Origin of the sequence: Streptomyces sp. NPDC058664, assembly GCF_042716635.1 — a bacterium.
Classification (GTDB): domain Bacteria; phylum Actinomycetota; class Actinomycetes; order Streptomycetales; family Streptomycetaceae; genus Streptomyces.
Genome location: NZ_JBHXRW010000006.1, coordinates 112,744 through 202,433, shown reverse-complemented (window position 1 = coordinate 202,433; position 89,690 = coordinate 112,744). Strand labels below are relative to the sequence as shown.

The window sequence follows — 89,690 nt, the reverse complement described above, 5'->3', positions numbered from 1 at the left end:
TTTTTTGTTTTACATCCCCCGGCGGGGGACGGCGGACGGCCCGTCTCCGTAAATATCACCCGCCCCGCCCCCCCCCCCCCCGGGGGGGGGGGGGGGGGGGCCACTTCTCGTACGCCGGGGCGCCGCGTCAGCCCCGGATCAGTTCGAACCCCTTGTAGCCCGAGCCCGCGACGTCCGCGATGATCTCGCCGTACACCCCGAAGCCGCCGATGAACGGCATGAACACCCGTGGCTTCCCCGGGATGTTGGCCCCCAGGTACCAGGAGTTCGCCTCCGGGAACAGCGTGGCCGCCGCCCGGTCGCGGCACTGGACCACCCACTGCTCGACGGCCTCCGGGCTCGCCTCGATCGCGCGGTAGCCGTGCTCGTCGAGGTGGCGGAGGCAGTCGCCCAGCCAGTCGCCGTGCTGTTCGGCGCAGAGCACGACGTTGGCCATGACGGACGGGCTGCCGGGCCCCGTGAGGGGGAAGAGGTTGGGGAAGCCGTCGACCCCGAGCCCCAGGTACGTACGGGGGCCCGCGCTCCAGACGTCCTTCAGCCTCCGGCCGCCCCGCCCCCGGACGTCCATCCGGTCGATCGCGCCGGTCATCGCGTCGAAGCCGGTCGCGAACACGATCGCGTCTAGCTCCACCCGGGACCCGTCGGCCAGCACGATCCCGGTGCGGTCGATGCGTTCGATCGGGTTCTCGCGCAGGCTCACGAGCCGTACGTCGTCCCGGTTGAAGGTCTCGTAGTAGTGCGAGTCGGTGACGATCCGCTTGGTGCCGATCGGGTGGTCGGTGGGGACGAGCAGATCGGCGGCGGCGGGGTCGTCGACGAGGGCGCGGACCTTCTCCTCCCAGAAGGCGCGTGCCGCGTCGTTGGCCGCGCGGTCGGTGAGCTGGTCGGGGAACGTCTTGGAGTACAGGACGCCGCCGAGCTTCCAGCGCTCCTCGAACGCCGCCCGGCGCTCCTCCTCGGACACTTCGAAGGTGCGGGACGGGTGCGCCGCGTGGGGCGAGCCGCCGCTGCCGGCCCGGGACAGCCGGCGCCGCTCCGCGTACCCGGCCTTCTGCCGGCGGCGCGTCTCCTCGTCCAGGGGCTCGTTCCCGGCCGGGACGCTGTAGTTGGCGCTGCGCTGGAAGACGGTCAGGTGCGCGGCCCGCTCGGCGATCAGCGGGACGGCCTGGATGCCGGAGGAGCCCGTGCCGATCACCCCGACGCGCAGCCCGGTGAAGTCCACGTCCTCGTGGGGCCAGGCCCCCGTGTGGTACGTCGGACCGGCGAACTCCCCGGCCCCCGGGATGTCCGGCACGTGCGTACTGGAGAGGCACCCCACGGCGAACACGCAGAACCGGGCCGAGATCACCTCGCCGCGGTCCGTGCGCACCGTCCAGCGCAGGGTCTCCTCGTCCAGCTCGGCCGAGGTCACCGAGGTGGCGAAGGTGTAGCTCCGGCGCAGGTCGAAGCGGTCGGCGACATGGGACAGGTAGCGCATGATCTCCGGCTGCGCGGCGTACTTCTCGCTCCAGTCCCACTCCTGCTGGAGGTCCTCGTCGAAGGAGTACGAGTAGTCCACGGACTCCACGTCGCAGCGGGCGCCCGGGTAGCGGTTCCAGTACCAGACGCCGCCCACGTCGGCCCCGCGTTCGACGCCCCGCACGCGGTAGCCGAGACCGCGCAGCCTGTGCACGGCGTACAGGCCGGTGACGCCCGCGCCGACGACGAGGACGTCGACGTCGCTGCCGTCGCCGACGGCGGGTTCGGTGATGCTGTCGTTCACGTGTCTGCTCTCCTCATCCGGTGATCGTGTTCTCCGCCAGCCGCCGCAGAGCGCCCTTGTCGACCTTGCCCGCCGCGTTGTGGGGGAGTGCGGGGAGGGAACGGAAGGCGCGCGGGGCCTTGAAGTTGGCCAGCCGTTCGCGGGTGTACGCGGTCAGTTCCGCCGCGTCGATCCGGGACCCGGCCGCCGGTACGCAGTAGGCGACGCCGACCTCCCCGAGCCGCGCGTCGGGCGCGCCCACCACCGCCGCGTCCAGGACGGCGGGATGACCGCGCAGGACCTGCTCCACCTCGGCCGGGTACACGTTGAACCCGCCGACCACGAACATGTCCTTCAGCCGGTCGGTGATCCGCAGGAAGCCGCGCTCGTCGAGGACGCCGACGTCCCCGGTGTGCAGCCAGCCGTCCGCGTCGACGGCCTGCGCGGTGGCCTCGGGGTCGTCGAGGTAGCCGTGCATCACGTGGTAGCCGCGGGTGAGGATCTCGCCCGGTTCCCCGGGCGGCGCGTCGACGCGCAGCTCCGTGCCCTCCAGGGCCGTTCCCGAGGTGCGGGCCAGCGTCTCGGGGGACTCGTGCGGCGGGCAGATCGTGACGACGCCCGTCGACTCGGTCAGTCCGTACGCCGTGTTGACGCTCCGCGCGCCGATGCATGACCTGATCTGTTCGATGAGCGCGGTGGGGATGTTCGCCGCGCCCGTGACGGCCATCCGCATCGACGTCAGGTCGTACGCCTCGCGCCCGGGATGGTGGACGAGCGAGGTGAAGACCGTGGGCGCACCGGTCAGGACGGAGATCCGCTCGTCCTGGATGCGGCCGAGGACGGCCTCCGCGTCGAAGACCCGCTCCGGGACGATCGTCGCCCCGCGCAACAGGCAGGCGAGGACGCCGGCCTTGTAGCCGAAGGTGTGGAAGAACGGGTTGGCCAGGAGGTAGCGGTCACCGCGCCGCAGGGTGACCGTACGCGCCCAGGCGTCGTAGACACCCAGGTTCTGCGCGTGGGTGGCGGGCACGCCCTTGGGACGGCCGGTGGTGCCGGAGGTGAAGAGGATGTCGGCGGTGTCGGAGGGACGGACGGCGCCGGTACGGGAGCGCCGCTCCTCCCCGGTCACCGTCTCCCCGTCCGACAGGAACCGCGACCAGTCACCGGAGTGCAGCGTCACCGTCGACGCGAGCAACGGGAGTTCCTCTCCCGACGCGGCGAGCAGCGCCCGGTAGTCCGTGCCCAGGAAGTCGTGCTCGGTGAACAGGAGGCGGGTGCGGGAGCGGCGCAGGATGTCGGCGGCCTCGGACGCCTTGTAGCGGGTGTTCACCGGGACCAGCACCCCGCCCGCCGCCACCGCGCCGAGGGCGGCCGCCACCCAGCGGGCGCTGTTCGGCGCCCACACGGCGACCGAGTCCCCCGGGCGCACTCCCCGCGCCATCACCGCGCGCGCCACCCGGTCGACCCGCTCCCGCAGCTCCGCGAACGTCCACCGGTCCTCGCCGAAGACGAGGGCCTCCTCGTCCCCGTACCTCTCCGCGGCCCAGTCCGCGAGCCGGGCGATCGTCTGCGCGCCCCTCATGATCCGTCACGTCCTCCCTGCTGCCCCGCCCCCGTCCGGGGCACGGGCGCGAACCCAGCGGATCGGAGCCTGACAGGGAGGGGCGGCCCGGCGCAGGTGGCGGTTCCCGCTCACCGGGAAGGTGACCCGCGACGGTGGTCCCCGGCGGTCTCGCGCCGTCGTCACGTCCATGCGCGGTCGTCACGTCCGTGTGCGACCGATCCCGCCGCGGCTGCCGGGCCTCGCGCCGGCGGGCGCGTCAGACCGGACGCGCCCGCCCGGCGGACTCCAGTACCGCGGTCAGGAAGCGGCGCACCGTCTCCAGCTCGCCCGCCTCGAACACCTCCGCGGCCGCCAGCACTTCGCCGATCACCGGCCCGAAGAAGGACTGCCCGAGGTCCATGGCCTTCTCCTCCACCTTCAGCAGCACGCGTCGCCGGTCCGCCGTGTCCCTGCCGCGCGAGACCAGTCCGAGCCGCTCCAGCCGGTCCACCAGGGAGGTGGTCCCGGCGGAGTTCAGCCGCAGTTGCCCGCCGAGCCATCCGGGCGTGGCCCGTGTACCGGCGCGTTCCGCGTCCAGCAGGTGGATCAGCGCGCGCACGTCGGTGGGATGCAGTCCGTGGCGCGCGGCGAACTCGGCGCCGAGCATGTCGAACTCCACGGTGACCGCGCGCAGCAGGTGGACCAGCCCCATTGCCCGGCTCTGTTCTTCGCTCTGTTCTTCCATGCGCACTCCTCGGTTCCACAGCTAACATCTCGCTGAGCGAGATTATTGCCCAGCGAGGGGAATCGCCGTGTCCCTGCCCGATTTCGACCGTGTCTACGACGAGCTCCGTGCCCGCTGGCCCGAGACCACCGAGGAGCGTGACGTCGCCACCCCGTACGGACCCACCCGGGTCCACGTGTACGGCCCGGCGGACGGCAGCCCGCTCGTGCTGCTGCCCGGCGGCTCGGCCACCGGCCTCGTCTGGTTCGCCAACGCACCGGCGCTCGGCGAGCGGTACCGGGTCCACGCGGTGGACCTGCTGGGCGACGCCGGCCGCACCGAACGCCGGGGCACACCGCTGAAGAGCGCGGACGACCTGACAGCCTGGCTGGACGCGTTGCTGAACGGCCTCGGACTCGCCCGCACGCACCTGTGCGGCCACTCGTACGGCGCCTGGCTGGCCGTCAGGTACGCACTGCGCGCACCGTCGCGGGTGGACCGCCTCGTCCTCGTGGACCCCACCCAGGTCTTCGCCGGCTTCCGTCCCGGCTACCTGCTGCGCGCCCTGCCCACCCTGATCCGCCCGAGCGAGGCCCGTGCCCGCGCCTTCCTTGCCTGGGAGACGGCGGATGCCCACCCGGCCGAGACCTGGCAGCGCCTCTACGCGCTGGCCACCACGGTCCCCGGCCGCAAGCTCGTCGTCGGCGGCCGCCCCCGGGTCGCCGACCTCCGCATGCCGGTGCTGGCCGTGTTCGCGGAGCGCAGCCGCGCCCACCACGCCGGCAAGGCCGCCGACAGGGCCCGCCGGACGCTCCCGCACGCCGAGGTGGCCCTGCTCCCCGGAGCCACCCACCACTCCCTGCCCCTCACCGCGCCGCGGCAGCTGAACGACCGGCTGACGGCCTTCCTGGGCTGAACGCCGAACGTACGGCCGTCGACGACCTCGGCCGGTGAGGTGAAGGAGGGCGAGGTGGACGAAGGGCGGGGAGAGCGGTCTACGCGCGCGGGCCCGGGTCGTCCGGGAAGAGCCGCCGGATGCGGGGACGGTCCGCCTTGCCCACCGGCGTGTGCGGGATCGCGTCCACCACGTGGACCGTGGCCCCGGCGCCCAGCGCCGCGAGCTCCGCCAGGACGCCAGCCCCCGCCTCGGCGGCGTCCGCACCCGGCGCGGGAACGGCGAGCACGAGGAGGCCGGAGCGCCCGCCCGCCAGGACCACCACCTCGTCCAGCGGCAGCCGGGCGGCGAGTTCCTCCTCCAGGACGGGCGCGAACAGGGCCCGGTCCCCCGCCGGGATGGCGTCACCGGTCCGCCCGAGGACCCGGTACTCGCCGTCCGGCCGCCGCTCCGCCACGTCGCCGGTCCGGTACCAGCCGTCCCGGAACGCCCTCGCGGTCGCCTCGTCGTCGCCGTGGTACCCCACGCTGGTGGCGGCGGAGCGGGCGATGAGCTCGCCCTGGTCCGGACGGCTGGCGCCGAGCGGTTCCAGCCGGACCTCGACCCCCGGCAGCGGCCGCATGCCCCGGCCCGCCTGGGGGACGTCGTCCGGATTGCCGAGGACGATGCCGAACTCGGTGGAACCGTAGATCCGCCGGACGCGGATTCCCAGCGTCTCCTCCGCCCGTTCCACGGTCGCGCCGTTCAGATAGGCGCCTCCGCACAGCGGCAGCCGCAGGGACGGCAGCCGCACCCCGCCCCGCGCCTCGGACGCCGTCACGAGCTGCTCGTAGTGGCGCGGGAGGGCACTGAAGACGGTGGCCCCGTGGTCCGCGAGGAAGCCGAGGACGGTGTCCGGCGTCGCCCCCGACTCGACGAGGAGCAGCTCGCCGCCCGAGAGCAGCGCGGGGAACAGATGGACGTCGGAGCCGTGGGCCACGTCCAGGGGATGCATGCAGCACACGCGGTCGTCCGGTGTGAGCCCGGTCCACTCGATCCAGGCCAGCCGGTCCGCCAGCAGGTCCTCCTGCCGCCAGGCGACCAGCCTGGGCACGCCGGTGGAGCCCGACGTCTCCTGCAGCCGGAACACCCCGGAGTGGGGGGAGCGGCCGGCCGGACCGCCGGCCGCGGCCGGGACCTCCAGGTCGTCCAGGCGCACCGTACGGGGGATCCGCCGCACGTCCGGTAACCCGTCGCCCACGACGAGGAGGGACGCCCCGGACCGGTCGAGCAGCGTCCGGATCCTGTCGGCGTCGGCCTGGCGGCCGACCGGCAGGTGGACGGCGCCGATCCGGCACAGGGCGAGGACGGCGGCGACGTAGCCGGGCGTGTTGTCCAGCCAGGTCGCCACCGTGTCCCCGGCGCGCACCGAGGCCCGGTCGAGCCCCGCGGCGACGCGTTCGGCCCGGTCCGCCAGTTCCCGGTAGGTGAGGACCTCACCCCCGGACGTTCTGAGGGCCGTCCGGTCCGGGTGCTCGGCGACGTGGCACAGGAAGCGTTCGTAGATCATGACGAGAGTCCTTCGGGCAGCTTGCGGTGGCGCGGTCGTGCGCCGGTTCCTCGGTCGGGCGGGGTCACGGGCGGCCGGACGCGGCCCGGTGGACGGCCCGCTCGTACACCTCGCGGGCGGGCCAGGAGTCCAGGGCGCCCCGGCCCGCCGCGTCCATCAGGCCGGTGAAGCACGCGTGGTAGACGCGCCGGCGGTCGTCGTGTCCCGTGTCGGCGGCCAGCCGCCGGGCGATCCCGGCCTGGAGGCCGCCCCCGTGGTGGACCGAGACCTTCTTCCGCCAGGCGATGTCGTAGGGCACCCGGGTGTGCATGGCCTTGCGCAGGTGGTACTTCTCCCTGCCGTCCCGGACCTTGCAGCCGGGCGCGGTCTCCAGCGCGACCCGCATGACGGGCCAGGTCCAGAACGGATGGTGGGTCTCACGGCCGTAGGCGAGCGACATCCGGCTGGAGAGCTCATCGGTGAAACGGGTCCGGTGGACCGCCCGCACCGTCCGTTCGAGGAGCCTGCGGTCCGTCTCGTCCGGCGTCACGAGCCCGTCGTTGATCAGGTCGCTGCCGTATCCGGTGAGCAGCGTCCGGCCGGCCGGGAGCGCCCCGGTGCGGTGGACGGCCGCGGAGGTCAGCGCGATCTCGACCACCTCGGGGGTGGCGTGGCCGAGCCAGCGCACCGCCTCGGGGACCGCGTCGACGAAGTCGTCCTCGGTGAGCCCCACCCGGGTCAGCTCGACGCCGGCGACGTCGCACAGCTCCTGCGCGGCGTCGAACTCGTCGCCCCAGGGAGTGCCGACGCTGTACGACTCGACCGGCAGGCCCAGCTTGTGGGCGAGGAACGTGACGGCCCCGGAGTCGATCCCGCCGGAGAGCAGCGCGCAGTACCGCGTCCCGGCGGCGGACTCCGCGTCGATGGCGCCGAGCACGCCCTCCAGGGCCTCGATCTGGTCAAGCCCGGCCCGCATCGGGTCGTGCCGGACGGGCCGGCGGTACCGGTTGAGCAGATCGGTCCCCTGGACGGCCCTGGTGGTCCAGCCGCGGCGGGAGCACCAGGACTCCTGGACGGTGCTGTAGTCGATCCTGCGCACCTCGCGGACGAGGGTCTCCTCGCCTGCGGGCTCCTCGGAGGGGGCCCGCAGGACGACCGGGAGGCCGAGCGCGGGGAGCACCGCGGGGGAGAGGAACAGGTCGGAGAAGTAGGCGAACCGGCCCGTCGTGCGCTCGGCCGCGAAGAACACCGGATCGGTGTTGAAGGCCCCCGAGGAGACCGCCACCGTGTCCTCGGCGACACGGACCGTCGTGGGTCCGACCGAAGGATCGAACTCGGCCGCGCCGGTGCCCCGTTCGACCCGCATGGTGCGGACGTCGACGTCGAAGCAGCCGAGCGCGGAGGGCGGGAAGACGAGCCCCTGGTGGTAGAGGTGGAGCTTTCCCAGGTCCAGCCGCTGACATGTGCCTTCGAGATCGGCCATGCGGCGGTTGGTCACCACGAACCACTTGCTCGTCGGCACGTTCGGTCCCTCTGTTTCTCGTGGAAGGGGAAGGAAGGAGAAGAGACGGAAGAGGAAGGCGGAGGGGGGAGGGGGAGGGGTGGAACGGGTCTTCCGCCCCCGGTCTCCCCGCGGCGGGACTGTCGAGCCTTACGCGGCAGGGCCGTTCGAGCCGACGTACTGGCGGGCGAAGGCCACTCCTTCCGGCCCCTGGACCATCCGCTCGACGGCCGCGAGCCTCAGCCCCAGGACGAAGCGCCGTGCGGCCGGCCCGGACTCCGCGGGAGGGAGCATGACGAGCCGGAGCAGCTGGTCGGAGAACTCCTGGACCTGCCAGATCTGCCGCAGCCGCCGCCGGGTGTACCCGTCGAGCAGTTCGTCCTCCCCGCGGCGGTAGTGGGCGATCAGCCCCCGCGTCAGGTCGGCGACGTCGGCGATGGCCAGGTTGGCTCCCTTCCCGCCGAACGGGGCCAGCAGATGGGCCGCGTCCCCGGCGAGGAACAGGCGGCCGTGGCGCAGCGTGTCGGTGATGTGGCTCCGCATCAGCAGCCTCCCCAGCTCGGTGACGGCACCGATCCGCGGGGCGACGGTGCCCTCGCGGCGCAGCCGCAGCGCCAGCTGCTCCCGGATGCGCTCCACCGGCCAGTCCTCCGCGCTCTCCCCGGCGCCGATCTGCAGATGGAAGCGGCTGACCTCGGGGGTGCGCGGCATCATCCCCGCGAACCCCTGCTCGGTCACCGCGTAGACGACGTTCTCCGCAGGCCGGTCCACCTCGGCGAGCATGGTCAGGGTCTCGTACGGATACCGCAGGGAAGCCTCGGGCGGTTCGTCGAGGCCCGCCGGGATCAGGGTGCGGGAGATGCCCCGGAAACCGTCGCAGCCGATGACGAAGTCGCAGTCGATCTCCACCTCGTCGCACACGATGCGCGGTGCCGGACCGGGCAGGCCCACCACCTGCCGGACCTGCCGCGAGAACAGCGGCGGCGTCCCGGCCCGCTCCAGCCCCTCGCACAGATCGCGGACGAGCAGGTGCTGCGGGTACACCCAGTGCCGGTCGCCGCCGGTCAGGGCGGCGTAGTCCAGGGAGACGCGCCGGCCGAGGATCTGGAAGTCCGAGCGGCCCGCCCGCCGCCCCTCCTCGACCAGCCGGTCGCCCAGGCCCTGGCTCCTGAGGTACCGCACCGTCCACTGCTCCAGGAGCCCCGCCCTGGTGCGCTGCTCGATGTGCTCGCGCGAGGACCGCTCCACCACCACGTGGTCGATGCCCGCCCTGCCCAGCACCGAGGCCGCGACCAGTCCGGCGGGGCCCGCGCCGATGATGCCCACCCGGGTGCGTATGCGCCGGGTCATCTCGGGGCCGCCTTCCACGGGGACGGGACGGGGGCGACGGGCGCCGGGAGAGGGGACCGGCCCCCGGGCGGGACCGGCGGGTGGAACAGGGGCATCGGGGGTTCCTTTCGGGCTGCCGGGGGTACGTGGTCAGCTGGACCGGACGCGGCGCAGGGCCCGCTCGAAGAGCTCCCAGGGGTCCACGGGGTCCAGCTCGCCCCGCGCCGCCCGGTCCAGGAGCTCGGCGAAGCAGGCCGTGTACACGGCCTGCCGGTCCGGAGTGCCCGTCTCCTTCTCCAGACGGCGCGCCACCCCGTCCTGAAGGCCGCCGCCGTGGTGGACGGCGATCTTCCTGCGCCAGGCGACCGGCTCGGAGACCCGGCTGCCCATCGCCGTACGGAGGTGGTACTTCTCCCGGCCGCCCCGGACCTTGCACTCGGGCGTGGTCTCCAGGGCGACCTTCATCACCGGCCAGGACCAGAAGGGGTGGTGGACGGTGGTGCCGTACGCGAGCGGCATCCGGTTGGACAGCTCGTTGCTGCGCCGCGTGCGGTCGACGGCCGTCAGGACCTGCTCGATCAGGTCGTCGCGGTGGTCGAACGGGCGGTAGATGCCGGCGTTGATCAGGTCGCTGCCGTAACCGGTCAGCAGGACCCGGTCCGCGGGGACGGCGCCGAGCCGCTGCACCGCCGTCGCCGTCAGCGCGACCTCGACGACCTCGGCGTCGGCCGCCCCCAGCCACCGGACTGCCTCCGGGATCGAGCCGATGATCTGGTCCTCGGTCAGGTGGACGGGTTCGAGGCCGATGCCGAGCTCCGCGCAGAGCTCGGCCGCGTCGTCGAGCTCGTCGCCCCAGGGGGTCGCGACGCTGTACGGGGTGACGGACAGTCCGGCACGGGACGCCAGGCAGGTCACAGTCCCGGAGTCGATGCCCCCGGACAGCAGGGTGGCGTAACCGGTGCCCTCCGGGGTGGCCGCGTCGATCCGCCCGATCTCCGCCGCCAGCGCCTCCAGCTGGGCCTCGCCGGCGGCCAGCGGGTCGTCCCGGTGCGGCGCGCGGAAGTCGTCGAGCACGTCGTGCTCGTCGCCCGCGTCCGTGAGCCAGTGCCCGTCGACGCGCCGGGTACGGGACACGGTGCCGTACCGCAGCCGGTCCACGCCGTCCAGCAGGGTGCCGCGCTCGTGGCCCGGCGAACCGCCGGTGAACCGGACGGGCACGGCGAGCGCGGGCAGGACCAGCGGCGCGAGGAGCAGGTCCGTGAAGTAGGCGAACAGGCCCTTCATGCGGTTGACCGCGTAGTAGACCGGGTCCTCGTTCAGTGCCGAGACGCGGACGGTGAGGACGTCCGGCTCGATCCGTATCGTCGAGGCCGCGTCACCGCGGGAGTGCGGGGCCAGGGTGGCGACGTCGATGACGAACGGCGGGTTCCCGGGGAGACGCACCCCCTCGGGACCGCGGTAGTACACCCGCAGACCGCCGAGGTCGGCGGTCTGCGCCAGGTGCTCGAGGTCGGAGAGGGGGGCGTTGGTGACGACGCACCACTTGCTGACGGGAGCCATGATCGGGCCTTTCCGGTGGGACGGCGCACACGCGGCCGGAGTGCTCCGGCGGAGAAGGCGGTGCGGGTGGGTTGCTGGGTCTTGTCCGCGGTCGCGACCCCGGTCGTCGACCCGTGTTCTTCGTGACGGCTCCGGCGGGCCGGGAGCCCGTCGCCGCTCGCGCGGCTCAGTACTCCGGCAGGCTGGGGTCGATCTGCCGCGCCCAGGCGATGACGCCCCCTTCGAGGTGCACGGCGTCGGCGAACCCCGCCTCCCGCACCGCGGCCAGGACCGCCAGCGTGCGGACACCGGTCCTGCAGTAGAAGACGGGCCTGCGGTCCGCGCTCAGCGTCCCCATCGCGGTTCCGTCCAGCCAGGCGGGCCCGGGCACCAGCCGCGCCCCGGGGATGCGGACGATCTCCCACTCGTGGGGTTCCCGGACATCGACGAGGTCGATGGGCGCGCCCCGGTCGAGCAGTTCCTTGAGGTCCCGGGGCGTGATCGACGGGGCCGCGGGTGCCCGTTCGCCGCCGCTCACACCTCGCCCCGTGCCGGATAGTCGTTCTCGTTGATCCAGCGGACCGTCTCGACGACCTCGTCGAGGTGCGGACGCAGGAACGGCATCGTGGTCTGCACCGCCGCGTACAGGGTGCCGTCCGGACGCACGAGGAACAGGCCCGGCTCGCTGAACTCGTCGGGGTTGCCCTCGTTGATGGCCTTGGAGACGTACAGGCCCCACTCCCGCATCGACTCCAGGCCCAGCCCGTAACCGACCGGCACCCGGGTGAGGTCCCATTCCCTGACGGCCCGTTCGGCGCGGTCGATCCCGTCACCGCTCACCGCCACGACCGACGTCACCCCGACCTCGGCCAGCCGGGGGACGAGCGCGTCCAGTTCCGTCACGTGGGCACGGCACATGGGGCAGTGCACGCCCCGGTAGAAGACCACCAGGGTGAAGCTCTCGGGCCGCTGGTCGGCGAGGACCCAACGGCCTCCGCCGACCAGCGGGACGTCGAGGACGGGTACGGGCTGTCTGGGCTTGAGCATCGTGAACTCCTTCTAGGGGAAAAGCTGTTGGGGGACAGGGGCTCCCGTGCGGGGCCGGTGGAGGTCCGGGGAGGTCCTCGGCACCGAGACGGCCGTGAGCAGCAGGCCCCGCCGCACGGCCCACCTCCCCCGGAAACCGGTCACGCGGAGGCCCTCCACGAGGAGGGCCGGCCGTGCCAGGTCCGCCGCGAAGGTGCGGGCGCGGGCGTCGAAGGTCACCGTCACGTCCTCGAAGCCCAGCCAGCTCCCGGTGAGCGGGTACCACGCCTTGTAGACGCTCTCCTTCGCGCTGAACAGCAGCCGGTCCCAGCACACTTCCGGATGCGGCACGGCCAGAGCGGCGAGGTGCGCGCGTTCCTGACGGCCCGAGATCATGCCGAGGACGCCCTCGTCCCGGAGCGGCCGGTTCGGCTCCGCGTCCAGGCCGACGGTCAGCACCGCGTCGGACCGGGCCACGACCGCGGCCCGGTAGCCGGCACAGTGGGTCATGCTGCCGACCGTCGACCCCGGCCACACCGGTGCGCCCCGGGACCCGCGCGGAATCGGCCCCGGCGTCTCGCCGAGCCGCGCCAGGGCGGTCCGGGCGCAGGCGCGGGTCGTGGCGAACTCACGGCGCCTGCCGGGAACCGCCCCGGCCACGCACCGTTCCTCCTCCGCGAAGAGCGGCCACGGATCCGGCGGATCGCCGAAGGCCTCGGCGACCGCGTGCGGGGCGGGCAGCAGCTCCTCGATCATCGCCGCGCCCGGGTCGGGGAGCGGCATCGCCGACTCCGCTTCGCCGACTCCGTCCACCTTCACGGTCTGTCGCACAGGACTGGGGACCTCGTCTTCGCTCCGGGTCCGCCCGGGACGGGCGGAGAAGGGGGGCCGGGGAACGCGGCCGGTGCCTAGGCCGCGTCGGACAGCGTCAGCTGCCCGCGGAAGAGCACACGGGTGCCTCCCTCGCTGATGGCGGTACGGCCGTGCAGCGTCCGCTGGTTGTCGATGACCAGCAGGTCGCCCACACGCCAGCGGTGGGTGTAGGCGTAGCGCTCCGAGCGCAGGAAGGCGTCGAGCTCCTGGAAGAACTCCTCGGAGGCCGCCGGCTCCATGCCCTTCACCCGGATCTCCCAGGAGCGCTGGTCCACGTCGCGGGGGAAGGCGGTGGTGAGGTTGAGGGACTTCACCCGGCCGTAGTCACGGGTCGTCGGGATCGTGTACCAGTCGACCGGCACCGTGGGGAAGTACCCCCGCTCCTTCACCAGGTACTCCAGCTCGTGCTCGTCGATGACCCGGCGGAGGCGCGCGGGCATCTCCTTCCAGGCCGTCAGCTGGTCGCTGACGTAGGTCTCGCCGGAACCGGGGGCGTCGGAGAACTCCGCCGCGTACAGGATGATCAGGTCGACCTGCTCACCGACCAGGAGACCGTCCGTGTGCAGGGGGAGGGGGCCGCGTCCCGTCACCACCTTCCCTTCCTCGCGGGAGGCGTTGAGCTTGAGGAGATCGGCCTGCCCCTCGCCGAACTTGTGGTCGACCGTGTCGCCGAGGGAGCGCACGAGGAGCTTGAAGTCGTCCTCGTCCAGCTCGACGTCCCGGACCAGGACGCAACCGCTCGCCAGCGCGGCCTCCTTGGCGCGCGCGGCCAGCTCCTCGACGGAGCCGCCGGGGGTCCGGGGGAGGAGCGCGCCCATTCCCGAGGGGGTCAGCCGCTGGTATCCGTGCGTTGAAGACATCGTGGGTTCCTTCCGTGTGGGGTGGGGGTCCCGCTCAGCCGGTGTGCCCGGAGGCTCCGGCGGCGCGTACGAGCTCCGCTTCCAGGCGGGACACCGTGACCGGGGCGTCGAACAGGGCCTCCAGGTCCAGATCGACGTCGAAGCGGTCCTCCAGCGCCGACAGGATCTGGATCAGGGCGGCCGAGTTGACCCCGTGACCGATCAGGTCCGCGTCGGGGTCCGCCGCGGGGAGCGGATGGCCGTGGGCCTCCAGCTCGGCGAGGACCGCCGCGCGTACGTCAGAACCGGGCATCGCTCTTGACTCCTTCGATCGCGTCTCTGACCTGTCTCGTGTTGTCACCCTCGAAGACCGCGAAGTGTCCGCCGGCCAGGGAGGAGGTCTCCTCGCGTCGGGCGACCCCGGCCCAGGCGGCGGGATCGGCCTCGGCGGGGCCGTCCGCGGCCCGGAGCTCCACCAGGGGGACGTCCGAGGGGACGGGGGCCCAGTCGCGCAGCAGCGTCATGTTCTGCCGGTACACCGCGAACCGGGCACCGAGCACCGGGTCCGCGGCCGCCCGCCCGCTGTCAAGGCGTACGCCGCCGGTCTCCCGGATGTCCCGGAGGAACCCGTCGAACAGCGCCTCCCCGGAGGCGCCGCCGTCGTGCCCGCCACGGGACGCCGCGGACACGGGGGTGTCGATCACGATCACCCGGGCCACGGCCGCCCCCGAGACGCGGGCGGCCTCATAGGCCAGGGCGCCGCCGAACGACCACCCCGCGAACACCTGCGGCACGCCGTCGGCCGGGACCTGTCCGGACAGCTCCGCCAGACAGTGCCGGGCGAGCCCGGTGAGCGTGGCGGGACCACCGGCGGCCTCCTCCAGCGGCGCGTCGAGACCCACCACGTGGACGTCGATGTCCCTCGCGAGCTCCCGGACCAGGCCCGCGTAGCAGGACACACCGCCGCCCACCGGGGGGAAGAGGACAAGCCGCAGCCGGGGCGAGGCACTGGGCCGGGGCCGGTACGTCCAGATCCCCGAGGAGCCCGAGGCGCGCGGCCGGCGGCAGAGCCCGGCCAGACCCGCGGCCGTCGGGGCGGTCATGAAGTCCCCGAACCCCACCTCGTAGCCGTACCTGCTCCGCAGGACCGAGAGCAGCCGGATCGCGTCGTAGGAACTTCCGCCGGCCGCGAAGAAGCCCTCGCCGCCCGGGGTCTCGCCCAGCACCTCCTCCCAGCAGCTCGCGACCTCGTGGCCGACCAGGTCCTGCTCCGCGACCGGCTCCTCGCCCACCGGGGGCTCCCCCCACGGCAGTCGCTCCAGTCGACGCCGGTCGAGCTTGCCGTTTCCGTTCAGCGGGATCTCGTCCAGCTCCACCAGCGCGTCGGGGACCATGTAGGGCGGCACGGAGTTCCTGAGCGACGCGAGCACGTCCTGCCGCCAGCTGTCCGTCGCCTCCTCGGTGAGCGTGACGCAGGCGACGACCTGCTTGCTCCGGCCGCGGTCCCGGACGGCCACGGCGCACCGGCCGATCCCGGGGGCCCTCTCGACGAGGTGCTCGATCTCCCCCAGCTCCACCCGGTGCCCGTTCAGCTTCACCTGGCTGTCGGTCCGCCCCAGGAACTCGACGGTCCCGCCGGGGTGGCGGCGGCCGCGGTCCCCGGTGCGGTAGAGCCGCCCGAACACCGGGTCGTCGAAGAACGCGGCCGCGGTCTTCACCGGATCGGCGGCGTAGCCGTCGGCGACCCCCTTCCCCGCGATGTGGATCTCGCCGATCTGCCAGTCGGGACACACGTCGCGCTCGGCGTCGAGGACGAGGATCTCCTGGCCGGGCAGCGCCTTGCCGTAGGGGATCGACCGGCCGGCGCGGTCCGCCTCCTCGACGCGGTGGAAGATGGACCAGATCGATCCCTCGGTCGCACCGCCGAGGGAGACGACCTCGGCCTCCGGAGCCATCCGCCGCAGCGCGGACGGCAGCTTCAGCGGAATCCAGTCGCCGCTCAGCAGGAAGGCCCGCACCGACGGGGCGGCGGCTCCCTCCTCCGCGAGCAGGGACGCCAGTGCCGGCGCGGAGTTCCAGAGGGTCACCCGGTGCCGGTCGAGGAGACCGATCCAGCGTGCGGGGTTCTTGGCGCTCTCCTCCGAGAGCATCACCACGGAGCCGCCGCGCGCCAACGGTCCGAAGACGTCGTACACGGAGAGGTCGAAGCCGATCGAGGAGACGGAGAGGACCCGGTCCGCCGCCGTGACGCCGAACATCTCGTTCACCGCGTCGATCGTGTTGAGGACCGCGGCGTGCGAGATCACCACGCCCTTGGGCTCGCCGGTCGAGCCCGACGTGAAGATGACGTAGGCGGTGGGGCTCGGCGGGACGTCCGCTCCCCGGCTCCCGGCCACGGCCCCGTCCGCGGGGAGCGGCAGCGGGCGCGCGCCGCGCTCCGCCCAGCGGGCGTCGGCCGCCGGCCGCCCGTCGGTGATCGCGAAGCGCACGGCACCGCGTCGCGCGATGCTGTCGAGGCGACCGTCCGGGGTGCCGTGGTCCAGCGGGACGTACACGCAGCCGGCGAGGAGGCCGCCGAGCATCGCGACGACCTGACCCCGTCCCCGGGGCAGGTGGACGGCGACCCGGTCGCCGGTGCGCGCACCGGCCGCCAGCAGCAGATCCGCGACCGCCCGGGCCTGTCCGACCAGTTCGGCGTAGCTCAGGGTCCCCCGCTCGTCGTGGACGGCGGGTGCCTCGGGACGGTCGGCCGCGCACCGCAGCACCCGGTGGTGGAGGGTGTCGGCGGGGACCCCGCCGGAGGTGTCGCGGTGGGGGCGCGGCGGTGCGGACACGACGGCGCGTGCCGGGCGGCGGGTCCAGTTCCCGCCGTCCTCGGCGAGCTCCCGGACGAACGCCTCGCACCGTGCCACGAAGTCCTCGGCGAAACCGGCGTCGAAGGCGTCCGTCCGCCAGTCGAAGCCCAGCCGGACGGTCCCGTCGGACTCCCTGACGACCTGGTGGTCGATCAGCACCTGGGGCACCCGCAGCTGGACGTCGTCCCAGCGGCGGCGGAGCCCCAGGGCGGATTCGCGCACGCCGTCGACCTCGAGCGCCGTGAACGCGAAGGGATGGGCGAGCCGTCGCAGGTCCGCGGCGGGATCGGCGAGCCGCATGATCTCGGTACCGCTCAGCGAGGCGTGCATGGCCTGGCTCAGGTACCGGCCCTGCACGGTCCTGGCGACCTCGGCGAAGCTCCGCCCGGTCGTCTCCGGGACCTCCAGCGGCATGGTGCCGCCCTGGTTGCCGAGGGAGACGGGGGACACCGGTCCGGTGCGCCGCGAGTGCAGGACGGTGACCGTGTGGGCCGAGCCGCCGCCGAGCCGGCCGAGGACGACACCGTAGGCCGCGAGGTAGGCCATCGCCGGGGTCAGCGCGTGGGCGCTCGCGTACGCGTCGATCCGGGCCGCGGTGACCGCGTCGAGGGTGACCATGCGGTGGGACACCGCCGGGCCGGCGTTCCGCCAGGCGGGCCGCAGCGGCAGCTCCGCCGGATCGGGAAGCTCCGCCGCCCGCGTGCGCCAGAACCGCGCGTCGCGTGCGGAACGGTCCCGGCGGGGCCGGCCGGGCACCGGCGCCCCGCCGGACGGACCGTCCGTGCCGGCGGCCCGCGGCTCGGCGTCGCCCCGGTCCGCCACCAGTTCGCCGAGGAAGACGGCGAGCGACGCCGCGTCCATCAGCCACAGGGCGTACACCAGGTGCAGCCTGGCCCGGTGCGCGGAGCGCACCACGGACACCTCGAACTGCGGCCAGTCGCCGAACTCGAAGGCATCGGAGGTGAAGGCGCGGCGGACCGCGTCGTCGGCCGCGTCGAAGTCGGCGTCGTCGACCCAGCGGACGTCGGCGTCCACGTCCCGCGCGATGTCCGCGGGCAGTGTCGAAAGGGACAGGTCGGCGGCCTTGCCGAGACGGAGGACGTCGTTGTCCCGTACCAGCCGGCGCAGCTGGGTGCCGATCCCGGCCACCCGCTCCGTGCTCAGGTCGCAGCTCAGGTAGTAGCGGGCCGGCCCGCTCAGTTCGAGGCCGTCCTGGCCGCCGATCAGATAGGCACGCTGGATCGGGCTCAGCCGCTCCTGTGGCCGGCCGGTCACGGGGCCCTGAGGCGTGGTGTCACTCATGTCAGAAAACGATCTCTCTCACCTTGTCGCGGCTCAGGAATCCGCTGGGGCTGAAGCTCGGCCCGTACGCGCCCACGTCCGGGAACACCAGGAGGTCGCCCGGTTCCACCTCGGGCAGTTCGATGTCCTCGGCGAGCACGTCGAGCTGCGAGCAGAGCGGACCCGTCACATAGGTGTGCGGGACCGTCGGGCGTTCCGCCGCGCCCACCGCCCGGACCCGGATCTCGCCCCGGTCGCCGCCGGACAACAGGCGGCTCGCGAGGAGGAGGTCGTTCATCCCGGCGTCGACGAGGACGTACCTGCGGTCGCCGATGGTCTTGGTGTCGAGGACCGTGGTCAGCAGGCTGCCCGCCGGGCCGACGATCGACCGGCCGTACTCGCAGACGAGCGGCAGCCGGTCCTCCTCCGGGAGGCCGGACCAGGGGTCCGCCGTCTCCAGCGCGGTCCAGTCGACCCGGGGGTCGAGGTCGCGCCAGGACATCGCGATGCCCCCGCCGATGGAGACGAAGTCGAGCGCGAGGCCGAATCGTTCGGCACACGCCCTCGCGCGTTCCGTCACGGCCTTCCGCGTGGCCAGGACGATCTCGGGGTCGCTGTACTGGGAGCCCCAGAACAGCTGGAGACCGGTGACCGACAGCGGCGAGGCGCCCAGGACGTCCACCACCTCGGCGAGGTCGTCCTCGGCCACCCCGAACTGGTTCGGCGAGGGCGCGGCATCCCGGGTCCGGCCCGGATAAGGAAGGTTGAGCCGGATCACGCCTCGCCCGGCCACCCCGAGCTCGTCCGCCACCTCGGCGAACAGGCGGGCCTGCAGGGGTGATTCGACCGTCACCGCGACCCCGGCGGCGAGGGCCGCCGCCGCTTCCGCGCGGGACTTCGCGGGGCCGGTGAACAGCACCCCGTCCGGTGGCGTCCCGGCGTTCAGCGCGGTCTCCAGCTCCGCGAGCGAGCAGACGTCGAAGCCGTCCACCAGGGGAGCGAGCGCGTTGACGACCCCGGGGTACGGATTGGCCTTCAGCGAGTAGTAGAGGCCGGCCCCCGGAGGCGAGAGCCTGCGGACCCGCGCGACGGCGTCGCGCAGCGCCGGCCTGCTGTACGCGTACACCGGCGTCCGGCCCGCCCGGTGGACGAGGAGCCGTGCCTCGTGCTCGGTGAGCGGGGCTGTCTCATGCCGCATCCGGGTCTCCTCCCGCTTCGCACAGCGCCGCGAGGACGTCCGCGTGCAGCCGGTCGATCACATCGGGCCGGTCCATGGCGATCCCCCGTCGGTAGTAGTAGGTCAGCGCCATCTCGCCCGCCGACATCTGCAGTTCGCCCTGCAGCTGGTAGCGCAGGGCCCGGCCCAGCGACCGGGGCCGCCACACCCCGAGGTCGCGGGGACGCAGGCCCCGCCGCCCGGGGTGCTGGTTGAAGAGCACCGTCGACAGCGGGAAGCACTCCGCGTCGGCGAGGCCCAGGGCCTCGACCCGCTGGTCGAACTCCCATGAGCTGTTGGCCACGCCGGCCTCCAGCTGCCGGGCGAACTCGCCCGCGCGGTCCGGCAGTCCGCCCGGTCCGCGACCGCGGACGACGAGCTGGCTGGTGAACATGCCCGCGGTGCCGGCCCGTGCCCCCTGCCGCACCTGGACGGGGACGACGAGGGGCAGCGGACCGAGCCCGAAGGTCCTGGAGACGGCCCGCTCGAAGGCGGCCAGCACGACCGCGAAGACCGAGACGCCCCGCGCCTCCGCGATCCGGTGGGCGGCCCGGGTGCCGGTGACGCCGAACGGCCGTGAGACCAGTTCCCCGACGCGGGCGCCTTCGCCGCCGGCCTCCGGCAGCTCGACCTGGCCCGCCCCCTTCAGGAGGTCCTCCCAGTACCCGGCCTCGGGAACGGCCGTGTGCGCGGCGCGCTCGGTCGCCCGGCAGTAGGCGCGGTACCCGTGCGGCGCCGGGGCGTCGCCGAGCGTCCTCCCCGTCAGCAGGGAGCGCAGTTCGTCGACGACCAGGTCCAGGCTCAGCCCGTCGACGAACAGGTGGTGCGCCACGACGAGGACGGAGGTCGTGTCGGGTCCCGGGACGACGACCACCCTGAGCGGAGGGGCCGAGGTGGGGTCGATCAGCTCCGACACCGCCCGGACGCGTGCCTCCTGGACCCGTGCGCGGTGGTCGTGGTCGCCGTCCTCGCCGGTGACGGTCCCCTCGTGGAGTGTGACCGGGCAGCGTACGTCGGCGGCCTCGTGGTGTACCTGGTGCGTCCGGTCCGCCGTGAGCGAGAGCCTGAGGACGTCGTGGCGGGCGACGACGGCGTCGACGGCCGTCGCCACCTCGGCCCGGGACACGGCCGGGCCGACCTGTACCTCCCGGGAGATGTTGCACCAGTTGGCGTTGCCGTCCGTCATGCAGATCGCCATGTAGGCCCGCTGACGGGTGGACAGGGGATGGACGTCGGTGTCGCCGGGGACCCCGGGGAGGGGTTCCGGGTCGGGGAGGAGCTCCGGCCCGGGGACGCGGGGGGAGGCCGGGCCGCCCGCCCGCTCGATCGCCCGGCTCAGGGACGCGATGTCGCGGTGGGCGAAGCAGTCCTGGACCGAGAGGTCCGTCCCGAACCGCCGGTTCACCTCCAGGACGAACTCCATCATGTCCAGCGACGTCAGCCCCGCGTCGACGAAGGACGTCGTGGCGGCGGAGGTGGAGGAGGAGGCGGCGTCGAGGCCGAGGAGTCCGCACAGCGTTCCGGCGACACCGGTGTCCCGGTGCGTCCCGGCGTCCGCCACGGCCGGGGCGTCGGCGACCGAAGCGGCCAGGGCCACCCGGTCGACCTTCCCGCTGCGCAACAGCGGGAACGCTCCGCGCAGATGGACGGCGGGCCGGGGAAGCCGCATCCGCAGGGCCGCCCCGTGCACCGCGTCGCGCAGCGCCCCGGCTCGGGCCCCGGTGGGGTCGGCGACGGCGAGGAAGGCCTGCGGACCCTGCCGGTCGACCACCACGCACTGCTGTACGCCGGGCAGTTCCTCGACCTCGTCGACGAGGCGGTGGAAGGAGACCCGCCTGCCGGACACCTTCAGGTCGTTCCCGAGCCGTCCCGTCACCGTCAGCTGGCCCCGGTCGTCGAGGTATCCGCTGTCGCCGGTGCGCAGCACCGGTGGCATCGGTTCGACGCGGAACGTCTCCGACTCCCCGTCGGCGTCCTCGGCGAGGGTTCCCAGCGCCGGCGCGGCCGAGGTGATGAGCACCTCGCCGCGTCCGTCGGCGTCGGGCCGGTCGATGGTCACGGAGACGCCCGGACGGGCGGATCCGACCGGTACGCCCTCCGCCGTCCCGTCGCCCGCGCGGACGTCCCGCCGGAAGAGCTGCGCGAGCGTCCCCTCGGTCATGCCGTACAGGTTCACGAACTCGGCCCCGGGGGCGATCCCGCTCCACTGCGCGACCACGCGCGACGGCAGCACCTCGCCGGCGAAGAACCCCAGCCGCAGGTGGTCGAGGCGGAGGGCGTCCGTCTCCAGGACGTCCGCGATCCGCCGCGCGAGCGAGGGGACGAGGAAGGCGAGCGTCGCCTCGCTGCGCACCAGGTGGTCCGCGAGCGCCCGCAGGTCCAGCTGGGCGTCGACCTCGGGCAGGGCGAGCCTGCCGCCGACGGCCAGTACGGCCAGCAGCTCGCGCAGCGAGGGGTCGAAGTTCACCCGGGTGACGGCGGCGCAGGCGTCCGTGCCGCGGAGCCCGAACTCCGTGGTGAACCACGAGAGGAAGTCGCCGAGGCCGGTGCGGCTGCCCACGACCGCCTTCGGGGCGCCCGTCGATCCCGACGTGGGGATGAGGTAGCCGGCGTCGGGCGCCGCGTGACGCCGGACGCGCCGGACGCGGTGCCGGGCCGGGAGGTCCAGGAGGACACGGCCCGTGGCGGCCTCCAGCACCCATTCGTCCGCGGCGCCGATTCCCCGGTAGTGCGCGGCCGCGGAGACGTCGCTGCTCAGGACGGCCGACGGCTGCGCGACGCCCTCGGCCCACGCGTACTGGCCGGCCTCCATGCCGGCGTCGACCGGCACCGGGACGGCACCGCTGCGCAGGGCCGCCAGGAGCCCGACGACGTAGGCAGGACACAGCGGACCGAGCACCAGTACGTGCGTGCGTGCCGCGCCGCGCTCCACGAGGACGCGCGCCAGGTCGTCCACGGCGGCGGCGAGTTCGGCGTGGGTCAGCCGCTCGCCGTACCACTCGACGGCGGTCCGGTCGCTCGGCGGGAGGTCGAGCAGTCGGCCGAGCCGGTCCTGTCCGCTCATGAGGCCGGACACCCCGATCCCTCCGTCGGCGGGGCGAGGACCAGCTCCGCCAGCTCCCGGAGGGCGCCGGCGTCGTCGGCCCGCAGCGCGGTGGCCAGGTCCTCCGTCCCGCCCTTGCCCTGGTTCAGCCGGAAGCACGAGGTGAGGCGGAGGTCGCGCAGCCGGAAACCGACGATGTGCTTCAGGTACTCCCCGGAGAGGTGCGCGGGGATCTCGTCCAGGGTCCAGGTGGAGCCGTCGACCGCGCGCTTCTGGAGCCGGTCGATCAGCACCTCGACGTCGGCGCGCTTTCGGACGTCGTCGCTGAGCTCCAGCCGGCCGCTGATCTCCACCGCGCAGTAGAGCCAGGTGGGGATGCGGTCGCGGGTGCCGAACCACTCGGCGGGGACGTAGGTGTCAGGGCCGAGCACGGTGATCGTGGCGGGGGCCCCGGTCCCGAACACGGCCGACATCCCGTTGGCCCGTGCGACGTGCCCCGCGACGAAGAGCTCGCCCTCCGCGGTCTCGCGCAGGTCGATCGGGAGCGGCGAGGTGAAGACCTCACCGGCGTGGTACGTGGCCAGGACCCCGAACGACTTGGCCCGGACGAAGTCGCACATGGCGGACAGGGGCAGACTGAACTGCTCTTTGGTGTACATGATCAGTCGCGGTCCTTCACGTCCGGGTTCAGAAGCTCCAGGCCGATGCCGTCACGGGCACCGCGCTGCGGCGGGTGGAAGGCGATCGCGTTCAGACCGCCGGCGAGCAGGGCGGGGAAGGAGGTACGGGCGAAGGACGCGCCGCCCGCGGCCCGCAGCAGCCGGCCGCCGATGCCGCCGATCTCGTCCTCGACCCGGTCCCTCGCGGCCATCGCGCGGTTGAGCTGCTCCCCGGCGGGGGCACCGGCGTCGATCGCGCGGGCCGCGTCGAGCAGACCGGCCTCCAGGTCGCGGAGCTCCGCCGCCGCGCCGCTCCAGCCGCGCGCTCCGGGCCGCCGGTCCCGGGGGGTGGCCGCCGCGAGGCAGCAGGCGATCCCGAGGTACGAGGCGCTGATCAGCAGCTGGAACCAGCTGTAGCAGTCGGTGGCGAAGCGCCGGCCGGTCTCGCCCCGCAGGGGGAAGACCTGCTCCCGCGGCACCCGGACGTCCGACAGGCGTACGGCGTGGCTCTCCGCCGCGAGGAAGAGGGGGCTGCTCCAGAACGGCTCGCGCTCCATGCCCTCGGCCCCGGCGTCCACGAAGGCCTGCGCGTATCCGTCGGGCGAGCCGTCCGGCGCGCGCAGCTCGACCATCAGCGACAGCATGTCCATGCTGCGGGACAGGGAGCAGGGCCGCTTCAGGCCGCTGACGCGGTAGCCGGCGGCGTCGCGCACGGCCTGGCTCCCCAGGCTCCGCAGGTCCCGGCCGGGAGTCGACTCGGCGCCGCCGGAGGCGATGAGCCGGGCCTCGCGGGCGATGCCCCGGAGAATGGTCCGGGCGCCCTCGTCGCCGGAGGTCGCCACCTGGCCGAGCGCGGCGATCTTGTAGTGGTGCATGGTCGTCGCGATGGCCGCGGACGGGGCCATCGATCCGAGCGCGACCTGGAAGCGCACCGCCTCCTCGGCCGACGTCCCCTTGCCGCCGCAGGCCTTGGGGATGAGCATCGTCGTGGCGCGGGTCCGCTTCAGGAGCGTGAACACGGCGCTCGCGTCCTGTTCGTGGTCCGTCGGCGTGCCGGCCGCCAGCGCGGCGTGCAGTCCGTCCGCCACGCCGTCGAGCCGGTCCGGCGCGTCCGCGAGGAACCTCTCCTCGTTCGGTCCACTGGTCACTCGGCATCCCTCTTCCCGGTGCTCATGAGCTGCCTCACGGCGGCGTAGTCGGTCTTGCCGAGCGGTGTGCGCGGCAGTGCCCCGGCGAACTCGTACCGCTGGGGCAGCTGGTGGGAGAGCAGGCGCTCGTCGAGCAGCCGGCGCACCGCGCCCAGGTCGAACCCGGGGCCGGTGACGAGCAGGGCGGCGACCCGTTCGGTGGTTCCGGCGTCGGGGACGCCGACCACCGCGCTCTCCAGCACCCCGGGGCACTCGCGCAGCGCGGCCTCGACCTCCAGCGGGCCGACCTTGTTCCCCGCGACGTTGATGAAGCCCGACCGGCGGCCGAGGACGTACCAGCCGTCCTCGTCGGCCCGGACGAGGTCGTGGGTCCGCAGCCAGCCGTCCTCGAACATCTCCGCGGTCGCGGCGGGGTCCCGGTAGTAGCCGCGGGCCAGCGCGGGACCGCGCACGTAGAGCTCGTGGACGTCCGGGGTCCCCGCGCCCCCGGCCGCCACCGGTTCCAGCCGGTGTTCCACGCCGGCGACGGGCCTGCCGACGGAGCCCTTGCCGACGTACTCCTTGTCGAAGCAGATGGCGGCGATCTCGGACAGGCCGTACACCTGCCGCAGCGGCAGGCCGTACCGCTCCAGGAACGCCTCCTGGGTGCTCGTCCCCAGCGGCGCGCTGCCGGCGACGGCCAGCCGGAGCGTCCGGAGCGCCGTCGCCGGCACCCCGCGCACGGAGGTGAGCATCCGGTACATGAGCGGCAGCCCGCTCATCACCGTGACGCCCCGCTCCTCGATGCGGCGGGCGAGCCCCCGTCCCGTCAGCCGGGAGCCCTGGGCGAACACCACCGTCGCGCCGTTCAGGAGTCCGGGCAGCGTCAGGATGTCGATGCCGTGGCAGTGCGACAGCGGGAGCGCGCACAGCACCACGTCCGACGGGACGAGCTCCAGCTCGCCGCTCCACAGCCGGACCCTGGTCGCGATGGCCGCCTGGCTCATCACGATGCCCTTGGGCTCGCCCGTCGAACCGGACGTGCAGTGCACGACGAAGTCCCCGGCCTCGTATCCGCTCCTGGCCCTGGCGCGGTGCAGGTCGGCGTCGGGCACCGGTGCGAGGCGGAAGGAGCCCGAGCCGTCCGGGCCGGGGCCGTCCACGGCCAGCCGGGTCAGGTCGAACCGGGCGCAACCGCGCTCCCTCTCCCGCTCGGAGAGCCGGTCGTCGAGGAGGACCGTGATCACGCCGAGCTTCGCCGCGGCCAGGTAGAGGGCGACGAAGGCGACCGGGGACCCGACGGCGAGGCCCAGGACGTCGTCCCCGTCGAGTTCCGCCGTCAGGCGCCCGGCCGCGGTCTCCACCGCGTCGAGCAGCGTCGCGTACGACGAGACGGTGCCGTCGTGGTCGACGACCGCGGGTGCGTGCGGTGTCGCGAGGGCCACGGTCCGGAAGGCCGTGTACAACTCGCCGTGGTCTTCCGGGGCGTTCTCGGCGCCGGCCGCCGGCCCCGGCTCCTCGGCCGGAGTCACCGCGCCGGGACCTGTAACGGCCACACGCCTGTCCATTGTTTCCTTCTTTCTTTTTCCACTTCCCGGAATCGGGTGGCGATCGACGTCCGAAGACGTCGCCGTCCATGGCCCGTGAACGCCCTGCGCAAGAATGTGGGAACAACTCGCCGGGCTTTCTGGACGAGTTCGGGAGGCGTGACGCGCGGTCATCCGGGCACCCGTTTTTCACAGGGGTCGGCCTGCGCCCCGAATCCCCGTCGTACGGGGAGATCCGACGGCGATGGAAACGTGAATCAACTCAAGGGCACCGCCCGGACAAACGCCGGTGACTTTCGACGTTCACTCGACGAGCAACGTGACGAAATCACAGAGCCGCCGGTCGGACAAGGCCGTTTCACATAGCGAGACATACAGGTGGGCGGCATAACGGCCCTACTGGTAGGGGGATTTGAGCCGACGGCGCGAGCCCGGTCCGTTTCCGAATCCGAGCGCGACATGCTGGCCATGTCCGGTCACGTCCTTACGCGGCCAGCCGGTGGCCATGGACAGTTCCTCGGACGTCCCCGGATGATCGAATCCGATGTCGGCAGCCGGAAAACACGGCTGGAACCGCGCCAGATCAAAGGAAGTATTTACATGACCGACAAGTTGTGGGGCGGCCGTTTCGACGAGGACATCACGCCCGATGTGCTCGACTACACGCTCACGACGGATGTCGATGTCCGCCTCGTCTTCGCCGACCTCTGGCAGGACATGGCGCACGTGCTGATGATCGGGCGCCAGGGCGTCATTCCAGAGGAAACCGCGAGCGCGATCCTCGGCTCGCTGCTGAAGCTCTGGGAACAGCACGAGCGCGGCGAGCTGAAGCTGCGCCCGGAACTCGAGGACGTCCACTTCAACATCGAGCAGATGGTCATCGAGGACCTCGGTCGCGAGGTCGGCGGCCACATGCACACCGCACGGTCCCGCAACGACCAGGTCTCCACCGACGCCCGCATGTACCTGCGGCGCGCCCAGCTCGACGCGGTCGCCGCGAACCTGGCCCTGATCGAGGAGCTCCTCTCCTTCCCGGAGGAGGACCTGCTCTCGATCCTCCCGGGCTACACGCACAGCCAGGCCGCGCAGCCCGTCTCCGTGGGCTTCTGGAAGACGGCGCACGCCAGCATGCTGCTGCGCGACGTCCGACGGCTGCGCGGTGCCTTCGAGCGGACGGACGAGTCGCCGCTCGGCGCCTGCGCGCTGGCCGGCACCTCCTTCCCGCTCGACCGCGAGACCACCGCCCGCCTGCTGGGATTCGGCGGCGTCCTGAGCCACGCCCTCGACGCCACCAGCGCGCGCGACTACCTCATCGAGACCGCCTCGGCCTTCGCGCTCGGAGGGAACAACCTCTCCCGCATGGCCGAGGAGATCGTGATGTGGAGCGGGCACGAATACAGCCTGGTCCAGGTGTCCGACGCCTACGCCACCGGCAGCTCGATCATGCCGCAGAAGAAGAACCCGGTCGTCGCCGAGCTGACCCGCGGCCGGTCGGGCCGCACCGTCGGCACACTCGTCCAGCTGCTCACCATGGCCAAGGGCGTGACCCTCGGATACAGCTGCGACCTCCAGGACGACAAGCCGTACCTGTGGAACGCCACCGACACCTACCTGTCGACCCTGCGCATCGTCGCCGGCCAGACCCGCGGGCTCCGGTTCGACGGCGAGCGCGGCGAGAACCTCTGCTGGGACAACTTCTCCACCGCCACCGAGCTGGCCAACTACCTGGTCTCCGACCACGGCATCCCCTTCCGGGAGGCCCACCACATCACCGGCACGCTCGTCTCCGCCCTGATCAAGGACGGCGCGACGCTGCGGGACACCGCCGCCGGCGCGCGGATCCTCGCCGAACTCGGCCATCCGGTCGAGGAGTCGGTGCTGGCGCACATCTTCGCCCCCCGCACCGCGGTGACCAGTTACACCAGCCCCGGCGGCACCTCCCCGCAGAGCGTCGAGGCCGTCCGCACCGAGCTGCGGAGCGCCGTCGAGGGGCACGCGGAGTGGCTGGAGGCGACGCGGCAGAAGCTGCGGACCGCGCACGAGGCCACGCTGCGGGCCGCCCGCGAGGTCGCCGGCGGCGCGGAGACCGCCAAGGTGCTCGACGCCGTACTGGCCGAACTGGCCGGATGACCCCGACGGCACCGTCCCCCGCCCGCCACCGCACCCTGGAGAACACATGAAGATCGTGCTCGCCTACTCCGGAGGCCTCGACACCTCCGTGGCCCTGCACTGGCTCAAGCAGAAGTACGACGCCGAGATCATCGCCTTCTGCGCGGACATCGGCCAGCTGGAGTCGCTGGAGGCCGTCCGGGACCGGGCCCTGCGCACCGGCGCCTCGAAGGTCTACATGGAGCCGCTCTCCGACCGCTTCCTGCGGGACTTCGCCCTCCCCGCCCTGCAGGCGCACGCGCGTTACGAGAACAAGTACCTGGTGGCGGCCCCCCTCTCGCGGCCGCTGATCGCCCAGCGGATGGTCGAGATCGCGCACGCCGAGGGCGCGGACGCGGTCGCCCACGGCGCCACCGGCAAGGGCAACGACCAGGTGCGCTTCCACACCAGCGTCACCGCGCTCGACCCGAGGCTGAAGGTGCTCGCCCCGGTCATCGACTGGGAGCTGACCACCCGGGAGTCGGAGCTCGCCTACGCCAGGGAGCACGGCATCGAGGTGTCGGTCACCAAGGAGAACCCCTACAGCATCGACACCAACATCTGGGGAACCAGCATCGAGTGCGGCGAGCTCGACGACGTCGAGCAGCCCCCGCCGGCCCGGGCCTGGCAGCTCACGACCGACCCCAAGTCGGCACCGGACCAGGCCGAACAGGTCACCATCGGCTTCGCCGGCGGCGTGCCCGTCACCCTCGACGGCGAGAAGCTGGAGCTGACCGAGCTGGTGGGCCGGCTGAACACCGTGGCCGCGCGCCACGGCGTGGGCCGCGTCGACATCGTCGAGAGCCGCATCGTCGGCTTCAAGACCCGCGGCATCTACGAGGCGCCCGCCGCGACCGTGCTGATGGCCGCGCACGAGGAGCTCGAGGCGATCGTCCTGGACCGCGAGACGCTGCACCACAAGCAGTCACTCGCTCTGCGCTACTCCGAACTCGCCTACTACGGCTACTGGTTCTCCGACCTGCGCCGTGCGCTCGACGGCTTCGTCGCCACCCTGCAGCCGCAGGTCAACGGCGAGATCACCATGGAGCTCTTCAAGGGTTCCTGCACGGTGGTCAGCCGGAAGTCCCCGAACTCGCGATACAGCGGTTCGCTCGCCACCTACGAGGCCGGCGACACCTTCGACCACAAGGCGGGCGCCGGCTTCGCCTACGTATGGTCCCTGCCGCTCACGCGGCCGTGACCGGAAAGGCAGCACGCATGCGCGTCGTCTTCATGGGCTACCAGACCTGGGGCCACCGAGTCCTGGAAGCTCTCCTCGAGTCCGAGCACGAAGTCCCGCTCGTCATCACCCACCCGGCGAGCAACCACGCCTACGAGACCATTTGGAACGACTCCGTCGTCGCCCTCGCCGAGCGGCACGGCATACCCGTCCTGGTCCGCAAGTACGCCAACGACGAGGAGGTGGCCGAGCGCCTGCGGGAGCTGGAGCCCGACCTGCTGGTCTCCTCGGACTGGCGCACCTGGGTCGCCCCGGAGATCTACTCCCTCGCCACCCACGGCGCCATCAACGTCCATGACGCCCTGCTGCCCCGCTACGGCGGCTTCGCGCCGCTCAACTGGGCGCTCGTCAACGGCGAGCCCGAGGTCGGCGTCACCGTGCACTTCATGAACGAGGACTTCGACCTCGGCGACATCGTGGTGCAGAAGCGCGTGGCGGTGGAGGACAAGGACACCGTCACGGACCTCTTCCACAAGACCATCGACCTGTTCGCCCCGGCGGTCCTGGAGTCGCTGGAGCTGATCGGTTCGGGACGCACCGACTGGACCCCGCAGGACCCGGCGCAGGCCACCTTCTTCCACAAGCGGTCCGTCGAGGACAGCCGGATCGACTGGAACTGGCCGGCGAAGGACATCGCCAACCTGACCAGGGCCCAGGTCGACCCGTACCCCAACGCCTTCGCGTACTACAAGGGGGAGCGCGTCCGCATCCTGGCCGCTTCGGTGTCGTCCCTGCGGCTCGGCGGCACCGTCGGCCGGGTCTTCCGCCCCGAGGGCGAGGGCGTGGCGATCGTCTGCGGCCCCCACGCGCGCGGGGGGGCGGAGTACGGACTGGTCGTGGAACGCGTCCGCACGGACGACGGCGTCGAGCACCGCGGCGTCGACTTCTTCCGGACCATGGGCGGCTACCTCACCAGCCACCCGTAACCCTCTTCCGATCCGTTCCCTGGGGTGGCCCGTCCACGGGCCACCCCAGGTCTCTTCTCCAAGGAGTTCCTGGTGAACCTGTTCCTGGCCCTCGCCTCGGCGATGGTGCTCGGCGCGGGCGACTTCGTCGGCGGACTCGCGGCCAAGAAGGCCCGAGCCGTCGTCGTGGTCGTCTGGTCGAACGCCGCCGGGCTGGCCACCGCACTCGCCCTCGTCGGACTGCTCTCCCGGTCGGGCAGCAGCTGGCACGAGGTCTTCTGGGGCTCGCTCGCCGGACTGTGCGGAAGCGCGGGGGCCGTGCTGCTCTACCGGGCGCTGGCCGGCGGCGTGATGAGCCTGGTCGCCCCGACCACCGCGGCCGCCGCCGCCGCGCTGCCCGTCGTCGCCGGCGTCCTGACGGGCGACCGGCTCTCCGGGGTGGCCGTGCTCGGCGTCGTGTGCGCCCTGGCCGCCGTCCTGCTCGTCTCGCTGAGCGGCGACGGGGCCGGCGAGCCGGACGACCGGCGGAAGATGCTGCGCAGTCTGGGCCTGGCCCTGCTCGCCGGTGCCGGGTTCGGCGCCTTCTTCGTCTTCCTGGCCCGCACGCCGAGCGACACGAGCCTGTGGCCCCTGGTGTGGGCCCGCTGCGCCTCGCTCACCGCGATCCTGCTCCTGGTGGTCCTGGTCCGGCGCACCTCGCCGAGGCTGTCCGGCCGGCCCGCCCGGCTCGCCCTGCTCTCCGGTGTGCTCGACATGGGATCGAGCGCGCTCTTCCTCGTCGCGGTCAGGGACGGGAGCCTCGCCGTCATCGGACTGCTGGCGTCGCTGTACCCGATCAGCACCGTGCTGCTGGCCCGGGTGCTGCTCAAGGAGCGCATCCGGGCGATCCAGCACCTCGGAGTGGTCCTGGCCGTGGGCAGCGTCGTCCTCTTCGCCTGGAACTGACCCCCGGCATGCCGCCCGTCCCCCTCACCACCGGAGGTTCCCGTGCCCGCCACCGATCCCATCCTGCCCCCGACGAACGGAATGATCCGAAGGAGCGGATCCGCCGCCCGTGAAGCCGCCCCGGAGCCCGAGACGGTCTCCCTCGACGCGCTCGCCGCGCGGCGCGCCCGCTCCCTCCCCCGCGCCGTCCGCTACGAGCTCAAGGGCATGGTCCTCACCCTGCCCCCCTGGCGGTCGCTCCCCGTCGACCTGCCCGGGAGGGCCGGCGGGGACACGCTGGAGATCCTGCGGGTGGTGCTGGGGGAGGAGCGGATCCGGGAGATGGCGGCCGCGGGCTTCACCCTGGGCCACCTGGAGGTCATCGGCGAGCACTGGCGCCGCCGTGACGACCCGGGTGCCGGGCCCGGCCCGTTCCCCCCGGCCGGCTCCCGTCCCGGAGAGCCCCGGTGAGGGGGTTCCGCGGCTGGAGGAAGCTCCTTCTCGGGAGAAGCCCCCGCGGCCGGGCCGGTACGGACCCCGGGGCGCCCGGCGGCGAGGACACCGGAACGCACTCGTGGTCCCTGCACCTGCCGGGACCGGACGGTGTGGCGCTGACCCGGGACCGGGCCCGGGAGGAGCGCCCGCCCCGGTCCGGGACGTGACGAGGGAGACGAGGAAGACCGCCGCTTCGGTCGAAGCGGCGGTCTCGTCGTACGCGGTCGCGGCGGCCCTGCGCACCGGGCGGTCAGGAGGGCGGCGAGCCAGGAGGGCGGCGGTCAGGCCTTCCCGATGACGCGCCGCATGCGCCGCTGCGCCTCGCCCGCGGAGAAGGCCGTGCGGTGGGACCTCTTGCCCTCCTCGCGCACCCGCTGCAGGCCTCGTACGAAGGGGCCGTTCACGCGCGAACGGGTCGACTGCACGGCGGCCGTCGTGTAGCCGGCGATGCGGCGCGCCCTGTCGAGGGCCCGGCCCAGCAGCTCCTCGGGAGCGGTCACCTCGTGCAGGAGCCGGTCGGCGAGCGCGCGTTCGGCCGGCCACTCGTCGCAGGTGTAGAGCATGTCCTGCATGACGCTGCGGCCGACCACCGTCTCCAGCATGTAGCCGCCGAAGTTGCAGGCGATCCCGACGCGGAACTCCGGCATCACGAGCTTGGCCGAGCTGCTGCCGATGCGCAGGTCGCAGCAGAGGGCGATCTGCAGCCCGACGCCGATCGCGTATCCGTCGATGGCGGCCACGACGGGCTTGGAGATGCCGGCGACGGTGCTGTACAGCGTGGTGATGTCGTCGATCCACGCGTCGACCTCGTCGCCGCCGTGGAACTCCGACACCTCGTTGAAGTCGCCACCGGCGCCGAAGGACCGGTCCGGTCCGCCGTACAGGACCACGCAGGCGACGTCGTCGTTGCCGTCCAGGTCGAGCAGGAGCTCGGTCAGTTCACGCATGCGCGAACTGCTGAACGGGTTCTGCTCATGTGCCTGCGAGAACTCGACGAGGGCGACCCCTTCGGGCAGCAGCTCGCATTCCATGCTCACCGCCGCAGTACTGATCGATGACACCCAGCAGCCCTTCTGTGAAGATCGGAATTTCTCGACCCCGGCAGCGGGGCGGGGTGACGTGACCGTCACGCGATCGGCGGACGGGCACGTCTCAGCCCCAGGCGAAGTCGTCCCGCGCCGCCAGGGGTTCCGTCTGCTGAAGGGACGTCAGGGGGCGGGCCCCGGAGGACGCGAGCTCGGCCGGTACGGCCGCCGCCAGTCCCGCCGTGGCCACGACCGCGGCCGCGAGCGAGGACAGATTGCGACAGAGCGGGGTCCGGTTCGAACAGGTACCCATGGACATGCGACGTGCGCTCATGTGATGTAACTCCCCCAGGAAAGACGATCCCCAGCCGGGGGAGGTCTTCGTTCCGCCCGGCCGACACCTCAGCATGACCGGGCGGCGGGTGGCGGTACAGACCTGGCGGGTGTCCGTGAGCGGACATGACGGAAAGTGGACATGGACGTTTTCGTCTCGAATCGTGAGACGGAGGAAGAATGGCGAGGGTGGGCCCGAAGCCGTGAAGGATCTGAGGAGAAAGCCGCGTTCGTCGAATGATCCACAGGACGCATAACGCCTGACGGGGTCGATAACTCCCCATTCGGCGCGAAGCGTTCCGCCCGCCGCGCGCCGAGCCATCGGGAACTATGAGGTTTCATGCATGCGTATGCGGCGATCGAGGTCGCTGCTGTCGGGAGCGTTACTCAACATGGGGGTTGTCGGCGGATGAACGAGGGGGCCAATGTCATCCAGGAACTGTTCCGTTTCCTGGTCACCACACCCGGATCGACCTTACGGGACGCGCGGGAGCAGCTCCAGGCGGAAGCCGGGGCGCTCGGTTCCGCGATGGACTTCCTGATCGACAACGGGCTGGTCCGGTCGAGCCCCGCGCACCCGGCGCCGATACCGGCGTCGCCCGAGGTCGCCCTCGCCCGCGTGCTCGAACGGGAGGAGGAGTCGCTCCGGCGGCGCCTCGAGGAGCTGCACCGGGGGAAGGGCGTCCTCGCGGCGCTGAGCGAGAACCTGATGGCCATGCAGGCGGCCGGCCGAGGGGGCTTCGGGGTGACCCTCCTGGAGAGCGAGGACGAGGTGGTCTCCGCCCTGGAGAGCGCCGCCGTCCGGGCCCGCAAGGAGGTCCTCAGCATGCATCCGGGCACTCCGCTGTCGGCCAACATGCTCGCGGAGAGCATGGAGCGGAACCAGCAGGCCCTCAAGCGCGGCGTGTCCATGCGCTCGATCCACCTCGACTGCATGATCCGCATCCCCTACGGGCGGACCCATCTGCGAAACCTGCAGGAAGCGGGTGCCGAGGTGCGCGTCGCCTCCGTGCTGCCGCTCCGGCTGATCGTGGTGGACGGCACGCTCGGCTACGCCTCCACGCCTCCCCGCGAAGGCCGCTTCGCCGCACTGGAGTTCAAGGGCCCGGAGGTCGTCCACGTCCTCCTCCAGATCTTCGAGCACTGCTGGGTGCACGGAGCCGTCGTGCCACCCATCGACGAATCGGCGAACCGGGGGCCCCAGGGCCAGTCCGAGGCGGCCGACGCCGAGCTCGACGAACGGGAACGGGCACTGGTCCGGATGCTCGCCGAGGGGCTCAAGGACGTGGCGATCGCGCGATCCCTCGGCGTGTCCTCCCGCACGCTGCGCCGGCTGATGACCGACATGATGGACCGGCTGGAGGCCGACAGTCGCTTCCAGGCGGGCGCCAGGGCGATGGCCCGGGGCTGGCTCGACTGACCCCGGGGCCGGGGCGGGGCTTCTTCGGGCGGGCCACGCATATGTATGGCGTTTATGCATACGAGCCGAAGAGTTCCATCGCCCATGTCGTCCGGCGCACTTCGTGGAATCGTGCAACGCTTCTACGCTAAGTAAGTATGCTGCCCTTGACATTTTGATGCAGTGAGAGTCTGAGTGAAAGGTGATGGGCCATGAGCCTGGAAGTACCCCTGGGGTTTCGCTCGTACAGCGCCAACATGGGACTGAAGGACACCGCGCACGACTTCACGGTGGTGGTGTCGGAGGTTCCGGCCGTCTCCGCGGCGGTGTTCACCAAGTCGCGCTTCGCCGGCCCGAGCGTCGTCCTCAGCCGTGACGACGCCGCCCTGCGGCGGAGCCGCGGCATGGTGGTCGTCTCCCGCAACGCCAACGTGGCGACCGGAAAGGTCGGCGCGGCGCACGCGGAGGAGGTGCGCAGGCTCGCCGCGGAGAAGGCCGGGGTCCTGCCCGAGGAGCTGGTGATCGGGTCGACGGGCGTGATCGGACGGCCCTACCCCATCGAGAGCATCCGCGAGGGCATCGCCAAGATGCCGACGCCCCTGCCGCCCGCCGACTTCGAGGCGGCCGCCGCCGCCATCATGACCACCGACACCCGCACCAAGTCCGTGTACCTGCGGTGCGGCGACGCCGTCGTCGTGGGCATCGCGAAGGGCGTCGGCATGATCGAGCCCAACATGGCGACGCTGCTGACCTTCTTCTTCACCGACGCCGAGATCGAGGCGGAGCGGCTCGACGCCGTCTTCCGCCGGGTGGTCGACAAGACGTTCAACGCGCTCAGCATCGACACCGACACCTCGACGAGCGACACCGCGGCCGTGTTCGCCAACGGTCTGGCGGGGCCGGTGGACGAGGCGGAGTTCGAGCAGGTGCTGTACCGGGCCGCGCTGTCCCTGGTCCGGAACATCGCCTCGGACGGCGAGGGCGCCGCCAAACTCCTTGAGGTGCGGGTCACCGGCGCCCGCGACACGGCCCAGGCGAAGAGGGTGGGCAAGGCGGTGGTGAACTCGCCGCTGGTCAAGACCTCGGTGCACGGCGCGGACCCCAACTGGGGGCGCGTGGCGATGGCCATCGGCAAGCTCGACGAGGAGCTCGACATCGAGCCGGTCCGGGTGCGGATCCACTACGGCGACCTTGAGATGTTCCCCGAGGAGCCGGACGACGCCATGCTCGAGCGCGCCCGCGACTACCTCTCCGGGGACGAGGTCGTCGTCCACGTCGAACTCGGCATCGCGGACGGCGAGTTCACCGTCTACGGATGCGACCTGACCGAGGGCTACGTCGAGCTCAACTCCGGTTACACCACCTGACCCCGACCTGATCACGTCGACGCCCGCCCCCGGGCCCGAGCGGTCGGCCCAGGACCCTCGTGCTCCGGGGGAGCGGGCATGCCCTCCTGGCAGTGACCGCGACCGTGGTCCCGGGCGCCGTCCGGGCGTGATCAGCAGGCGTACGCGGTGACCGCGGGATCGCCTCGCGGCCGTTACAGGTGGTCGTGGCGGGGTAGGCGCCCCGTGTGTCCACGGGAGGAGGGACCCGTGCCTCACGCGAACGTTCCGACCGTGCGGGACACCCCCGGGACGCCCGTCCAGGAAGAGCTGGAGGAGTGAGGAGACTACGGCGGACCATGGGCAGAGGACCGGGCTCCGCGCCGCCGGAGCCCCCGCCGCACGAGCGGACCGCGAGCGGTGGGCCTCCCGGCGGGCCGCCCGACGCGGGAGTTCTCGACGTCGCCGTGCTGGTCGGGCTGCAGGCGTCCGGAAAGTCCACCTTCTACGGACAGCTTCTGGCCGGTCGCTACGCGCTGGTCAGCAAGGACCTCTTCCCCCGCGCGGCCCGGCGCAAGCAGGAGAGGCAGATGCGCCTGGTGGAGGCCGAGCTCGCCGAGGGCCGTTCCGTGGCCGTCGACAACACGAACCCGTCGTCCGACGAGTGGCGACCGCTCGTGTCAGCCGCCCACGTCCACGGCGCGACCGTCACGGCGTACTGGTTCCCGCCGGACATCGCCGGTTCCCAACGTCGTAACGCCACACGGCAGGGCCGGGAGCGCGTACCCGACGTGGGCATCCTCGCCACGTTCACCAGACTCCGCCGGCCTACGCCCGGCGACGGGTTCGACGCCGTGTACGAGGTGCGCTTCGACGGCCGGGGCGGATTCCTGGTCCGGCCCGACACCGACGTACGAGAGGCGAAGGAGAACCGGCACAGGACAGCGGCGGCGGCGACCGGTCCGGAACCGGCCGTCCCTTCGCGAAGTCCGCGACGCGGCCAGGACACCGCTGCCGCTGTCCGCTGCCCAGGGACGTGGGCGAATCGGCCCGCGCGTGCGGACCCGTCTTCCGGGTAGTCGCTGCTGTGGGACCTGTTCCCGGCAGGACAATCAGGAAGAGCTGATCTCGACATGATCTCCAGAAAGGCGACGGTTCCCGCGGACGGTGCGCTCCTCACCGGTGAACTGGTGACTCCCGGCCCGGTTCGGTCGGTGGTCCTGTTCGCCTACGACAGCAGCGGCTCACGGCACCGTCCGCGCAATCGCACGGTCGCCGCCGCACTGCGCCGTGCCGGGTCGGGCACCTTGCTGCTCGACCTGCTGACCGAGCGTGAGGAGCGCGAGGACGCCTTGACGGTCGAGCACCGCTTCGACATTCCGCTGCTGGCGAGGCGCCTGGTGGCCGCGATCGACTGGCTGGACGAAGGCCCTGACGCGAGCGGACTTCCGGTGGGGCTGTTCGGTGCGGGCACGGTCGCGGCAGCGGCGCTGGTGGCGGCCGCCGAGCGGCCGGAACGGGTGTACGCGGTGGCTGCCTGGGAAGGCCGGCCGGACCTGGCGGGCGACGCGCTCGAACGGGTGCGCGCGCCGGTCCTGCTCATCGCCGGCGGCGACGACGGCACCGTCGTACGGCTCAACCGGGCGGCTGCCGAGCGGCTGCCCGCCCCGCACAGGGTCCTCGTGGTGAACGGCGCCCGGTACCTGTTCGAGAAGCCGGAGGCGCTGGCGCAGGTGACCGACGCCGTCAGCGACTGGTTCGTGTCCTCGGCGGCGAGCCGTCAGGCGACTGTCTGACGGCAGCGGACCAGGCAGTGGACCTGGACCGGCCGGGCGCCGCCGCGCCGCCGCGGTGCCGGGGCGCCCTACGGCGCCGGAGCGCACCACGCACCGACCTGCGGTTCGACCGTGGTCCGTGGCCGGTCCGTGGTTCCGGCCGTGCGTCCCAGGCCGCTTCCGCCTGCGGCGCCGCCCCGGTTCCGGGAGCCGTCCGGCCCACCGTGAGACGGTCGCCGTCGAGGTCGACGGTGACCGTCGAGCCGTCCGTGACGTCGCCGGCGAGCCGTCGGCGTACGTCTTCGGTCAGCAGGTCCACGACCCGCTCGATCTCGGGCAGCGTCAGCGGCTTGAAGAGGACCACGTCGTCGACCCGGTTGAGGAACTCCGGCCGGAAGTGGGCGCGCAGTTCGGCCATGACCGCGGCCCGGGCCTCCTCCTTGATCTCGCCGTCCGGCGTCACCCCTTCGAGCAGGTACTGCGAGCCGATGGTGCTGGTCATCACCACCACCGTGTTGCGGAAGTCGACGGTGTGGCCCTGGGCGTCGGTGAGGCGTCCGTCGTCGAGCAGCCGCAGCAGGGTGGTGAAGACGTCCGCGTGGGCCTTCTCCACCTCGTCGAGCAGCACGACGGAGTACGGCTTGCGGCGTACGGACTCGGTGAGCTGGCCACCTTCCTCGTAGCCGACGTATCCGGGCGGGGCGCCCATCAGACGGCTGACGGTGTGCCGTTCCTGGTACTCGCTCATGTCGAGGCGGATCATGTTGTCCTCGGTGTCGAACAGCGCGGCCGCAAGGGTGCGGGCGAGTTCGGTCTTGCCGACGCCGGTCGGGCCGAGGAACAGGAACGAACCGATGGGCCCGCGTGGGTCCTTGACCCCGGAGCGGGCGCGGATGACGGCGTCCGCCACGAGCTGGACGGCCTCGTTCTGGCCGATGACCCGCTCGTGGAGGATCTCGTCGAGCCGCAGCAGCTTCTGCCGTTCGCTCTCAAGGAGGCGGCTGACGGGGATGCCGGTCCAGCGGGCGACGATGGAGGCGATCTCGTCCTCCGTCTGGTCCAGAGCCCTGACGGCCGGCTCCGGGACGTCCACCGTCGAGACGTCGGCCTCCTTCGGCCCGGGTGGGAACGGTTTGAACTGGCCCTGCCTGGCTTCCGGGAAGGCCCGTCGGCGTCGGTGTCCGTGGCGGCGCCTACCTTTTACGCATGGCTGATCAGCGAGGGGCGGGCATCCGTCAACGGGTCGAGGCTTTGGGGACGTACCCTGCGGGCAACGAGGTGTTCGGGGCCCTGGGGCACAAGCGGGTTCTGGAGCCGCCGCTCAGTCATGCCGAGCTCGCTGAGCTCGAGGCGCAGATGAAGGTGCGGCTGCCGGAGGATTTCCGAACGTTCCTCCTTCGTGTGGGCGCGGGTGGCGCTGGTCCCGCCTATGGCGTGTTCCCGGTGCGGCGAGTGCAAGGCCGCTGGCGGTGGGAGGGCGACGGCGCCGACCTGGCAGACCTGTCCCGGCTTGCCGAGCCCTTTCCCGAGCAGGGCCCGGACCCGAAGCTGCTGGAGGAACTGGCGGCCCAGCACCCTGAGGAAGAGGACTTCGACGAAGCCGAAGAGTTCGACGACGCCATCGAGGCGTGGGACGAACGCTGGAACGCCGTCATGTTCAACCCTGATCGCACCGTCGGTGCCGTCGTCGTCTCCCACCGCGGCTGCGCCACGCGTGATTGGCTGGTGATCAGCGGCGCGCATCGAGGCACGATGTGGACCGACGGCCGTGCGGACGAGGTCGACCTCGCCCCACTGCGCAACGACGACGGGGCTCCGGTGACTTTCGCTCGCTGGTACACCGACTGGCTGCGCCACGCCGAGCGCACAGCGCTGGATCAACCTGGATGATCGATGGTGCTGTGTCCCGTACGCGCAGTCGATGCCGTGGGATGGGGCACCTAATATCCCGTGTCATGGCGATGTTCGTGCACTTGACCTCAGCGGCGAACGCGCCGCGCATCCGGCGGTCCGGGATCCGGGCGGTCAGCCACGGACAGGGCAGCGCGCGGGGGGTCTACTGCTTCCCGGTCCTGCCGTCGTACACCCTCACCCACCAATGGCTGCGCGAGCTGGCCCGTTTCGGCAGCCGGGGCGGGCTTGTGGCAGTCCACGTGCGACTCGACGACGCCCAGGACGTGCTGGTAGGACGCTATACCGACCGGGCGCGGGATGCCCAGGCCACCGTTTCCGCGTCAGAGGCGGTGCGGCGGATCGCGGCCCTGGAGGACCCGCGCGGGTGGGAGGTGTTCGTCCCCCGGGCGATCCGGCCGCGTGAAGTGCACCGGGTCCGCGCCGCGCCGCAGGTGGCGGGCTGGCGCTACCTGCCGGACGCGCACGGTGCGCGCCCCTGCACCTGTTTCGGGTGCCGCGTGCGCGGCGGGTACGGGGCGCGGCGCCTGCGCGAGCGGCTGCCGCATCCGCTGGACGGTCCGCCGCCACCCTCCAGAGTGCTGCTCGCCCGGGTCGAAGCAGGTGACCCCGGGGACCCGGCCGCGCTGCGGGAGGCGCTGCACTGGTTCGGAATGCGTCGGCGCGGCCCGCTCGCCCGGTTGAGCCGCCTCGCCACCCACCCCGACCCCGGTGTGCGGGAGGACCTGGTGTGGGCGGTCGCCCGTTGGTCCACCCCGGGCGTCACCGAACTGCTGGACGGCCTCGCCGGCGACCCGCACTCAGACGTCCGGGAGGCGGTGGAAGCAGTCCGCGATCCGCAATGACCACCGACCCCCTTCGCCTCGCGCACGTTTCCTCCCGCAGCGCCAAGGCCGGTCTCCGCCGCACCGGCGCGGTGAACCCTTCGGTTGCGGAGCAGGCACCGATCACCCCCTGTACGGCCGGGTGGACCTGCTCCGTCCCGACTGGCTCGCCACCCGGCGAGAAGCGCCTCTCGCCACGACAGCCGTACGACCACGTCGTCGTTCTGGACCAGCAGGCGCGCCATGGGCTGCCGCCTCCCTCCGTACCCACGTCATGATCGCGGGAGGGCGACGCGGTCGTCCGCGCGGTCGTCCGCCGGACGACAGGGAGCCGGTGCCCTCGGCCGGTTCGTTCGCGGGGGTGTCTTCACCACGGCGAAACCGTGTCCCGGGGTACTGCCCTTTCGCGTCGGACGGGAAGGGGTGCCGTATCCCTTCGAACGGCCGACGGTCGAACACGTCTCCACGTGCTTTCCGGAGTGCCCCTTCCGGTGCCGTCCCATCCTTCGCGGTCCGGCCCACTTCGGGTCGTCGTCGTCCGGGCGGCGGGACAGGGGGCACGACGTGCGCCGACGTGCGCCGACGTGCGCCGACGTGCGCCGACGTGCGCCGACGTGAGCTGAGGACGTCGCCCGCCGTCGCCCTGGGTGGTGGGGGCGAGCCCTTCGTCGCAGGATGAGGTTCATGGCTCCTGCCACCGGTGATACGCGCATGCTGGAAGGACTGCTCAGGGCCAGCCACACGGCCGCGTTCGAGCAGCTTCCGGCGTTGGTGAGGCGGCATGCCGCGGCGGCGGGTTTCCACCGGGCGCGCATCTACGTGGTGGACCTGCGCGAGGACACGCTGCGCGAGGTCACAGGAGAGGGCCTCGACGCCGGCCGGGGCGGTGAGGAACTGAAGGTCGACGGCACCCTGGCGGGACGGGTCTTCCAGACCCTGCGCGTCCGTTCCGCCCCCGGTCAAGGGAACATCCAGTACTGGATCCCCCTCCTGGACGGCACGGAGCGCCTCGGCGTCCTGGGCCTCACCCTCCGGAAGGAGCCGGACGACGAGGCCGTCCAGGCCATGGAGGACCTCGCTTCCGTGGTCGGGCTGATGCTCGTCTCCCAACGGCCGCACAGCGACTCCTACGCCCGGCTCACCCGCCTGGAACCCATGTCGGTGTCGGCGGAGATGCAGTGGACGCTGATGCCCCCGCGCACCTACACCGGCCCCAGGGTCACCATCGCCGCGGCCATGGAGCCCGCCTACGCCACCGCGGGGGACGCCTTCGACTACGCGACGGCGGGCGATGTCGCCCACCTCGCGATCTTCGACGCCATGGGCCACGACACGGCCGCCGGCCTCACCGCCAACCTCGCGATGGCCACCTGCCGCAACCAGCGCCGCCAGGGCGCGAGCCTCAACCGGGCACGGGACGGCATCGAGAGCATGCTGATCGAGCAGTTCACCCACGACCGCTACGCCACCGCCGTCCTCGCCGACCTCGACCTGGACACCGGCCTCCTCTCCTGGATCAACTGCGGGCACCTGCCGCCCGTCCTCATCCGCGAAGGCCGCTGGATCACCGTGCTCGACCGTCCGCCCAGCCACCCGCTGGGCACCGAACTCGGCCTGCCCGCCCACGTCCACCGGGAACAGCTCCAGGCCGGCGACCGGCTCATCCTTCACACCGACGGCATCACCGAGGCCCGCGACCGCCACGGCCGCGAGTTCGGACTCGACCACTTCCTCGATTTCATCGTCCGGCAACAGGCCGCCGCACTACCGGTCCCGGAAACCCTGCGCCGCCTCGTACACGCCGTACTCGAACACCACGACGGACAACTCAACGACGACGCCACCGTCCTCCTCGCCGAATGGCACGGCCCACGAACAGAACAGACCCGACGACGGCGGACAGACTGATCACGCCGGCTTCCTCGCGCGCCTCCGAGGCCCGGGCCGTGCCGACCGCGACCGTGTTTTGCCGACGGCACGAGGGCAGGCGCGCCGAAAAGTCCTGTACCGGCTGCCCGTGACGGTCGAGGACCGGCCGATGGGCGTCGTCCCGCGCGGCGACCTCGCCGTCGAACGCGATCAGGAGGCGGCCCTCGCCGCCAAGGTGCGGCCCCTGATCGACGACGAACTCGCCGAAACCCTCTTCGCGGGCAGCACGGGCCACATCTGACCAACGGCTCACGGCAGAGGCGCCGAGCAGCCACCGGGGGACACCGTGGACACGTCCCTGACGGAACAGGCCGGGCAGGTGAGGACCGACGCCCTGCCGCTGGAGGACGCCGGCTGATCGAGGAGAGGGGCTTCTCCTTCGTCGCGGTGGAGGGCGACCGGCCCGACTGCTACGCCGTCAGCCAGGCCGTCACAGCGGCCCCCGACGCTCCCGCCGATCCGCTGACGGCCCTGGAGGAGTTCCGGCGCCGGCCCACGTGGATGTGGGCCAACACCGAAGTGCTGGGCTTCACCCGCCGGCTGCGCCGCCACGACGAGTGGCTGCCGCCGGACCGGCGGACGGGGCTCTACGGCCTTGACGTGTACAGCCTGTGGGAGTCGCCGCACGCCGTGCTCGACCACCTCGCCGAGCACACCCCGCAGGAGGTGGAGCACGCCCGTGAGGCGTACGCGTGTTCCGAGCCGTGCGCGAGGGACCCGCGGGCGTACGCCAGGGCCTCCCGGCTGGTCTCGACGAGCTGCGAGAACGAGGTCCTGGAGCCGCTGGCGCGGCTGCGGCGGCGCGCCGAGGAGACGGCCGGGACGGACGGGTGGGCGGCCGACTTCGTCGCGCGGCAGAACGCGGAGGTACTGGTCGGCGCGGAGCGCTACCACCGGGCGATGGTCGCCGGCGGGTCCGAGTCGTGGAACATCCGCGACGTGCACATGGCCGACACCCTCGACCGGCTGATGGACCACCACGGCGACGCGGCGAAGGCGGCCGTCCGGGAGCACAACACCCACATCGGCGACGCCCGCGCCACCGACATGGCCGACGCGGGCACGGTCGACGTCGGCCGGCTCGTCCGCGAGCGGCACGCCGCCGAGGGCGTGGTCCTCGTCGGCCTCGGCGGCAGCGGTGCGCGGTGTCCGGCTACCGCGCCGGGACGGTGCTCCGCGGGCGCTCGGGCAGCTCGGCGGCGAGACGGCCCAGCCAGTGCCGCCCGCATCGGGGGCATGGAGGTGCGCCGCTGGGGGCGTAGGGCGATGGCACCTCCGCCCCGTTGCGGAAGTACCGCTCGGCGGCACGCCGTTCTCCGTTGCCGTTGCCGTTGCCGTTGCCGTTGCCGTTGCCGTGAGGGGAGCGTTGCACCTCGTAGTCGCGTGTCCACTCGTGCCAGCAATGGCCGCAGGTGAAGGCGACCCTCTCCACCCGGGGCGCGGCAGGACCGGGAGATCCGTCCCCGGTGCTCGTTGCCCGGTGATCGCGTACGGCGTGGGCGAGGCTGTCGTACAGGGGCATGGTGCCGTCCAGCCGGGTGGTCTCCAGCAGGTGCCGGAAGGACTGCCTGCGGCTGACCAGACGAAGCTCGCCGGACCGCTGCCTGGCTTCGCGGCGCGCGGTGACGAGGACACCGAGGCCGGCCGCGTCACAGAACTCCACGCCGCTCAGATCGACGATGACGGGCGCGGGGCTGTGCGCGGTGATCACCTCGTGCAGCCGTCGGCGCAGCTGGTCGCGGGTCGCGATGTCGAGCTCGCCGGACACCTCGACGACCGGCCGACCGTCGTAGCGGTAGGAAGAAACCGACAGATAGTCCATGGGATACCCGCCTCCCTTCCCGCCGGGCCGCCTCGGGCTCTTGTCGCCGGAGGTGTGCCAGGGCATTTCCGGATGCACATGATGCACATAAGGTACACGTCGCTGCATATGTGAGTAATGCGCCGTGGTTTCCGCTGTCAAGGGGTGCACCGGGCATCGACGCGGAGTACCGCCACCCCGTTGATCCGGCCGACGGCGAGGTCGTCGGGGCCCGGTCCGCCCGGCCGAAGCCGTACGTCGTCGACGTGGCCCGCGGCGGGTGCCCGGCGACGGTCGGGAGAGGGCCTCGTCCGTCCTGCCGGGTAGCGGCGGGATCACTCCTGCTCGCGCGCGAGGGCCAGTGCGAGCGACTGCAGGATGACGTCGGTGGGTGTCTCGGGCTCCGTCTGGTCGTAGACGTCCGCCAGCTGTTCGAAGGCCAGCACGAATCCGTTGATCAAGGCGCTCAGCGGTGCGGAGAGCTGGTCGAGCACAGCGGCCCCGACCGCGGCCGGATCGCCGGTGTCAGGGACGAGGAACGACGTCGGAATGACCTCGCCGAGCAGCTCGGAGACGTAGTCCGCTCCGACGCCACCGCGTAGAGCGGTGAGCGCCGCGATGGCCTTGAGCTCGATCTCGTTCTCGTTCTCGGTCATGTGCCTGCCCAGGGGGAAGAGGGGCGCACGGAGGCGATGCGCGCGGTGCCGCTGTGGAGCACTGCGCGGAAAACCGGCGGAGCCGTCACGATCTCCCCTCCGCTCCGGGGAATTCATCCCCTCGGGGGATAACCCGGAACAGGTCCTCCAAACGGAGCCGACGGAAAGCCGCGCGCTCCCTTCCCGGCCCGGCGGTGTGGGCCAATGGCTCCACCCGGTCACCCGCTCCGCTGTGACGGTGGGCCAATGGCCCGGTGTTTCGTCCGTCGGTTGAACCGCTGCGCCCCCTTCGGTCTATCCTTGTAGCCATCACACATCTTCGGCGCCGCGCAGCGCCGTCCGGCGACGAGGCCGGACCGGCCCGCGGTGCTTTCGTCGTGTCCGAGCCCCCACCACCCCGGGGGAGTCTCGCGCGCGGTGAGGGACAGATCAAGGGGGGCGGGATTGGCCGCCGTGCGGAAGCTGCAGAAGTACTTCATGGCCCCGGACCCGGGGCGCGTCCGGCTCAGGGTCTCGCTGCGTGCCGTTCTCGGCGTCGCGCTCGCGGTCGCCCTGGCCGAACTGCTCGGCCTGTCCCTCGTCGCGTCCATCACCGCCGGTCTCGCCGCGCTGCTCGCGCTCTTCACGGTGGCCGACCCCACGGTGCGCCGCCAGGCCGTCACCACCGCCCTGCTGCCGACGGTCGGCTTCCCCGTGCTCGCGCTCGCGACCCTCCTGCACGACGCGCCGTCCGTCCGCGACGCGGTCTGGCTGCTCGTGATCTTCGCCGGCGTGTACGCGCGCCGCTGGGGACCGCGCGGCCACGCCCTCGGCATCTTCGCGTTCATGCAGTTCTTCGTGACGCAGTTCCTGCACGCGCTCCCCGCCCAGCTTCCCGAGCTGTACGCGGCCACCGTCATCGCCCTGGGCGCGGTCGCGACCGTGCGTTTCGCGTTGTGGCCCATCGAGCGTCGGGTGCCTCCGCCGGCGGTGCCCGCCGCTCTGCCCGGGACGGGGCTCGCCCGGGCCACCACCCGTCAGGCCGTCCAGGTCTCCGTCGCCTCGGGGGCGGCCCTCGTCGTGGGACAGTTCCTTTCGGAGGAGCGCTGGTACTGGGCCGTCGGCACCGTCTGGTGGATCTTCGTCAACACCGCCTCACGGGGCGAGACGCTCGTACGGGGCTTCCGCCGCCTCCTCGGCACCGTCACCGGCATCGCCGCCGGGTTCCTCGTCGCCGTCCCGCTGGGCGGCGCGCCCGTCGCCACCGCCTTGCTGGTCGCCGTGTGCGTGTTCGGGATCTTCTACACCGCCGCCGTCTCGTACAGCTGGATGATCCTGGCGGTCACCGTGATGGCCAGCCTGCTCTACGGCCTCCTCGGGGTGCTGGACGGTGCGCTGCTCCTCCTGCGCGTGGCCGAGACCGGCGTCGGGGCCGTGTGTGCCGGTCTCGCCGTGACGCTGGTCCTTCCCGTCCGGACGCACACGACCAACGACGCCTGGATCCAGCGAGCGCTCCTCTGTGTCCGGTCCGCCACCTCGGCGTCCGTTCGGCGTCTCGCCGGCGAGGAAGCCGCCGACCCGACGCCGCACGCCGCCGAGCTCGAGGCGCTTCTCGGGCGTGTGCGGCTCTCGCTGGCTCCGCTGGTGCACCCCTTGAACCCCTTCAGGGGCAGGAAGGCGCGAGCGCGCCGGGTCCTGGTGCTCCTCGACGAAGCGGCCGGAGAGGTGCGGGGACTGGTGGCCGTGGCCGCCGACCCGGACGCCGGCCACGACGCTCGTCTGGCTGCCGCCTGCTGGCGGGTCGAGGCCGCCGTGGAAGCCCTCACTTCCCGCGAGGGGGCCGCGGTGGAGCCGGACGGTCACCTCCGGACCGAGGGCGATGTCCACCCGGGTGCGCCGGCTCTCGCCCATGCGAGGGGGCTCGCTCGCGTGCTCACGGAGCTGGACGCTCCGCTGCGGACTCCGCCCGGTGCGTGGATGGTCCGTTCCTGAGAGGGGGACCGTGCGGGGCGGTCTGCTCCGAGGCCGGAGCCGGCCGCTGACGGACTTCGCGCTGGCGGCGCGGGCCTTCGCCGTCGCGCCTGCCGCGTCCGGTCGTCGGATCGAGCGGGCCGTGACCTCCGTGCGCCTCCGCACCACTGTCACCCCCGCCCGGCGCCCCGCGGGCGACCCGGGGGCCGGCCCGGCGCCGCACGCCGCCGATCCTGCTCGGCTGTGTCCGGCTCTCCCTCACACCCCTCGTGCCCCGGGCCCTGCGGGCCCGCAGGACCCGGACGCGCCGGATACTCGCGCTCCTGGACGACCGCGCCCGGGAGACCCGGGGCCCTCGCCGTCGTCGCCGACCCGTACGCCTCGCACGACGCCCGGCTCATGGCCGCCGCCCCGCGCGTCGGGCCGCGGTCCACGCCCTCGTACCCCCGGGAAGGCCGGTACGGGCCTCCGCGGACGAAGCGGCGGGCGTACCGCACCACCACATCCCGCCGCCGAGGCGGCCCTCGGCCGTCCGCACGGTCCGGAGCCGGCCCTCGTCGACCTCGCCGCTCCGCACCTCCCCGCGTATCCCGCCGACCCGGCCGCCCGAGCCCCGGTCGGCAGCTTTGGTCTAGACCGCAGCCTGCTACCGTCGGCCGGACGGCAGGCCGGTCGACCGCGACCGGCCCCGCGGACAGGGGAGGCGTCGTGGGCGGCACAGGGACGGTTCAGGGGCGGAGCGCGGTACGGGCCTACATCGGCTCGTTCACCTCGGCCGGCGGGCGGGGCGTCCTGGCCGCCGAGGTCGACGAGGAGACGGGCGCGCTGACCGTCACCGGTGGCAGCGACGCCCTCGCCGACCCCTCGTTCCTCGCCCTCGCGGGCCCCGTCCTCCACGCCGTGTCCGAGACCGAGCCGGGAGCCGTGGCCGCCTTCGACGTCACCGGACCCGTACCCCGGCCGCTCGGCGCGTCCGTCCCCGTCGACGGCGCGGGCCCCACCCACCTCGCCGTCACCGCCGGCCACCTCCTCACCGCCAACTACACCTCCGGCAGCGTCACCGCCCTGCCCCTGGCCGAGGACGGCACCGCACGCCCCGCCACGACCGTCCTGCGGCACGAGGGCAGTGGACCGGTCGCCGCCCGCCAGGCCGCCCCGCACGCCCACCAGGTGCTCCCCGACCCCAGCGGCCGGTGGGTCGTCAGCGTGGACCTCGGCACCGACTCCGTGCGCGTCTGCGTCCTCGACCCGACGACCGGGACGCTCGGTCTCCACGGCGAGACCGCGCTGCGTCCCGGCACAGGACCCCGCCACCTCGCCTTCCACCCGGCCGGCACCCACGCGTACGTCCTGAACGAGCTGGCACCCACCGTCACCGTCTGCCGCTGGGACGCCGCGACGGGCGTGCTCGTACCGCTCGGCGAGACCCCCGTCGTCCCCGAGGGCACCCCCGGCCCCAGCTACCCCTCCGAGATCGTCGTCTCCCCCGACGGACGGTTCCTCTGGGCCGCCGTACGCGGTGACGACACCCTCGCCGTGCTCGCCCTCGCCCCCGACGGTGCCGGGGCCGCCCTCGTCGCCACCGTGCCCTGCGGCGGCACCTGGCCCCGTGACCTGACCCTCGGCCCGTCCGGACGGCACCTGTACGCGGCCAACGAGCGCTCCGGCGACGTCACCTGGTTCACCCTCGACCCGGAGACCGGGATCCCCGCGCGCACGGGCGCGATCGGGGCCCCCGCGGCCTCCTGCGTCGTCTTCGGCTGAGACGGGACACGGGACACACGGGACACACAAGGCGCACGGGACACACGAGACACGCGGGGATACGCGAGGTATGCGGAGGTACGCCGAAGGGCCCGCACCGGACGTCCGGTGCGGGCCCTTCGGCGTACGGGCGGGGTCGCGCGGCCCTCAGAGCGAGGGCGCGCCCTGCGGCTGCTGCGGCGGGATGCCGAGCGCCGCCGTGTACTGCGAGAGCACCAGCTTGCCGATCGCGGGGTAGGCCCCCAGCGGCTCGGCCGCGGCGCACCCGGCCTCCTTCGAGGCCTCGTCGAGGAGACCCTCGGCGAGCTCGGGGCCGATCAGGTACGGGGCGAGGGCCAGCTGCTCCGAGCCGGCGGCGCGCAGCTGCTCGGCGATGGAGGCGATCGAGCCCTCCTGGTCGAGCGCGGCGGCCATCACCGGGACGGCGAGGCGCGCGGCGAGCAGCATGCCGGTGATCCCCGCGGCCCGCACGGCCTCCTCGCCGCCGACCGTGGCCAGGATGATGCCGTCGGCGGCCGTCGCGACCGTGAACAGCCGGGCGCGGTCGGCACGGGCCAGGCCCGCCTCCGAGAGACGCACGTGCAGGGCCTCGGCGAGCAGCGGGTGCGGGCCGAGGACGTCGGTCAGCTCGGCGGTGCCGCCGGCGTCCATCACGGCCTGGCGCACCTGGCGCGTCTGGGCGCTGTCCGGACCGGCGAGCAGCGGCACGACGACCGCGGCGGGGCCCGTCGGGGCGCTGACCTCACGGCCGGCGGCCACGGCGAACTCGTACCGCTCGGCGCGCAGCGAGGCGGCGGCCGCGATCACGTTCGCGAGCGAGGGGTACTCGGTGTCGTCGCCCTCGACGAAACCGATCAGGGCCTCGAGGCCGGGCAGCTCGGAACGGGCGATGCTCACGACCTCTTCGGCCAGCGAGCGTATGGCGGCGGACGGCACGCCGGGCACAGCGAGAACCAGTGCGGGAGCGCCCTCGGGCGCCGCCGCGGGTTCGGGGCGACGGTGCCGCCCGGACTGACGGGGTCGAGGCATTCGTACAGGCAGGCCGGAAGCAGGCCCAGTGGGGGAGCTCATGGCGCCGCATGCTACTGGTTTCACCCGGCTCGCCGTCGGCTGAGGTACGGTCCTGCGCCTTCTGCCCCCCTATGTCCCCCCTCGGCGCCGGTCCTGACCCCGTCCCGCCCCCACACACCGCCTCCCACCTGGGCGGATGCCTCCGCCTACGGCGCCACCTCGCCGAACAGACGGAGCAGCGCGGGATCCTCCGGGAGCCGCAGCGTGCCGGTGGCGAGCGCCGCCGCGAGCGCGACCGCCCCGGCCGACGGATCCCCCGCGGGCTCCACGGCCCGGGCGTGCGGGACCCGCTCCTCCAGAGCGGCGCGCAGCGGTACGAGCAGGGCGTCGCCCATCTTGAACAGGCCCCCGGTCAGCGCCACCGGCGCCCCGGGCCCGGCGGGGCACACCGCCTCCGCGGTCTCGGCGATGTGCCCCGCCGCCCGTACCAGGATGTCCGCGGCCACCGGGTCCGCCGCGGCGCACCGCCCCACCTCCGGGGCGAAGGACGCGAGGACCGCGGGCCGGTCCGTACGGGGGTAGAGCGCGCCAGGGAGTCCGGCCGCCGGCCCGAAGAGCTCCTCGGCACGGGCCAGGAGCGCCGTGGAGCCGCCGCGTCGCCCGTCGTACGCGCGCATCGCCGCCTCCAGGCCGGCCCGGCCGATCCAGGCGCCGCTGCCGCAGTCGCCGAGGAGGTGCCCCCAGCCGTCGGCCCGCCGCCAGGACGTCAGGTCCGTGCCGAGCGCGATCATGCCCGTGCCGCCCGCGACGACCGCGCCCGGCCGCTGCCCGAGCGCCCCGGTGTACGCGGTGACCGCGTCGGCCGCGAGCGCGAGCCGCCGCGCCCCCCACGCCTCGGCGAAGGCGCCCGGCAGTCCGGCCCGCAGCTCGTCCCCGAGGGTCGCCATCCCGGCGGCGCCCACGGCCACGGCGACGACCGGCCGCGCACCGTGGGGTTCCGTCAGGGCGCGGACGGCGGGCAGGACCTGGTCGAGGAAGTGCCGGGCGGAGATCCCGCCGGGACCGGTCCGCACCGGTTCGCGGGAGACGCGGGTGCCGAGGACGGCGCCGCTCGCCGCGTCGGCCAGGGCGACCCGGAGCCCCGAACCACCGGAGTCGACACCGACGACCAGCCCGCCGGAGGGGCCGGAGGGCTCGTTCACGGAAGTCGGGGAAGCCGGGGGAGTCACGGGAACCACGGTGCACCGTCCTCGCGGGAGTGTGTGAGTGGTGGGGGAGCGGACGGAGTCTAGGGGGCGTGACGGTGAACGCCAGGGGCCGGGTGTCGGTGTAGGCCGGTAGAGTGACGGATTGTGACAGCGCGACCGTTGAAGGAACTGGTGGAGCCCGGCTGGGCCGAGGCTCTGGGCCCCGTGGCGGGCCGTGTGGCGGAGATGGGCGACTTCCTGCGCGCCGAGATCGCCGCGGGCAGGACGTACCTGCCGGCCGGGCAGCATGTGCTGCGGGCCTTCCAGCAGCCCTTCGACGAGGTGCGGGTCCTGATCGTGGGTCAGGACCCCTATCCCACGCCGGGGATGGCGATCGGGCTCAGCTTCGCGGTGGCGCCGGAGGTCCGTTCGCTGCCCGGCAGCCTGGAGAACATCTTCCGGGAGCTGCACACCGACCTCGGGATGCCGAGGCCCTCGAACGGCGATCTGACCCCCTGGACCCGCCAGGGCGTCCTCCTGCTCAACAGGGCGCTGACCACCGCCCCGCGCAAGCCGGCCGCCCACCGCGGCAAGGGCTGGGAAGAGGTCACCGAGCAGGCCATCCGCGCGCTGGCGGCCCGGGGCAAGCCGCTGGTGTCGATCCTGTGGGGCCGCGACGCCCGCAACGCCCGGCCGCTCCTCGGCGACCTGCCGGCGATCGAGTCCGCGCACCCGTCCCCGATGTCGGCGGACCGCGGCTTCTTCGGCTCCCGCCCCTTCAGCCGCGCCAACGAACTGCTCCTGAAGCAGGGAGCCCAGCCCGTGGACTGGCGCCTGCCCTGACCCGCCGGGCGCGCCCCGGTGGGGGTGTCCGACGGGTAGGGCCCGGCATCCGTTCCGTCGGCGGTCGGGTGTCAGGTGTCGGGCCCGGCGTCCGCTCCGTCCGCGTCCGGCGTCAGACCACGGCCGCCCGGACGCACAGCACGTCCGGCAGGTGTTCGGCGAGGAGTTCCCAGCTGTCGCCGTCGTCCGCGCTCGCGTACACCTCACCGTTGCGGTTGCCGAAGTAGACGCCCGCCGGGTCCGCGTCGTCCGTGCACAGCGCGTCCCGGAGCACCGTGCCGTAGTGGGCGCCCTCGGGCAGCCCCCGGGTCAGCGGCTCCCAGGTGGTCCCGGCGTCGGTCGTGCGGTAGACCCGGCACCGGCGGCCGGCCGGGACCCGGTCGGAGTCCGCGGTGATGGGGAAGACGTAGGCGGTGTCCGGGCGGTGCGGGTGAGCGGCGACCGCGAAGCCGAAGTCGGAGGGCAGCCCGGACCCGATGTCGGACCAGTTGGCCCCCGCGTCGTCGCTGCGGAACACGCCCCAGTGGTTCTGGAGGTAGAGCCGGTCCAGGTCGCCCGCGTCCTGGGCGATCTTGTGGACGCACTGCCCGAACTCGGGGTGCGGGTCCGGCAGGAACACCGCCGAGACACCCCGGTTGGAGGGCTCCCACGCGGCCCCGCCGTCCCGCGAGCGGAACACCCCGGCGGTGGACACCGCGACCGTCAGCGCGTCCGGGTCGCGCCGGTCGGTCACCACGGTGTGCACGGCCTCGCCGCCTCCGCCGGGCACCCACCGGGAGCGGGTCGGGTGCTCCCACAGCGGGCGGACGAGCTCGAAGGACTCGCCGCCGTCCGCCGACCTGAAGAGCGCCGCCGGCTCCGTCCCCGCGTACACGACGCCGAGGGAGTGGTCCGGCGCCGGGTGCAGCTGCCAGACGCGCTCGAGGGAGGCGCCGGTGTCCTCGGGGAACCTCACGGCCGGCCGCGCCGGTTCGGTCCAGCTCCCGCCGAGGTCGTCGGAGTGGAAGACCGACGGTCCCCAGTGGGCGCTGTCCCCGCCCACGAGGAGGCGCGGGGCCGGCCCCCGGGTGTCGATGGCGACCGAGTAGACCGCCTGCGCGGGGAAGGCCGGATCGTCGAACTCCCACCGGCCGTCGTGCCTGCGGCCGATGAAGAGCCCCTTGCGGGTGCCCACGGTGAGGAGTACGTCGGGCATGGCTGCCACCTCCAGGACGCCGTTGTCGCGGATACGGGCCAGTCTGCACCCGGCCACTGACAACGCCCCCTCGGACACTCCCCGCCCGGCCGCCGGCAACGGCCCCCGGACACTCCCGCACCCGGTCTCCGGGACGTGCCGGTCAGATCGCCCAGGCGTACGGGGCCGGGGCCGCGTGGGTCCGCGCGCCGAGTTCGCGTGCGGCGCGACGGGCCCAGGAGGCGTCGCGCAGCAGCTCGCGGCCGAGGAGGACCGCGTCGGCCTCGCCGTTGGCGACGATCTTCTCGGCCTGCGCGCTCTCGGTGATCAGGCCGACGGCGGCCACCGGCAGCCCGGTCTCCGCCTTGACGCGGGCCGCGAAGGGCACCTGGTAGCCGGGACCCACCGGGATCTCGGCCGGTCCGCCGTTGCCGCCGCTGGAGACGTCGAGGAGGTCGACGCCGTGCTCCCGCAGCAGAGTGGCGAACCGTACGGTCTCGTCGACCGTCCAGCCCTGCTCGCCCAGCCAGTCGGTGGCCGAGATCCGGAAGAAGACGGGGAGTTCCTCGGGCCACACGGACCGGACGGCGTCGACGACCTCGAGGGCGAGCCGGGTCCGGTTCTCGAAGGAGCCGCCGTACGCGTCGGTGCGGTGGTTGCTGTGCGGGGAGAGGAACTCACCGATGAGGTAGCCGTGGGCGCCGTGCACCTCGACGACCTGGAAGCCGGCGTCGAGCGCGCGGCGGGCCGCGTCGGCGAACTGCCCGGTGATCTCCCGGATCCCTTCCACGGTCAGCTCGGTCGGCACCGGGTAGCCCTCGGCGAACTCGGCGGGGCTCGGCGCGACGGGCTGCCAGCCGGGGCCGCCCTCGGGGACGGGTCCGCGGCCCTCCCACGGGCGCTTGGTGGAGGCCTTGCGGCCGGCGTGCCCGATCTGGATGCCGGGCACCGTGCCGTGCTCCGTGAGGAAGGCGGCGATCCGGCGCAGGCTCTCGGTCTGGGTGTCGTTCCAGAGGCCGAGGTCCGCCGGACTGATCCGTCCCTCGGGGGCGACGGCGGTCGCCTCGACCAGGATGAGCCCGGTGCCGCCGGTGGCCCGGGAGGCGTAGTGGGCGAAGTGCCAGTCGGTGGCGACACCCGCGTTCGGTCCGGTCGTCTCGGCCGAGTACTGGCACATGGGCGCCATCCAGACCCGGTTGGGCACGGTGAGGGACCGCAGGGTGTAGGGCTCGAACAGGGCAGCGCTCATGACGGACTCCGTTTCGGGATGCCTCGAAGGATGCTAGTACGATAGCTCTCGTAGTACGGCGCCTGTCAAACTACGAGGGTTCTCGTACAATGAGCGGGACCCCGGATGAAGTGGAGCCGCCGTCGTGACGACCGCCACGGGCCCCCGCGCCCTCGAACACCCCGCGCGCGACCAGATCCGTCTGGAGGCGGTGCTGCACGCGCTCTCGGACCCGGTGCGCCTGCGCATCGTGCGGGACATGGCGCGCGAGGGCACCGAACTCAGCTGCTCGTACTTCGACCTCCCGGTCACCAAGTCCACGACGACACATCACTTCCGGGTGCTGCGCGAGAGCGGCGTCATCCAGCAGGTGTACCGGGGCACGGCGAAGCTCAACGCCCTTCGCGGCGACGACCTCGACGCCCTTTTCCCCGGCCTCCTCGACACCGTCCTGGCGTCGGCGGCCGCCCAGGCCGCCCGCGAGGACGGGGCGGTCTGAGCCGGTACGACGGAGCGGCCTGGGCCGGTACGACGGGGCGGTGCGCGTTCCCGGTGCGGTCGCGCCCGCCTACATCGACCGCATCCGGTTGATCTCCGAGGTCTGCTGGGCGATCACGTCGTTCGCCATCTCCTCCACGAGGACGTTGTTGCCCTCGCTCAGCACCTCGGCGGCCATCGTCACCGCCCCCTCGTGGTGCGTGATCATCAGCTGCAGGAACAGCTTGTCGAAGGCCTCGCCCCTCGCCTTCCCCAGCTCCTTCAGCTGCGCCTCGGTCGCCATGCCCGGCATCGAGTGATGGTCGTGGCCGGACTGCTCGCGTGGGCCGCCGTTGTTCTTCAGCCAGCCTTCCATCGCGCCGATCTCCGGCTGCTGCGCCGCCGCGATCCGCTCGGCCACCTTCTTGACCTGCGAGGAGCCCGCCCGCTGCGGAGCCAGCGCCGTCATGGTCAGGGCCTGCCGGTGGTGCACGATCATCATCTGCGCGTAGTGGAAGTCGGCGCTGTTCGGACTCTCGTCCGGAAGGAGCCGGGCGGCCTCCTCCGGGGATATCCGCTTGGCCGGTTCGCCGGGCCTCCCCGGCGCCACCACCGAGCCCCCGGTCGAGGCCCCGGCCTCCGGAGCGGCCTTCTCCGTCCCCGACTCGCAGGCGGCCAGGGCGAGTACGGCGACGGCGGACAGGGCCACGGCGACGACGGCTCGCTGACAGCGGATCAACAACGCGACCTCCAGGTGTTCTTGCGGGGAGTGTGTCCGTTCCTAGCACTTTTCTCGGGGTGTCCGAGCAAAAACCTTCATTACATCTGCGTTGCCATCTGTTGAGATGTGCACGGCAAGGAAGATACTGCCGGGGTCCAACACCCGTTCAATGCTGAACGGATACCAGGGAGGACGGAGTGACTTCGTTGCGTACCCCGCGTACCACGTCCATCACGCGTGACCCGCGTGCACGGCGCAGACGCCTGGGCGTGGCATCCGCCGCGGCCGGGCTGTTCGCCACACTGCTCGTGGCCGGCCCCGCGGCCGCCACACCCGATCCCGGAGACGTCCCCGCACAGGGCAAGGTCTCCGCGGAGCAGGCGGCCGACGCGCGCGCCGCCATCCAGAGCGGTGAGATACCCGGCGTGGACGAGATCGTCCACAGCTCGAACATCGAGCACCTCGCCAACATCCCGAAGGACGCCCTCAAGGGCACCAACTCGGACCTCGCGTTCCAGGGCAAGTACGCCTTCGCCGGCAACTACGACGGCTTCCGGATCTTCGACATCAGCGACCCGAAGGCCCCGAAGACCGTCGCCCAGGTCCTCTGCCCGGGCTCCCAGAACGACATCTCCGTCTCCGGGAACCTCGTGTTCCTCTCCACGGACTCCTCCCGGAGCGACGACTCCTGCGCCAGCACCTCGCAGCCCGCCTCGGTCAAGGAATCCTGGGAGGGCATGAAGATCTTCGACATCAGCGACATCGCCAACCCGAAGTACGTCGCCGCCGTCGAGACCGCCTGTGGTTCGCACACCCACACGCTCGTGCCCAAGGGCAAGAACGTCTACGTCTACGTCTCCTCGTACTCGCCCAACGACGCGTTCCCGGACTGCCAGCGCCCGCACGACGGCATCTCGGTCATCAAGGTGCCCCGCAAGGCGCCCGAGCAGGCCGCGGTCGTCAACTTCCCCGTCCTCTTCCCGGGCGATGGCCCGGACGGCGGCGGCAACCCGGGCGGTCCCACCAACCCGGGCGTCTCCAAGACCACCGGCTGCCACGACATCACGGTGCTGCCGGAGAAGGACCTCGCGGCCGGCGCCTGCATGGGTGACGGCATCCTCTTCGACATCGAGGACCCCGAGCACCCCCGGGTGATCGACCGGGTCCAGGACAACGTCAACTTCGCGTTCTGGCACTCCGCGACCTTCAACCAGAAGGCGAACAAGGTCGTCTTCACCGACGAGCTCGGCGGCGGCGGCGCGGCCACCTGCAACGCGGCGATCGGCCCGAACCGCGGCGCCAACGGCATCTACGACCTCGTCGGCAAGGGCAAGAAGCGCGACCTCGTCTTCCGCAGCTACTTCAAGATCCCGCGCCACCAGGCCGACACCGAGAACTGCGTCGCCCACAACGGCTCGCTGATCCCGGTCAAGGGCAAGGACCTCATGGTCCAGGCCTGGTACCAGGGCGGTGTCTCCGTCTGGGACTTCACCGACTCGGCCAAGCCGAAGGAGATCGGCTACTTCGAGCGCGGCCCGGTGTCCGCCACCACCATCTCGACCGGTGGCTCGTGGTCCGCGTACTACTACAACGGCTACATCTACTCGAACGACATCGCCAAGGGCTTCGACGTCCTGAAGCTCTCCGACCCTCGTACCGACCCCGCGAAGCGGATCCGGATGGACGAGCTCAACGTCCAGACCCAGCCGGACTACTTCGACTTCGACGACTGACCGGGACCGTGACGGCCGGCTGACGGCCTGAGCGCCGGCGTGCCGTCGGGCGGACCCCCGTCCGGCGGCACGCCGGCCTCCCAGTCCAGGCCGTACCGGTGGAACAGCTCCGCCCGCAGCCGCGCGAGCGGCATCCCGGCACCTGGAAGCAGCACCGCCACCACCGCGCCCATCAGCAGGGCGCGCAACAGCGGATAGTCCGTGTCCACGTCCTCGGAGCCGTACCGGGTGACCGTGTCCCGCAGCAGGAACGCCAGGCGCTGCTGCTCCTCGCACCGCACGAACCCCTCGGCCTGCAGGATGCCCGCCATGTGGGTCCGCATCAGCGTGGGCCGCTCCGCCGCGAGCCCCAGGATCGCGTCGATCGCCCGGGCCAGCCGCTCGCGGCCGTCCTCCGTGCGCGGCTCGCGCTCCAGCGCCTCCGCCAGGGTGAGGTGCATCAGCCGGTGCACCGCCGACTGGAGGAGCTGCCGCTTGCCCGGGAAGTAGTACGAGATGAGTCCGCGCGCCGTACCGGCCCGTTCCGCGATGTCGCCGAGCGTGGTGGCCTCGTATCCGCGTGCGTCGACCAGCTCCACCGTGGCCCGCAGAATGCGCTCCCGCGACCGGCGCCGCAGTTCTTCATTGACCGATGGGCTACGCGGCGACATGCTGGACTCCTGCGTTGACTGGCTGCCGGCCAATATACTCGGCGCATCCCGTCGGCACGCCCGCGTGGCGGACCGCCGGGGATGCCGTCTGTTCTGGGCGACACGGGGGATCGTCCAGAACAGACGGCTTCGTCATGTGTCTCCCATTCTGCTCCCGCCGTTCTCCCCGGCGCCGGGCTCGGCCGGGACCCCGCGGCGCCCGCCCCGGCGGTACGTCAGGACCGCGACGGCCACGCAGCACCAGCCGAGCAGCCAGCCCCCGACGACGTCCGAGGGCCAGTGCACGCCCAGGTAGACCCGCGTCCAGCCGACGCCGAGCACCGACACGAGCGCGGCGCCCGTGAGCGTGCCCCAGCCGCGCCACTCGGGCCGCCAGCGCAGCGCGAGCACCCAGAGGAGCAGGCCGCAGGTGACCGTGGCCGCCATCGCGTGCCCGGACGGGAAGGCGGCGTACCGCGCCGAGTCGACCGGATCGACCCACAGCGGCCGCTCCCGCCCCACCAGCGCCTTCACGCCCTGCTGCAGCGCCGCGGCCAGCAGGGTGGTCGCGGCCACCCACAGGGCCGTGCGCCGCTCGCCCCACCACCACAGCAGGACGACGACGCCGGCGGCCAGGGCGCGCATCGTCACCGGGTCCCAGAACCAGTCGCTGAGGACGCGGTGGACCCGGGTGAGCCCGGGGTGGGCGAGGGCCTCGCGGTGGAGCGACTCGGCGACGGACCGGTCGAAGGAGAGCAGCGGTGTCCACCCCACGGCGACGAGGACGAGCAGGAGAAGGGCCAGGACACCGGAGATCATGGCGGAGGAGCGCATGTGCCGATCCTGCCCGACGAACGGCTCCGCATGATCCTCCGGGCGCGACGCGTTCCGCCGGTGTTCCCGGCGAGGGGCTCCTATCCCAGCGCGCTGAGCGCCGGGACGAAGGCCACGAGCACCGGGACCACCGGCACCAGGGCCGCGGCGGCGGTGAGCCGCAGACGGCGGCCGGCCGTGAGCCGGGGCGCCGCGGTCAGCAGGCGGTTCACCCGCCGCGGAAGGTCCGCGTACGGTGCCGGGCCGGGTCCGAACACGCCCCGGTCCTCGTTCAGTTCGACGAGGGCGAGCGCGATCGTCAGGCGCCCGAACCGGCGCGAGGCCACGTCGTCGGCGGCCAGCTCCACCAGGCGGTGCATCTCCCCGCGGAAGGCCGCGAAGACGGGGATCCCGGGGAATCCGGCGGCCAGCGCCCCCGAGCAGTGCAGGAGCCAGTCGTGCCGGGCGCGCGCGTGGCCCTGCTCGTGCGCGAGGACCGCGTCCAGCTGGCGCCCCTTCAGCCGCCGCAGCGCCGCCGTGGTGATCACCAGCTGGGGCGTGGTCCCGGTCAGCCACCAGGCGTCGGCCCGCTCGCCCTCCAGGACGACGAGCCGCTCGCCGCCGGGCTCCTCCCCGGGCAGCAGGGGGGAGCGGACGAGCAGGTCGCGGCGGCGCTGCCCGCGCCGGGCGCGGGCCCGGCCGATCTCCCGGCCCAGCATCGCCCCGGACCAGACTCCGCCGGCCGCGAGGACCACCGCGAGGACCGCGGACCAGGGACCGGTCGTCCCGAGCTCGTACGCGTCGACCACCGCGCGCGGGGCGGGCGCGAAGACCTGCCCCCGTACGGCCTGCCAGGCGGTCGACGCGCTGAAGGTCATGGAGAGCGCGAAGCTCACGAGGACGGCGGCGACCACGCACTGCCAGACCCAGAGGGCCACCACGGGTTCTCGCTCCACCCAGTCCGCCCGTGACAGCAGCCGGGGGGCCGCGAGGGCGGTCAGGACGCCGAGCAGAAGCAGCGCGAGGGAGACCCACATGGACGTCAGCCTATGAGCGGGATACGGGTCGGGGGTACGGCCACGGACGGCAAGTGACGTACGCCACGGTTTCGTTGCCCGTCCGGCCACCGGCCCGACCACCCGTCACGCCGCAGGCTGGGCCGCCCGTCCGGCCACCGGCTCGACCGCCCCCGGCTGCCCGTCAAGCCGCCGGCCAGGCGACCGCCCGGCCCGGCCGCCCCCCGGCCACCACCTTCACAAGGCCACCAGCATGGCGAGCATGGCGAGCGCCATCGACAGCCGGCAGACGAGCGCCAGCTCCGGTCGGGTCGCCCAGGCGGCCCCGGGCACCAGGCCGCCCGTCGTGGCCGCCGCCACCGGCACGAGTCTCGCGCCCGCGTGCAGCACGTACGCCATGTAGTAGAGGAGCAGTCCGCCCGTGACGAGAGGTACGCCGCCCGCGGTGCCCACCGCGTGCCCCGCGTGCGCCCCCGCGGCGGGCGCCGCCATCGCCACCGCCATGTAGACCATGGCGAGCGAGCCGACGAAGTGGTGCGCGTGGTGACCGCCGCGCCGGATCGTGAGCAGTCCACGCAGCGCCGCGCCGCCGAACACCGCCGCGTACACCGCCCAGCTCCACCCCGGTGGCGTGAGCACAGCCGCCGGCAGCGCCATGGATGCCATCCCGAACCCCATCAGCGCCTCGCCGCCCGCCGCCCGTCGCTCCTCCCCGGCGCACGCGCGCATCCGCAGCAGGCAGTACGCGCCCGTCGCCGCGCACAGCGCGACCATCAACCACCCGGACAGGGCCGGTCCGTGCACGGCACACCTCCCCCTCGACGCCGTCCCCTCCCGGAGGATTTCCCGCCGCGGCCCGCGCCTACCCAGGCGCACGGGCGCGCACAGGCGTACGAAGGGGAGTGAACGGCGCGCGCGTTAGGCTCGGGACGATCGCGTACGGCGATCGTCAGCGCCCGAGGGGAGCCCCGTTCACATGGACACCGCCACGTCGCAGGAGACCGGCCGGATCAGCTACCGGGAGGCGGTCCTGGACGACGTCCCGGCACTCGTCCCGCTCGTCCAGTCGGCCTACCGGGGCGACGCGAGCCGGCGAGGCTGGACCACCGAGGCCCACCTCCTCCAGGGGCAGCGCACCGACCCCGAAGGCGTGGCCGCCGTGATCACCACGCCCGGCAGCCGTCTCCTGGTCGTCGAGAGCGACGGCGAGATCGTCGCCTGCTGCCAACTGGAGGACCGCGGCGAGGTGGCGTACTTCGGCATGTTCGCGGTCCGCCCCGAACTGCAGGGCGCGGGCCTCGGCAAGCAGATCATCGCGGAGGCCGAGCGCCGGGCGCGCGAGCTCTGGGACGCGCGCGAGATGCACATGACGGTGATCTCCGTACGGGAGGAGCTCATCGCCTGGTACGAGCGGCGCGGCTACCGGCGCACCGGCCGGACGTCACCGTTCCCGTACGGCGACGAGCGCTTCGGTGTGCCCCAGCGCGACGACCTGGAGTTCGAGCTCCTGGTGAAGCCGCTGACCTGACCCGGGTGGCGGAAGGGTGGCCTCAAACCCGTCTGACAGGAAAAACTTCCGTCGACAGGGGGGTCGCGCAGGATAATTTCTCTTGCTCCCCTTGTGGTGGAGAACCGTCGATGGTTACGGTGTCTTGACGCGAGGTTCTCCTGTGAAGGAAGAGGAATGACGGAAATTCTTGTGCAGGACGTGACCGGTGGGGGGATATCCCTCGACGCCCGGGTGACGGACCACCCCGCCTGGCCCGAGCTCAAGGATGCCGTGGAGGAGATCCGCGCCTGGCAGAGCACGGACGGCTCCATCGACTTCGAGGCCGAGGGCGCTCCCGCCCGCTCCCTTGCCGAGCTGGCCCTCGACCGCGTCATCGCCGCGGTCGAGCAGCTCTCCCCGCTCGTCCCGCACGACGGCGCCTACCACCGCGCCCTCGTCTCCGACCTGCGCAAGTGGGCCGAGAGCGGCTTCGCGGTCCCGGACTTCCTGGACTCGCTGCTCGCCTTCCAGCCGGCCGCCGACCGCGTGGACGGGCTCCAGCACCTCGTGCTGTTCCCGATGTACACGCAGAACGGCAACCCCGACCGCAACCTCGAAGCCGTCGTGCTCCGCATGGTGTGGCCCGAGTGGCTCGCCGAGCTGGAGCGCACCCGCTACGACAACCCGCTCTTCTGCGGCATCACCTTCGAGGACTTCACCGCCGGGTACGACACCCACTCGGCCGTCCTCTTCCCGGAGACGATCGCGGTCCGCGAGGCCCCCGAGCGCTTCACCTGGGGCGGCATCTTCTGCGACCGCGAGGCCGCCCGCTTCCGCAAGGTCACCGAGGCCGCCGTCGACACCCTGGGCCTGAAGCTGCCCGCCGACATCGCCGCGATGATCGACGACCAGGAGCGCTGCGAGAAGGCCTTCGTGCTCTGGGACATGGTCCACGACCGCACCCACAGCCACGGCGACCTGCCCTTCGACCCCTTCATGATCAAGCAGCGCCAGCCCTTCTGGATGTACGGCCTCGAAGAGCTCCGCTGCGACCTCACCGCCTTCAAGGAGGCCGTGAAGCTGGAGGCCGAGGGCAACACGCACGGCCGTGACGTGCAGTACGCGGTCCTCTTCGACCGGATGTTCCGCTTCCCGCTCTCCGGCGACCGCAACCGCAACTACGACGGTCTCGGCGGCCAGCTCCTCTTCGCGTACCTCCACAAGCACGACGTGGTGCGCTGGACGGACAACACGCTCAAGATCGACTGGGAGCGGGCCCCGCAGGTCACCAACCAGCTCTGCGCCGAGATCGAGACCCTCTACCGCGACGGCATCGACCGCCCCAAGCTCGTCCACTGGTTCAAGGCGTACGAGCTCGTCTCCACCTACCTCGCCCCCCACCCGGGATCGAAGTGGGCCAAGGGCCCCGACGCCCTCGACCTGTCGCTCCCGCCCCGCAAGCTCGTCGACGACGTGCTTCCGGACGAGTTTCCGCTCAGCATGTTCTTTGAGGCCCTCGCCAAGAAGCTGAAGGGCGTGATCGCCGACACCAAGGGGATCACCGCCGCCGACGTTTCGCGGCCCGAGCGGGCCGCCGCGTGAGCGCTCGTACCGAGGACACGGAGGAGGCGTCGCCCATGAACGCCAACGGAAACGGCGGGCCGCTCGAAGGCGCCGTCATCGCGGTCGCGGGCGCGGCCGGCCCCGCGGGGCGCGCGACCCTGCTGCGCCTCGCCGAGGCGGGCGCGACCGTGGTCGGGTCGGACGCCGACCCGACCCGTCTCGCGGAGGCCGTCGACGCCGCCCGCTACGCCCACGGCGGCGCCACCGTCGTCGGCGACACCGTCGACCTGCTCGACCTGGCCGCCACCCGCGACTGGGCCGCCAAGACCGAGAAGGAGTTCGGCCGGATCGACGGCCTGGTGCACCTCGTCGGCGGCTGGCGCGGCAGCAGCTCCTTCATGGAGACCGACCTCAAGGACTGGGACTTCCTGGAGAAGCTCCTGATCCGTACGGTCCAGCACACCTCGCTCGCCTTCCACGACGGACTGCTGCGCGCCGGCGGTCGCGGCCGGTACGCCCTGATCAGCCAGGTCGGCGCGCACAAGCCGCTGGCCAACAACGCCGCGTACAACGCGGGCAAGGCCGCCGCCGAGGCCTGGACCCTCGCCATGGCGGACTCGTTCCGCAAGCTGGGGGGCGACGACGGCCCGCGGGCGGCGGCTGCGATCCTGGTGATCAAGGCATTGGTGCACGACGCCATGCGCGCCGAACGCCCCAACGCGAAGTTCGCGGGCTTCACCGACGTCAAGGACCTGGCCGACGAGGTCGCCGGTCTGTGGGACAGGCCCGCCCAGGAAGTGAATGGACAGCGTCTGTGGCTGACCCCCAAGCCGTGACCGCGGCTCTCGGCCCCAGGACCGACGCCCGTCGGCACCACGACCCGTCGGTCCGGGGCTTCGCCAGCGACAACTACGCCGGCGCCCACCCCGAGGTCCTCGCGGCCCTCGCCCTCGCCAATGACGGCCATCAGGTCGCCTACGGCGAGGACCAGTACACCGAGCACCTCCAGCGGATCATGCACAGCCACTTCGGCCCCTCCGCCGAGGCCTTCCCGGTCTTCAACGGGACCGGGGCGAACGTGACCGCGCTCCAGGCGCTCACCGACCGCTGGGGCGCCGTCATCTGCGCCGAGTCCGCGCACATCAACGTGGACGAGGGCGGTGCGCCGGAGCGCATGGGCGGCCTCAAGCTGCTCACCGTGCCGACCCCGGACGGCAAGCTCACCCCCGAGCTGATCGACCGGCAGGCCTGGGGCTGGGAGGACGAGCACCGGGCGATGCCCCAGGTCGTCTCGATCACCCAGAACACCGAGCTCGGCACCGTCTACACGGTGGACGAGATCCGCGCGATCGTCGAGCACGCCCACTCCAAGGGCATGAAGGTGCACCTCGACGGCGCCCGGATAGCCAACGCGGCCGCCTCCCTCGACGTGCCGATGCGCGCGTTCACCAACGCGGTGGGCGTCGACGTCCTCTCGTACGGCGGCACGAAGAACGGCATGCTCTTCGGCGAGGCCGTGGTCGTCCTCAACCCGGACGCGGTCAGCCACATGAAGCACCTGCGCAAGCTGTCCATGCAGCTCGCGTCGAAGATGCGCTTCGTGTCGGTGCAGCTGGAGGCCCTCCTCGCGAAGGACCTGTGGCTGCGCAACGCCCGCCACTCCAACGCGATGGCGCGGCGGCTCGCGGCCGGGGTGCGCGAGCTCGACGGGGTCGAGATCCTCCACCCCGTGCAGGCCAACGCGGTCTTCGCCCGTCTGCCGCACGAGGTGACCAGGCGCCTCCAGGAGCGCTTCCGCTTCTACTTCTGGGACGAGGCCGCCGGTGACGTGCGCTGGATGTGCGCCTTCGACACCACGGAGGACGACGTGGACGCCTTCCTCCAGGCCCTGAAGGAAGAGCTGGCCCGCTAGGACGTAGGGCGCGAACGAAGGAACGGCCGGACGGAAGTCATCGACTCCCGTCCGGCCGTTCTCGTCCCTCATCCTCGTGGGACTCGAAAGTTCAATGAAGTGAATTATCCAGTGCCCTACACTGGACCGCATGACTCTCACGCTCACCGTCTCCGACGAGGTACGCACCCTCGTGCCCGGCTTCACCGCACTCGCCGTCGAGGCGCACGGGCTGGTCAACGGACCCAGCGACGAGGCGAGTTCGGCGCTGCTCGACGATGCCGCACGGCGGCTCGTCGAGCGCCTCGACGGCCGGACCCCGGACCAGGACCCGCACATCGCCGCCTGGCGCGCCGCGTACACCGCGTTCGGCGCCAAGCCCTCCCGTACCCGCAACTCCGCGGAGGCGCTCGCCCGGCGGGCGCTCGCGGACGGTGGGCTGCCCCGGATCAACCGGCTCGTCGACGCCTACAACGCGATCAGCGTCGCCCACCTCATCCCGGTCGGCGGCGAGGACCTGGGGCGGATCCAGGGCGCCATGCGCCTCGTCCGGGCGACCGGCGACGAGCCCTTCGTCACCGTGGCGGGCGGCGTGGAGACGGTCGAGCACCCCGAGCCGGGGGAGGTCGTCTGGTGCGACGAGGAGGGTGTGACCTGCCGGCGCTGGAACTGGCGCCAGGGTCCCCGTACCCGCATCGACGACGACACCGTCGACGCGGTCTTCCTGCTGGAGTCGCTCGTCCCCATGACCGGGGACGAGCTCCGGGCGGCGGGCGCCGAACTCGCCGAGACCCTGGAGAAGCTCAGCCCCGGAGCCCGGATCACCGTCCGGGACCCGGAGTGACGGTTCCCCGCCGGAACCCCGCGGGCGGCCCGGGTCCGTCGCGGACCGGGCCCCGCCCGCCCCCTGCCGTCAGCCGGCTTCCTTGACCTGGGCCGGCGTCGGAGCCGTGCCCCCGAGGTGCGCGGGCACCCACCACGTGTCGCTCGCGTCCTTGGGGCGCACCGGGTAGGCGCGCTGAGCGGCCTCCAGGAGCTCCTGCACGCGCTCGCGCAGCCGCCGGGTGATGGCGCCCGCGTACTGGTCGGTGGGGGCCTCGACGGGCTCGCCGACGCGGATCGTCACCGGGATGTGGCTCCGCTTGAAGTTCCGCGGCCGGCCCTTCGTCCACAGGCGCTGGGTGCCCCACAGTGCCACCGGGATCAGCGGGACGCCCGCCTCCTGCGCCAGGCGCGCCGCGCCCGTCTTGAAGCCCTTGAGCGTGAACGACTGGGAGATGGTCGCCTCGGGGAAGACGCCGATGATCTCCCCGGCCCGCAGCGACTCGAGCGCGTGCTTGTAGGCGTGCTCGCCCTGCGAACGGTCCACCGGGATGTGCCTCATGCCGCGCATCAGCGGCCCCGAGATCTTGTGCCGGAAGACCGCGTCCTTCGCCATGAAGCGCACCAGGCGCTTCTGGGGCAGCGCCGCGAGGCCTGCGAAGATGAAGTCGAGGTAGCTGATGTGGTTGCTCACCAGCACCGCCCCGCCCGTCCGCGGGATGTTCTCGGAACCCTGGGTGTCGATCTTCAGGTCGAGTGCCTTGAAAAGGGTGAGCGCGGCACCGACGACCGGTCGATAGACGAGTTCTGCCATCGGAGAGGAACCTCTTCTTCGTGTGCCTGGGGAGGGTTTCCCCGCGAAGTTACGCGGCCGTAGGTTTTCGGCTTTGGGCCGATCGTGCCCCATGCGGGCCGTCGTGACCAGTCCACGCGGCTTTGCTCGGGGAGATTCTCGTCACTCGCGGTGGCCGTGGCGGGAATCGGACGCTCCCGTGCGACGCTGCAGACGTCGCACGGGTCTGCAGACGTCGCACGGGTGACACGAGGACCGGGTGACACGAGGACCGGATGACATGACGACCGGGTGGACATGACGACGGGGCCGGGTGACATGACGACAGGAACAGGAAGGGGAAGAGGCGTGACCGAGGTGCTCGGGCCCGAGGCGCTGGGAGCCGAACTGGGGGAGCGGGCCACCCTCGTCCAGTTCTCCACCGCCTTCTGTCAGCCCTGCCGGGCCACCCGCCGCGTCCTCGCCGAGGTCGCCGCGATGGTGCCGGGCGTGGGGCACGTGGAGATCGACGCCGAGGAGCGGCTCGATCTCGTACGCGAACTCGGCATCGCGCGGACCCCCACCGTCCTCGTCCTCGACCGGACGGGCCGCGTCGTGCGACGGGCCGAGGGACAGCCGCGCAGGGTCGATGTCATAGCCGCCCTGGGGCACGCGGTCTGACGCCGTGACACTCCTCCCACATCCCGGTACGCACTTGACTGCGCGCGGCAACGATCGTCACCCTGACGGAGTGACCTCAGAACTCCTTCTCTACGGCCGGGCCCACGTGGACCTGGCCCGCAACGCGAGCGCGCGCTGTCCGGGTGCTTGATCACCCCAGGACCCCATCCATGCCGCCCTCGCAGAAGAAGGACGACTCCATGACGGTTTCGCCCGAGCTCCGTACCGTTCCCACGATCGGCGCCCCCCGCCAGGCCTCTCCCGATCTGCTCCGTTCCGTCTTCCGCCGGCACGCGGCCGGTGTCGCGGTCGTCACCGCGCACGGCGAGCGCCCGGTCGGCTTCACCGCGACCTCGCTCAACTCCGTCGCCGCCGACCCCCCGCTGATCTCCTTCGGGGTGGGTACCTCCTCCTCCAGCTGGCCCGTGGTCGCCGAGGCCGAGCACATCGGCGTGCACATACTCGGCGAGCACCAGCAGGCGCTCGCCGCCACCTTCGCGCGCAGCGGGGCCGACCGCTTCGGGGAGGGAACCCACTGGAGCGTGGGCCCCGAGGGCGTACCCGTCCTCGACGGCGTGCTGGCCTGGCTGGTCTGCCGTGTGGTGGCCCGGGTGCCCGCGGGGGACCACCGGATCGTGATCGCGCAGGCGGTCGCGGGCGATCCGGACGGGGCGGGGCGGCCGCTCCTCTACCACCACGGCCGCTTCAACGCCCTGCGCGACTGAGGGTTCCCGTCCGCGCCGCTCTCCGAGCGTTGGCCAGATCACATGTCTGAGCGCTTGCTTACTGGTAACGGACTGGGTGTACTGACGAGTAATATTCTGGTCGGGGCGTCCGGCGCCCCGACCGGAAACCCGCCCTTCAGGCGCCTATGCTGCGAGCAACAAGGCAGCCCAGTTATGACGATGCAGTAGGAGAGCCGGCGTGAGCTTGAGGATCGTTGTCTGTGTGAAGTACGTGCCCGACGCGACCGGAGACCGCAAGTTCGCGGACGACCTGACGGTCGACCGCGACGACGTCGACGGCCTGCTGTCGGAGCTCGACGAGTACGCGGTCGAGCAGGCCCTGCAGATCGCCGAAGAGGCCGACGACGCCGAGGTCACCGTGCTCACGGTCGGCCCGGAGGACGCCAAGGACGCGCTGCGCAAGGCGCTGTCCATGGGGGCCGACAAGGCCGTCCACGTCGAGGACGACGACCTGCACGGCTCCGACGTCATGGGCACCTCGCTGGTGCTCGCCAAGGCGATCGAGAAGACCGGCTACGACGTCGTCATCGCCGGCATGGCCTCCACCGACGGCACCATGGGCGTCCTGCCGGCGATCCTCGCCGAGCGCCTGGGCGTCCCGCAGGTCACGCTGCTCTCCGAGGTCACGATCGAGGACGGCGTCGTGAAGGGCCGCCGTGACGGCGACAGCGCCTCCGAGCAGCTGGAGGCCTCCCTCCCGGCCGTCGTGTCCGTGACCGACCAGTCGGGCGAGGCGCGCTACCCGTCCTTCAAGGGCATCATGGCCGCCAAGAAGAAGCCGGTGGAGTCCCTGGAGCTGGACGACCTGGACATCGACGCGGACGAGGTCGGCCTCGCCGGTGCCTGGACCGCCGTCGACTCGGCCGCCGAGCGTCCGGCGCGCACCGCGGGCACGATCGTCAAGGACGAGGGCGAGGGCGGCAAGCGGCTCGCCGAGTTCCTCGCGAGCCAGAAGTTCATCTAAAGGGCTCGCGCGAGCCGCTGACGTCCGCCCCCTTTTTCGTTCGCAGGAGATTGAAGTCCCATGGCTGAGATTCTCGTCTACGTCGACCACGTCGACGGAGCCGTCCGCAAGCCCACCCTGGAGCTGCTGACCCTCGCCCGCCGCCTGGGCGACCCGGTCGCCGTCGCGCTCGGCAACGGCGCCGCCGACACCGCCGCCGCGCTGGCCGAGCACGGCGCGGTGAAGGTCCTGACCGCCGACGCGCCGGAGTTCGCCGAGTACCTCGTCGTCCCGAAGGTCGACGCCCTCCAGGCCGCGTACGACGCCGTGTCCCCGGCCGCCGTGCTCGTCCCGTCCTCCGCCGAGGGCAAGGAGATCGCGGCCCGCCTCGCGGTCCGCATCGGTTCCGGCATCATCACCGACGCCATCGACCTGGAGGCCGGTGGCGAGGGCCCGGTCGCGACGCAGTCCGCGTTCGCCGCCTCCTTCACCACCAAGTCCCGCGTCTCCAAGGGCACCCCGGTCATCACGGTCAAGCCGAACTCGGCCCCCGTGGAGGCCGCCCCGGCCGCCGGCACCGTCGAGGCCCTCACGGTCTCCTTCGGCGCGCTGGCCACCGGCACCAAGGTGACCGCGCGCACCCCGCGCGAGTCGACCGGCCGCCCGGAGCTGACCGAGGCCGCGATCGTGGTCTCCGGCGGCCGTGGCGTCAACGGCGCCGAGAACTTCGGAATCATCGAGGCGCTCGCCGACTCCCTCGGCGCGGCCGTCGGCGCCTCGCGCGCCGCCGTGGACGCCGGCTGGTACCCGCACTCCAACCAGGTCGGCCAGACCGGCAAGTCGGTCTCGCCGCAGCTGTACATCGCCTCCGGCATCTCCGGCGCGATCCAGCACCGCGCGGGCATGCAGACCTCGAAGACGATCGTCGCGATCAACAAGGACGCCGAGGCGCCGATCTTCGACCTCGTCGACTACGGCGTGGTGGGCGACCTCTTCGACGTCGTCCCGCAGCTGACCGAAGAGGTCAAGACCCGCAAGGGCTGACCTGCGGTTCTGTCGCGGCCGGGGCCGCACGGTGATCTCTCACCGTGCGGCCCCGAGCCGTTTCGGACAACCATTGACTCAGGTCCCGACGGACTACTAACTTCGCTATACGGATTGTTGATTCCGTGAAGCGGAAAACAGGAGGATGTGGGATGGGTCAGCAGGAGAAGGTGTCGACGAGCCTCGCCGGCGCGGTCAGCGAGGGCATCAGCGCCTCCCTCGCAGCGGTGGACGCCGAGCTGGACCGCCGCTACCCGGGAGATCCCGGCACCCGCCAGCCCGTCCACACCGTCTACGTCCCCGGCAACGCCTTCGACGCCGGAACCATCCGCTCCTGGGGCGACCAGGCCCTCGCGGCCCTCGACGAGCACGCCCCCGACGCGCGCTCCTTCGCCGCCGTCCTCGGCCTCTCCGACGACCTCGCCGAGGACGTCCACGGCCGCGTGCGCGCCAAGCTGGAGCGCGAGCCGATCGAGGACCTGCGGGTCGACTTCGAGGACGGTTACGCGGGCGAGGACGAGGACCAGGACGCCGCCCGCGCCGCCCGGCTGATCTCCGAGGCGTACGAGAACGGCACCGCCGCCCCGTACATGGGCATCCGGATGAAGTGCATGGAGGCCGCCGTACGCGACCGCGGCATCCGCACCACCGACGTCTTCCTCACCGGCCTCCTGGAGAACGGCGGGCTCCCGGACGGACTCGTCCTCACCCTCCCCAAGGTCACCTACCCCGAGCAGGTCACCGCCTTCGTCCGCCTCCTGGAGGCCTTCGAGAAGGCCCACGGCCTCGACGCCGGACGCCTCGGCTTCGAGATCCAGATCGAGACCAGCCAGTCCATCCTCGCCACCGACGGCACCGCCGCCGTCGCCCGCATGATCGGCGCCGCCGAGGGCCGCGCCACCGGACTGCACTACGGCACCTTCGACTACAGCGCCTGTCTGGGCGTCTCCGCCGCCTACCAGGCCAGCGACCACCCGGCCGCCGACCACGCCAAGGCGATCATGCAGGTCGCCGCCGCGGGCACGGGCGTACGGGTCTCCGACGGCTCCACCAACGTCCTCCCCGTCGGCTCCACCGAGCACGTCCACGAGGCCTGGCGCCTGCACTACGGCCTCACCCGCCGGGCCCTGGCCCGCGCCTACTACCAGGGCTGGGACATGCACCCCGGCCACATCCCCACCCGCTACGCCGCCGTCTTCGCGTTCTACCGCGAGGGCTTCGAGGCCGCCGCCAAGCGCCTCTCCGCCTACGCCAACCACGCGGGCGGCGACGTCATGGACGAGCCCGCCACCGCCAAGGCCCTCAGCTCCTACCTGCTGCGCGGCATCGACTGCGGCGCCCTGGACACCGCGGAGGTCGACGCGCTCACCGGCATGGACCGCGCGGCCCTGGACCGCTTCGCGTCCCCGCGCCGCGGCGACCTCACCGCGTCGGCCGAGTAACCGGAGAGGCTCCGGAGCGACGGCACGGTCCCCGTACGCTCCGGAGCCGACGGCACGAGCCCGTACCGTCCGTCGGCTCCCGCCCGTCCGGGCGCTGCCCGCCCTAGTCGGTCGACGGCGCGATCTCGCCCGACCCGCGGGCGAGGAGCCTCGTGCCGAGCACCACCCGCCGCGGCGCCTCGTCGGCCCCGTCGAGGCGCCGGAACAGGCGCTCCGCCGCCGTCCTGCCGAGGGCGGCGGCATCCTGGGCGATGACCGAGACGCCGAGCAGATCGGCCAGTTCGATGTCGTCGAAGCCGACCAGGGCGACCGGCCGCGTCAGACCGGCGAGGGCCCGGACCGCCGTGACCGTGACCCGGTTGTTCCCCGCGAACAGCGCCGTCACCGGCTCCGGCGCGGCCAGCATCTCCCGTACCGCCGAACCCACCCGCTCGGGGTCCGTGGAACCCAGCGACACCCAGGCGTCCCGGACCGGCAGACCGGCGTCCTCCATGGCCGCGCGGTAGCCCCGCAGGCGCTCGGCGGACGTGTGGATACGGGGCCGGTCACCGATGAACCCGATGCGGCGGTGCCCGTGGGCGATCAGGTGGGCCACCCCGTCGCGGGCCCCGCCGAAGCTGTCGGAGAGGACGGCGTCGGCGTCGATGAGCCCCGCGGGGCGGTCGACGAAGACGGTGGCGACGCCCGCCCTCATCTCGGGCTCCAGGTACCGGTGGTCGTCCCCGGCGGGGATGACGATCAGACCGTCGACGCGGCGCGCGCACAGGGCGAGCGCCAACTCCTGCTCCCGGTCGGGGTCCTCGGCGCTGGAACCGTTGATGAGCAGGGCGCCGTGCGCCCGCGCGACCTCCTCGACCGCCCGGCTCAGCGGCCCGTAGAACGGGTCGGCGAGGTCCTCGAGAACGAGGCCCACGGTCGCGGTCCTGCCCTTGCGCAGCACGCGCGCGCTGTCGTTGCGGCGGAAGCCCAGGACCTCGATGGCCTCCTGGACCCGGCGCTCGGTGTCCGGAGTGACCCCCGGCTCGCCGTTCACGACCCGGGACACCGTCTTCAGACCGACGCCCGCGCGCGCGGCGACGTCCTTCATCGTGGGCCGGTTGCCGTAGCGGTGCTCGGGGCGGCGGGCGATGTCGGCCACGGTGCGCGGTTCCTCCGTCAGGATCGGGGTCGTGCGGGATCGGGGTCGTGCCCCTGGGGGAAGCATAGGGCCTGGACAACGTTGTCATCCGGCGTGAGACTGTGTTGTCACGGGGCGGGAGACTGTACGGAACACCGCTCCGCCCCACACGCCGCCGACGGGAGACCCGCGCCCATGCAGACCGATCCCGCCACGGGCCCCGCCGATGGCCTCGTCGTCGCCCTCGACATCGGGGGCACCAAGATCGCCGGCGCCCTGGTCGACGGCGAGGGCCGCATCCGTGCCCGCTCCCAGCGGCCCACGCCCGCGCGTGAGGACGGCGAGACGGTGATGAGGGCCGTGGAGGACGTCCTGGCCGCTCTCGCGTCCTCGCCCCTGTGGGCGGCCGCCGGGGCGGTCGGCATCGGCAGCGCCGGCCCCGTCGACGCGTACCGGGGGACCGTCAGCCCGGTCAACGTGCCCGGCTGGCGCGACTACCCGCTCGTCGAACGGGTCCACCGGGCGACGGCCGGACGGCCGGTCACCCTGGTCGGCGACGGCGTCGCCATGACGGCCGCCGAACACTGGCTCGGAGCCGCCCGTGGCCACGACAACGCCCTCTGTCTCGTGGTCTCCACGGGCGTCGGCGGCGGCCTCGTCCTCGGCGGCCGGGTCCACCCGGGCCCCACCGGCAACGCCGGTCACATCGGTCACATCGTGGTGGACATGGACGGCGAGCCGTGCGCCTGCGGCGGGCGCGGCTGCGTCGAACGCGTCGCCAGCGGCCCGCACCTCGCCCGCCGCGCCCTGCAGAACGGCTGGCGGCCGGGCCCCGACGGAGACGTCTCCGCCGCCGCCGTGGCCGCCTCCGCGCACGCGGGGGACCAGGTCGCCCTCGCCTCGTTCGAACGGGCGGCCCAGGCGCTCGCGGCGGGCATCGCCGCGACGGCGGCCCTCGTCGAGATCGACATCGCGGTCGTCGGAGGCGGGGTGGCCGGCGCCGGTGAGATCCTCTTCGCCCCGCTCCGCCGCGGCCTCGCCTCCTACGCCACGCTCTCCTTCGTGCGTGACCTGCGCGTCGTCCCCGCCGTCACGGGCACCGACGCGGGCCTCCTGGGCGCCGCGGCGGCGGCGAGTGCGGCGGGCGGGGGAGTACGGGCGGGCGGCATCTCCTGAACGAGGTGTCCCGGCACCCCGGCGAGGCCCGGCATCCGCCCGGCACCCCGGCGAGGCCCGGCATCCGCCCGGCACCCCGGCGAGGCCCGGCATCCATCCGGTATTCGCCCGTCACTCCCTCCGTACCCGCTCCGGCATCCGCTGTTCCACGACCACCAGGAACGTGTCGGACTCCAGGTCCATGACGACCCGGGCCGGCACTCCCTCGTCGCGCCGCGCGCCGGCGAACTCCTCCGCCGGCAAGCTGCCCCGCGGGCCGCCGGCCGGAAAACGTTCGAGAACCCTACGACTCATCTCGCACCCCCTCGTGCTTGCCGTTATCAACGACCCTCGCGCGGAAGCGTCACGCACATGCCGGGACATCTGTTCACGTGTTTCCGTGGCAGGGTGTTGCGGGCAAGCCACTGGGGGCTACCGAAGAGGGGGAAACGTGATCGTCTGGATCAACGGTGCGTTCGGCGCGGGGAAGTCCAGCACCGCGCGTGAGCTGGTCGATCTGATCCCGAACAGCACGCTGTACGACCCCGAGCTCATCGGCACGGCCATGGGGCGGCTCCTCCCGGCCAAGCGGCTCGCCGAGGTCGAGGACTACCAGGACCTGCCGATCTGGCGACGCCTGGTCGTCGACACCGCGGCCGCCCTGCTCGCCGAGGTGGGAGGCGTGCTGGTGGTCCCCATGACCCTGCTCAGACAGGAGTACCGGGACGAGATCTTCGGAGGGCTCGCCGCCCGCCGCATCGATGTGCGCCATGTCCTGCTCGCACCGGAGGAAACGATCCTGCGGAGGCGTATCGACGGCCGCTCGGAGTACGGCGACCCGGAGGTCGACGCACGGGTCCGGGAGTGGTGCCACGGTCACCTCGCGCCCTACCGCGCCGCGCTCGGCTGGCTCGCCGCCGACGCGTACGCCGTCGACACCTCGGCGCTCACCGTCGCCGAGGCCGCCCGGACCGTCGCCGACGCGGTCCGGGACGGTCTCGTCACCCCCCGCGGCATCGTCCAGACCCCCGAACCGACCGGGGAGACCCTCGCCGCGGGCGTCCTCCTCTTCGACGAGGAGGACCGCTTCCTGCTCGTCGACCCCACCTACAAACCGGGCTGGGAGTTCCCCGGCGGCGTCGTCGAACCCGGCGAACCCCCGGCCCGCGCCGGAATGCGCGAGGTGGCCGAGGAGATCGGCCTCGAACTCGACGCCGTCCCCCGCCTCCTGCTCGTCGACTGGGAACGCCCCTGTCCCCCCGGTTACGGCGGACTGCGACTCCTCTTCGACGGCGGCAGGCTCGAGGCCGCGGACACCGCGCGCCTCCGCCTCCCCGGCGCCGAACTGCGCGACTGGCGCTTCGTCACCGAGGAGGAGGCCGCCGAACTCCTGCCGCCCGTTCGCTACCACCGCCTCCGCTGGGCCCTGCGCGCCCGGGAACGCGGGACGGTGCTCAACCTGGAGGCAGGGCTCCCGGTGGGACGGGACGCCGGCTAGGAGACACCGCCGCCCCCGGCATTCGCGGCCATCCGGCGCAGCACCTTGAGGGCGGCCACGTACTCCTCGTCGCTGATGCCCTCGTGGACCTCGGCGCGCACGTCCGTCGCCAGTTCGCGGAGCCGTACGCGGGCGGCCTCGCCCGCGTCGGTGAGGCGCAGTCGCCGTGCGTCGTCCGCCCGGAGCCAGCCGCGGTGCAGCAACTGGTCGACGACGCGCGCGATCTCGTGCGGCCCGTCCGCGAGCGGCGTCAGCCGGCCGACGACCTCCTCGCGGCTCGGCGCGCCGGGCCCGCCGTTCACCAGGTTGAGCACCCAGTACTGCGGCTGCGTGACGTCGATCCGGGCCATGGCGTCCCGCAGGCGGCGGGTGACGGCCGTGTGGACGAGGCCGCTCCAGTAACCGACGGGCTGGGTGGCGAGGGCGTCGTCCGGGGCGACCGGGTCGGCGGGCGCCTGGTCGGTGGTGGAACGGGACGAGGGTTCCACGATCGTCATGCTTCCTCCCGGTCGACCGCGGCGGCGAGCAGGACCGCCGTGTCCTCGGTCACCGGAGCGCCGTGGCCGCAGCACAGCACCGAAGGCGCGAGCTTCGCGAGGCGCCGCATCGAGTCCAGAGCGAGCGCGCGGTCGACATGGAACACGCCGAAGGTCACGCCCTGGACCGACGCCACCGTGTCCCCGGTGAACAGCACGCCGTGCCGCGGAAGGTGCACGGCGAGCGAGCCGGGCGTGTGCCCCGGCGTGTGGACGGCCACCGCGCCGTCGCCGAAGCCGAGCTCCTCGCCGTCCTCGACCTCCCGGTCCACCCGCGTCGGCGGCGCCTCCGGCACGGTCAGGCCGTGCGCGAACATCGGGACCTCCCAGTCCAGGAGGTCCGGCTCGGGCACCGGCGCCTCGCCCCTGATCACCGGGGCGTCGAGTCGGTGCGCGAGGATCTCCGCGCCGTGCCGGTCCGCCAGCTCCCGCGCCGAGCCCACGTGGTCCCGGTGGCAGTGGGTCAGCACGATGCGGCGCAGCCGGTCCGGGTCCAGGCCCGCCGCCCGTATCGCCTCCGCCGTCCCGCTCGCCGTGCCGGCCCAGCCGGCGTCGATCAGCGTCAGCTCCTCCTCGTCCCGCCAGAGGTAGGCCTGGCCGATGGAGAAGTCGAGCAGGTGCAGCCGTGGGGTGATCCGGGTGGGTTCCATACAGCGAACCTAGGCGTCCCCGGAGGTCCGCCGTATGCTTCTACGCTCTCGGCGAGCTTCGCCGAACGCTGAACCCCGGTCCCGGTCCCGGCGCCCGGCTCCCGCTCCTCCGTCAGGCCTGCTTCGAGCGGGCGTAGTTGAGCAGGAAGTGCGCCTCGGCCACCGAGAGCCGCTCCAGCTCCTCGGGCGAGACCGACTCGTTGGGCGCGTGGATCTGCGCCTCGGGCTCGCTCAGACCGATCAGCAGGATCTCCGACTCCGGGTACAGCTCGGCCAGCGTGTTGCACAGCGGGATCGAACCGCCCATGCCCGCCGTCTGCATCTCCTGACCGGGGTACGCGACCCGCATCGCCTCGGCCATCGACGCGTACGCGGGGCTCGACGTGTCCGCCTGGAACGGCTGGCCCTGACCCACCTGCTCCAGGGAGACCCGCGCGTTCCACGGCGTGTGCTTCTCGATGTGCGCGAAGAGCAGCTTCGTCGCCTCGGCCGCGTCCTGCCCCGGAGGCACCCGCAGGCTGATCTGGGCGCGGGCCGACGAAGGAACGGAAGGGGTCGCGCCGGCCACCGGGTGACAGTCGATGCCGACGACGGTGACGGCCGGGCGCGCCCAGATCCGGTCGGCGACCGTGCCGCTGCCCGGCAGGTCCACACCCGTGAGGACCTTGGCGTCCCGGCGGAAGTCCTCCTCCGGGTACTGCAGGCCCTCCCACACCTTGTCGCCCGGCAGGCCGTCGATGACGGTGGAGCCGTCAGGGCCGCGCAGCGAGTCCAGTACGCGGATCAGCGCGGCCAGCGCGTCGGGAGCGGCGCCGCCGAACTGGCCGGAGTGCAGGTTGCCCCCCAGGGTGTCGATCCGCACCCGGATCATCGTCATGCCGCGCAGGGTCGCGGTCACCGTCGGAAGGCCCACCCGGAAGTTGCCCGCGTCGCCGATCACGATCGCGTCGGAGACGAGCAGCTCGGGGTGCTGTTCGGCGTACCGCTCGAGGCCGCCGGTGCCCTGCTCCTCCGACCCCTCGACGATCACCTTGACCGTCACGGGGACCCCGCCGTTCGCCTTCAGGGCGCGCAGCGCGAGCAGGTGCATGATGAAGCCGCCCTTGCAGTCGGCGGTGCCGCGCCCGTACCAGCGCCCGTCGCGCTCGGTCAGCTGGAACGGCGGGGTGAGCCACGCGGACTCGTCCAGCTTCGGCTGCACGTCGTAGTGCGCGTAGAGGAGGACGGTCGGCGCTCCGGCCGGGCCGGGCAGGACGCCGTACACCGACTGCGAACCGTCCGGGGTGTCGAGCAGCGCCACGTCCTGGAAGTCCTCGGCGCGCAGGGCGTCCGCGACCCAGTTCGCCGCCGCCTCGCACTCGCTGCGGGGTGCCACGGCCTCGTCCGCCACCGACTCGAAGGCCACCAGCTCCGTGAGCTCGGCCTTGGCCCGGGGCATCAGGGACCGGACGGTCTCGGCGATCGGATTCGAGGTCATGGGCACGCTCCTGGTGGGTGCGACGTTACGACGTAAGGACGGCGATCGGCGTATGTCGTGGTACGACGAACGCACCGCCGATCCTACGGCGCGGGGCCTCGGCTACCGCGCCGTAGGATGCGTCAGGAGCAGACCACCGGTCGGATCAGGAGCAGAAGCACATCGTGAGCAGCGAGCACGCAGAGAACGCCGGTCCGGAGAACGCCGCGCCCGAAGGCGCGACTCCTGAGGGCATCGGTGTGGACGGGGCAGCGGACCAGGACTCGACGGCGGACGCGGGCTCGACGGCGGACACGGACGGGAACTCGGCGGACGTGGAACGGGACTCGGTGGACGCGGACGGGGAGCCGGTGGGCACGGGCGGAGAGGGCGCGACGCCGGACGGGGAAGGGGACGCGGCGGCGGACGTCTGGGACGTCGTGGTCGTCGGCGCGGGACCGGCCGGCGCCACCGCGGCCTACGCGGCGGCCGTGGCCGGGCGTCGGGTGCTGCTCCTGGAGAAGTCCGAACTGCCCCGGTACAAGACGTGCGGCGGCGGCATCATCGGCCCGTCCCGCGACTCGCTGCCGCCCGGTTTCGAACTTCCCCTCCAGGACCGGGTGCACGCCGTCACCTTCTCCCTTCAGGGACGGTTCGCCCGCACCCGCCGCTCGCGCCGGATGCTCTTCGGGCTGATCAACCGCCCGGAGTTCGACGCGCAGCTCGTCGAGCACGCGCAGAAGGCCGGTGCCGAACTGCGGACGGGTGCCACGGTGACCCGGGTGGAGCAGCACGGTCCGGCCGTCCCCGACCGGCGGACCGTCGCCGTCGTCCTCGCCGACGGCGAGACGGTGCTGGCGCGCGCGGTCGTCGGCGCCGACGGCAGCGCGAGCCGCATAGGGGCCCATGTAGGGGTGAAGCTCGGTCAGGTCGACCTGGGCCTCGAGGCGGAGATCCCCGTCCCGCCGTCCGTCGCCGAGGACTGGAAGGGGCGTGTCCTCATCGACTGGGGCCCGATGCCCGGCAGTTACGGATGGGTCTTCCCCAAGGGCGACACGCTGACCGTCGGCGTCATCTCGGCGCGCGGCGAGGGCGCCGCCACCAAGCGGTACATGGAGGACTTCGTCGCCCGGCTCGGCCTTTCCGGCTTCGAGCCCACGATCTCCTCCGGTCATCTGACGCGCTGCCGCACCGACGACTCGCCGCTCTCCCGCGGCCGGGTCCTCGTCTGCGGTGACGCGGCGGGTCTCCTCGAGCCGTGGACGCGTGAGGGGATCTCCTACGCGCTGCGCTCCGGCCGCCTCGCGGGCGAGTGGGCGGTACGGGTCGCCGAGGCCGGCGACGCGGTCGACGCCCGGCGCCAGGCCCTCAACTACGCCTTCGCCATCAAGGCCGGGCTCGGTGTCGAGATGGCGGTCGGGCGGCGGATGCTCGCCCTCTTCGAGCGGCGGCCTGGACTGCTGCACGCGACGATCACGGGGCTGCGGCCCGCCTGGAACGCGTTCGCGGACATCACCCGGGGCTCGTCGACGCTCGGCGGCATGGTCCGCTCGAACGGCATGGCCCGGCGGGCGCTCGAGATCCTGGACCGGCGGATGGACACCTCGACCGGTGTCGGTCCGGCGGGCCGCGGGGTCGGGCAGCGCGAGCGGTCGGCGGCGGAGGGGGACGGGGAGGTGCGGGCGGCGAACGCCCCGGAGTCCTCCGGAACTCCCGAGGTTCCCGAGACCCCCGAGACCCCCCGGGCACAGGAGACGACCGAGGCACCGGAGGCCACCGAGGCCCCCAAGGCACCGGAAGCGTCCTGACGCTTCGTCGGTACGCGGATGAGTGAGGCAGCGGACGGGCTCCGCCGCACCGGCCGGTTCACGCGGCCGGGGTGGCGGGGCCCGTCGTCGTGACGAGGAAGACCGGGTGCCTCGGGGCGACGGCGCGGAGCTCCTCGTCGGAGGAGTCGGGTCCGACGCCGCCGAAGAACACACCGACCTCGGCCTTCCAGCGCTTGAGGTAGGCGCGCAGCAACGCGGGCTTGTCGTCGTCCGCCACCTCGACGGCGGTGAACTCCTGCACGTGCTTGCCGAGGATCAGCCGCCCGCCGCCGGCGGCCCGCATGTTGTGGGTCCACTGGACGTGGCCGCGGGGGGCCACGAGGTACCGGACGCCGTCGACCGTGAGCAGGTTGACGGGGGTACGGCGCCACTCGCCGCTCTTGCGGCCTCGGACGGCGAGCACCCGGGAACCCCAGACGCTGATGCCGCGCCGGGTCATCCAGGCGACGGCGCGGTTGAACACGTGCACCGTGAACCAGCCGGGCTTCATGACGTGAAGGGCAGGGCTGGGGGAGCCGGTGGGGCCGATGGGACTGGTGGGATCCGTGGGCTGGGCGGACATGGGTTCCTCCTGGTGGAAGCGGTGGCGGTGGTAGGGCGGCAGGAGAGCGGCGGAAGCAAAGTGTGAGCAGTGCTCTCGCTTGAGATCAGTGTGCACAAGACACCGCTCTCATTCAAGAGCGGTGCTCTCATTTCTTATCGGTGCTCCGAAAGTGGTTACACTGCTCTCCATGACGACCGTCCGAGGGGCCCGCGCCCGAGCCCGTATCGAGATCACCGCCGCCATCAAGGACGAGGCCCGCGCGCAGCTCGCCGCCGAAGGCGCCGCGAAACTGTCCCTGCGGGCCGTCGCCCGGGAGCTCGGCATGGTGTCCTCCGCGCTCTACCGCTACTTCCCGAGCCGCGACGAGCTGCTCACCGCCCTCATCGTCGACGCCTACGACGCCGTCGGCGCCGCGGCGGAGGCGGCCGCCGCCGAGACCTCCGGGCTGCGCCCCCTGGACCGCTGGACCGCCGTCTGCCGGGCGGTCCGGGCCTGGGCCGTCGCGCACCCGCACGAGTACGCCCTGATCTACGGCTCCCCGGTGCCCGGCTACACCGCGCCCCAGGACACCGTCGCCCCCGCCGCCCGCGTCGGCCTCGTCCTCATCGAGATCGTCCGCCGGGCGCACACCGGCGAGGGCGTCGCCCTCCCCCCGCTTCCGGAAGTCCTGCGTCCCGAGGCCGCGCGCATCGCCGCCGACATCGCCCCGGACCTCCCCCCGGCCCTCGCGGTCGCGCTCGTCGCCGCCTGGTCGCAGCTCTTCGGCCTGGTCTCGTTCGAGGTCTTCGGCCAGTTCCACCGCGTCGTCGAGGACCGCGACACCTTCTTCGCGACGGCCGCCCGCCGGCTGGGCCAGGACGTGGGCCTGCTGCCGCGCGGCTGAGCGGGCGTGCGGCTGAGCGGGCGTGCGGAAGGGCTTCCGTGCGGCCCTTCCGCACGATTCGCGTCTTCCGCGCGCCCCGCCGCGCGCCCCGTTCCGGCCGTCCCCCTCCGGCCGCCCCATGCGCGGCTCCGGGTTCAGGACCAGGTGATCCCCGAGGTCTCCCGCCACAGCCGGGCGGGTTCCGGGTCCCCGGTGAGCGTCACGGCGTCCTCGGGCAGCCTGTTCCACAGGTGCAGGTACAACCGGTCGGCGGGACCGCCCAGTTCCGTGTCCGCAGACCCCCGGTCGCTCCGTTCCGTACGGGGCGGCTCCGCCGCCGACAGGTGCACGGTCCAGACGTCGCCGGTGTCCGTCGTCCGTACGCGCAGGGTCCGGGGTTCCGGCGTACGCACCCGGCTGCGGTCCCTGCCGTGGAACGCGCGCAGCAGTTCGTCGATGCCGTCGGCGGCGACCGCCGGGTCCACGGGCCCGGGGCCGCCGGCGCGCGCCCACTCGGCGTCCGCGCGGTGGACGGTCGTCTCGTGCGCCTGTCGCCGCGCCCAGAAGGCGAGCGGCGAAGGCGCCGGGAGGAAGGTCCAGCACTCCAGGTCCTCGGGCGCCGCGCGCAGGGCGGCGACGAGGCCGGCGTGTCCCTCGCGGTAGCGCGCGAGCAGTTCGTCGCCGTCGAGTGCCGGTTCGCCCTCGTCCGGCCGGTACGTGGTGTGCCCCTCGGTCACGTAGGCCGTGGCCCAGCGGTGGACCGTCGTGGTGTGCCGGAGGAGGTCCCGGATCCGCCACCCCGGGCAGGTCGGCACCTCCGCGTCCGACCCGGCCCCGGCCGCCGCGTCGGCCAGGGCGCGGCCAGCCGTCTCGAGCGCGTCGACGTGTTCGGTGATCTTCACGGTTCCCCCGGTCGCCTCGTCCATGGGCCGGATTCTCGCAGCCCCGGGGCCCGGGGAGGGGATCCGGCCGAGGACGGCGAGGGTTCAACCCGTCGGCCGGCCACCGGCGTTGCGTGCCCAGTAGCCCATCACCGCCGCACCCGCGGCGAGCACGGCGACCGTGGTGAGCGCCGTCGGCAGGGAGAACCAGTCGGCGAGGAAGCCGATGGACGGCGGGCCGAGCAGCATGCCGCCGTACCCGAGGGTGGACGCGGTCGCCACCCCGCCGGGGCCGGCGACGGCGCCCGCGCGGGCCACGGCGACGGGGAAGATGTTGGCGAGGCCGAGGCCGGTCACGGCGAAGCCGAGGAGCGTGGCCCAGACGGTCGGCGCGAGCGCGCCGAGCAGCATTCCGACGGCGGCCGTGGCGCCGCCGGCGACCAGGGTGCGGGTCTGGCCGAGGCGTTCGAGCAGGGCGGTGCCGGACAGGCGTCCGACGGTCATGGTCAGGGCGAAGACGGAGTACCCGGCGGCGGCCACTCCGGGGTGTGCGCCCAGGTCCTGTTCCAGGTGGAGGGCGCCCCAGTCGGCGAGCGCTCCCTCGCCGTACGCCGTGCAGAGGGCGATCACGCCGAAGACGAGCACGGTACGGCGGGCCCCGCCAGGCGACGCGCCGTCGGGGGTGCGCGTGGGCGTGAGGGACTCGGGAGGCGGGGCGGGGGAGGGGTGGCGCAGGAGTACGGGCCCGGCGACGGCCGTCAGGAGCAGGCCGACGCCCGTGAGGCCGAGGAGGTGGGCGGTGGGGGAGAGTCCCCCGGCGAGCAGCCCGCCGAGGCCCGCGCCGATCATCCCGCCGAGGCTGAACGCGGCGTGGAAACTGGGCATCACCGGGCGCCGGAGCGCGGTGACGAGGTCCACGGCGGCGCTGTTCATGGCGACGTTGATCCCGCCGTAGGCGGCGCCGAAGACCAGCAGGACGAGGCCGAGGGCGAGCGGCGAGCGGGTGAGCGCCGGCAGGGCGACCGAGAGGGAGAGGAGCACGGCGGTGGCGACGGTGACCGCGTGGGAGCCGTGGCGGCGGCAGAGCCGGCCGGTCAGCGTCATGGTGATCACGGCGCCCGCGGACACCCCGAGGAGGGCGAGGCCGAGGTCGCCGGCCGAGGCGCCGGTCTGCTGCTTGACGGCGGGGATCCGGACGACCCAGCCGGCGAACAGGAAGCCGTCGAGTGCGAAGAAGAGGGTCAGGGCGAGGCGGAGGCGGGACAGGGAGCGGGTGGCGGTGTCTCCGCCGGAGCCCCCCGAGGCGGCCGTCCGTACTTTGTTTAGTAGCGGCACAAACTCAGGATAGGGGCGACGACGGTGGCAATCAAGCGGGCGGTGGCCATCCGCGTCCCCGCGGCGACAGGGGTACGGGACGTCCCGCCGTCCGATCATGGGAGACTCCCACCCATGAACGGCAAGGCGACGACGACCCGGACACGGCTGGACAGGGGGCGCAACGCGCTCGGCCCCGCACTGGAGCTGGTGCACACCGGCAGGGCACCGACCCGGGCCGTCCTCACCGCCGAACTCGGCGTCACCCGCGCCACCGCCGGCGCGGTCGCCGCCGAACTGGAGGCCCTCGGCCTCATCCGCGTCGACTCCAATCCCGGCGCCGCCGCCGGCTCCCAGGGGCGGCCCTCGCACCGCCTCGCCGTCGACGAGAAGGGCCCCGTCGCCCTCGCCGCGCAGGTCCACGCCGACGGCTTCCGGGCCGCCCTCGTCGGTCTCGGCGGCACCATCGTCGCCACCGCCCCCGGCTGCGTCACCGTCTCCGCCGACCCCGCCCAGGTCCTCGGCGCCGTCGTCGACGCCGGAGCCGCCCTGCTCCGGGAGAGCGGCCGCCGCTGCGTGGGCGCCGGCCTCGCCGCCCCCTCCGCCGTGGCCGAGCCCGAGGGCACCGCGCTCAACCCGCTCCACCTCGCCTGGCCCGCCGGGGCGCCGGTCCGGGAGATCTTCGCCGAGCGGGTACGGGCCGCCGGCATCGAGGGCCCCGCCTTCACCGGCAACGACGTGAACCTCGCCGCCCTCGCCGAGCACCGCCACGGCGCGGGACGCGGAGCCCGGGACCTGCTCTGCGTGGCCACCGGCCACCGCGGCGTCGGCGGCGCGCTCGTCCTCGACGGGCGCCTCCACACCGGCAGCGCCGGCCTCGCCCTGGAGGTCGGCCACCTCACCGTGAACCCCGAGGGCCGCCCCTGCCACTGCGGCAGCCGCGGCTGCCTGGACGTCGAGACCGACCCGCTCGCCTTCCTCACGGTCGCGGGCCGCGCGCCCGGCCCCGAGGTGTCCCTGCTCCAGCAGTCCCGCGACCTGCTGCGCACCAGCCCCGACGACCCGGGCGTCCGCGTGGCCGTCGGGGAACTGATCGACCGTCTGGGCCTCGGTCTCGCCGGTCTGGTGAACATTCTCAACCCGGACCGGATCATCCTCGGCGGCCTCCACCGCGAGCTCCTCGACGCCGACCCCGAGCGCCTCCGCGCGGTCGTCGCCGACCGCAGCCTGTGGGGCCGCAGCGGCGGCGTGCCGATCCTCCCCTGCACCCTGGACCACAACAGCCTCGTGGGCGCCGCCGAGCTCGCCTGGCAGCCGGTGCTCGACGACCCGCTGGCCGCCCTGGGCCGCGAACCGGCCTGAACTCGGGCCCCACGGCCGTACGCCCCGGAGCGTGCGACATCCCGCGAGTTCCTCCGAGCCCTGCTGATCCCCGAACCGGAGAAGGCCCACCGCCCCGGCCGGGCAGAGGAGACCGAACGGGCCGCGGTCGGAGCGGGAACCGCCGCGCCGAAGGTGCTCCCCGAGCGCCGGGACGGCCGGTCGCTGCCGCCGGAGTGAGCCGGTGGCACGGTTCCCGAAGGGGTACGTCAAGCCCACCGATTCCTGCGACAGCTGCCTGGCCCGGGAAACTTCAGCGGCCGCCTCCGTCCCACCTCGACCGGGTCCGCCCGGCCCTCCTGGAACGGTCGAACCCCTACGACCACCTGCGGGAGGTGACCCGCGACGACGTCCTCATCCGCATCGGGACACTGCACGGCCGCCGGCGCCACGACCAACCCGTCGCCCTGTGCTCGCTGTTCGCAGCGCCACGATGCGCTGCGCGGACTCCGTACGGGCAGCTGCCGCACCAGGCCGCTGAACAGCCACTTCAGTGAAGTCTGCTCGACCGCTCCACGCCTTTGCTGAGGATGAGCGCGCGAGGCGGAGTCAGCAGCCGGGGCCGATCGGCGGAGACGACGTCAGGGCGAGGGCGGCGTTCCGCAGCTGGGCAGCCCACGTCTGCTGGTCGAGCCCCAAGGTGTACTCGATGCAGCAATCGCGTTGCGGGATCAGCGCCACGAACGATCGCTCCACCGCGGTCTCGACCTCCGTCTCCCACCAGTCGTCCGTCGCCAGGTCAGCGGGTGTCGTCTCTCCGTCGATGAGCCTCGCCGCCATTCGGCGCAGGGCGTGGCGCCGTGCCAGGCCCGACCCGGCAACCCGATCCCGGACTCGGCAAGTGCTTGCTCGAACGCGTCGCGCAGGTCGCGGGCATCCGCGTTGCGAGGCCAACCGGCGGGCTCGCGCAATGTCGGGGTGTCCAGTCCGGCTGCGAGCGCCTCAGCGGCGACCATCGGCAGATCCTCCGGGCGTATCTCATCCGCCTGGTAACGGCACGCCACCTCACCCAGAGATGTGAGCCCGCTCTGCACGGAGGCTTCCGGTTCTGGTGGCGTTCCTTCTGCTCTCATGACTCCTACGGTGTCAGCACCGCTTCCAGCAGGGAAGGCACCCAGGGGCGGGCCCGCTCGGCACCCACCCCGCGCGTTCGCCTGAACCCGGGGCCGACCCACCGACTGTCGCCGGTTCTCCGAGGAAGCCGACCGGCTGGTGGCCCTGTCGTCGTAGCCGAGCGAGTCCGCTACGACGGCGCGGGATCCGGCATGGGGCCGGAGAAAAGCTGCGGACGGGGGGTGTTAAGTTCCTTCCCGTGGCGGAGCACCAGGACGAGACCAGGGCGGCCTACGACGGGGTCGTCGAGCTGTATGCGTCGATGTTCGCCAATCGACTGGAGACGCGGCCGTTCGCGCGGAACATGATCGGCATTTTCGCCGAGCTGGTGCGTGGGACGGGTAATCCGCGGGCGGCCGACGTCGGCTGCGGGCCCGGACATCTGACAGCCATGCTGCACGACCTGGGGCTGGACGCCTTCGGGATCGACCTCTCCCCGGCCATGGTCGACCACGCCCGGCGGGCCCATCCGGCGCTGCAGTTCGACGAGGGGCGGATGGAGGCCCTCCCGGTCGAGGACGGCGCGCTCGGTGGAGTGCTGGCCCACTACTCGATGATCCACACGCCTCCTGGGGAACTACCCGCGCTGCTCGCCGAGCAGGCACGTGTCCTGGCACCAGGGGGCCTGCTCCTGGTCTCGTTCTTCGGGACCGACGCACCCGAGCCGGTCCGCTTCGACCACAAGGTGACGCCCGCCTACAGCTGGCCGGCGAACCGGTTCGCCGAGCTGCTGGCCGGGGCCGGGTTCGTCACGTTCGCCCGGCTGCTCCATGACCCGGCCTCCGAGCGGGGCTTCCTCGACACCCACTTGCTGGCCCGCCTCGGCTGAAGCACGTGGCCTTCTGCCGGCGGGCTCTCGTATTCACCTGTTGTCGGCTCCCCGAGGAAGCCGGCCTGTCGGTCGAGGCCCGTCCGCTACCTCTCGGGGGCGGCTCTCGACCAGCTCGGCGAGCCGGTCCAGGGCCGTGCGCGTGCCCGTCTCGTTGTCGGCGGCGGGCACGGCGTCGGGCACCCCCTCGTGGACGACGAGCACGTCCGTGCCGCCGTCCATCGGGATCAGCGTCGTCGTGAGGGTCATGGCGCCGTGCAGCCGGGGGTCCGGGGACTCGAACTCGATGATCTCGACCACGCGTTCGTCGGCGAGCAGTTCCACGAAGCGACCGTGGTACGTGTCCGTGCGCGCCCCCGACTTCCCCGTGCCGTCCGCCGCCGTCCCGTAGCGCAGCGAGACCCGGAAGGTACCCCCTTCGCGCGCGTCGAAGTCGTGCACCTCGCAGGTCATCCCGTAGGGCACCCGCCAGTGTGCGACGGTCTCCGGGTCGAGCAGGGCCCGGTAGACGGCCGAGGGCGGGGCCTCGATGTGACGGGACACGCGCGTCGTGTACACGCGTACCAGGTTAGGGCGAGTCCGGCGGAAACGCTTCCCCGGCTCCAGGAGTTCCGGTCCGGAAAGGCACCCCGGTCCGTAAGGCGCGCCGGTCCGGAAAGGCGCTCCGACCTGGAAGGCGCCCCGGGCCGGGAGGCGCTCCTGGTGCCGGAAAGGCGCTCCGTCGCCGGAAACCGGTGGGCCGCGGACCTCGGACGACGTACTGTTCCGCCTCATGATCTCTTCTGAATCCGATCTTCCCCCGCGCCTCGGCAGCCTCACCTTCCACGGTCCGCTCTCCGAGGCCCGCGCCACCCGCCTGATCGAGCGGCTCGCTGCCTCCGGGCCCGCCGACGTGCTCGACATCGGCTGCGGCTGGGGCGAGTTGCTCCTCCGTGTCCTGGAGGCCGCCCCGGAAGCCAAGGGCGCCGGGATCGACATCAACGCCGAGGACCTGGCCCGCGGCCGCGCCCTCGCCGAGGAGCGGGGACTCGCCGACCGCGTCGAGTTCGTCGAGGAGTCGGCACTCGGCACCGACCGCGGCCCCGTCGACGCGATCCTCTGCCTCGGCTCCAGCCAGGCGCTCTGCGACCCCGAGCAGCCGCACGACCCCGCCGCCGCCCTGCGCGAACTGCGCCGGCTGGTCCGCCCGGGGGGCAGGGTCGTGCTCGGGGAGGGCTTCTGGGAGCGCACCCCCACCGAGCAGGAGCTGGCCGGCATGTGGCCGGGCGCGCACGCCGGAGAGCACTTCTCCCTCGGCGCCCTCGTCGACCTCGCGATCGAGGCGGGGTTCCGGCCCGCGTGGATCGAGACGGCGAGCGCCGACGAGTGGGAGGAGTTCGAGTCGGGCTACCGGTACGACACCGAGGTCTGGCTCGCCGCCCACCCGGACCACCCGCTCGCCGCCGAGACCCGCGAGCGCGTCGACCGGCAGCGTTCGACCTGGCTGAACGGCTACCGGCGGGCCCTCGGCATCGCCTACCTCACCCTGGTCGCCGTGGCCTGACCAGGGGTTCACGGCACACGGGTCCACGGCACGACCGTGGCCGGCCGGGCGGGCCCGCGGGCGGTTCAGCCCGCGCGGCCGGCCAGGACCCGGCGGGCCGTGACCACGGCGGGGGCGGGCGCGAGGACCGGTTCCGGCGCGAGAGCCGGCTCGGGGGCCGGGGCCGGTTCGGCCGGGGCGCTGAGCGGGACACCGGAGAACCGTCCGTACCCGAGGAGGGGCCCCTCGCTCCCGGAGCCGTACACGGCGAGCGGACGCGCCATGACCGGGACGGCGGGCGGTGGCGCCGTGAGGGTGAACCAGACCACCTTCCCGTCGGCCCCGCAGGGGCGGACGCCCCAACTGTCGCTGACCGCACCGACGATGGTGAGGCCGCGGCCCGAAGTGGCCAGCTCGTCGTACCCGTCGAGCGGATCCGGACAGACGGCCTCCGGTATGCGGGGGTCGTGGTCCCGGACGGAGACCGTGAGGCGGTCGAGCAGCAGCTCGATCTCGACGGTGCACCGCTTGTCCGGCTTCGCGTGCCGGTGGACGTTGGTCAGAAGCTCGGTGACTCCGAGCACGGCGTGGTCGACCAGAGCGTCGACGTGCCAGTGACGGAGGTGCGCGGAGACAATCCTGCGGACCTGTCCGATCCGCGACGGCAGGGCCTGAAGCTCCACCGCGTAATACCTGCTCGGCTCGCTGATCACGGCTGCGGCTCCCCGAAGTAGTCCGGAAGAAGACGAAGATTCGGATCTTTCATGCGGTACGGCTGGGCGTGACCGGAAACGTACCGTCACCACCTTCGAACCCTCTGTGAGGTTGTTCCAGCGTGACCCAGGGGTGAGCGTCCCGCAACTCACGGCGACCCCCGCCCTCGTCCCGGCCGGTCGTCGCCGCGGACGGTCCGTCGTGTCAGCGCCGTTCGGTGGCCCGCTTCAGGGCGGCGAGGAAACGGCCGGACTGCTCCGCCTCGCCGCCGCCACCGTCGTGGTCGTCCCGGTGCAAGGTCAGCCGGTAGCGGGTGCCGTTCACGGTCGCGACCGTCTCGTCGGCCTTCGCGAACCACGGCCGCCCCGCCCGGACCTTCTCCACGGGCGCGCTGTCGATCTCGCTGCCGTAACTCGTGAGGAGGGCGAGCCGTCCGTCCTCGATCCGTACCTCGCCCGCGCGCGTCAGCGAACGCGGCCAGCGGGCGATCCGTACGCCCCTCGCGCTGAACTCGGGTTCCGACATGCCGATCCGCCCCTTTCACCCGGTTGTCGTTCCCAGTGTGCCGGGCCGTCCCGGCCCGCACCAGAGGCCCTCCCGCAAGTCATCCCTATGGAGAGTCAAAGGAAACGTTTGCCCAGGTGAGAGGGGTATCGTCGACAGCGGGCACCCAGTGGAAGCGACCGAGGAGAGGCACGGATGAGCACCACGGAGAACAGCGTGGGGAACCGGGCGGCCGCCGCGGCGGTGACCGTCGACGTCGACCGCAGCGACCCGGCGTACCGGGCCTGGCTCAAGGAGGCCGTCCGCAAGGTCCAGGCCGACGCGAACCGCTCCGCCGACACCCATCTGCTGCGCTTCCCGCTCCCCGAGAAGTGGGGCATCGACCTCTACCTCAAGGACGAGTCCACCCACCCCACCGGCAGCCTCAAGCACCGCCTCGCCCGCTCCCTCTTCCTGTACGGCCTCTGCAACGGCTGGGTGCGGCCGGGGAAGCCCGTCATCGAGGCGTCCAGCGGCTCGACCGCCGTCTCCGAGGCCTACTTCGCGAAGCTCGTCGGCGTGCCCTTCATCGCCGTCATGCCCCGCACCACCAGCCACGAGAAGTGCCGGCTCATCGAGTTCCACGGAGGGCAGTGCCACTTCGTCGACGACTCGCGCACGATGTACGAGGAGGCCGCCGCCCTCGCCGAGCGCACCGGCGGCCACTACATGGACCAGTTCACGTACGCGGAGCGGGCCACCGACTGGCGCGGCAACAACAACATCGCCGAGTCGATGTACCAGCAGCTGAGGCTGGAGCGCTATCCGGAGCCCGCCTGGATCGTGGCCACCGCGGGCACCGGCGGCACCTCGGCGACCATCGCCCGCTACGTCCACTACATGCAGCACGACACCCGGATCTGCGTCGCCGACCCCGAGAACTCCTGTTTCTTCGACGGCTGGACGCACGACGACCCGGGCGCCACCGCGGACTGCGGTTCCCGCATCGAGGGCATCGGACGCCCCCGGATGGAGCCGAGCTTCGTGCCCGGGGCCGTCGACCGCATGATGAAGGTGCCCGACGCGGCGAGCGTCGCCGCCGTCCGCGCCCTGGAGACCGTGATCGGCCGCAAGGCGGGCGGTTCCACCGGCACCGGTCTGTGGAGCGCCTTCAAGATCGTGGCCGAGATGGTCGCCCACGAGCGGACCGGCAGTGTCGTCACCCTGATCTGCGACCCCGGCGAGCGCTACCTCGACAAGTACTACTCCGACGACTGGCTGGCCGCCCAGGGCCTGGACATCGCCCCGTACAGCGCCGCTATCGAACGGTTCCTGGAGTCCGGGGCCTGGCCGGAATGAGCCGCCGGTCGAGCCGGCGCGCCGCGTCCCGGAAGGACAGGCCCACGCCGGGCCCCGCGAGGCGCAGCCCGAGCCGGAACGGAGCCGCGCCGTCGGCCGCCATGGTCCACCGCAGCCGGGTGCCCCTCCCCGTGGGGGTGAGGGACCACTCCTCGGCGAGGGCCGACACGCCGGGGGCGTTGGTGGCGTCCACCCGGTAGGCGTACCGGACGTCGGGCTCGGAGGCCAGGACCGTCTCCTCGAAGGCGATCCCGCCCCGCAGCCGGACGGTCCTGCCCGCCCCGTCGCCCGTCGGGACGGCGGAGGTGACCGCCGTGAACCAGGAGGGCAGGCTGCCCACCTCCACGGCGAGCGACCGGTAGACGGCCGGCGGCGGCGCGGCCAGGGTCGCGGTGAAGACCAGCCGGACGGGCGCGGACGCGGTGAAGTCGAGCTCCACCGGCCTCAGTCGGCGTGCCATGGTCGAACCTCCCGGGGCGCGAGCGGAGAACGCACCCTAGCTGACGCGCTGTCAACGGCACAGGGGGCCGACGGCGCCCGCCCGTTGCGGGGC

The 89,690-nt window shown here is 72.8% G+C and carries 82 protein-coding genes and 2 pseudogenes; 38 read left to right on the top strand and 46 right to left on the bottom strand.

All coding sequences use genetic code 11. The features are described from left to right. Positions 1–127: 127 nt before the first annotated feature. The 3 genes from ACFWUY_RS07760 to ACFWUY_RS07750 all read right to left on the bottom strand — a co-directional run bounded on the left by ACFWUY_RS07760 (position 128) and on the right by ACFWUY_RS07750 (position 4,029). Positions 128–1,762, bottom strand: coding sequence for a flavin-containing monooxygenase (locus ACFWUY_RS07760; RefSeq protein ID WP_384103220.1), 1,635 nt, complete (start codon positions 1,760–1,762; stop codon positions 128–130). A 13-nt stretch (positions 1,763–1,775) separates the two neighbouring features. Continuing rightward, complete coding sequence (locus ACFWUY_RS07755; protein ID WP_384103217.1) at positions 1,776–3,323, bottom strand: FadD3 family acyl-CoA ligase; 1,548 nt, start codon at positions 3,321–3,323, stop codon at positions 1,776–1,778. 238 nt (positions 3,324–3,561) lie between these two features. After that, a complete protein-coding gene (locus ACFWUY_RS07750; RefSeq protein ID WP_384103215.1) occupies positions 3,562–4,029 on the bottom strand; it encodes a MarR family winged helix-turn-helix transcriptional regulator in 468 nt (155 codons plus the stop codon). Between the two features lie 73 nt (positions 4,030–4,102). Here ACFWUY_RS07750 and ACFWUY_RS07745 point away from each other — a divergent pair, with 73 nt between their 5' ends. Beyond that, on the top strand, positions 4,103–4,924 hold the full coding sequence (locus tag ACFWUY_RS07745; protein WP_384103331.1) for an alpha/beta fold hydrolase: 822 nt from the start codon (positions 4,103–4,105) through the stop codon (positions 4,922–4,924). 79 nt (positions 4,925–5,003) lie between these two features. On the opposite strand, the gene ACFWUY_RS07740 is transcribed toward ACFWUY_RS07745, so the two are convergent. The 15 genes from ACFWUY_RS07740 to ACFWUY_RS07670 all read right to left on the bottom strand — a co-directional run bounded on the left by ACFWUY_RS07740 (position 5,004) and on the right by ACFWUY_RS07670 (position 25,287). Next, a complete protein-coding gene (locus tag ACFWUY_RS07740) occupies positions 5,004–6,452 on the bottom strand; it encodes a class I adenylate-forming enzyme family protein (protein ID WP_384103212.1) in 1,449 nt (482 codons plus the stop codon). Positions 6,453–6,516: 64 nt separating this feature from the next. Next, positions 6,517–7,953, bottom strand: a complete 1,437-nt coding sequence (locus tag ACFWUY_RS07735; RefSeq protein WP_384103209.1) for an asparagine synthase C-terminal domain-containing protein — start codon at positions 7,951–7,953, stop codon at positions 6,517–6,519. Between the two features lie 129 nt (positions 7,954–8,082). Next, positions 8,083–9,282, bottom strand: coding sequence for an FAD-dependent monooxygenase (locus tag ACFWUY_RS07730; protein WP_384103206.1), 1,200 nt, complete (start codon positions 9,280–9,282; stop codon positions 8,083–8,085). A 129-nt stretch (positions 9,283–9,411) separates the two neighbouring features. After that, positions 9,412–10,821: an asparagine synthase-related protein gene (locus tag ACFWUY_RS07725; RefSeq protein WP_384103203.1), complete on the bottom strand. Its 1,410-nt coding sequence runs from the start codon at positions 10,819–10,821 to the stop codon at positions 9,412–9,414. A gap of 166 nt (positions 10,822–10,987) precedes the next feature. Next, on the bottom strand, positions 10,988–11,338 hold the full coding sequence (locus ACFWUY_RS07720; protein WP_384103200.1) for a rhodanese-like domain-containing protein: 351 nt from the start codon (positions 11,336–11,338) through the stop codon (positions 10,988–10,990). Next, the gene (locus ACFWUY_RS07715; protein WP_384103197.1) at positions 11,335–11,847 is read right to left on the bottom strand and encodes a peroxiredoxin-like family protein; all 513 of its coding nucleotides are present in this window, start codon (positions 11,845–11,847) and stop codon (positions 11,335–11,337) included. The genes ACFWUY_RS07720 and ACFWUY_RS07715 overlap by 4 nt, the downstream gene beginning before the upstream one ends. A gap of 12 nt (positions 11,848–11,859) precedes the next feature. Further along, on the bottom strand, positions 11,860–12,657 hold the full coding sequence (locus tag ACFWUY_RS07710) for a 4'-phosphopantetheinyl transferase (protein ID WP_384103195.1): 798 nt from the start codon (positions 12,655–12,657) through the stop codon (positions 11,860–11,862). A gap of 77 nt (positions 12,658–12,734) precedes the next feature. Next, the gene (locus ACFWUY_RS07705; RefSeq protein WP_384103192.1) at positions 12,735–13,559 is read right to left on the bottom strand and encodes a TauD/TfdA family dioxygenase; all 825 of its coding nucleotides are present in this window, start codon (positions 13,557–13,559) and stop codon (positions 12,735–12,737) included. 34 nt (positions 13,560–13,593) lie between these two features. After that, positions 13,594–13,851, bottom strand: a complete 258-nt coding sequence (locus tag ACFWUY_RS07700; RefSeq protein WP_384103189.1) for an acyl carrier protein — start codon at positions 13,849–13,851, stop codon at positions 13,594–13,596. Beyond that, entirely contained in the window at positions 13,838–17,695 is a 3,858-nt protein-coding gene (locus tag ACFWUY_RS07695) for an amino acid adenylation domain-containing protein (RefSeq protein ID WP_384103186.1), read from the bottom strand. The genes ACFWUY_RS07700 and ACFWUY_RS07695 overlap by 14 nt, the downstream gene beginning before the upstream one ends. Before the next feature lies 1 nt (position 17,696). Beyond that, positions 17,697–18,872 carry an alanine racemase gene (locus ACFWUY_RS07690; protein WP_384103184.1) on the bottom strand — a complete coding sequence of 392 codons (1,176 nt, stop codon included), beginning with the start codon at positions 18,870–18,872 and terminating at the stop codon, positions 17,697–17,699. Continuing rightward, positions 18,862–21,954, bottom strand: a complete 3,093-nt coding sequence (locus ACFWUY_RS07685) for an AMP-binding protein (protein ID WP_384103181.1) — start codon at positions 21,952–21,954, stop codon at positions 18,862–18,864. The genes ACFWUY_RS07690 and ACFWUY_RS07685 overlap by 11 nt, the downstream gene beginning before the upstream one ends. Continuing rightward, the gene (locus tag ACFWUY_RS07680; protein ID WP_384103178.1) at positions 21,951–22,592 is read right to left on the bottom strand and encodes an FMN-binding negative transcriptional regulator; all 642 of its coding nucleotides are present in this window, start codon (positions 22,590–22,592) and stop codon (positions 21,951–21,953) included. Before ACFWUY_RS07680 ends, ACFWUY_RS07685 begins: the two co-directional genes overlap by 4 nt. A gap of 2 nt (positions 22,593–22,594) precedes the next feature. Further along, positions 22,595–23,740, bottom strand: a complete 1,146-nt coding sequence (locus tag ACFWUY_RS07675; protein ID WP_384103175.1) for a hypothetical protein — start codon at positions 23,738–23,740, stop codon at positions 22,595–22,597. Continuing rightward, positions 23,737–25,287 (bottom strand): class I adenylate-forming enzyme family protein, encoded by a 1,551-nt coding sequence (locus ACFWUY_RS07670; RefSeq protein ID WP_384103172.1) that lies wholly within the window; start codon positions 25,285–25,287, stop codon positions 23,737–23,739. Before ACFWUY_RS07670 ends, ACFWUY_RS07675 begins: the two co-directional genes overlap by 4 nt. Before the next feature lie 579 nt (positions 25,288–25,866). On the opposite strand from ACFWUY_RS07670, the gene argH reads away from it, so the two are divergent. The 5 genes from argH (at position 25,867) to ACFWUY_RS07645 (ending at position 30,954) form a co-directional block, all read left to right on the top strand. Beyond that, complete coding sequence (argH, locus tag ACFWUY_RS07665) at positions 25,867–27,396, top strand: argininosuccinate lyase (protein ID WP_384103169.1); 1,530 nt, start codon at positions 25,867–25,869, stop codon at positions 27,394–27,396. Between the two features lie 46 nt (positions 27,397–27,442). Beyond that, a complete protein-coding gene (locus tag ACFWUY_RS07660) occupies positions 27,443–28,615 on the top strand; it encodes an argininosuccinate synthase (protein WP_384103162.1) in 1,173 nt (390 codons plus the stop codon). Between the two features lie 17 nt (positions 28,616–28,632). Continuing rightward, a complete protein-coding gene (locus ACFWUY_RS07655) occupies positions 28,633–29,580 on the top strand; it encodes a methionyl-tRNA formyltransferase (RefSeq protein WP_384103159.1) in 948 nt (315 codons plus the stop codon). Positions 29,581–29,652: 72 nt separating this feature from the next. Beyond that, positions 29,653–30,504: an EamA family transporter gene (locus ACFWUY_RS07650; protein WP_384103156.1), complete on the top strand. Its 852-nt coding sequence runs from the start codon at positions 29,653–29,655 to the stop codon at positions 30,502–30,504. 42 nt (positions 30,505–30,546) lie between these two features. Then, on the top strand, positions 30,547–30,954 hold the full coding sequence (locus ACFWUY_RS07645; RefSeq protein ID WP_384103153.1) for a hypothetical protein: 408 nt from the start codon (positions 30,547–30,549) through the stop codon (positions 30,952–30,954). A gap of 305 nt (positions 30,955–31,259) precedes the next feature. Here ACFWUY_RS07645 and ACFWUY_RS07640 read toward each other — a convergent pair whose 3' ends face one another. Both ACFWUY_RS07640 and ACFWUY_RS07635 read right to left on the bottom strand, forming a co-directional pair. Continuing rightward, positions 31,260–32,009: an enoyl-CoA hydratase/isomerase family protein gene (locus ACFWUY_RS07640; RefSeq protein WP_384103328.1), complete on the bottom strand. Its 750-nt coding sequence runs from the start codon at positions 32,007–32,009 to the stop codon at positions 31,260–31,262. A 121-nt stretch (positions 32,010–32,130) separates the two neighbouring features. Next, complete coding sequence (locus ACFWUY_RS07635) at positions 32,131–32,337, bottom strand: hypothetical protein (protein WP_384103150.1); 207 nt, start codon at positions 32,335–32,337, stop codon at positions 32,131–32,133. A 408-nt stretch (positions 32,338–32,745) separates the two neighbouring features. On the opposite strand from ACFWUY_RS07635, the gene ACFWUY_RS07630 reads away from it, so the two are divergent. The 4 genes from ACFWUY_RS07630 to ACFWUY_RS07615 all read left to right on the top strand — a co-directional run bounded on the left by ACFWUY_RS07630 (position 32,746) and on the right by ACFWUY_RS07615 (position 36,856). Further along, positions 32,746–33,756, top strand: coding sequence for a LuxR C-terminal-related transcriptional regulator (locus ACFWUY_RS07630; protein ID WP_384103147.1), 1,011 nt, complete (start codon positions 32,746–32,748; stop codon positions 33,754–33,756). A 191-nt stretch (positions 33,757–33,947) separates the two neighbouring features. Beyond that, on the top strand, positions 33,948–35,102 hold the full coding sequence (gene argJ, locus ACFWUY_RS07625) for a bifunctional glutamate N-acetyltransferase/amino-acid acetyltransferase ArgJ (protein WP_384103144.1): 1,155 nt from the start codon (positions 33,948–33,950) through the stop codon (positions 35,100–35,102). Between the two features lie 317 nt (positions 35,103–35,419). Continuing rightward, positions 35,420–36,139, top strand: coding sequence for an AAA family ATPase (locus ACFWUY_RS07620; protein ID WP_384103141.1), 720 nt, complete (start codon positions 35,420–35,422; stop codon positions 36,137–36,139). 54 nt (positions 36,140–36,193) lie between these two features. Continuing rightward, positions 36,194–36,856 (top strand): dienelactone hydrolase family protein, encoded by a 663-nt coding sequence (locus ACFWUY_RS07615; RefSeq protein WP_384103138.1) that lies wholly within the window; start codon positions 36,194–36,196, stop codon positions 36,854–36,856. On the opposite strand, the pseudogene ACFWUY_RS07610 reads toward ACFWUY_RS07615, so the two are convergent. Next, positions 36,807–37,889: pseudogene (locus ACFWUY_RS07610) on the bottom strand (AAA family ATPase); the annotation flags it as partial. The gene ACFWUY_RS07615 and the pseudogene ACFWUY_RS07610 overlap by 50 nt on opposite strands. Positions 37,890–38,041: 152 nt before the next feature. On the opposite strand from ACFWUY_RS07610, the gene ACFWUY_RS07605 reads away from it, so the two are divergent. The 5 genes and pseudogenes from ACFWUY_RS07605 to ACFWUY_RS07585 all read left to right on the top strand — a co-directional run. After that, a complete protein-coding gene (locus ACFWUY_RS07605) occupies positions 38,042–38,725 on the top strand; it encodes an SMI1/KNR4 family protein (RefSeq protein ID WP_384103135.1) in 684 nt (227 codons plus the stop codon). Between the two features lie 65 nt (positions 38,726–38,790). Then, a complete protein-coding gene (locus ACFWUY_RS07600) occupies positions 38,791–39,591 on the top strand; it encodes a HEAT repeat domain-containing protein (RefSeq protein WP_384103132.1) in 801 nt (266 codons plus the stop codon). A 663-nt stretch (positions 39,592–40,254) separates the two neighbouring features. Then, positions 40,255–41,478: a PP2C family protein-serine/threonine phosphatase gene (locus ACFWUY_RS07595; protein ID WP_384103129.1), complete on the top strand. Its 1,224-nt coding sequence runs from the start codon at positions 40,255–40,257 to the stop codon at positions 41,476–41,478. 109 nt (positions 41,479–41,587) lie between these two features. After that, on the top strand, positions 41,588–41,740 hold the full coding sequence (locus ACFWUY_RS07590; RefSeq protein ID WP_384103126.1) for a hypothetical protein: 153 nt from the start codon (positions 41,588–41,590) through the stop codon (positions 41,738–41,740). Then, positions 41,737–42,633: pseudogene (locus ACFWUY_RS07585) on the top strand (erythromycin esterase family protein); the annotation flags it as partial. The gene ACFWUY_RS07590 and the pseudogene ACFWUY_RS07585, both read left to right, overlap by 4 nt. Positions 42,634–42,652: 19 nt before the next feature. Here ACFWUY_RS07585 and ACFWUY_RS07580 read toward each other — a convergent pair. Both ACFWUY_RS07580 and ACFWUY_RS07575 read right to left on the bottom strand, forming a co-directional pair. Further along, a complete protein-coding gene (locus ACFWUY_RS07580; protein ID WP_384103120.1) occupies positions 42,653–43,321 on the bottom strand; it encodes an STAS domain-containing protein in 669 nt (222 codons plus the stop codon). Between the two features lie 314 nt (positions 43,322–43,635). Then, positions 43,636–43,956 (bottom strand): hypothetical protein, encoded by a 321-nt coding sequence (locus tag ACFWUY_RS07575; protein ID WP_384103117.1) that lies wholly within the window; start codon positions 43,954–43,956, stop codon positions 43,636–43,638. Between the two features lie 477 nt (positions 43,957–44,433). On the opposite strand from ACFWUY_RS07575, the gene ACFWUY_RS07570 reads away from it, so the two are divergent. Both ACFWUY_RS07570 and ACFWUY_RS07565 read left to right on the top strand, forming a co-directional pair. Then, positions 44,434–45,927, top strand: coding sequence for an FUSC family protein (locus ACFWUY_RS07570; protein WP_384103326.1), 1,494 nt, complete (start codon positions 44,434–44,436; stop codon positions 45,925–45,927). Positions 45,928–46,614: 687 nt separating this feature from the next. Continuing rightward, positions 46,615–47,670 carry a lactonase family protein gene (locus ACFWUY_RS07565; protein ID WP_384103114.1) on the top strand — a complete coding sequence of 352 codons (1,056 nt, stop codon included), beginning with the start codon at positions 46,615–46,617 and terminating at the stop codon, positions 47,668–47,670. A 147-nt stretch (positions 47,671–47,817) separates the two neighbouring features. Here the strand turns inward: ACFWUY_RS07565 and ACFWUY_RS07560 are convergent, their stop codons facing one another. Both ACFWUY_RS07560 and ACFWUY_RS07555 read right to left on the bottom strand, forming a co-directional pair. Beyond that, positions 47,818–48,741, bottom strand: coding sequence for a sirohydrochlorin chelatase (locus tag ACFWUY_RS07560; protein ID WP_384103111.1), 924 nt, complete (start codon positions 48,739–48,741; stop codon positions 47,818–47,820). 146 nt (positions 48,742–48,887) lie between these two features. Continuing rightward, a complete protein-coding gene (locus ACFWUY_RS07555) occupies positions 48,888–49,883 on the bottom strand; it encodes an N-acetylglucosamine kinase (RefSeq protein ID WP_384103108.1) in 996 nt (331 codons plus the stop codon). A 150-nt stretch (positions 49,884–50,033) separates the two neighbouring features. Here ACFWUY_RS07555 and ACFWUY_RS07550 point away from each other — a divergent pair, with 150 nt between their 5' ends. Continuing rightward, positions 50,034–50,711 carry a uracil-DNA glycosylase gene (locus tag ACFWUY_RS07550; RefSeq protein ID WP_384103104.1) on the top strand — a complete coding sequence of 226 codons (678 nt, stop codon included), beginning with the start codon at positions 50,034–50,036 and terminating at the stop codon, positions 50,709–50,711. A gap of 112 nt (positions 50,712–50,823) precedes the next feature. Here the strand turns inward: ACFWUY_RS07550 and ACFWUY_RS07545 are convergent, their stop codons facing one another. Next, positions 50,824–51,906, bottom strand: a complete 1,083-nt coding sequence (locus tag ACFWUY_RS07545) for a WD40/YVTN/BNR-like repeat-containing protein (RefSeq protein WP_384103102.1) — start codon at positions 51,904–51,906, stop codon at positions 50,824–50,826. A gap of 142 nt (positions 51,907–52,048) precedes the next feature. Further along, positions 52,049–53,134 carry an NADH:flavin oxidoreductase/NADH oxidase gene (locus tag ACFWUY_RS07540; RefSeq protein ID WP_384103100.1) on the bottom strand — a complete coding sequence of 362 codons (1,086 nt, stop codon included), beginning with the start codon at positions 53,132–53,134 and terminating at the stop codon, positions 52,049–52,051. 124 nt (positions 53,135–53,258) lie between these two features. On the opposite strand from ACFWUY_RS07540, the gene ACFWUY_RS07535 reads away from it, so the two are divergent. After that, complete coding sequence (locus ACFWUY_RS07535) at positions 53,259–53,612, top strand: ArsR/SmtB family transcription factor (protein WP_384103098.1); 354 nt, start codon at positions 53,259–53,261, stop codon at positions 53,610–53,612. Between the two features lie 69 nt (positions 53,613–53,681). Here the strand turns inward: ACFWUY_RS07535 and ACFWUY_RS07530 are convergent, their stop codons facing one another. Beyond that, entirely contained in the window at positions 53,682–54,332 is a 651-nt protein-coding gene (locus ACFWUY_RS07530; protein ID WP_384103095.1) for a DUF305 domain-containing protein, read from the bottom strand. A gap of 176 nt (positions 54,333–54,508) precedes the next feature. On the opposite strand from ACFWUY_RS07530, the gene ACFWUY_RS07525 reads away from it, so the two are divergent. Further along, positions 54,509–56,044 carry an LVIVD repeat-containing protein gene (locus ACFWUY_RS07525; RefSeq protein ID WP_384103093.1) on the top strand — a complete coding sequence of 512 codons (1,536 nt, stop codon included), beginning with the start codon at positions 54,509–54,511 and terminating at the stop codon, positions 56,042–56,044. Here ACFWUY_RS07525 and ACFWUY_RS07520 read toward each other — a convergent pair. The 4 genes from ACFWUY_RS07520 to ACFWUY_RS07505 form a co-directional block, all read right to left on the bottom strand. Next, on the bottom strand, positions 56,023–56,694 hold the full coding sequence (locus tag ACFWUY_RS07520; protein ID WP_384103090.1) for a TetR/AcrR family transcriptional regulator: 672 nt from the start codon (positions 56,692–56,694) through the stop codon (positions 56,023–56,025). The genes ACFWUY_RS07525 and ACFWUY_RS07520 overlap by 22 nt on opposite strands. Before the next feature lie 132 nt (positions 56,695–56,826). Continuing rightward, positions 56,827–57,507, bottom strand: a complete 681-nt coding sequence (locus ACFWUY_RS07515; protein ID WP_384103084.1) for a phosphatase PAP2 family protein — start codon at positions 57,505–57,507, stop codon at positions 56,827–56,829. An 80-nt stretch (positions 57,508–57,587) separates the two neighbouring features. After that, the gene (locus tag ACFWUY_RS07510) at positions 57,588–58,523 is read right to left on the bottom strand and encodes a M56 family metallopeptidase (protein ID WP_384103081.1); all 936 of its coding nucleotides are present in this window, start codon (positions 58,521–58,523) and stop codon (positions 57,588–57,590) included. 216 nt (positions 58,524–58,739) lie between these two features. Further along, the gene (locus ACFWUY_RS07505; RefSeq protein ID WP_384103078.1) at positions 58,740–59,306 is read right to left on the bottom strand and encodes a DUF5134 domain-containing protein; all 567 of its coding nucleotides are present in this window, start codon (positions 59,304–59,306) and stop codon (positions 58,740–58,742) included. Positions 59,307–59,478: 172 nt separating this feature from the next. Between ACFWUY_RS07505 and ACFWUY_RS07500 the strand changes: the two genes are divergently transcribed. The 5 genes from ACFWUY_RS07500 to ACFWUY_RS07480 all read left to right on the top strand — a co-directional run bounded on the left by ACFWUY_RS07500 (position 59,479) and on the right by ACFWUY_RS07480 (position 64,289). Beyond that, positions 59,479–60,030: a GNAT family N-acetyltransferase gene (locus ACFWUY_RS07500; protein WP_384103075.1), complete on the top strand. Its 552-nt coding sequence runs from the start codon at positions 59,479–59,481 to the stop codon at positions 60,028–60,030. A 156-nt stretch (positions 60,031–60,186) separates the two neighbouring features. Continuing rightward, positions 60,187–61,593: a DUF6421 family protein gene (locus ACFWUY_RS07495; protein WP_384103072.1), complete on the top strand. Its 1,407-nt coding sequence runs from the start codon at positions 60,187–60,189 to the stop codon at positions 61,591–61,593. A 35-nt stretch (positions 61,594–61,628) separates the two neighbouring features. Continuing rightward, entirely contained in the window at positions 61,629–62,390 is a 762-nt protein-coding gene (locus tag ACFWUY_RS07490; protein ID WP_384103069.1) for an SDR family NAD(P)-dependent oxidoreductase, read from the top strand. After that, complete coding sequence (locus ACFWUY_RS07485) at positions 62,387–63,466, top strand: threonine aldolase family protein (protein ID WP_384103323.1); 1,080 nt, start codon at positions 62,387–62,389, stop codon at positions 63,464–63,466. The genes ACFWUY_RS07490 and ACFWUY_RS07485 overlap by 4 nt, the downstream gene beginning before the upstream one ends. Before the next feature lie 130 nt (positions 63,467–63,596). Next, the gene (locus tag ACFWUY_RS07480; protein WP_384103066.1) at positions 63,597–64,289 is read left to right on the top strand and encodes a B3/4 domain-containing protein; all 693 of its coding nucleotides are present in this window, start codon (positions 63,597–63,599) and stop codon (positions 64,287–64,289) included. Between the two features lie 69 nt (positions 64,290–64,358). Here the strand turns inward: ACFWUY_RS07480 and ACFWUY_RS07475 are convergent, their stop codons facing one another. Further along, the gene (locus ACFWUY_RS07475; RefSeq protein ID WP_384103063.1) at positions 64,359–65,081 is read right to left on the bottom strand and encodes a lysophospholipid acyltransferase family protein; all 723 of its coding nucleotides are present in this window, start codon (positions 65,079–65,081) and stop codon (positions 64,359–64,361) included. 297 nt (positions 65,082–65,378) lie between these two features. Between ACFWUY_RS07475 and ACFWUY_RS07470 the strand changes: the two genes are divergently transcribed. From ACFWUY_RS07470 to ACFWUY_RS07450, 5 genes are all read left to right on the top strand, one after another. Beyond that, on the top strand, positions 65,379–65,720 hold the full coding sequence (locus tag ACFWUY_RS07470; protein WP_384103060.1) for a TlpA family protein disulfide reductase: 342 nt from the start codon (positions 65,379–65,381) through the stop codon (positions 65,718–65,720). 200 nt (positions 65,721–65,920) lie between these two features. Next, positions 65,921–66,445 carry a flavin reductase family protein gene (locus ACFWUY_RS07465; RefSeq protein WP_384103321.1) on the top strand — a complete coding sequence of 175 codons (525 nt, stop codon included), beginning with the start codon at positions 65,921–65,923 and terminating at the stop codon, positions 66,443–66,445. 199 nt (positions 66,446–66,644) lie between these two features. After that, a complete protein-coding gene (locus tag ACFWUY_RS07460; protein WP_384103058.1) occupies positions 66,645–67,430 on the top strand; it encodes an electron transfer flavoprotein subunit beta/FixA family protein in 786 nt (261 codons plus the stop codon). A gap of 60 nt (positions 67,431–67,490) precedes the next feature. Further along, the gene (locus ACFWUY_RS07455) at positions 67,491–68,453 is read left to right on the top strand and encodes an electron transfer flavoprotein subunit alpha/FixB family protein (RefSeq protein WP_384103055.1); all 963 of its coding nucleotides are present in this window, start codon (positions 67,491–67,493) and stop codon (positions 68,451–68,453) included. Positions 68,454–68,605: 152 nt separating this feature from the next. Beyond that, complete coding sequence (locus tag ACFWUY_RS07450) at positions 68,606–69,895, top strand: DUF6986 family protein (RefSeq protein WP_384103052.1); 1,290 nt, start codon at positions 68,606–68,608, stop codon at positions 69,893–69,895. 103 nt (positions 69,896–69,998) lie between these two features. Here ACFWUY_RS07450 and ACFWUY_RS07445 read toward each other — a convergent pair whose 3' ends face one another. Beyond that, positions 69,999–71,033, bottom strand: a complete 1,035-nt coding sequence (locus tag ACFWUY_RS07445; protein WP_384103049.1) for a LacI family DNA-binding transcriptional regulator — start codon at positions 71,031–71,033, stop codon at positions 69,999–70,001. A gap of 174 nt (positions 71,034–71,207) precedes the next feature. Between ACFWUY_RS07445 and ACFWUY_RS07440 the strand changes: the two genes are divergently transcribed. Further along, complete coding sequence (locus ACFWUY_RS07440; RefSeq protein WP_384103046.1) at positions 71,208–72,188, top strand: ROK family protein; 981 nt, start codon at positions 71,208–71,210, stop codon at positions 72,186–72,188. A gap of 111 nt (positions 72,189–72,299) precedes the next feature. Here ACFWUY_RS07440 and ACFWUY_RS07435 read toward each other — a convergent pair whose 3' ends face one another. Beyond that, complete coding sequence (locus ACFWUY_RS07435) at positions 72,300–72,482, bottom strand: hypothetical protein (protein WP_384103043.1); 183 nt, start codon at positions 72,480–72,482, stop codon at positions 72,300–72,302. A gap of 136 nt (positions 72,483–72,618) precedes the next feature. On the opposite strand from ACFWUY_RS07435, the gene ACFWUY_RS07430 reads away from it, so the two are divergent. Beyond that, a complete protein-coding gene (locus ACFWUY_RS07430) occupies positions 72,619–73,665 on the top strand; it encodes an NUDIX domain-containing protein (protein ID WP_384103040.1) in 1,047 nt (348 codons plus the stop codon). Here ACFWUY_RS07430 and ACFWUY_RS07425 read toward each other — a convergent pair. From ACFWUY_RS07425 to ACFWUY_RS07415, 3 genes are all read right to left on the bottom strand, one after another. Next, on the bottom strand, positions 73,662–74,162 hold the full coding sequence (locus ACFWUY_RS07425) for a MarR family winged helix-turn-helix transcriptional regulator (RefSeq protein ID WP_384103037.1): 501 nt from the start codon (positions 74,160–74,162) through the stop codon (positions 73,662–73,664). The two genes, ACFWUY_RS07430 and ACFWUY_RS07425, sit on opposite strands and share 4 nt — an antisense overlap. Then, positions 74,159–74,851, bottom strand: a complete 693-nt coding sequence (locus ACFWUY_RS07420; protein WP_384103035.1) for an MBL fold metallo-hydrolase — start codon at positions 74,849–74,851, stop codon at positions 74,159–74,161. Before ACFWUY_RS07420 ends, ACFWUY_RS07425 begins: the two co-directional genes overlap by 4 nt. A 112-nt stretch (positions 74,852–74,963) precedes the next feature. Further along, entirely contained in the window at positions 74,964–76,328 is a 1,365-nt protein-coding gene (locus tag ACFWUY_RS07415; protein WP_384103033.1) for a dipeptidase, read from the bottom strand. Positions 76,329–76,678: 350 nt separating this feature from the next. Here ACFWUY_RS07415 and ACFWUY_RS07410 point away from each other — a divergent pair, with 350 nt between their 5' ends. Further along, a complete protein-coding gene (locus tag ACFWUY_RS07410) occupies positions 76,679–78,115 on the top strand; it encodes a geranylgeranyl reductase family protein (protein ID WP_384103318.1) in 1,437 nt (478 codons plus the stop codon). A 58-nt stretch (positions 78,116–78,173) separates the two neighbouring features. Here ACFWUY_RS07410 and ACFWUY_RS07405 read toward each other — a convergent pair whose 3' ends face one another. After that, the gene (locus ACFWUY_RS07405) at positions 78,174–78,626 is read right to left on the bottom strand and encodes a nitroreductase family deazaflavin-dependent oxidoreductase (RefSeq protein ID WP_384103315.1); all 453 of its coding nucleotides are present in this window, start codon (positions 78,624–78,626) and stop codon (positions 78,174–78,176) included. Between the two features lie 241 nt (positions 78,627–78,867). Between ACFWUY_RS07405 and ACFWUY_RS07400 the strand changes: the two genes are divergently transcribed. Next, positions 78,868–79,563, top strand: coding sequence for a TetR/AcrR family transcriptional regulator (locus ACFWUY_RS07400; RefSeq protein WP_384103031.1), 696 nt, complete (start codon positions 78,868–78,870; stop codon positions 79,561–79,563). A gap of 134 nt (positions 79,564–79,697) precedes the next feature. Here ACFWUY_RS07400 and ACFWUY_RS07395 read toward each other — a convergent pair whose 3' ends face one another. Both ACFWUY_RS07395 and ACFWUY_RS07390 read right to left on the bottom strand, forming a co-directional pair. Further along, positions 79,698–80,444, bottom strand: coding sequence for a maleylpyruvate isomerase family mycothiol-dependent enzyme (locus tag ACFWUY_RS07395; protein WP_384103313.1), 747 nt, complete (start codon positions 80,442–80,444; stop codon positions 79,698–79,700). Positions 80,445–80,528: 84 nt separating this feature from the next. Continuing rightward, positions 80,529–81,758 (bottom strand): MFS transporter, encoded by a 1,230-nt coding sequence (locus ACFWUY_RS07390; RefSeq protein ID WP_384103029.1) that lies wholly within the window; start codon positions 81,756–81,758, stop codon positions 80,529–80,531. Between the two features lie 114 nt (positions 81,759–81,872). Here ACFWUY_RS07390 and ACFWUY_RS07385 point away from each other — a divergent pair, with 114 nt between their 5' ends. Next, entirely contained in the window at positions 81,873–83,099 is a 1,227-nt protein-coding gene (locus tag ACFWUY_RS07385; RefSeq protein ID WP_384103027.1) for an ROK family protein, read from the top strand. Positions 83,100–83,666: 567 nt separating this feature from the next. Here the strand turns inward: ACFWUY_RS07385 and ACFWUY_RS07380 are convergent. Beyond that, the gene (locus tag ACFWUY_RS07380) at positions 83,667–83,897 is read right to left on the bottom strand and encodes a hypothetical protein (protein ID WP_384103025.1); all 231 of its coding nucleotides are present in this window, start codon (positions 83,895–83,897) and stop codon (positions 83,667–83,669) included. 532 nt (positions 83,898–84,429) lie between these two features. On the opposite strand from ACFWUY_RS07380, the gene ACFWUY_RS07375 reads away from it, so the two are divergent. Beyond that, positions 84,430–85,059, top strand: coding sequence for a class I SAM-dependent methyltransferase (locus ACFWUY_RS07375; RefSeq protein ID WP_384103023.1), 630 nt, complete (start codon positions 84,430–84,432; stop codon positions 85,057–85,059). 33 nt (positions 85,060–85,092) lie between these two features. Here the strand turns inward: ACFWUY_RS07375 and ACFWUY_RS07370 are convergent, their stop codons facing one another. Beyond that, positions 85,093–85,617 carry an SRPBCC family protein gene (locus ACFWUY_RS07370; RefSeq protein ID WP_384103021.1) on the bottom strand — a complete coding sequence of 175 codons (525 nt, stop codon included), beginning with the start codon at positions 85,615–85,617 and terminating at the stop codon, positions 85,093–85,095. A 214-nt stretch (positions 85,618–85,831) separates the two neighbouring features. Between ACFWUY_RS07370 and ACFWUY_RS07365 the strand changes: the two genes are divergently transcribed. Beyond that, positions 85,832–86,602 carry a methyltransferase gene (locus ACFWUY_RS07365; RefSeq protein ID WP_384103019.1) on the top strand — a complete coding sequence of 257 codons (771 nt, stop codon included), beginning with the start codon at positions 85,832–85,834 and terminating at the stop codon, positions 86,600–86,602. A 65-nt stretch (positions 86,603–86,667) separates the two neighbouring features. Here ACFWUY_RS07365 and ACFWUY_RS07360 read toward each other — a convergent pair whose 3' ends face one another. Beyond that, positions 86,668–87,294 carry an ATP-binding protein gene (locus ACFWUY_RS07360; protein ID WP_384103017.1) on the bottom strand — a complete coding sequence of 209 codons (627 nt, stop codon included), beginning with the start codon at positions 87,292–87,294 and terminating at the stop codon, positions 86,668–86,670. Between the two features lie 205 nt (positions 87,295–87,499). Next, positions 87,500–87,820, bottom strand: coding sequence for a hypothetical protein (locus tag ACFWUY_RS07355; protein ID WP_384103015.1), 321 nt, complete (start codon positions 87,818–87,820; stop codon positions 87,500–87,502). A 174-nt stretch (positions 87,821–87,994) separates the two neighbouring features. Between ACFWUY_RS07355 and ACFWUY_RS07350 the strand changes: the two genes are divergently transcribed. Further along, positions 87,995–89,137, top strand: coding sequence for a PLP-dependent cysteine synthase family protein (locus ACFWUY_RS07350; protein ID WP_384103013.1), 1,143 nt, complete (start codon positions 87,995–87,997; stop codon positions 89,135–89,137). Here ACFWUY_RS07350 and ACFWUY_RS07345 read toward each other — a convergent pair. After that, positions 89,097–89,597: an SRPBCC family protein gene (locus ACFWUY_RS07345; protein WP_384103011.1), complete on the bottom strand. Its 501-nt coding sequence runs from the start codon at positions 89,595–89,597 to the stop codon at positions 89,097–89,099. The genes ACFWUY_RS07350 and ACFWUY_RS07345 overlap by 41 nt on opposite strands. Positions 89,598–89,690 lie beyond the last annotated feature (93 nt).

Excerpts from the sequence above, each read along its gene's own strand:
- ACFWUY_RS07755 (WP_384103217.1), bottom strand. The coding sequence starts at position 3,323 with ATGAGGGGCGCGCAGACGATCGCCCGGCTCGCGGACTGGGCCGCGGAG.
- ACFWUY_RS07750 (WP_384103215.1), bottom strand. The coding sequence starts at position 4,029 with ATGGAAGAACAGAGCGAAGAACAGAGCCGGGCAATGGGGCTGGTCCAC.
- ACFWUY_RS07740 (WP_384103212.1), bottom strand. The coding sequence starts at position 6,452 with ATGATCTACGAACGCTTCCTGTGCCACGTCGCCGAGCACCCGGACCGG.
- ACFWUY_RS07730 (WP_384103206.1), bottom strand. The coding sequence starts at position 9,282 with ATGACCCGGCGCATACGCACCCGGGTGGGCATCATCGGCGCGGGCCCC.
- ACFWUY_RS07725 (WP_384103203.1), bottom strand. The coding sequence starts at position 10,821 with ATGGCTCCCGTCAGCAAGTGGTGCGTCGTCACCAACGCCCCCCTCTCC.
- ACFWUY_RS07715 (WP_384103197.1), bottom strand. The coding sequence starts at position 11,847 with ATGCTCAAGCCCAGACAGCCCGTACCCGTCCTCGACGTCCCGCTGGTC.
- ACFWUY_RS07705 (WP_384103192.1), bottom strand. The coding sequence starts at position 13,559 with ATGTCTTCAACGCACGGATACCAGCGGCTGACCCCCTCGGGAATGGGC.
- ACFWUY_RS07700 (WP_384103189.1), bottom strand. The coding sequence starts at position 13,851 with ATGCCCGGTTCTGACGTACGCGCGGCGGTCCTCGCCGAGCTGGAGGCC.
- ACFWUY_RS07695 (WP_384103186.1), bottom strand. The coding sequence starts at position 17,695 with ATGAGTGACACCACGCCTCAGGGCCCCGTGACCGGCCGGCCACAGGAG.
- ACFWUY_RS07690 (WP_384103184.1), bottom strand. The coding sequence starts at position 18,872 with ATGCGGCATGAGACAGCCCCGCTCACCGAGCACGAGGCACGGCTCCTC.
- ACFWUY_RS07685 (WP_384103181.1), bottom strand. The coding sequence starts at position 21,954 with ATGAGCGGACAGGACCGGCTCGGCCGACTGCTCGACCTCCCGCCGAGC.
- ACFWUY_RS07680 (WP_384103178.1), bottom strand. The coding sequence starts at position 22,592 with ATGTACACCAAAGAGCAGTTCAGTCTGCCCCTGTCCGCCATGTGCGAC.
- ACFWUY_RS07670 (WP_384103172.1), bottom strand. The coding sequence starts at position 25,287 with ATGGACAGGCGTGTGGCCGTTACAGGTCCCGGCGCGGTGACTCCGGCC.
- argH (WP_384103169.1), top strand. The coding sequence starts at position 25,867 with ATGACCGACAAGTTGTGGGGCGGCCGTTTCGACGAGGACATCACGCCC.
- ACFWUY_RS07660 (WP_384103162.1), top strand. The coding sequence starts at position 27,443 with ATGAAGATCGTGCTCGCCTACTCCGGAGGCCTCGACACCTCCGTGGCC.
- ACFWUY_RS07655 (WP_384103159.1), top strand. The coding sequence starts at position 28,633 with ATGCGCGTCGTCTTCATGGGCTACCAGACCTGGGGCCACCGAGTCCTG.
- ACFWUY_RS07640 (WP_384103328.1), bottom strand. The coding sequence starts at position 32,009 with ATGGAATGCGAGCTGCTGCCCGAAGGGGTCGCCCTCGTCGAGTTCTCG.
- ACFWUY_RS07635 (WP_384103150.1), bottom strand. The coding sequence starts at position 32,337 with ATGAGCGCACGTCGCATGTCCATGGGTACCTGTTCGAACCGGACCCCG.
- ACFWUY_RS07630 (WP_384103147.1), top strand. The coding sequence starts at position 32,746 with ATGAACGAGGGGGCCAATGTCATCCAGGAACTGTTCCGTTTCCTGGTC.
- argJ (WP_384103144.1), top strand. The coding sequence starts at position 33,948 with ATGAGCCTGGAAGTACCCCTGGGGTTTCGCTCGTACAGCGCCAACATG.
- ACFWUY_RS07620 (WP_384103141.1), top strand. The coding sequence starts at position 35,420 with ATGGGCAGAGGACCGGGCTCCGCGCCGCCGGAGCCCCCGCCGCACGAG.
- ACFWUY_RS07615 (WP_384103138.1), top strand. The coding sequence starts at position 36,194 with ATGATCTCCAGAAAGGCGACGGTTCCCGCGGACGGTGCGCTCCTCACC.
- ACFWUY_RS07605 (WP_384103135.1), top strand. The coding sequence starts at position 38,042 with ATGGCTGATCAGCGAGGGGCGGGCATCCGTCAACGGGTCGAGGCTTTG.
- ACFWUY_RS07600 (WP_384103132.1), top strand. The coding sequence starts at position 38,791 with ATGGCGATGTTCGTGCACTTGACCTCAGCGGCGAACGCGCCGCGCATC.
- ACFWUY_RS07595 (WP_384103129.1), top strand. The coding sequence starts at position 40,255 with ATGGCTCCTGCCACCGGTGATACGCGCATGCTGGAAGGACTGCTCAGG.
- ACFWUY_RS07580 (WP_384103120.1), bottom strand. The coding sequence starts at position 43,321 with ATGGACTATCTGTCGGTTTCTTCCTACCGCTACGACGGTCGGCCGGTC.
- ACFWUY_RS07575 (WP_384103117.1), bottom strand. The coding sequence starts at position 43,956 with ATGACCGAGAACGAGAACGAGATCGAGCTCAAGGCCATCGCGGCGCTC.
- ACFWUY_RS07570 (WP_384103326.1), top strand. The coding sequence starts at position 44,434 with ATGGCCCCGGACCCGGGGCGCGTCCGGCTCAGGGTCTCGCTGCGTGCC.
- ACFWUY_RS07560 (WP_384103111.1), bottom strand. The coding sequence starts at position 48,741 with ATGAGCTCCCCCACTGGGCCTGCTTCCGGCCTGCCTGTACGAATGCCT.
- ACFWUY_RS07545 (WP_384103102.1), bottom strand. The coding sequence starts at position 51,906 with ATGCCCGACGTACTCCTCACCGTGGGCACCCGCAAGGGGCTCTTCATC.
- ACFWUY_RS07540 (WP_384103100.1), bottom strand. The coding sequence starts at position 53,134 with ATGAGCGCTGCCCTGTTCGAGCCCTACACCCTGCGGTCCCTCACCGTG.
- ACFWUY_RS07520 (WP_384103090.1), bottom strand. The coding sequence starts at position 56,694 with ATGTCGCCGCGTAGCCCATCGGTCAATGAAGAACTGCGGCGCCGGTCG.
- ACFWUY_RS07515 (WP_384103084.1), bottom strand. The coding sequence starts at position 57,507 with ATGCGCTCCTCCGCCATGATCTCCGGTGTCCTGGCCCTTCTCCTGCTC.
- ACFWUY_RS07510 (WP_384103081.1), bottom strand. The coding sequence starts at position 58,523 with ATGTGGGTCTCCCTCGCGCTGCTTCTGCTCGGCGTCCTGACCGCCCTC.
- ACFWUY_RS07500 (WP_384103075.1), top strand. The coding sequence starts at position 59,479 with ATGGACACCGCCACGTCGCAGGAGACCGGCCGGATCAGCTACCGGGAG.
- ACFWUY_RS07495 (WP_384103072.1), top strand. The coding sequence starts at position 60,187 with ATGACGGAAATTCTTGTGCAGGACGTGACCGGTGGGGGGATATCCCTC.
- ACFWUY_RS07490 (WP_384103069.1), top strand. The coding sequence starts at position 61,629 with ATGAACGCCAACGGAAACGGCGGGCCGCTCGAAGGCGCCGTCATCGCG.
- ACFWUY_RS07480 (WP_384103066.1), top strand. The coding sequence starts at position 63,597 with ATGACTCTCACGCTCACCGTCTCCGACGAGGTACGCACCCTCGTGCCC.
- ACFWUY_RS07475 (WP_384103063.1), bottom strand. The coding sequence starts at position 65,081 with ATGGCAGAACTCGTCTATCGACCGGTCGTCGGTGCCGCGCTCACCCTT.
- ACFWUY_RS07470 (WP_384103060.1), top strand. The coding sequence starts at position 65,379 with ATGACGACAGGAACAGGAAGGGGAAGAGGCGTGACCGAGGTGCTCGGG.
- ACFWUY_RS07465 (WP_384103321.1), top strand. The coding sequence starts at position 65,921 with ATGACGGTTTCGCCCGAGCTCCGTACCGTTCCCACGATCGGCGCCCCC.
- ACFWUY_RS07455 (WP_384103055.1), top strand. The coding sequence starts at position 67,491 with ATGGCTGAGATTCTCGTCTACGTCGACCACGTCGACGGAGCCGTCCGC.
- ACFWUY_RS07450 (WP_384103052.1), top strand. The coding sequence starts at position 68,606 with ATGGGTCAGCAGGAGAAGGTGTCGACGAGCCTCGCCGGCGCGGTCAGC.
- ACFWUY_RS07440 (WP_384103046.1), top strand. The coding sequence starts at position 71,208 with ATGCAGACCGATCCCGCCACGGGCCCCGCCGATGGCCTCGTCGTCGCC.
- ACFWUY_RS07435 (WP_384103043.1), bottom strand. The coding sequence starts at position 72,482 with ATGAGTCGTAGGGTTCTCGAACGTTTTCCGGCCGGCGGCCCGCGGGGC.
- ACFWUY_RS07425 (WP_384103037.1), bottom strand. The coding sequence starts at position 74,162 with ATGACGATCGTGGAACCCTCGTCCCGTTCCACCACCGACCAGGCGCCC.
- ACFWUY_RS07420 (WP_384103035.1), bottom strand. The coding sequence starts at position 74,851 with ATGGAACCCACCCGGATCACCCCACGGCTGCACCTGCTCGACTTCTCC.
- ACFWUY_RS07415 (WP_384103033.1), bottom strand. The coding sequence starts at position 76,328 with ATGACCTCGAATCCGATCGCCGAGACCGTCCGGTCCCTGATGCCCCGG.
- ACFWUY_RS07405 (WP_384103315.1), bottom strand. The coding sequence starts at position 78,626 with ATGAAGCCCGGCTGGTTCACGGTGCACGTGTTCAACCGCGCCGTCGCC.
- ACFWUY_RS07400 (WP_384103031.1), top strand. The coding sequence starts at position 78,868 with ATGACGACCGTCCGAGGGGCCCGCGCCCGAGCCCGTATCGAGATCACC.
- ACFWUY_RS07385 (WP_384103027.1), top strand. The coding sequence starts at position 81,873 with ATGAACGGCAAGGCGACGACGACCCGGACACGGCTGGACAGGGGGCGC.
- ACFWUY_RS07380 (WP_384103025.1), bottom strand. The coding sequence starts at position 83,897 with ATGGCGGCGAGGCTCATCGACGGAGAGACGACACCCGCTGACCTGGCG.
- ACFWUY_RS07365 (WP_384103019.1), top strand. The coding sequence starts at position 85,832 with ATGATCTCTTCTGAATCCGATCTTCCCCCGCGCCTCGGCAGCCTCACC.
- ACFWUY_RS07355 (WP_384103015.1), bottom strand. The coding sequence starts at position 87,820 with ATGTCGGAACCCGAGTTCAGCGCGAGGGGCGTACGGATCGCCCGCTGG.
- ACFWUY_RS07350 (WP_384103013.1), top strand. The coding sequence starts at position 87,995 with ATGAGCACCACGGAGAACAGCGTGGGGAACCGGGCGGCCGCCGCGGCG.
- ACFWUY_RS07345 (WP_384103011.1), bottom strand. The coding sequence starts at position 89,597 with ATGGCACGCCGACTGAGGCCGGTGGAGCTCGACTTCACCGCGTCCGCG.